Genomic DNA, 115,343 nt, shown 5'->3' with positions numbered 1-115,343 from the left:
TGGTCTCTGCATAAGGACGGCTGGCTGCCATGCGTTCCTGCGATTTACGCATTTTGGAGGCGGCGACCATTTCCATCGCTTTGGTGATCTTTTGCGTGTTCTGGACGCTTCCGATCTTACTACGTATCTCTTTTGCGCCGGCCATAAGCTTCTCCTCAAAGCCTTGCGGCCTGCCCCCTAAGGGACAAGCCGCCAGACATTACCAGGACTGGGTTTTCTTAAACGTTTCGAGGAGGCCTTTCAGCTTCTCTTCGATTTCGCCGTTATAGTTACCAGCCTGGTTGATTTCAGCCATCAGCTCAGCGTGATCGCGATCCGCAAAAGCCAGCAGCGCCGCTTCGAAGCTACCGATTTTCGCCAGTTCGACGTCATTCAGGAAGCCACGCTCGGCCGCAAACAGCACCAGACCCTGCTGCGCTACGGACATCGGCGCATACTGTTTCTGTTTCAGAAGCTCGGTCACTTTCTGACCGTGGCTCAGCTGTTTACGGGTTGCTTCGTCCAGATCGGAGGCGAACTGAGAGAACGCTGCCAGTTCACGATACTGTGCCAGAGCGGTACGGATACCACCGGACAGTTTCTTGATGATCTTGGTCTGAGCAGCACCACCCACACGGGATACCGAAATACCCGGGTTAACTGCCGGACGAATACCGGAGTTAAACAGGTTAGTTTCCAGGAAGATCTGACCATCTGTAATCGAGATTACGTTGGTCGGAACGAACGCGGAAACGTCGCCAGCCTGAGTTTCGATGATCGGCAGAGCAGTCAGTGAACCTGTTTTACCTACAACTGCACCGTTAGTGAAACGCTCAACATAATCAGCGCTCACGCGGGAAGCACGTTCCAGCAGACGGGAGTGGAGATAGAACACGTCACCAGGGAAAGCTTCACGACCCGGTGGACGACGCAGCAGCAGAGAAACCTGACGGTAAGCAACAGCCTGTTTAGACAGGTCATCGTATACGATCAGTGCATCTTCACCGCGGTCACGGAAGTATTCACCCATTGCGCAACCGGCATACGGAGCCAGGTACTGCAGCGCAGCAGATTCAGAAGCGGTAGCCACAACCACGATGGTGTTAGCCAGCGCATTGTGCTCTTCCAGTTTGCGAACCACGTTAGCGATAGTCGACGCTTTCTGACCGATAGCGACGTACACACACTTGATGCCGGAATCACGCTGGTTGATGATCGCATCGATCGCCATCGCGGTTTTACCGGTCTGACGGTCACCGATGATCAGCTCACGCTGGCCACGGCCGATTGGAATCATCGCATCGACTGACTTGTAGCCAGTCTGTACAGGCTGGTCAACGGACTGGCGATCGATAACGCCTGGTGCAATCACTTCGATTGGCGAGAAGCCATCGTTGTCGATTGCGCCTTTACCGTCGATAGGTGCACCCAGGGTGTTCACCACGCGGCCTAACAGGCCACGACCAACTGGTACTTCAAGAATACGGCCAGTACACTTAACTTTCATGCCTTCGGCAAGGTCAGCGTAAGGACCCATCACTACTGCACCTACGGAGTCGCGCTCCAGGTTCAGTGCGATTGCGTAACGGTTACCCGGCAGTGCGAGCATCTCACCCTGCATAACATCGGCCAGGCCGTTTACGCGGATGATGCCGTCACTGACGGAAACAATGGTACCTTCATTGTGAGCTTCGCTCACCACATCAAACTGAGCAATGCGCTGCTTGATCAGTTCGCTGATTTCGGTGGAATTCAGTTGCATATGCTCCAGTCCCCTTAAGACTGCAATACGTCGGTAAGGCGCTCAAGACGGCCGCGTACGCTGCCATCAATGACCAAATCACCCGCACGGATAATCAGGCCTGCCATTACAGACTTATCGATTTTGCAATTCAGCTTAACTTTGCGTGACAGACGTTTTTCCATAGCGGCGCTGATTTTAGTCAGCTGTTCGTCACTCAGTGTGGTGGAAGAGATTACCTCAACATCGGTAGTCGCATCATATGCGTCACGTAGCTGGATAAACTGCGCCAGAACACTGGCAAGCGCCGGTAAACGTTTGTTTTCGGCCATTACCTTAATCAGGTTTTGACCGGCTTCGTCCAGTTGGTCACCACAGATAGCGATGAACCGTGCAGACAACGCTTCCGGCGCTAGTGCGCCGGAAAGGAGTTCTGCTACCTGTTCATTACTGGCTACCTGAGTAGCGAACGCCAGCATTTGCTGCCAGCGGTCGATACTTTGATGCTCAACAGCAAAGTCAAAAGCTGCTTTAGCGTAGGGGCGAGCTACAGTAGTAAATTCAGACATCAGCCCCTCCCTTACAGTTCAGCGACCAGTTTATCAACGATGTCGCTGTTAGCAGCTTCATCCACGGAACGTTCAATGATTTTCTCGGCACCGGCAATAGCCAGCATCGCGACTTGCTTGCGCAACTCTTCACGTGCACGTTTGCGTTCAGCGTCAATTTCAGCCTGCGCCTGGGTGACGATCTTGTTACGTTCCTGCTCAGCCTCAGCTTTGACTTCGTCCAGGATCTGCGAACGACGCTTATTAGCCTGTTCGATGATTACCTGAGCTTCTTCTTTCGCTTTCTTCAGCTGGTCGGTCGCATTAGCCTGCGCGAGATCCAAATCTTTTTTGGCACGTTCAGCGGAAGCAAGGCCTTCGGCAACTTCTTTCTGGCGCTTTTCGATAGCGGCCATCAGCGGCGGCCATACGTACTTCATGCAGAACAGGACAAACAGGATGAACGCGATGGCCTGGCCGAGGATTGTTGCGTTAATGTTCACAGCACAATGCCTCTTGTTAAGTTAACTTTTTCTCCGGTCAGCAAGCCGACCGGAAGAATCTGTTCATCACCCGGCACGACACCTGGCGATGAACTATCGGTTATTACGCGACAGCAAACATCACGTACAGACCCAGACCAACAGCGATCATTGGGATTGCATCCACCAGACCCATTACAACAAAGAACTGCGTACGCAGCAGAGGGATCAGATCCGGTTGACGCGCGGCGCCTTCCAGGAATTTGCCTCCGAGGATGCCGATACCGATCGCAGCACCGATTGCCGCTAAGCCCATCATAATAGCGGCAGCCATGTACAGCAGATCCATATTCAGGTTTTCCATGACAGTCTCCAGTTTGTTTCAGTTAAAACGCAGTAGTGTTGAGAAAAAATCAATGTTCTTCAGATGCCATCGACAGATAGACAATCGTTAAGACCATGAAAATGAAAGCCTGCAACGAAATGATCAGGATGTGGAAAATGGCCCATGGCACATTCAGAATCCACTGTGACCACCACGGCAACAGACCGGCAATCAGGATAAAAATCAATTCACCCGCATACATGTTCCCGAACAGTCGCAGACCCAGAGAAACTGGTTTGGACAACAGGCTCACACCTTCAAGGATCAGGTTGATCGGAATGAAGACCGGATGATTGAAGGGTTGCAATGTCAGCTCTTTCGTAAAGCCACCAATGCCTTTCATCTTGATGCTGTAGAACAGAATCAAAACAAATACGCCAAGTGCCATTGAGAGCGTGATGTTCACGTCTGCAGAAGGCACAACACGCAACGCTGGCAGACCCAGGAGATGCTCACCGATAAACGGCAGCAAATCGATAGGCAGCAGGTCCATGAAGTTCATCAGGAAGACCCAGACGAAAATCGTCAGAGCCAGCGGTGCGATAACTTTGCTTTTACCGTGGTACATGTCGCGCACGTTGTCGTCGACAAAGCCGACTACCAACTCAATCGCGGCCTGCATCTTTCCCGGTACGCCACTGGTGGCTGATTTCGCAACTTTACGAAACACCACCAGGAATACCAGTCCCAGCAGCACGGAGAAAAACATGGAGTCGATATTTAGTACCCAGAACGTCGCCGGAGCGTCGTGCGGATTCACCAGCTCGAAGGTACGCAGGTCCAACTGAAGGTTATTCAGATGATGGCCTATGTATTCCTGCGGCGTAGAGATTTCTCCTGCAGCCATGATGCCTCTTACCCTTTGTTGTTAATTACAGCCGGTGCGACGATTTGCACAATCAGCACCGATAACCAGGCCAGTCCGAGCGGTGTAAACGCCGCCCCAAATACCGCCAGCGCCAAAATAAGCAAGAGAATCGTTGCCAGAACCTTCAGCACCTCTCCTACCAAAAACCCCCAGGCTATGCGCCCTTTTATCGGGTCTCCTGCCTGATGACGCCAGGCAAAAATCATAAACACAATCTGCGGCAGCCAGGCTGCCAGTCCACCCGCAAGGGCGGATAAGCCCCACGCCAGATCTTTAAGGGCAAACAGCGCGCCGATTACGACAAAGGTCACCAGCTGAAGTAACAGCACGGTTCGGGCAAATTTTACTCTGTAAAGGGACACTGACATGACGCTAAAACTCTCCTGCCCCATCAGGGGTATGTCGCGTGTCGTATAAAACTGCCTTTACCCTTTTGAGTCAAGCAGCAAAAAACGAGCAAATTATACGGTGCGCCCCTGCGATTTCAATGGATAAGTAGCGAAAAGGTGAACAATTATTTAAATTTCTTTCCGCGGGCCTGTTTTTTAAAACTCTGAAGAACGGCAAACCGAACGAAATTTCCTGCAAGAAGCGACAAACCTTGCTCATAAAGCGTGCTGGCGATCACATTTCAGCAACTTATTGCCTAACTAATGTTCAGGAGTATTCTTAACTTAATGAAAATAAAATTTATAAAAACATTATAATTCATTAACTTGAATCAATACTTTTTAAAAATAGCAATTATTGTCGATTGAAACCGCTTATTGACATTTGCAGCAACTAATTTCCCCGGTTCAGGCCATTACTTACGCCGATTTATAAAGAGGATATATTTTCCTGCGTCACTATCATGACCGCATTGTTGCCGCTTAAAGGTAATAACTATGATAACTGAATGTGAAATTAACGTTAAATGTTACCAGAGATGTCGGATAATTTCAGGCTGTGCATTTAACCTGATGGAAACAACCTGTCAGCATAAAAAAGTGTGAGCCTGAACGTTCAACTGCTGAAATTTCAAACAACCGCTTTCAGTAATTGACTCCAGGCGCGTGATTACCACTCCTGATTATCACCTGACTTAACTAAAATATTGAAACATAAAGCACTTACAGTTAATAAGGCTATTGCAGTTAAGCGGCAAAACCGGCGCATTAACCCCCGCCTGAAACAGGGCAATCGCCGGTTATTTAGTCAGGTTTACCACGATCAAATGACGCTCGCCTTCCAGTTGCGGAACGGCCAGTTTCACTACCTGCTCAACGCTGAATCCGGCGGGTAATGTCGCTAATTCATCCTCCGGGATTACTCCTTTAAGAGCATAAAAGCGCCCTCCCCTACCCGGTAAATGGTGGCACCAGTTCAGCATATCATTCAGCGAGGCAAAAGCCCGGCTGATCACCCCGTCGAAAGGCGGCTCTGCCGGGAAGTCTTCCACGCGGCTTTGCACTGGCTCAATGTTGGTCAGCTTAAGTTCATGCTGCACCTGTTTGAGGAAGCGTACGCGCTTTCCAAGGCTGTCCAGCAGGGTGAAATGCGCTTCAGGCCGGACAATAGCCAGGGGGACGCCAGGCAAGCCTGGACCGGTTCCCACGTCGATAAAACGGCTGCCCTGCAGATAAGGCTCCACGACGATGCTGTCGAGGATGTGACGAATCAACATCTGCTCAGGGTCACGAACTGAGGTCAGATTATAGGCCTTGTTCCACTTATGCAGCATTTCAACATAGCCGGTCAGCTGCTGTTTTTGCTGATCGGACAGGGATATGTTGGCGGCTTTAAGCAGAGAAGTGAGTTTAGTAATCACAATACTGTCCTGTGAGGCTGGTCTGCGGGCAAATCTATTCGTCCCGCAGGAGAAATACAACAGGGGCGGAATAAATCCCGCCCCTGATACTGGCGTGCCTCAGCGTCAGGCACTTTTACGCAGTAATCCCTGTTTTTTCAGGTAGATCAGCAAAATGGAGATTGCCGCAGGTGTGATCCCGGAGATCCGGGATGCCTGGCCGATCGATCCGGGTTTATGATCGTTCAGCTTGGCAATCACCTCGTTGGAGAGGCCACTGACCTGACGGTAATCCAGCTCTGCCGGCAGCAGGGTATTTTCATTACGCAGCTGGCGATCAATCTCTTCCTGCTGGCGGGCAATGTACCCTTCGTATTTCACCTGAATTTCAACCTGCTCAGCAGCCTGAGGGTCGCTCAGCGCTGGTGCAAAGGTGTTCAGGGTCATCAGCTGCTGATAAGTCATCTCAGGGCGACGCAGCAAATCTTCTCCGCTGGCTTCCTTGGTCAGCCCGGCGCTCAGGACGTTGTTCACTTCCTCAACGCACTCTGATTTCGGGTGAACCCAGATATCACGAAGGCGCTGGCGTTCTTTCTCAATGCTTTCCAGCTTCTCGTTGAATCGTGCCCAACGCGCATCATCTACCAGGCCAAGCTCGCGGCCCGCTTCCGTCAGACGAAGATCGGCATTGTCTTCTCTCAGCATCAGACGATATTCCGCACGTGAAGTGAACATGCGGTAGGGCTCTTTGGTCCCCAGGGTGCAGAGATCGTCAACCAGTACGCCAAGGTAAGCCTGATCGCGACGTGGAGCCCAGGTCTCTTTATCAGCGGAGAGGCGACCCGCATTCAGGCCAGCCAGCAGGCCCTGAGCCGCCGCTTCTTCGTAACCTGTGGTGCCGTTGATCTGTCCTGCAAAGAACAGACCCTGAATATGTTTGCTTTCCAGCGTTGGCTTCAGATCGCGGGGATCGAAGAAATCATACTCAATGGCATAACCAGGACGGACGATCTTCGCGTTTTCCAGTCCCTGCATTGAGCGGACGATCTGGATCTGCACGTCAAAAGGCAGGCTGGTCGAGATACCATTAGGATAGATTTCGTTGCTGGTCAGGCCTTCCGGCTCAAGGAAGATCTGGTGCGCGTTACGATCGGCAAAACGCATCACTTTATCTTCGATAGAAGGGCAATAACGCGGGCCAATCCCTTCAATTACGCCGGAGTACATCGGGCTGCGATCCAGGTTATTGCGGATCACATCATGCGTTTTTTCGTTGGTGTAGGTGATATAGCAAGGCACCTGCTGGGGATGCTGAGCCACATTTCCCATAAACGAGAACACCGGCATTGGCGTATCACCATGCTGAGGAGCCAGCACGCTGAAATCAATGGTTCTGGCATCGATACGCGGTGGCGTACCGGTTTTCAAACGGCTGACACGCAAAGGCAGTTCACGCAGACGGCGGGCCAGTGGGATCGAAGGAGGATCGCCAGCACGTCCGCCGCTGTAATTATCCAGACCAATATGAATTTTCCCGTCGAGGAAAGTCCCTACGGTTAGTACAACCGACTTAGCACGGAACTTCAGTCCCATCTGAGTCACAGCACCTACCACACGATCGTTCTCAACAATCAGATCGTCCACAGCCTGTTGGAAGATCATCAGGTTTGGCTGATTCTCTAACGCAGTACGAACGGCCTGTCGGTATAACACACGATCTGCCTGAGCACGGGTAGCCCGGACCGCAGGACCTTTGCTCGCGTTTAGTATCCTAAACTGTATGCCAGCCTGATCGATGGCATGTGCCATCAGCCCGCCAAGTGCGTCCACTTCCTTAACCAGATGTCCTTTGCCAATACCACCGATCGCCGGATTACAGGACATTTGTCCAAGCGTATCAATGTTATGGGTTAATAGCAGGGTTTGCTGACCCATTCGGGCAGCCGCCATAGCGGCTTCGGTACCCGCATGACCACCACCGATTACGATGACGTCAAAAGGATCTGGATAAAACATGGTACTGCACCTCGCGATTGTGCGATTAGGGGAGATTGCTATCAGGGCGTGGATTCTACTCAACTTTAGACGATGGGGAAAGCGCATGGCCTGACGTGTATTAAAAAGAAGATCTTTTTTATCTAGAGATCTCTTTATTAGATCTTCTATTAGGATCGACGATCTCTGTGGATAAGGCTTTTTTCCTGATAACGATCATCAGGTTATTAAGGATCGTTTGCTGTGAATGATCGGTGATCCTGCAGCGTATAAGCTGGGATCTAAATGGATGGTTATCCACAGGTACCCTGAGGTGGTACAGTTGTTCTTTGGATAAACACCGGTTATTACCGCGTTTTAAGCATACTTATCCACATTCATTTGCTACTTTTATCAGCAAAAAAGGGCATTATTTACAAAACTTCTGGCGATTTTCAGGATCCGGCAGCGCAAATCAGGGCGATCTTGCTGCCAGGAATCCTCATTTCAGGAGGTTTTTCCAGCTCGCTACCCAAACTTCAGCCGGATCCTCAGGGATCTCATGTTCCAGCACATCTATATCCAGTCGATCGCCGATCCTTTGAGCCCCACATGAAGTCAGCAACACGTCGAGCTTCTCTATAGCACCGCAGAAGAGATCGTATTCACGGTTGCCTATCCCTACGGCACCGTAACGAACCTGGCTTAAATCAGGTTTCTTCTCTTCTATTGCATCATAAAGAGGTTGCAGGTTATCAGGCAGATCGCCAGCCCCATGAGTAGAGGAGACCACCAGCCAGATCCCTTCAGGAGTCAGCTCTTCCAACTCCGGGCCATGCAGCATTTCCGTTGAAAAGCCGGCTTCTTCCAGCTTTTCAGCCAGAAGCTCTGCGACATACTCTGCGCTGCCTAAGGTGCTGCCAGTGATTAAGGTTACGTCAGCCATGATCAAGATCCCTGTGCCACAAAGGCCAGTATTGTACGCTGTGATCAGTCTGGGATCTACCTGTGGATAAGTAAGGGTATTACTTCAGCAGGGTCGGGATTCCGTGGAGACAGAGTCCGGTTGCGTGTGGACAGCTTTGTGCACAGTTCAGGGCTTGATCGTGCGCATGATCGGGTTTTGCAGTGAGATCAGCGTTTCGGTGGACTGAATTTCGTCGATGGTCTGGATCTTGTTGATCAACACCAGTTGCAACGCATCAATAGATCGGCACATTACCTTAATAAAGATGCTGTAGTGGCCGGTGGTGTACCAGGCTTCCACCACTTCATCCAGAGCGTCCAGTTTAGCTACGGCAGCCGGATAGTCGCGGGCGCTTTTCAGGATGATGCCAATAAAGCAGCAGACGTCATAACCCAGATGTTTAGGGTCAATCTCCACCCTGGTCCCTTTAATAATTCCTGACTGCTTCATCTTCTCCACGCGGACATGGATAGTGCCGGGGCTGACGTTGAACTGCTTGGCGAGTTCGGCATAGGCGGTTCGGGCGTTCTCCATCAGGGCATTGAGGATGCCGCGATCGAGATTATCGATTTGTTGATTTTCGGCCATAACGGCTCCAGGTTTAGGGGATCTTCAGCAGATAAGGGAATAATTTGCAGGAAAGCGAAGGGAATAACAATAAAGTTGATCGGCCCGTCAGTGATGACTAAAAGCAGAATCTGTGAATTTATCAGGCTTAATGGCGGGTACCTGAGCACCCGCCATTAAGATTAACGCTTACGCCATACAGTCAGTTGAGCGACCGTATGCTGATATTTACGCGCCGTTTCCCTGATAACAAAAGGCACATCCTGAGGAGCCGCAATCTCTTCAAAATCTGCAGCCAGTAAACGTTGTAATGCCTGATAGGTTGTCAGGGCTTCACCGTTCTCACGAATGCCTCCCAGCCAGTTCTCCTTAGGCGTAAAATCTTCCAGCCAGGTATAAGGCGAGGAGAGCATCAGTACGCCACCGGAACGGATCATGGCGGTAATATCCTGCAGGAACCGTTCTGGCTGGCGCAGACGGTCGATCAGGTTAGAGGCCAGCACCAGATCGTAGCGATCGGGCTGCGGTTTGAGGTTACAGGCGTCGCCCTGTACAAACTGGATGCGACGGGACTGCTCCTCCCCCAGATCGAAATCTTTCAGCCGGACCTGACGATATTCCACCAGATCGCCCTCTTCCTGAGTCACATAGCGGAAATCTTCGCCGCTGGTGAGCTGCAACGCCACATCGATAAAGCGTGCGGAATAGTCCATCCCCACCACCTCTTCAAAATGGCGCGCCAGTTCAAAGCTGGCACGGCCTGTAGCACAACCGAGATCCAGCGCGGTACCCCGTTTACTGGTTACCCCACAGGCAATATCCACCAGCGCTTTGGCGTAGTTTTGCGTGTTGAAATAGTCCGGGCCGTACTGGAAGTCCAGATACTGAGAAACCATGCTGTCGGTTTCATAGGGGTTGAGCATCATTTTTTCCTGATGCGTGGAAACCACATAACGGAAGCCTGCATGCTGGAAAAAATGCCGGCGGAAAGCATAACGCGCGGATTTCAGCGCCTCGTTCCCGGTGGAAATCCAGCTACCGCCTTTGATCAGGGCGTGTTTACCGTCAAAGGTTGGGGTGGAGAAGTCATCATATAAAGGATGCACTTTAAAACCTTCCAGCCCGTTGGTTGGTGTGGTGGTCCACTGCCAGACGTTGCCAATCAGATCGTAAAAGTTGCCCTGAGCAAAGCGATCCACCGGGCAGGAAGAGGCCCACCAGGCGAGGTTAAGATTGCCCGGTGCTTCTGGCCAGTCAGGCTGATCGCCGGTCACGCCCTCACGCAGCAGCAGCCACTCGGCTTCGCTGGGGAGCTGGACAGATTTGCCGGTTTCCCCGGCTTTCCACCGGCAGAAGGCGGCCGCTTCGAGCTGGTTCACCTCTGCTGGCCAGTCCCACGGCATGGGCACTTCTTCAGTCATCAGGCGCAGTTGCAGGTTATCCGGATCGGCGAGGGATCCTACCCAAAACGTTGGCATTACGGCTTTGGCGAAATTACGCCAGCCCAGCCCTTCTTCATCCCACCAGCGATCGTCCTGATAGCCTCCGGCAGCAACAAAGTCGAAAAACTCCGCGTTGCTGGTCAGCATCTGGCTGGCTTTGAAAGGCTTCACTCCGGTGACCAGGGTGCCGTACTCATTATCCCAGCCGTAGGTATCGTCGGTTTTCCCCTGGGTTACGCGGGCACCCTCAACGGGCAGCAGTTTATTCTGTGGCACGGAGGCGCGGTCATGACGGGCTGAAGGACAGGCAGGCCAGTGTGGCTGAGGTTTAACCCAGGCCACCGGCAGCTGACGGATCAATACGCTGGAGGTTTCCAGATGGATGCGCTCATGTTCAATACCCATCAGGATCACCCAGGCAGGGCTCTCCCAGCCGATCGGCAGGCTCAGCGGCATCTCTTTGATAAAGGTCTCCACCAGATGCCGAACTTTACCGCGATAGTCACGCAGTTCTGCCAGCGACGGCCACTGATAGTGGCTGGTGTCCAGGTCGTCCCAGCTCATCTCATCCACGCCGATCGCCATCATGGCTTCAATCCGATCGTCAACGCGGTCCGCAAGCAGGCCGCCAGCCATCATCTTATTGACGTAGAAAGTGGCAGTGTGACCGTAATAGAACACCAGAGGATGGCGCAGTGAAATGGCTTTGGTGTAAAACGCCTGCTCATCGGCAAGACAGTCAAACAGACTCTCATAGAGTGTCCAGGTCTGCCGGAAATAGTCGAGAAGTTGCTGGCGTTTCTCTTCGGTACTGCCGCCGCTTAACCGTAGTGTGCGGGTCGGTTCTGGTAATCCTGATGCAATATCCTGGTGTAATGCCACGTGATGCTCCCAATTTGCCTGTAGGCTAAAGCGTACACATGACTATAGCAAATAAGCATTTCCGGCATGTTTCTGAAGAGGATCAGCGCTGCCAGTGTCGTAACAGTCGGCTTTTCAGACCGGTATCAAACCGCCAGATATGGTCGAAGATGCGCATTATTCCGGGTTTTCCATGATCGGACAGCGCAACAGCGTGGAAGCGTTGCTGTTGTTTTATCTGGTGCTGTTTGATTCTTTTCACCAGCTCTTCCGGCAACCGTTGGGCAATAAAGTCGGAAATAATTACCGCATCGGCATCGTTCCACGCAGTAGCCGAGAGTTTTTGCAGCACGGAATCCAGGCAGGCGGCCAGATCGGTACCGCCCCGGAAACGCTGGCTGAGAAAACGGATAGCCTGCGCAATGCCATCGCCCGCGGTCAGCTCATAACCCACCACTTCATGGGCAAACAGCATGATGTAACAGCGGCGATTATCGGCCAGCGCCACTTTCAGCAGCGCGAGGCAGAAAGCTTTAGCGCAGCGTTCGTTAAACCCCCCCATAGAGCCGGAAGTATCTACACAGACAATAAATGGCCCTCGCGGTTGTTCGTCATGATGCTGGTGGCTCACGGGGCGCAGCGTGACTTTATCGTGCCAGGCATCGCCCTGCAGACGGTAGGTCAACAGCCTTTTCTCCACCAGCCGGCGATAGAATTCAATCTCCAGTTCGCTGATGCCCAGCGTGACCAGTTCAGGCGGCAGGAGGCGCAGGATATCGTCACTCTGGTGCAGGCCGCTGATCTCTTCCGGTACGCTTTCCGGTTCCCTGATCAACTGATGAAACTCCTCGAGGGGCGCATCTTCAGACGGGACAGCTTTAGCTTCACGGCTGCGGCCCAGCTGTTCGGCCAGTTTTAACAGAGCGGGCTGCCGGGCAAGAAAATCCCCGTATTCCACAATCAGCTGGTAATCGCTGCGCTGAAGCGGGCTTTTGGTCAGATCCCACAGCCGGCCAGCGGCGGCTTCGTTATTGTCAGAGAGCACTTCGGCCAGCTGGCCACTCATCGCCAGACGCTGCTGCAACTCGGCCAGCAGTTTCTCGCGCTCCTGATCCAATAGTTGCTGATTTAACGTCAGCGTTTGCAGCGTGAGGCTCAGCCGCCAGCGTTGTAAAAACAACGTCTGTTGGGCCTGACTGAGATCGCCAACATCGTTATTGGCGACCAGCTGCTGAGCTTTTTCTTCGAAAGGAGAGTGGTGCAGTGAAAGCCAAACCAACAGCTCCGGCAACTGCTGGCAGAAATGCGAATGGCTCAATCCCTGAAATTTCTGGAACAGGGCAAATTCAGCGGCCAGGTCATCCGGCACGGCAGTGGTTTTCAGCTGTTCAAGCACTTCTGTTTTCCAGCGGGGCAGGTCGCGTAGCAGTGCTTTTTTCATGCCGGGGAATTTTTCGAAAAACAGGGCGAGCTGCGGGCTGGCAAGCAGGGCTATCACCAGTTCTTCCAGCAGTTCGCCCTCGCTGATCGCCAGAAGCGCGCTCAGCGTGTCTAACGAAATCACCGACGAGCCTGCTTCAGCTGGTCGGCAACCTGATGCAGGCTTTCTTCGATGCGCGCCAGCCAGTCATCGCTGATAAACAGGCAGCGCTGATGCTGGCTGAACAGGGTACGCTGCACGCGCAGCTCTGTTTCCAGCTCGTCCAGCGCCTGTACAATCTCTTCCGGCAACCCACTGGCCTGCTGTTTACCCGGCAGCATCAGCCTTGAGGCCTGCAGGCTGACATCACGCAGCGTAAGGCAGTCATTTCCGTCCACATGCAGGTCCAGCGTTTGAGCAAATCCGATACCGTTAAGCTTGCCGCGGATATCCCCGCTTTTTTGCAGCCAGTGGTGCAGGGGCTCGCGGCCAATCACCACATGCGTTACCTGCATATCATGCAGCATCAGCGGCTTTTGCAGCATCAGCGTCAGCGACTCTTCGCCCAGCGAGGCAGGCAGTTCGTAATGCGGCTTCCGGCTGAACATGCCGCCGTGCTTCTCCAGGCGGATAGCCTGCTCAACGCTTTTTTCCTGTTGCAGAGCCATGCGACGGGAGGAAATTTGCTGCAGTTTGATCAGCATTGGCTGCTGTTGCCAGGCCTGTTGAGTGATCAGGTTATCGATCTCACGATCCAGCAACTTCATTGAGTTAACATCGTGCCACAGGCAATCTTTCAGCAGGATCAGATCCACCGGCGCAATGCTGTTGCGGCCGCTGTAAAATGCGCAGGCCTGCAGCAGGTGAATGGCTTTTTTCCAGCGACGATCGGAAATATAAGGCGCTTCTGGCTGGTTCTCCAGTTGCTGACGCAGCAGGAAGATCAGCTCAAACACTTCGTCGTTCAGGGTGACCTGGGTAATGCCTTTCTGCCACTCAAAATACTCTTCGTCGCTGATGCACAAAGATTTATCCACCGGATTGGTATCATCCTGCTGGTGAGTCAGCATGCTGCGAAAGTTCTGCTTTTCATGCACGTTATCCAGCCACAGACGGATCAACATGCGGTCATACAGCGCTTCCAGCCCGCTGTCTGCTTCTGGCAGTTCATTGGAAGCGGTGACCAGCAGACGCATGGGGATCTGTTCTTCGCAGTCGCCATTACGGAAACGGCGTTCATTGATGGCGGTCAGCAGGGTATTGAGGATCGCCGGGCCGGCTTTCCAGATTTCATCCAGGAACACAATTTCAGCATCAGGCAGGTAGCCTTTGGTCAGGCGCTGATAACGACCTTCATCTTTAAGCGCCTGGATGGAAAGCGGGCCAAACACCTCTTCAGGCGTGGAGAAACGGGTCATCAGATATTCAAAGGCGCGGGAGTGCTGAAAAGCATACTTTAACCGGCGGGCAATCAGGCTTTTAGCAATGCCTGGCGGGCCTAATAAAAAGACGCTCTCTCCGCTCAGCGCGGCCAGCAGGCAGAGGCGAATTGCGTGGTGCCGCTCATAAAGTCCCTTTTCCAACGCATTGCTTAAGCGGGCAATTCTTTCCGCCAGTAAATGGGGCTGAGGCATAATCAAACATTCATCCTTTTTACGGTCCGGCCAGCACCGCGACTGGCGAGCGCATACACTACTGGCTATGATGCTTGAAAGAGTTGATACGAGTCAGCTTTTTTCTTGTCAAAGAGTGACCCAGCACAGCCTGGTCACTTCTCTTAACGCAATTAAGAATAGGCATTCATGATGAATCGTGCATACTGTGCGCGTTTTGATGGCTTGATGAGCTGTGCGCAATTCCGCGTTACGGATCCCAACAAAAGACCTGTCTATGAGTTCTGAGAAAAAGCAGTCCCTCGGTGCCGTTACCTTAGCGGCAATCGGCGTTGTCTATGGCGATATTGGTACCAGCCCTCTTTATACCCTTCGTGAATGTCTGTCCGGCCAGTTCGGCTTTGGTGTCGAACGTGATGCGGTCTTTGGCTTTCTTTCGCTGATTTTCTGGCTGCTGGTGCTGGTGGTCTCCCTGAAGTACATCAGCTACGTCATGCGTGCTGATAATGCCGGGGAAGGGGGAATTCTGACGCTGATGTCGCTGGCAGGCCGTAATACCGGGGCCAGAACCACGGCGGTGCTGGTGATTATGGGGCTGATTGGCGGCAGCTTTTTCTATGGCGAGGTGGTGATTACCCCAGCCGTATCGGTGCTGTCAGCCATTGAAGGCCTGGAGATTGCGGCACCGGCGCTTGATACTTATATCGTGCCTATGGCGATCGCCGTGCTGACGCTGCTCTTTATGATCCAGAAACATGGCACTGGCATGGTGGGTAAACTGTTCGCGCCAGTGATGTTGCTGTGGTTCATTGTGCTGGCCGTGCTTGGCGCCCGCAGTATTATGAACAATCCCGATGTCCTCCACGCGCTGAATCCTTACTGGGCAATGCACTTCTTTATGGAATATAAAGAAGTCTCCTTCTTTGCGCTTGGCGCTGTGGTGCTGGCGATCACCGGGGTGGAAGCGCTGTATGCGGATATGGGTCACTTTGGCAAATTCCCGATTCGCCTGGCGTGGTTTGTTGTGGTTCTGCCTTCGTTGACGCTGAACTACTTCGGTCAGGGTGCGCTGCTGCTGAAACATCCTGAAGCGATTAAAAACCCGTTCTTCCTGCTGGCTCCGGACTGGGCGCTGATCCCGATGCTGATTCTGGCCACGCTGGCGACGGTTATCGCTTCCCAGGCGGTGATTTCCGGTGTCTTCTCGCTGACCCGTCAGGCTGTGCGTCTGGGCTATCTGCCACCGATGCGTATCGTGCACACTTCAGAAGAAGAATCCGGTCAGATTTATATCCCGGTGATCAACTGGCTGCTCTACTTTGCGGTGGTCATCGTGATTGTGGGCTTCGAACACTCCAGTAACCTGGCAGCGGCCTACGGCATTGCAGTGACCGGCACCATGGTGCTTACCTCCATCCTGTGTACCACGGTGGCGATCAAAAACTGGCACTGGAACCGTTATCTGGTGCTGGCGGTACTGTTAGCGATGCTGTGTATTGATGTCTCGTTATTCTCAGCCAACCTGGTGAAAATTTTCTCCGGTGGCTGGCTGCCGCTCTGCCTGGCGCTGGTGATGTTTGTCATTATGACCACCTGGAAAAGCGAGCGATTCCGCCTGCTGCGACGGATGCATGAACACGGGAATTCTCTGGAGGCGATGATCGCCTCGCTGGAAAAATCCCCTCCGGTGCGTGTACCGGGCACGGCGGTATATATGTCCCGTGCGCTGAACGGGATCCCTTTTGCCATGCTGCATAATCTAAAGCACAACAAAGTGCTGCATGAGCGCGTGGTGCTGCTGACGCTGCGCACGGAAGATGCGCCTTACGTGCACAATATCCGGCGTGTCACGCTCGAACAGCTTTCGCCTACCTTCTGGCGCGTGGTTGCCAGCTATGGCTGGCGTGAAACGCCGAATGTGGAAGAAATTTTCCACCGCTGTGGCCTGGAAGGGTTGAGCTGCCGGATGATGGAAACCTCCTTCTTTATGTCACATGAGTCGCTGATTATCGGTAAGCGGCCCTGGTATCTGCGCCTGCGAGGCAAACTGTTCCTGATGCTGCAGAAGAACGCCCTGCGCGCACCGGATCAGTTCAAAATCCCGCCTAACAGGGTGATTGAGCTGGGAACGCAGGTTGAGATTTAACCCTGGCTGAATCAGCAAAAAAGGGCCGAAAGGCCCTTTTTTGTCTCTGTTGCGGCTCTTTACTCTTGAGCACGAAATACCGGTTTGCTACCAGTCGATCCGCACGGCAAAGCCCCCTTCGCTGCGGTTGGCAAAGCTGGCCCGCATCCCATGCAGCCGGGCTACATTGCTGACTATTGAAAGGCCCAGGCCGCTACCCGATTTCTCCTGCCCCGGCGGCCGGTAAAACCGTTCGCCAATTCTTGCCAGTGACGCTTCCGTCACGCCCGGGCCCTTGTCCAGCACCTCAATACTGCGCATCTCCAGCTTCAACTGCACGTTTCCACCAGCCTGGCTGTAGCGGATGGCGTTATCCAGCAGATTACGCACCATCAACGCCAGCAGCAGCGGGTGGCCCATTTTGATGACCGGAACCCTTTGCGCCTCCAGTTCAATCTCCACTCCCGCGGCCTGTGCCTTACTGTAGTGATCCACCACCGCCTGCTGCAAAAGCTGTTCTAAATCAACAGGCTGCTTCTCCAGTTCATCTCCACTCTCCAGCCTTGAAAGCGTCAGCAACTGATCCACCAGCCGGGTAGCGCGATCGATTCCGGCATCCAGATTGCTCAGTGCATGATGGCGCATCGCCCGATCGTCGTGCGCGAGCTGGGCTACTTCCGTCTGGACCTTCAGCGCGGCCAGCGGGCTTCGCAGTTCATGTGCCGCATCAGAGGTAAAGCGACGTTCGCGGACCAGCATGTCAGCAATGCGGGTAAACAGAGCGTTCAGCTCTTCCACCAGCGGACGGACCTCCTGAGGAACCCGCTTCTCATCCAGAGGCATCTGCTCATCGGGGGAGCGGTGACGTAACTGACTGGCTATGCGCTTCAGGGGAGCCAGTTCGTGGGTTACCAGCCACAGCAGCAGGATCACCATCACCGGCAGGGCAAAAAGCCACGGCCAGAGGTTGGCCTGCACAATATCCCGGGTCATGTCGTCACGGTATTCCCACTCCTGACCGACCACTACCACGTACCTGTTGTCCGGCGTGCTGAGCCAGACCATACGCCACAGATCGTCATCACCTTTAAGTTTGCCGTCGGTGAAGCCGTTACGCTGGTAGTGAAACAGGAAATCTTTGCCGTTATCACCATCGTTCATCACCATCCTGCCGTCCTGGGTGAAGAGAGCAAAGGCCAGCGCATCATCTTCCTGATCGCCACGATGGTGCCTGACCAGTTTTTTAGTTTTGGGCAGGGTCAGCGGCTCATGGCCAGCCTGTTCCGGATTCATCGTCGCCAGCCGTTTGGCGAACAGCATCTGCTGGGTATCAAACAGCTGGTTAATTTTGTGCCGGGTCTGCCACCAGGAGCCGATACCCGCGCTTCCCCAGCAGATCAGGGTCAGCAGTAAAAAGCCCAGCATCAGCCGCAGCCGTAAACTCAGACGAATCAAACCGGTTCTCCCAGCGTGTAACCCACGCCATGAACGGTGCGGATAAACTGGCTGCCCAGCTTCTTACGTAAATGGTGGATATGGACTTCCACGGCATTGCTGGAGACATCCTCATCCCAGCCGTAGAGTTTTTCTTCCAGCTGAGCGCGGGTCAGCACCCGGCCAGTATTCATCAGGAACAGTTCAAGCAGGGCCAGCTCGCGGGATTTCAGCGGCAGAGGCTCGCCGTTCAGCGTTACGGTATGCGATGCACATTCCATCACTACCGCACCGTGGCTGAGTGTCGGTTGGAGCTGACCATGACGGCGGCGAATTAACGCCTGTAGCCGGGCGGCCACTTCACTCAGGGCGAAAGGTTTACAAAGGTAGTCGTCGGCGCCCTGTTGCAGACCCTTCACGCGTTGTTCCAGCGCATCCCGCGCGGTGAGGATCAGCACCGGCTCATCCTGGCCCTGCTGGCGCCACTGGCGCAGGATCTCCAGGCCGTCCATGCCCGGCAGGCTCAGATCCAGTACCACGGCATCATAAGGTGCTGCGCCGAGTGCAGTAAGTCCCTCTCTGCCCTCCATAAACCAGTCGACGCTGAACCCAAGTTTGATCAGTCCTGCTTTGATCCCGTCGCCTATCAGCCGGTCGTCCTCAATGACTAAAATACGCATGATGAATTCCTTGTGTGAGTCCCCGCTTTATACGAGACAGCAAGGGCTGTTGTACAGCGTATATCGCCGAAATTCGACGCTTTTCGCCAGTTTAAATAAATAAAATCCCTGGGCCCGGGTTCTTAAGATCCTGTTAAGAACCCTGTGGTTAACTGGCTCCCGAAGACAACAAATCCGCGCAGTATTGACTGCCATCCTCAAGGGAATAAAGGTGACTATGATGAAAAAGACCGCTGCACTACTCGCTATTACCGCTCTGGTTTCGATGCCGGTTCTTGCTGCTCAGAACGGGGGCTTCGTTGACCAGAATGGCTCGCCTGCCGTGGTACAGAATGGCGGATTTTCTGGCCCGAATGGTACGGTAGCTACGGTGAAACAGGCTCAGGATATGAAGGATGATGCCTGGGTGACCCTGCGTGGTCAGATTGAAAAGCGTGTGGGTGATGAAGACTACACTTTCCGTGATGCCACAGGCACGATGAACGTTGAGATCGATCACAAGCGCTGGGATGGGCAAACCATTACCCCTGCCGACAAAGTCGAGCTGCAGGGGAAACTGGATAAAGACTTCAACTCGCTTGAACTGGACGTGAAACAGGTCAGAAAAATCCAGGGCTAAACGTCCGCCGCAGGGGGAGAGTCCCCTGTCTGGTGCTGGCCAGCATGGCGACCAGATGCAGCACCGCAGGTGAGCGATCCAGCCTGCGCCAGGCCAGCGCGATATCGCTGTTCAGCACCGCATCATCAACAGGATGAAATGTGACGCCAGGATGGCGGATACAGCCGAGCGATTCCGGCACGATGGTAAAGCCCACTCCGCTGGCCACCCTGCCAATGGCTGAGGCAATCTGAGGCGCCTGCTGAGCGGTTTTAGGTTGAAAACCCGCCCGCAGGCAGGCGCTGACAATCAGTTCATACAGGCTGGGCGCCACTTCCTGTGGAAACAAAATCAGTGCTTCATCAGCCAGGTGTTCCAGCGACACCCTCGCTTCCCCCGCCAGGTGATGCCCCGGTGGGAGAGCCACCAGCATTTTCTCACTGGCTATCACCTTCAGATTAAAGGCTTTACTGCTTTCACAGGGCAGACGGACAAAGGCCGCATCCAGCAAACCCTCCTGCAAATCGTGCATCAGCGATGCCATATTCTGCTCACGCGTGGACAACGTCATCTCCGGATAGCGCGTCTGAAAATCCTTCAGCAGAGTGAAAACCCCGGCATGAAAGGCCACTGAACTGGCGAAACCCAGCGAAAGCCGCCCACTGACGCCACGGGCAATCCCCTTCGCTTTTTCCAGCGCATGACCGGTCAGCTCCAGGATCTGGCACGCATCCTGGTAAAACGCCTCCCCGGCTTCAGTCAGTTCAACGCTACGGGTCAACCTTTTCAATAAAGGTAAGCCAATTTCCCGCTCCAGCCGCAGGATTTGCTGGCTCAGGGGCGGCTGGGAAATTCCCAGCATCTCTGCGGCCCTGGTAAAGTTGTGGGTTTGGGCAACGGCAACGAAATAGCGCAGATGGCGAAGTTCCATATCAAAAACGTCTCAAAGTGATGGCTTTCCTATATTGGTACCCGCGCCTGAATCGAGTCAACATCCTGTTAATGATTCTTAACTATAAAGCCGCGAGGATGCCATGAAACATTCTGTAACTGACTGTTTATGTGAGCAACAGTTGGCGTCGACCGTCAGTGCATTGCAGCAGCATAAGCCAGAAAGCGTAATCTATCAGACCTCCCTGATGAGCGCGTTGCTCAGCGGAGTTTACGATGGCAGCATCACGGTGGCCGATCTGCTGAAAAAAGGGGATTTCGGACTGGGAACGTTTAACCAGCTTGATGGAGAACTGATCGCCTTCGACAGCGAAGTCTATCAACTGCGCTCTGACGGCAGCGCGCGGGAAGCCAGCCCGCACCAGAAAACGCCCTTTGCGGTGATGACGTTCTTCCGGCCGCAGCATCGCCATCATTTTAGTAAGCCTGCCAGCCGCCAGGCAATTCACGACATTATCGACAGTCAGGTCACTTCCGATAATCAGTTCTGTGCCTTGCGCATTGATGGCCGTTTTTCAGCCGCCGAGACCCGTACCGTTCCCTGCCAGCACCGCCCTTATCGCTCCATGCCGGAAGTGCTTGGCCAGCAGCCCACCTTCCATTTCAGCCAGCGCAACGGCGTGCTGATTGGCTTCCGTACGCCGCAGTATATGCAGGGCATTAACGTCGCGGGCTATCACGAACACTTTATTACCGACGATCGTCAGGGCGGCGGACATCTGCTTGATTATCAGCTTGAAGAGGGCGTACTGACCTTTGGAGAAATCAGCAAGCTGGTGATCGACCTGCCCGAAGACCGTGATTTTCTGCAGGCCAACCTGAATCCCGACAACCTCGATTCAGCCATTCGTTCTGTAGAGAGCTAATTCCCCTAAGGAGTGATGATGAAAAACCCAACCGATACTCAACTGTGGCAGCACGGTGCCGATTTGGTGGTAGCGCAGCTAGAAATGCAGGGCGTTAAGCAGGTCTTCGGCATTCCCGGTGCGAAAATCGACAAGGTTTTTGATTCGCTACTGGACTCCTCAATACAGACTATTCCCGTACGCCATGAAGCTAATGCAGCGTTTATGGCCGCGGCCGTAGGGCGACTGACCGGCAATGCAGGCGTGGCGCTGGTGACCTCCGGCCCCGGCTGTTCGAACCTGATCACCGGGATGGCTACCGCCACCAGTGAAGGCGATCCGGTTGTGGCTTTGGGCGGGGCGGTGAAACGTGCCGACAGCGCCAAACAGGTGCATCAGAGCATGGATACCGTTGCCATGTTTCGTCCGGTCACCAAATATGCTGTGGAAGTCACGGATGCTAACGCCCTGTCGGAGGTAGTTTCCAACGCTTTTCGTCAGGCTGAGCATGGCCGCGGGGGGAGCCTTCGTCAGTCTGCCTCAGGATATTGTGGATCAACCCGCCCGTGGCAATCTGCTCTCGTGCAAAGGGCAGATACTGCTGGGTGCCGCACCGGACGTGGCAATCGACGCCGTCGCGCGGCAGATAGCGCAGGCGAAAAACCCCGTGCTGCTGCTCGGTCTGATGGCCAGCCAGCCGGAAAACAGTGCGGCTTTACATCGCCTGCTGGAGCGGAGCCACATTCCGGTCACCAGTACCTATCAGGCTGCGGGCGCCGTTCGTCAGGAGCATTTTTCCCGCTTCGCTGGCCGGGTCGGGCTTTTCAACAATCAGGCGGGCGATCGTCTGCTGCGTCAGGCGGATTTGATCGTCACTATCGGTTACAGCCCGGTGGAGTATGAACCGGCAATGTGGAACAGCGGTACGGCTACGCTGGTGCACATCGACGTGCTGCCTGCGGAGGCGGATAACTGTTATCTGCCGGATGCGGAACTGGTGGGCGATATCGCCGCCACGCTGGACAAACTGGCTGAACGTATCGCCTCGCCGTTACAGCTCAGCAATCAGGCCGCCGCCATTCTGCAGGATCGTCAGCAACAGCGGGAATTGCTCTCGTTGCAGGGACAAAACCTCAATCAGTTTGCCCTGCATCCGCTGCGTATCGTACGGGCGATGCAGGACATCATTAACAGCGACGTCACCCTGACGGTGGATATGGGCAGTTTCCATATCTGGATCGCCCGTTACCTTTACAGCTTCCGCGCCCGTCAGATCATGATCTCCAACGGGCAACAGACCATGGGCGTTGCCCTGCCCTGGGCGATTGGTGCCTGGCTGGTGGATCCCAGCCGCAAGGTGGTGTCAGTTTCCGGCGACGGGGGATTCCTCCAGTCAAGTATGGAACTGGAAACGGCTGTGAGGCTGAAGGCAAATATTCTGCACATCATCTGGGTGGATGAGGAATACAACATGGTCGCCATGCAGGAACAGAAGAAATATCAGCGCGTTTCCGGGGTGAAATTCGGGCCAGTGGATTTCAAAGCCTATGCCGAAGCTTTTGGCGCGGCGGGATTTGCCGTGGAAAGCGCCGATGCGCTGGAGCCAACGCTGCGTAAGGCGATGGATGTGCAGGGGCCTGCCGTGGTGGCGGTGCCGGTGGATTATGCCGACAACCCTATGCTGATGGGCCAGCTGCACCTGAGTCAGATTCTTTAATAACGGTTCAAGGAGAAGGTATGAAAACCAAAGTAGCGTTAGTGACCGGAAGCGGTCAGGGGATTGGCCGGGCCATCGCCTTACGGCTCGCAAAAGATGGATTTGCCGTCGCCGTGGCGGATTTCAACAGCCAGACTGCGCAGCAGGTTGCCGGTGAGATTATCAGCGGAGGCGGCAAAGCGCTGGCGGTCACTGTGGATGTCTCGCAGCGCGATCAGGTGTTTGCTGCCGTAGAGCAGGCGCGTCAGGAGCTGGGCGGATTTGATGTCATCGTCAACAATGCCGGAGTGGCTCCCACTACGCCGATCGAGGAGATTACCCCGGAAACTGTCGACAAAGTTTACAACATCAATGTTAAAGGGGTGATCTGGGGCATTCAGGCTGCGGTGAAAGCGTTTAAAGCAGAAGGGCACGGTGGCAAGATCATCAACGCCTGCTCTCAGGCGGGGCATGTGGGCAATCCTGAGCTGGCGGTTTACAGCTCCAGTAAATTCGCCGTGCGCGGGTTGACGCAAACCGCCGCCCGTGACCTTGCTCCGGCTGGCATCACTGTTAACGGTTACTGCCCCGGCATTGTGAAAACACCGATGTGGGATGAGATCGATCGCCAGGTTTCCAGCGCCGCCGGCCAGCCTGTGGGCTACGGCACCGCTGAGTTTGCTAAACGCATCACGCTGGGCCGCCTCTCTGAACCGGAAGATGTTTCGGCCTGCGTTTCCTTCCTGGCGGGGCCAGACTCAGACTATATGACCGGCCAGTCGCTGCTGATTGATGGCGGTATGGTCTTCAATTAATTCCGCTTAATATGGCCGGTTACTGCCGGCCAGTCCCCCTCGCCCTGCCAATTAAATACCTTAAGTCAAACTTCGCCACGCGACAGCGAAACGTTTCGATGGCGATCACAATTTCATGCTTTGCCCGTTGTTTTCGCCTCTACCTCTCATACACTCCCGATCAGCGAAACGTTTCGCTCTGGAGTGAAAGATGAAAAAAGGCACCTTACTGAATTCTGAAATTTCGTCCCTGGTCTCCCGCCTGGGGCATACCGACAGCCTGGTAATAGGCGATGCTGGCTTACCGATCCCGATCGGAACACAGCGTATCGATCTGGCCCTGATGAAAGGTATTCCCAGCTTTATGCAGGTGGTGCAGGCCGTAACCGAAGAGATGCAGGTAGAAAGTGCAGTCATCGCGGAAGAGATCAAAACTCACAATCCTCAACTCCATAGCGAGCTGTTAGCCCTGCTCGACTTGCTGCAGCAACATCAGGGAAACACCCTTTCTATCCAGTACGTCAGTCATGAACAGTTCAAACAGCAAACTCAGCGCAGCCATGCGGTGATCCGCAGTGGGGAATGTTCCCCCTACGCGAACATCATCCTGTGCGCTGGCGTGACCTTCTGAGGCGATCATGCAACCTTTACTGCAACTGCAAGGCATTGATAAATCCTTCCCCGGCGTGAAGGCGCTCTCTGGGGCTGCACTCTCGGTTTATCCGGGGCGCGTGATGGCGCTGGTGGGTGAAAATGGCGCCGGAAAATCCACCATGATGAAGGTGATGACCGGAATCTATCCGCGTGATGCGGGCACCATCAGATGGCTGGGTAACGAGGTCTCATTCAATGGTCCCAAAGCGTCTCAGGAAGCCGGGATCGGCATCATCCATCAGGAACTGAACCTGATCCCCCAGCTCAGCATTGCGGAAAACATCTTTCTGGGACGGGAATTTGTGAACGCCTTTGGCCGAATTCAGTGGAACAAGATGCACGCGGAAGCCGATCTCCTACTAAAGCGGCTGAATCTGCGCTTCAGCAGCCACAAGCTGGTGGGCGATCTGTCGATTGGCGATCAGCAGATGGTTGAGATCGCCAAGGTACTGAGCTACCAGTCAAAAGTGATTGTGATGGATGAACCTACCGATGCGCTTACCGATACCGAAACGGCTTCGCTGTTCCGGGTGATCCGCGAGCTGAAGGCGCAGGGATGCGGCATTGTCTATATTTCGCACCGCATGAAAGAGATCTTCGAGATCTGCGATGACGTCACCATCTTCCGCGACGGTCAGTTTATTGCTGAACGCGAAGTGGAGACCCTGACAGAAGATTCGCTGATTGAAATGATGGTGGGCCGCAAGCTTGAAGAGCAGTATCCCCGTCTGGATAAAGCGCCGGGCGAGGTGCGGCTTAAAGTCGAAAACCTCACCGGACCTGGCGTCGATAACGTGAGCTTTACCCTGCGTAAAGGTGAAATTCTCGGTGTGGCGGGTCTGATGGGCGCAGGCCGGACTGAATTAATGAAGGTGCTGTATGGCGCGATGCCCCGCCACAGCGGAAGCGTGAGTCTTGACGGTAAAGAGGTCACCACGCGTTCGCCAGAACAGGGTCTGCAAAACGGCATCGTTTATATCTCTGAAGATCGTAAACGTGACGGGCTGGTGCTCGGTATGTCGGTGAAAGAGAACATGTCTCTGACGGCGCTGGACTATTTCAGCCACAGCGGAGGAAGGCTGAAGCACGCGGAAGAGCAGCTGGCGGTCAGCGATTTTATCAAACTCTTCAATGTGAAAACGCCTTCGATGGAGCAACCCATTGGGCTGCTCTCCGGCGGCAACCAGCAAAAGGTCGCTATCGCCCGTGGGCTGATGACCCGGCCAAAAGTGCTGATTCTGGATGAACCTACCCGTGGGGTGGACGTCGGCGCGAAAAAAGAGATCTACCAGTTGATCAACCAGTTCAAGGAAGAAGGGCTGAGCATCATCCTTGTCTCCTCAGAGATGCCGGAAGTGCTGGGCATGAGCGACCGCGTGCTGGTGATGCATGAAGGGCGACTGAGCGGAGATTTCCCCATTGAACAGGCCACGCAGGAAGTGTTAATGGCGGCGGCAGTCGGTAAGCAACATAGCGTGGAGCTACAACCATGAGTACCCAGACCCTTCGAGCCAACCGAGTATTCAGCAAAAGCTGGCTGCTGGAGCAAAAATCACTGATCGCGTTGATTGTGCTGATCGTGATTGTCTCCAGCCTTAGCCCGAATTTCTTCACCCTTAACAATATGTTCAACATTCTCCAGCAGACCTCGGTCAACGCCATCATGGCTGTGGGTATGACGCTGGTGATCCTGACGTCGGGTATCGACCTTTCCGTGGGTTCTCTGCTGGCGTTAACCGGAGCGGTTGGGGCTTCTCTGGTTGGTATGGAAGTGAATGCGCTGGTGGCCGTTGTGGCATCGCTGGCGCTGGGCACCCTTATTGGCGCCATCACCGGAACCATAGTGGCAAAAGGCAAGGTTCAGGCCTTTATTGCCACGCTGGTGATGATGCTGTTATTGCGTGGCGTCACCATGGTCTATACCAACGGCAGCCCGGTGAACACCGGCTTTAACGACAATGCCGACCTGCTTGGCTGGTTCGGGATTGGTCGCCCGCTGGGTATCCCAACGCCGGTGTGGATTATGGGGCTGGTGTTCCTGGCTGCCTGGTACATGCTGCATCACACCCGCCTGGGCCGCTACATCTATGCGCTGGGTGGCAATGAAGCGGCTACACGGTTATCCGGCATCAGCGTTAACCGCGTCAAAATTATCGTTTATGCGCTGTCCGGTATGCTGGCCGCGCTGGCCAGCACCATTGAAGTTGCCCGTCTCTCTTCTGCTCAGCCAACGGCAGGCACCGGCTATGAGCTGGATGCTATCGCAGCGGTTGTGCTGGGCGGTACCAGCCTGGCGGGCGGCAAAGGACGGATTATGGGAACCCTTATTGGTGCCCTGATCCTCGGTTTTTTAAATAACGGGCTGAACCTGCTCGGTGTTTCGTCTTACTACCAAATGATCGTCAAAGCTGTGGTGATACTGCTGGCGGTGCTGGTAGATAACAAAAGCAGTAAATAATACTCTCCTACAGGAATTTATGATGAAAATGAAACTGACTGCACTTGCTGTTCTGCTTGGCCTGACCGTAAGCGCTAACGCACTGGCGAAAGAGACTATCGCGCTGGTGGTTTCCACGCTGAATAATCCGTTCTTCGTTTCGCTGAAAGATGGCGCGCAGAAAGAAGCGGACAAACTGGGTTATAACCTGGTGGTGCTGGATTCGCAGAACAACCCGGCGAAAGAGCTGGCTAACGTGCAGGATCTGACCGTACGCGGCACCAAACTGCTGCTGATTAACCCAACGGATTCCGATGCCGTGGGCAACGCCGTGAAGATGGCAAACCAGGCCAGCATTCCGGTGATCACGCTTGACCGTGTTGCCTCACAGGGCAAAGTTGTCAGCCACGTTGCTTCTGATAACCGTTTCGGCGGCAAAATGGCCGGTGACTTCATCGCCAAAAAAGTCGGCGAGAAAGCCAAAATTATCGAACTGTCGGGTATTGCCGGCACTTCTGCCGCTCGTGAACGCGGCGAAGGTTTTAAAATGGCTGCCGATGCGCATAAGTTTGAGATCCTGGCCAGTCAGCCTGCAGATTTCGACCGCACCAAAGGTCTGAACGTCATGCAGAACCTGCTGACCGCACACCCTGATGTGCAGGCTGTGTTTGCACAGAATGATGAAATGGCTCTGGGCGCGATGCGTGCATTGCAAACCGCCGGTAAATCTGATGTTGTGGTAGTCGGCTTTGACGGCACCCCGGATGGCATGAAGGCTGTTGAAGGGGGCAAACTGGCCGCTACTGTGGCTCAGCAGCCTGAGCAAATCGGCATGATCGGCGTGCAAACGGCTGATAAAGTGCTGAAGAACCAGAAAGTTCAGGCTATCAACCCGGTTGACCTGAAGCTGGTCACTAAATAAATCAGCACTACCAGCGCTGCCTTTTCCAGGCAGCGCCTTTTCCGGACAACACCCTTATGAAAAATACCGGCAAGCTGGCTGTCCTTGGCAGCATCAATGCAGATCACATTCTGAATCTGGCGTCGTTTCCTCGTCCCGGAGAAACGGTGATCGGCAGGCAGTATCAGATAGCCTTTGGCGGGAAAGGGGCAAACCAGGCGGTAGCCGCTGGCCGCAGTGGTGCCGCTATCTCCTTTATTGCCTGTGTGGGCGAGGATGATATCGGTGAGCGCATTCGCCAGCAGCTGGCTGAGGATAAGATTGATATCGCCGCTATCGACGTAGTGCCGGGTGAGTCTACCGGTGTGGCGTTGATTTTCGTTAACGGTGAAGGTGAAAACAGCATTGCGATCCATGCTGGTGCCAATGCGGCGTTAACGCCAGCGCTGGTTGAAAAACATAAGCAGACGATTGCTGAGGCGGATGCGCTACTGATGCAGCTGGAATCCCCGCTTGATAGCGTGCTGGCGGCGGCAAAAATTGCCCGCGAGCATCAGACCAAAGTGATCCTTAATCCCGCACCGGCTATGCCTCTTTCGGCAGAACTGCTGGCGCTGGTGGATATGATTACCCCTAACGAAACCGAAGCGGAAGCGCTGACCGGTGTGCATATTGATTCCGATGAGGATGCTGCCCGTGCGGCGGGTATTCTCCATGATAAAGGCATAGGCAGCGTACTGATTACGTTGGGCAGCCGTGGTGTCTGGCTGAGTGAACAGGGCCAGGGCCAGCGCATTGCCGGATTTAAAGTGAAAGCGGTTGATACCATTGCAGCGGGCGACACCTTTAACGGCGCATTGATTACCGCATTGCTGGAAGAGAAACCCGTGGCAGAGGCCGTACGCTTTGCTCACGCCGCTGCGGCTATTGCGGTAACACGGTCAGGTGCTCAACCTTCCGTGCCGTGGCGTAGCGAAACCGACAGCTTCTTGCAGCAGCAGGGGTAACTCTTGGCCACCATGAAAGATGTTGCGCGACTGGCCGGTGTGTCGACATCCACGGTTTCACACGTCATTAATAACAACCGTTTTGTCAGTGAGGCGGTGCGTGAAAAAATCACCTCTGCCATTACCCAGCTTAACTACGCCCCTTCTGCGCTGGCCCGAAGTCTTAAACTCAACCAGACGCGTACTATAGGTATGCTGCTTACGGCCAGTAGCAACCCTTTCTATTCAGAAGTGGTGCGCGGGGTAGAGAGAAGCTGTTATGAACGCGGCTACAGTCTGGTGCTGTGCAACACCGAGGGCGATGAAAATCGCATGAACCGGAGTCTGGAAACGCTGCTGCAAAAGCGGGTTGATGGCTTGCTGATCATGTGTAACGAAAGCCACATCCCCTCTGCGGAAATCCTCAACCGCTATCCTTCTATTCCCTCCGTAATGATGGACTGGTCCCCTTTTGAGGGCGGCAGCGACATTATTCAGGACAATTCACTGCTGGGCGGAGAGATGGCAACCCGTTTTCTGATCTCACGGGGTTACCGGCGTATTGCCTGCATCGCCGGGCCACAGGACAAAACGCCCGCCCGCTTGCGTCTTGAAGGGTTTCATCAGGCTATGACGCAGGCAGAGCTACCGGTGTTGCCTGGTTATGTGGTCAACGGCGATCTGGAGTTTCAGGGAGGCTTCAACGCCATGAATCAGCTTCTGGCACTCAAGCCTTTTCCTGAGGCTGTTTTCACCAGTAATGATGCGATGGCGGTTGGGGTCTATCATGCGCTGTTTCAGGCAGGACTCTCTGTTCCAAAAGACATTGCCGTGATGGGCTATGACGATATCGAGCTGGCTCGCTACATGACGCCGCCGCTTACCACTATCCATCAACCTAAAGATGAGCTGGGAGAGCTGGCTATCGATACGCTTATCCATCGCCTTAAAGAGCCCGGTGGCAGCCAGCAACTGCTGGTTCTGACACCGGAATTGATAGAGCGGGGATCTGTAGGCGAACGTTAAGCGGCTTTCCGGCGTTTTTCCCGGTTTGCGATCAGGTGCTTACCGTCGCCGGCTTTTAACATCATAAAGACCAGTCCCGAAACCACCGTCACCACTCCCATGGTCAGGAACGTGGCGTGGAAGTGCTGCACGGTGGTGCCATCAAAGTTTTCATAAAACCGCAGTACTGCGGCACTGACTGCCACGCCAAAACTGATAGCCAGTTGCTGAGTGACCGCCAGCATACTGTTGCCGCTGCTGGCGTTGGCATCATTCAGGTCGGCCAGCGTGATGGTATTCATGGCGGTAAACTGGGTCGACATCGCCATACCCAGGATAAACAGAGGGATCAGCAGCGCGACCATCCCCATCCCGGGGGATTGTAATGAGAAGCTGGCGATCAACACGCCAATAATGACGCTGATCCACACCAGCGTTTTGCGATAACCAAACCATCGCAGCACCTGAGTCACCGTCGACTTGGCCATAATTGACCCCAGCGCTGTGGGTGCCATCATGCAGCCGGCCAGGATAGCGGTGTAGCCAAATCCCACCTGAAGCATCAGCGGCATCAGAAAAGGGATACAGCCAGTGCCCAGCCTGGAAGCAATATTGCCCGCAATGCCAACCGAGAAGGTGCGGGTTTTAAACATCGGCAGTGGGATAAGCGGAGTGTGATAACGGCGGGCGTGCACTATATAGAGAAGAAGTAACAGTATGCCCCCCAAAGTCACGGCCAGAGCGATGCTGCCAGCCACTATTTTCTCACCCAACAACTCTATCCCGCTCGAAAGCAGGACCAGACCAAGCCCGAACAGCAGAAAACCCAGCAGATCAAAGCGACGGCGCGGCGTGGTGAAGTCAGGCATATATTTGCGCGCGTAGACAATCCCCAGAATGCCCATGGGGATATTAATCAGGAATATCCAGTGCCAGGTAGCGTAAGTGACCAGTACACCGCCCAGCATCGGGCCAAGTACCGGTCCGATCAGGCCTGGCATGGTGACGAAGTTCAAAACGGGTAAGAGTTCGCTGCGTGGGTAGGCTCTCAGTAAAGCCAGGCGTGCTACGGGCATCATCATTGCGCCCCCCACTCCCTGCACCACTCTGAATACAATAAGTTGGGTAAGCGATCCGGAGAGGGCACAGGCCAGAGAACCCAAAGTAAAAAGTAATACCGCCACGATAAAGACTTTGCGAGTCCCAAACCTGTCTGCCAGCCAGCCGCTGACTGGAATAAGCAGAGCGACGGTTAAGGTGTAGCTGATTACGGCGGATTGCATCGCCAGCGGGGAACGGTCAAGACTTTGGGCGATAGCAGGAAGGGCGGTGTTCAGTATGGTGGCATCCAGCGCCTGCATAAAGAAGGCCATGGCGGCAATCCACGGAAGTCCGGCCATACTGCGCGCGGATTTTATCATTTAGCGTCCTTATCTGGGTCAGTACTGACAGAAGTACTCTGCAATCATTAAAGAATAGCATCAGGCAATCCGCTTTCGTGATGCTCAAAATGTCTTTTAAAGGGATATCTGGCGCTAAAATAACCGTAAGATGGCCGTTTTTTAGTCTTTTGGTGAAAAAGAAAGCAGTCAGATCTTTTTTGTGTAGAAACACTTGCGGGCTTCCAGGAATTCCCTATAATGCGCCTCCACTGACCCGGAACAACGACTTAACGGTCGCCGCATCAGAGGTTCAGGAAGCTGAACCGCCGGAGAAAAACTTCTGAAAAAGACGTTGACTCTGAAGGAGGATAGCGTAGTATACGCCACCTCGCAGTAAGTCGCCACGGCGCTTACCGCACCGCTCTTTAACAATTTATCAGACAATCTGTGTGGGCACTCGCAGGATTGATATCAGCGTCTTTGGACGCAAAAAATATCAAGCCTTAAGAGTGAACACATAATGAAATTCATTATGACGTTTTACACTTGAGCATCGCTGCACTTGTTGCAGCAAATCGAACTTTTAATTGAAGAGTTTGATCATGGCTCAGATTGAACGCTGGCGGCAGGCCTAACACATGCAAGTCGAACGGTAGCACAGAAGAGCTTGCTCTTCGGGTGACGAGTGGCGGACGGGTGAGTAATGTCTGGGAAACTGCCTGATGGAGGGGGATAACTACTGGAAACGGTAGCTAATACCGCATAACGTCTTCGGACCAAAGTGGGGGACCTTCGGGCCTCACGCCATCGGATGTGCCCAGATGGGATTAGCTAGTAGGTGGGGTAATGGCTCACCTAGGCGACGATCCCTAGCTGGTCTGAGAGGATGACCAGCCACACTGGAACTGAGACACGGTCCAGACTCCTACGGGAGGCAGCAGTGGGGAATATTGCACAATGGGCGCAAGCCTGATGCAGCCATGCCGCGTGTATGAAGAAGGCCTTCGGGTTGTAAAGTACTTTCAGCGGGGAGGAAGGCGATAAGGTTAATAACCTTGTTGATTGACGTTACCCGCAAAAGAAGCACCGGCTAACTCCGTGCCAGCAGCCGCGGTAATACGGAGGGTGCAAGCGTTAATCGGAATTACTGGGCGTAAAGCGCACGCAGGCGGTCTGTCAAGTCAGATGTGAAATCCCCGGGCTTAACCTGGGAACTGCATTTGAAACTGGCAGGCTAGAGTCTTGTAGAGGGGGGTAGAATTCCAGGTGTAGCGGTGAAATGCGTAGAGATCTGGAGGAATACCGGTGGCGAAGGCGGCCCCCTGGACAAAGACTGACGCTCAGGTGCGAAAGCGTGGGGAGCAAACAGGATTAGATACCCTGGTAGTCCACGCCGTAAACGATGTCGACTTGGAGGTTGTGCCCTTGAGGCGTGGCTTCCGGAGCTAACGCGTTAAGTCGACCGCCTGGGGAGTACGGCCGCAAGGTTAAAACTCAAATGAATTGACGGGGGCCCGCACAAGCGGTGGAGCATGTGGTTTAATTCGATGCAACGCGAAGAACCTTACCTGGCCTTGACATCCACGGAATTTGGCAGAGATGCCTTAGTGCCTTCGGGAACCGTGAGACAGGTGCTGCATGGCTGTCGTCAGCTCGTGTTGTGAAATGTTGGGTTAAGTCCCGCAACGAGCGCAACCCTTATCCTTTGTTGCCAGCGAGTAATGTCGGGAACTCAAAGGAGACTGCCGGTGACAAACCGGAGGAAGGTGGGGATGACGTCAAGTCATCATGGCCCTTACGGCCAGGGCTACACACGTGCTACAATGGCGCATACAAAGAGAAGCGACCTCGCGAGAGCAAGCGGACCTCATAAAGTGCGTCGTAGTCCGGATCGGAGTCTGCAACTCGACTCCGTGAAGTCGGAATCGCTAGTAATCGTAGATCAGAATGCTACGGTGAATACGTTCCCGGGCCTTGTACACACCGCCCGTCACACCATGGGAGTGGGTTGCAAAAGAAGTAGGTAGCTTAACCTTCGGGAGGGCGCTTACCACTTTGTGATTCATGACTGGGGTGAAGTCGTAACAAGGTAACCGTAGGGGAACCTGCGGTTGGATCACCTCCTTACCTGAAGATACTTTCCCGCGTAGTGTCCACACAGATTGTCTGATAGAAGTAATGAGCAAAGAACGAACCAGAGTCCCCATCGTCTAGAGGCCCAGGACACTGCCCTTTCACGGCTGTAACAGGGGTTCGAATCCCCTTGGGGACGCCATCTCCTGATAATGAGTGAAAGACATTATCAACCAGTATCTCAAAACTGATTATGCCGCGAGGCGAGTCACGTTTGAGATATTTGCTCTTTAACAATCCGGAACAAGCTGAAAATTGAAACGACGCGTCGTTTTCATTCTCCGTAATAAGAATGAAATTTACGACGCGGTCGAGTCTCTCAAATGCTCGCAACAGCTCGTGTCCTCCGGGACGCTTGTGGGTTGTGAGGTTAAGTGACTAAGCGTACACGGTGGATGCCTAGGCAGTCAGAGGCGATGAAGGGCGTGCTAATCTGCGATAAGCGTCGGTAAGGTGATATGAACCGTTATAACCGACGATACCCGAATGGGGAAACCCGGTGCACCTTGGTGCATCATTGCATGGTGAATACATAGCCATGCAAGGCGAACCTGGGGAACTGAAACATCTAAGTACCCAGAGGAAAAGAAATCAACCGAGATTCCCCCAGTAGCGGCGAGCGAACGGGGAACAGCCCAGAACCTGAATCAGTTTGTGCATCAGTGGAAGCGTCTGGAAAGTCGCAGGGTACAGGGTGATACTCCCGTACACGAAGATGCACTTGCTGTGAGTTCGATGAGTAGGGCGGGACACGTGACATCCTGTCTGAATATGGGGGGACCATCCTCCAAGGCTAAATACTCCTGACTGACCGATAGTGAACCAGTACCGTGAGGGAAAGGCGAAAAGAACCCCGGCGAGGGGAGTGAAACAGAACCTGAAACCGTGTACGTACAAGCAGTGGGAGCACCTTCGTGGTGTGACTGCGTACCTTTTGTATAATGGGTCAGCGACTTATATTCTGTAGCAAGGTTAACCGTATAGGGGAGCCGCAGGGAAACCGAGTCTTAACTGGGCGTTAAGTTGCAGGGTATAGACCCGAAACCCGGTGATCTAGCCATGGGCAGGTTGAAGGTTGGGTAACACTAACTGGAGGACCGAACCGACTAATGTTGAAAAATTAGCGGATGACTTGTGGCTGGGGGTGAAAGGCCAATCAAACCGGGAGATAGCTGGTTCTCCCCGAAAGCTATTTAGGTAGCGCCTCGTGAATTCATCTCCGGGGGTAGAGCACTGTTTCGGCTAGGGGGCCATCCCGGCTTACCAACCCGATGCAAACTGCGAATACCGGAGAATGTTATCACGGGAGACACACGGCGGGTGCTAACGTCCGTCGTGAAGAGGGAAACAACCCAGACCGCCAGCTAAGGTCCCAAAGTCATGGTTAAGTGGGAAACGATGTGGGAAGGCACAGACAGCCAGGATGTTGGCTTAGAAGCAGCCATCATTTAAAGAAAGCGTAATAGCTCACTGGTCGAGTCGGCCTGCGCGGAAGATGTAACGGGGCTAAACCATGCACCGAAGCTGCGGCAGCGACGCGTATGCGTTGTTGGGTAGGGGAGCGTTCTGTAAGCCGTCGAAGGTGGACTGTGAGGTCTGCTGGAGGTATCAGAAGTGCGAATGCTGACATAAGTAACGATAAAGCGGGTGAAAAGCCCGCTCGCCGGAAGACCAAGGGTTCCTGTCCAACGTTAATCGGGGCAGGGTGAGTCGACCCCTAAGGCGAGGCCGAAAGGCGTAGTCGATGGGAAACAGGTTAATATTCCTGTACTCGGTGTTACTGCGAAGGGGGGACGGAGAAGGCTATGTTGGCCGGGCGACGGTTGTCCCGGTTTAAGCGTGTAGGCTTGAGTTCCAGGCAAATCCGGAACTCTTTAAGGCTGAGGCGTGATGACGAGGCACCACGGTGCTGAAGCAACAAATGCCCTGCTTCCAGGAAAAGCCTCTAAGCATCAGGTAACACAGAATCGTACCCCAAACCGACACAGGTGGTCAGGTAGAGAATACCAAGGCGCTTGAGAGAACTCGGGTGAAGGAACTAGGCAAAATGGTGCCGTAACTTCGGGAGAAGGCACGCTGGCGCGTAGGTGATGGGACTTGCTCCCGGAGCTGAAGCCAGTCGAAGATACCAGCTGGCTGCAACTGTTTATTAAAAACACAGCACTGTGCAAACACGAAAGTGGACGTATACGGTGTGACGCCTGCCCGGTGCCGGAAGGTTAATTGATGGGGTTATCCGCAAGGAGAAGCTCTTGATCGAAGCCCCGGTAAACGGCGGCCGTAACTATAACGGTCCTAAGGTAGCGAAATTCCTTGTCGGGTAAGTTCCGACCTGCACGAATGGCGTAATGATGGCCAGGCTGTCTCCACCCGAGACTCAGTGAAATTGAACTCGCTGTGAAGATGCAGTGTACCCGCGGCAAGACGGAAAGACCCCGTGAACCTTTACTACAGCTTGACACTGAACATTGAGCCTTGATGTGTAGGATAGGTGGGAGGCTTTGAAGCGTGGACGCCAGTCTGCGTGGAGCCAACCTTGAAATACCACCCTTTAACGTTTGATGTTCTAACCTGGCGCCGTAATCCGGCGTGGGGACAGTGTCTGGTGGGTAGTTTGACTGGGGCGGTCTCCTCCTAAAGAGTAACGGAGGAGCACGAAGGTTAGCTAATCACGGTCGGACATCGTGAGGTTAGTGCAATGGCATAAGCTAGCTTGACTGCGAGAGTGACGGCTCGAGCAGGTGCGAAAGCAGGTCATAGTGATCCGGTGGTTCTGAATGGAAGGGCCATCGCTCAACGGATAAAAGGTACTCCGGGGATAACAGGCTGATACCGCCCAAGAGTTCATATCGACGGCGGTGTTTGGCACCTCGATGTCGGCTCATCACATCCTGGGGCTGAAGTAGGTCCCAAGGGTACGGCTGTTCGCCGTTTAAAGTGGTACGCGAGCTGGGTTTAGAACGTCGTGAGACAGTTCGGTCCCTATCTGCCGTGGGCGCTGGAAGATTGAGAGGGGTTGCTCCTAGTACGAGAGGACCGGAGTGAACGCACCACTGGTGTTCGGGTTGTCATGCCAATGGCATTGCCCGGTAGCTAAGTGCGGAAAAGATAAGCGCTGAAAGCATCTAAGCGCGAAACTTGCCTCGAGATGAATCTTCCCTGGGCCTTTAAGGCCCCTGAAGGGACGTTGAAGACTACGACGTTGATAGGCCGGGTGTGTAAGCGCAGCGATGCGTTGAGCTAACCGGTACTAATGACCCGTGAGGCTTAACCTTACAACACCAGAAGCGTTCTGGTGGGCGTCTGAGAGACGCAACGATTTTCAGCCTGTTCGATAACGGATTGATTTGCGTGGCCTGCGAGGGCGGCGTGAACAACAGAATTTGCCTGGCGGCTTTAGCGCGGTGGTCCCACCTGACCCCATGCCGAACTCAGAAGTGAAACGCCGTAGCGCCGATGGTAGTGTGGGGTCTCCCCATGCGAGAGTAGGGAACTGCCAGGCATCAAATCAAGCACTGACCCCGACCGCAAGGCCGGGGTTTTTTGCGTCTGCGCGCGATGAAAAACCGGCCAGTATTGCCCGAGATTCAGGTCCGGGCCCGGCGAAGACCGGCGTGACCGGTGAAAAAGTGCAAAGAAAAAGGCCCCGCGCTGACGCGCCGGGCCTTTTGTCGTTTTGAACCCGCTGAAACGTGATGAACTCAGCGGGCAGAACGCGCTGAATATTCATTCTTTAGCCACTGCACTATAAAATCAGCGATCTTATCTGCGGCATTGAGATCTAACAGTGGTATCTCCAGGCAAAGATCGCTGTCGCTGGCTACTGCAATTACCCTGCTGTCAGGCATAACCGCTTGCCCCGAGCCTTGCCGGTGCAACAGAATCCGGGGAATGGCATCATGCTTGAACCCCTCAACCAGAATAATATCCAGCAGAGTCTCATCCATACGACTCGCCAGAAACTGGAGATCTAAAGCCTCGTTTCCCGGTGTTTCAGTCATTAAAGCCCAGCGGTTGCGATTCGCCACCATTACCTGATCGGCACCGGCTTTGCGCAGCTCATAACTGTCTTTGCCGGGCGTGTCCACATCCACGTCATGATGGGTATGCTTAATAAGCCCGGGCCTGATCCCGCGGATTTTCAGCAGTGGAATTAACTGCTTCAGTAAAGTTGTCTTTCCGGTACCGCTCCAGGCGGTGATACCCAGTACTGGAATCATTCTGTCGGCCCCTGAAATGCCGCAAGATCGTCAGGCGTATTGATATTAGTAAAAGCCCGATCGTCATCGAAAATGACGGCATTACCAGACATTTCACTAAGAAAATACATTAACTTGCGATCGCCACGTTGCAGGTATTCTTCGAGCTGGCTGGCCACGCTTTTGTTCATCAGCGCAAGAGTAGGGTGATCGCGTTCGTGACTGCGGACCCAGGCAATACTGGCCTGACCTTTTCCAAGCCATAATTTTTGCACCAGATCCTGAGGAAGAAACGGGGTGTCGCATGAGGCGAAAACGGCCCATTCGGTCTTAATGTAATGCAAACCAGAGAGCATTCCTGCCAACGGGCCGGCAAATCCGGTCAGGGTGTCGGAAAAAACATCGCAACCACTTTGCTGATAACGATCCTGATGCCGGTTAGCGCTAATGAAAAGTGCTCCAACCTGGGGACGTAAACGGGCCAGAACATGCTGATATAAAGGCTCGCCGTTCAACAGGATCAGCCCTTTATCTTCACCCTTCATCCTGGTGCCTTTTCCTCCGGCAAGGATAATGCCGGTGACGTCCTCAACCCGATACCGCTCTGCCATAGGTCTTAATACCCCTCTTTTAATGTGGATTTAAAACTGGTAACCTGGCTCCTCTCTCTACCAGAAGGAACTTTGCCATGAAATGCCACCGTCTTAATGAACTGCTCTCGCTTTTACAGCCTGAATGGCAAAAAGAGCCGGACCTTAGTCTGATGCAATTTTTACAGAAACTGGCTGAGGAATCAGGTTTTACTGGCCCCCTGACCGAACTGACTGATGATATCCTGATCTATCACCTTAAAATGCGGGGCATGGATAAAACTGACCAGATCCCGGGCCTTAAGAAAGATTATGAAGAGGATTTTAAAACGGCCCTGCTGCGCGCTCGCGGTATTATTAAAGATTAATCCCCGGTGCCGTCCGACGCCTGCGCTGTTTAGTGATATTCTTAACGGCTACTTCAAGCCATGAGCGTGCCGGATGAAAGAACCCGCTTTTAACTTCCACAATTTACATCCAAATACCATCCTTGATGCGCTCTGGGAGACCGGGATCCGCGTGGAGTCAGGGCTGACGGCTCTGAACAGTTACGAAAACCGGGTTTATCAGTTCTCAGATGAGGACAGAAAACGCTACGTGGTGAAATTCTATCGTCCTCAGCGCTGGTCCCAGCTGCAGATTGAGGAAGAGCATCAGTTCACTGCACAGCTGTTTGCGGATGAAGTTCCGGTAGCGGCCCCTCTGCTGTTGCAGGGTAAAACGCTACACCAGCATGATGGCTACCTTTATACGGTTTTCCCGAGCCTTGGTGGGCGTCAGTACGAAACCGATAATTATGATCAACTGGAATGGGTGGGGCGTTTTATGGGCCGTATCCATCAGACCGGTCGTAAGAGTACGTTTACTGCCCGGCCCACTATCGGACTGGAAGAGTACCTCACCGAACCCCTTCAGGTGCTTGAAGCCTGCAATCTTGTACCAGGCAAGCTGAAAGAGGATTTATTAGTCAGCGTCCGGCACTTAGGCACAACTTTACAAAAATACTGGCATACTCAGTGGCGGCCGCTGCGCCTGCATGGCGACTGCCATCCGGGGAATATTCTCTGGCGTGATGGCCCGATGTTTGTTGATCTTGATGATGCCCGTAATGGTCCTGCCGTACAGGATTTATGGATGTTGATTAACGGTGACCGCCAGGAACAGCGTCTGCAGTGGGATATTCTGCTGGAAGCTTACAGTGAGTTTTGTGAGTTCGACACACACGAATTGTCACTGATTGAACCTTTACGCGCCATGAGGATGGTTTATTATCTGGCGTGGGTTGTTCGCCGTTGGCAAGACCCTGCATTTCCTGCAAGTTTTCCGTGGATGACGGATGAGGATTTCTGGCGCAGGCAGATTTCCATCTTTAACGAGCAGGCCAGACTGTTGCAGGAACCCCCGCTTCAGCTGATGCCCGCTTTCTAAGGCTGACCGCCTTTTCCGGTCCGCCCCTTTTGTAGTCAGGAGAGAGTTACACAATGAAAAAGCTTTGGTTCGCACTGGTTGGTTTGGTTCTGGCTTTCAGTGCTTCGGCAGCCCAGTTTTCGGAAGGTCAGCAATACGTGACAATACAGAAACCCGTGACCGGCGAGCCACAGGTTCTGGAGTTCTTCTCTTTCTACTGTCCTCACTGCTATCAGTTTGAACGCGTCTGGCACGTCAGCGACGCCGTGAAGCAGGGCCTGCCTGCCAATACTAAAGTGACTAAATATCACGTTGAGTTCCTGGGCGGCGAGATGGGTAAAACGGTAACCCAGGCCTGGGCTGTGGCTATGGCGCTGGGTGTGGAAGACAAAGTCACTGCACCGATCTTTGACGGTATTCAGAAAACGCAGACCATCACTGATCCGGCCAGCCTTAAAGAAACGTTCGTAAAAGCGGCGGGCATTAAGCCTGAAGACTACGATGCAGCCTGGAACAGCTTTGTGGTGAAATCTCTGGTAGCGCAGCAGGAAAAAGCGGCAGCCGATGTGGATCTGCAGGGCGTGCCTGCCATGTTTGTTAACGGCAAATATATGGTTAACAACGGCGGTCTGGATACCAGCTCACAGGATGTCTACGTTCAGCAATATGCTAATGTTGTGAAGTTCCTTCTGACTCAGAAGTAATGACAGCTAACGCGAAAACGCCGGCGATTGCCGGCGTTGTTGTATCCGTCCCGACCCCATTCATTTCCCTGAAATAAGCCAGCCGGGAAGATCCTGATTCTTAAGGAGAGATCCCGGATGATCGCCTCACGAATAATTACTATCCACACAGGATTAATTCCGGCGATCCTGAAGTAATTCCTGGATTTATAATTTAACTTATTGAAAACAAGTTTTTTTTGTTTTGCATAAGAAATTATATTCTGCTGCTAAAAAAGCATGAACATTTTTACGCACAAACTTATCCACAGCTTATTGATGCGGCACGTCGCGCAAAATCTCTCTCTTAATCAACTTAATCGGCCGAGTTAGTTCATCTTTACTGCTCAGGTGTGGCATCCTTACCCTATTGATAAAACCAACGAAGAACGTGACGACTTATGGCACAAATTGCAGAAAACCCGCTTATTCTCGTGGATGGCTCTTCCTACCTCTACCGCGCTTACCATGCCTTCCCTCCGCTAACCAACAGTGCAGGCGAACCTACGGGAGCGATGTATGGTGTGCTGAATATGTTGCGCAGCCTGCTGCTGCAATATAAGCCCAGCCATGTGGCCGTGGTTTTTGATGCCAAAGGCAAAACTTTCCGCGATGAGCTTTTCGAACAATATAAATCCCACCGTCCTCCGATGCCGGATGACCTGCGGGCGCAAATCGAGCCTCTGCACAATATGGTCAGAGCCATGGGCTTGCCGTTGTTGGCCGTGAGCGGCGTTGAAGCTGACGATGTTATTGGAACGCTGGCACTGGAAGCCGGAAAACAGGGGAAACCGGTATTAATCAGTACGGGTGATAAAGATATGGCGCAGTTGGTGACGCCGGATATTACCCTGATTAACACCATGAATAACGCTATTCTTGGCCCGGAAGAAGTGGTAGAAAAGTTTGGTGTTCCCCCTGAGTTAATCATCGATTTCCTCGCCCTGATGGGTGACTCCTCGGATAATATTCCTGGCGTTCCCGGCGTGGGTGAAAAAACTGCCCAGGCTCTGTTGCAAGGGCTGGGCAGTATTAAAGTTATCTATGAAAATCTGGATAAGGTCGCTGGCCTGACGTTCCGTGGGGCTAAAACCATGGCCGCCAAACTTGAGCAAAATAAAGAACTCGCTCTGCTCTCTTATCAACTGGCGACTATCAAGACTGACGTTGAACTGGAACTCTCCTGCGATCAATTGACTGTTAATGAACCCGCAGTAGAAGAGCTGTTGGGAATGTTCCGTCATTATGAGTTCAAACGCTGGATTACCGATCTCGAAGAGGGGAAATGGTTACAGGGCAAGAGGAGCAATCCTGTCGCTCAGAAAGCACTGGTTGAGAAAGTGGAAGAGCAGGCAGAGGTGACCAGCATACTCTCCGCTGACGGCTACGTTACTATTCTGGATGAAGAGACGTTTGAAAGCTGGCTGAAGAAACTGCAACAAAGCGACCTCTTCGCTTTCGATCTGGAAACAGATTCCCTGGATACGCTGAGTGCCAATATTGTTGGTCTCTCCTTTGCCGTGGCTCCTGGCGAAGCAGCCTATCTGCCCGTTGCTCACGACTATCTTGATGCGCCAGCCCAGCTGGACCGCCAAAGCGTTTTAGCGCGCCTTAAGCCACTGCTGGAAGATGCAAAGCTGCTTAAGGTCGGGCAAAACCTGAAATACGATCGTGGCGTACTCAGTAACTATGACATTGAGCTAGCCGGCATCCGTTTCGACACCATGCTTGAGTCCTATGCGCTGAACAGCGTATCAGGTCGGCATGACATGGATTCGCTGGCTTCACGCTGGCTGGGCCACAAAACCGTCTCGTTTGAAGAGATCGCCGGTAAGGGAAAAAAACAGTTAACCTTTAACCAGATTGCGCTGGAGCAGGCGGCCCATTACGCCGCTGAAGATGCTGACGTCACGCTTCAGCTGCATCTGAAAATGTGGCCGGAGCTGGAGAAAGAGCAGGGGCCAAAGCAGGTTTTCGACACTATCGAAATGCCGCTGGTCACTGTTATTTCACGTATTGAACGCAATGGTGTACTAATTGACCAGAATATTCTGGCCGCGCACTCCAAAGAGCTGACTGTTCGCCTGGCAGAACTGGAGCAAAAAGCCCATGAGTTGGCGGGCGAGCCGTTTAACCTCTCCTCTCCTAAACAGCTTCAGACAATTTTGTTTGAAAAGCAGGGGATTAAGCCGACTAAAAAACCCCTGGCGGTGCCCCTTCAACCAGCGAGGAAGTGCTGGCGGAACTGGCGCTGGATTATCCTTTGCCCAAGGTGATCCTTGAGAACCGCGGTCTTGCCAAGCTGAAGTCGACCTATACAGACAAATTGCCGTTGATGATCAATCCGGTTACGGGACGCGTGCATACTTCGTATCACCAGGCAGTAACGGCAACCGGGCGTCTCTCTTCAACCGATCCAAATTTGCAGAATATCCCGGTAAGAAATGATGAAGGGCGTCGCATTCGTCAGGCCTTTATTGCGTCGAAAGGCCACAAGATTGTGGCTGCTGACTATTCACAAATTGAACTGCGCATTATGGCTCACCTGTCGCAGGATCGGGGCCTGCTGACCGCCTTTGCTGAAGGCCAGGATATTCACCGCGCCACAGCGGCAGAGGTTTTTGGCGTCGCCGTGGAGAAAGTCACCGGTGAGCAACGCCGCAGTGCAAAAGCGATTAACTTCGGCCTGATTTACGGCATGAGCGCCTTTGGATTATCCCGCCAGCTGAATATTGGCGCGGGTGAAGCGAAGAAATATATGGATCTCTACTTCGAACGTTACCCTGGCGTTCTGCAGTATATGGAGAGTACCCGACAGCTTGCTGCTGAAAAAGGATATGTCTCCACGCTGGACGGGCGTCGCCTCTACCTGCCTGATATCAAGGCCAGTAACGCCATGCGCCGCAAGGCCGCTGAAAGGGCGGCAATCAACGCCCCGATGCAGGGAACCGCAGCAGATATCATCAAAAAAGCCATGATTGCAGTTGATGCCTGGCTGGCGACGCAGACCACGCCCGAAGTGAAAATGATCATGCAGGTTCACGATGAACTGGTGTTTGAAGTGAAAGCATCAGAAGTTGAAGCCGCATCAGCGAAGATTCGCGATCTGATGGAAAACAGCATGAAACTCGATGTGCCCTTGCAGGTTGATGTAGGCGTTGGCGACAACTGGGATCAGGCCCACTAATCTGGCGGGCTGTGACCGGATGAGACTGATTTCATGAAGGATTCAGTCTCATTTTCTACCTATAAGAAAATGCTTTGGTTTAGCAGGTCCGCTTAAGACTTACGCAGATTTCCGTTCAGGCTTTAACCTAAGCAGTTATCCTGAAAGCATTTTTTTTGTAATTAAGCTACAAGCAGCGCCGTTTTCTGTGAGCTGAGTAGGATAACTTGCCGTGTTTTATGGAAATTAACTACAAAAAACCCTTTTTAGGGTCCAGAAAATCATGTAGAGTTTAAGACGTAGGGTACAGAGGTAAGATGTTCTATCTTTCAAACCTTTTACTTCAAGTAATCGGATTTGGCTGAATATTTTAGCCGCCCCAGTCGTTAAGACTGGGGCGTTTTTTATTGGGCGCTATTCTGGCAGGAGGGGTTATTCTTCGGGGATCTCTTCCAGAGTTGCCGGAGGCAGTTCACTGAACCAGGTATCCAGCTGCTGTTGCAACTTATCCACGCCGATTTTCTTAAGCGAAGAGAACATCTCAACCCGGACGTTACCCACAAAGCCTTTCGCCGCTTCACGCACCACATTCAGCTGTGCTTTACGCGCGCCAGAAGCCAGCTTATCGGCTTTCGTTAACAGCACCAGTACCTCAATGCCGCTCTGGACCGCCCATTGGATCATCTGCTGATCCAGATCTTTCAGCGGATGGCGGATATCCATCAATACCACAAGGCCTTTAAGACATTCGCGCATTTGCAGATACTCTGCCAGCGCACGCTGCCACTTCAGCTTCATCTCTTCCGGCACTTCGGCATAACCGTAACCCGGTAAGTCGACCAGACGATAGCCTTCTGCTACCTGAAAAAGGTTGATCAGCTGCGTACGTCCAGGGGTTTTACTGGTACGGGCCAGGCTTTTTTGATTGGTCAGCGTATTCAGTGCGCTGGATTTACCGGCGTTGGAACGTCCGGCAAAAGCCACTTCAAGTCCGGTATCGGCTGGAAGGTGACGGATGTCAGGGGCACTGGTGACAAAATGGGTAACGTGATAATTCCAGCCAGACAAAATAAAAACTCCAGATATAAGGTCAATTGCGCTGAGTATACCCTGTATAGAATGAAAGCGCCCAGCCGACCTGTTTTCTGAAAGGGGCTGTGTAAGAGATCTGCCATTAAGTTTGCCAGATGTTTCCTCTTTTTTCCGGGCGGTAAAGTGACTGAGTAGTGTGTTTACAGGGACTTAGCCAATAATACTTACTGGAAGCATTAAATTTTTTTCAGGTCACCTTGTGAGTTTGACTATTTAGTCTAAAGTTGTTGGCAGAACCAGGAGGGTTCACTTCAGGATGAAGCGCTCAGGGACATCAGGATGATGACGAGCGGGGATGGAATGTGTTGTTGGAAACAACACGACAGGGAAAGGATGGCGTCCAGGAGAGGGCCCCACGGCAAAGGAAAACCGGGATGTTGTGTGCTAAAAAGGATGCTGACTAAGTCAGTCCTTCTGCGGAAGGTGTGAAAAAAGGCGACAGGGTGACCTGGCGCCTTTTTTCTTTGTCTGCTTTCTGCTAGATTCCGCCGCAATTCTATACTGAATATAAATAGTCTGAGAGCAGAAATCATGAAGCAACCTGCACGCGCGCCCCAGGATAAAAAACCGGCTGCAAAAACCAAACGTAAAACGCGTGATGAAACTAACGCGGAAGCCCGCGATCGTAAGCGCGACAAAAAACATCGCGGTAACGCTTCTGGCAGCCGGGCAAACCCTGTTACTACCAGCCAGAAGAGCGGCGGCGGTCAGGCCAACAAAGATCCCCGTATTGGCAGCAAAAAGCCAGTTGCTCTGGGTCCGGCCACCGCAGAAACTCAGCCGGTGAAAAAAACGGCAAAAGTGGCTAAACCTGTTGAAGAGAAAAAAGTCAGCTTGTCCCCAAGGGAAGAACTGACCGCGCTGGAAAACGATCAGCGTCTGGATACGCTGCTGAACCGCCTGGAAAAAGAAGAGACGCTGTCAGCAGAAGATCAGGCCTGGCTCGACCAGACCCTGGACCGCATCGATGTGCTGATGGAGGAGCTGGGTATTGCGCTGGATGATGATGTTGAGGATGAAGAAGCTGAAGAAGACATGTACCGTCTGCTGAAGGGCGGGAACTGATTTTTTCGTTTCTCTGAGAAAAATTGCGGTGGCGCATTATTGCGCTGCCCTTTTTAAAGGTTTCTCTGTTGATGAATTGGCCTGGATCAATTTTCGTGCTGATTCTGCTCTGCAGCCTGGGCGGGTTGTTGGTTAAACTACGTCGTCTTTCGCGGTTAAGAGCCCGAATACAGAAAGCGACCGTCAGCCACTCTTTACGGCATTCCCCTCTCACCCGACGGTCGGCATCCAGACGCCAACGCAGGAGTGAATACCGTGACGCAGATGATTGAATGGGATCAGCAGCTGATTCAGAAGTACAACATCTCGGGCCCCCGTTATACCTCCTATCCTACCGCGCTGGAATTCACTGAAGCATACGACGAAACGACGTTCCGCCTGGCGGCACAACGCTATCCTGACCGGCCTCTGTCGCTCTATATCCATATTCCTTTCTGTCATCGCCTTTGCTACTTCTGTGGCTGTAATAAAGTTGTGACTCGCCAGCAGCAGAAAGCCGATGCTTATCTGGATGCGTTGACGGCAGAAATTCATGCGCGTTCTGCACTGTTTCGCCACCGAACCGTGACGCAGATGCACTGGGGCGGCGGCACGCCAACGTATCTGAGTAAAACCCAGATTACCCGTCTGATGACGGTGTTACGTCAGATGTTTACCTTCAGTGGCGAAGCGGAGCTGTCGATTGAGGTTGATCCGCGTGAGATTGAACTGGATGTGCTGGACCATCTGCGTGCGGAAGGATTTAACCGCCTGAGCATGGGAGTGCAGGATTTCAACAAAGAGGTGCAGGAGAAGGTGAATCGCGTTCAGGATGAACAGGCGATCATCGACCTGATTGATCGGGCGCGCAAGGTGGGATTCTCTTCCACCAGCCTTGATCTGATTTACGGTCTGCCGATGCAAACGCCGGAAAGCTTCGCGTTTACCCTGAAGAAAGTCATCGACCTGAATCCCGACCGGCTGAGCGTGTTTAACTACGCACACATGCCCGCCCTGTTTGCCGCACAGCGTAAAATCAAAGAAGCCGATCTGCCCAATGCTCAGCAGAAAATGGATATCCTGCAACAATCGATCGCCACGCTGACTGCACAGGGATATCAGTTTATTGGCATGGATCATTTTGCCCGCCCTGGCGATGAGCTGGCGGTTGCGCAGCGCAAAGGCAAGCTACACCGTAATTTCCAGGGCTATACCACCCAGGGCGATAGCGACCTCCTCGGCATGGGGGTTTCTGCCATCAGTATGATCGGCGACAGCTATGCGCAAAACGAGAAAGAGCTGAAAACCTGGTATGCGGCGGTAGAACAGAAACAGACCGCACTCTGGCGTGGGGTGAAGCTCACCGCGGATGACTGTTTACGGCGTGATGTGATCAAAACGCTGATGTGCAATTTCGCGTTGAATTTTGCCGACTTTGCTCCTGCCGGTCACTCATTTGAGGACTATTTTGCTGAAGATATGGCTCTGCTGGCGCCCTTTATCAAAGACGGGCTGGTGGAATGCCACAGCAAGGGCATCCAGGTGACGTCTAAGGGACGTTTGCTGGTAAGGAATATCTGCATGTGCTTTGACGTATACCTGCGTCAGAAGGCGCGTACAAAGCAATTTTCACGAGTCATCTGAAGAGCGTTCAGCCAGTGCCATACCGGCAGAACTCTGTTCTTCCGTCAGTAACGCCTCTGCTGTCAGTTCATCAGTGATCAGGCCGTGCAGGATGCCGCCTTTCAGGACGGCGCGAATGGCCTCAATTTTTCCAGGTCCGCCTGCAATGGCCACTATGCGCTCCCGGTGATTAGGCCCCAGCGATACGGCTACGGTGCGGGAAGTCAGCGGGGTGGTCACCTGGTAGCCTTTTTTATCAATAAAGTGCCCCAGAATTTCGCCCACTGCCCCGGAGGCCGAAATGTCGCGGATCTCATCCTCCTGAATCATCCCCGCTTCGACTAACTGAGCCGCTGGCTCAACCGTGCCAATCCCCACCAGTTTCAGGGCCGCACTCTGCGCCAAAGCAAAGACTTCGCTCACGCCACTTTGGGCCAGCAGTACCTGCTTGTCTTCCTGGGTATTGGCAAAGAAGGGCACCGGCATAATATAAGCGCTTCCTCCGGTTTTATCGGCGATACGATGCATAACATCGTGGGGATTGAGGGCATAACTGCGGGTCAGGCAACCCAGCAGCGAGACAAAACGGACCTGATGAGCGTCCATCCGTGGCATCTGGTGGATCATCGCCGCGAGCGTTCGCCCATGACCAAGGCCAATGGTGGCCTGCGGGTTGGCCAGTAGCTGTGAGCGTAAATAATCTGCCCCCGCCATGCCCAGTGCCCTGACAGGAAGCCCCTGTTCCGCCAAATCCGGCGCCACCTGACAGAAACCGAGACTGAAGCGCTGGCGCAGCCGGTTTTCCAGCTCCAGGCACTCCACAATATCGCCGTCAATGCTGACTTTTACCGCGCCTTCAGCCACGACTCTGGCGATCATGCGGTGAGTTTTGACCGACGGCAGTCCCAGCCGTTTCGCCACTTCCGCCTGAGTCAGCCCGCCCACATAGTGAAGCCAGGCAGCACGTAGCGCGAGAGAATCATCCACGTCTCTGGGGGCTACTGTCTGTCTCATCGCTTACCTCTGTGCTGTGGGCGACCTTGCCCGAAAAAGTAGGATGTACCTTACCGCTTCAGCGCCCGATGTCCAGCATCACAGGTGCAGATTCTGCGCGCCGGTATCAATCCAGGGCTGCCAGAAAGCGACGCTTTCAGCGATATGCCGGACCACCAGACGATCGCTCGGCTCACGTTCCTTAAAACTTAATTCCAGGCAAATTTCGTTGTCTTTTGCGCCGCCGCGTTGCAGCGCGTCGAGCAGAGGTTGAGGCTGTATCCGTCCGTTAACGTTATAGTCTGCGGTGAAGGGACGGTGGCCGCCTTTGTCCTGCATGCTTTGCTTGATGTGAATAATGGGAGAGCAGCCCGGCACCGATTCAGCCCAGGCATAGGGATCGTAATCCCGCGGATTGTCTGAGGTGACATCGCCATGATCGATATCCGCCATCAACTGCATTGGAACAGCCATCTGTGCCGCTTCCAGCCGCCGTTGCAAAGTCAGGCAGCGCTCAATCGTCTCGCCAAATTCACGTCCAATGCTCATGGGTTCCCAGAACAGATACTCCAGCCCGGCGGCTTTCGCATGTTCTGCCACTTCTCTCCAACATTCTGTTGCCTGTTCTGTCAGCGCCTCACGCCGTCCGGCATCATCAAAGTCGAGATAGGTGAAGATCGCAAACTGCGAACCCACGGATTTCCCTCCCAGTTCGGCAATGATGTCGGCAAAGGTTTTAAACCAGTCGACATAATAGCGACGCACAGCCGGATCGGGATGACCAAAATGATTCAGCCGGCCATAGGGTCCGGTCATGCCCGACGTTACCCGCACGCCGGTGCGGTCCAGCGCTGCCTTCATACGCCTTGTCATGCTGCGGATTAGCGGGGCAGGCCAGCCAGGATTAATAAACTCATGGGTCAGCTGAAGATCGCGGATGCGGATTTGATGCGCCACGGTGTCGATCAAATCCTCAGGCTCTGCGAAACGGTTTACCAGCGGATTGGTATTCAGTGAGAGTGTCAGTGCCATTTTTGCCTCCTTCCCTCAGCTTGCGCCCGCCAGCCTGACCGGCTTGCCAACAAACTGGTCATTGAACCAGACCGTAAACTGCTGCTGCTGCTCCTGGGTAAGGTGCAGGCCATGCTTGGTACGACGCACCAGAATATCCTGCGCCTGCTGCGCCCACTCATGTGTCACCAGATAACGAGCCTCAGCCTCATAAAGTTGTCCGCCAAAGTGACGTCCCAGCCCTTCAAGAGAGATCGCTTTGCCCAGGATCACGTTACTGCGTGCACCATACAGCCGGGTGTAATGCTTGCGCAGCGCACGAGGCAGCCACGGATAGAGCATCTTCAACTGCTGTGAGAAGCTTTCAAAATCCGCATCGGGGATTTCCCCCGGCAACACCGCGCTACGGGTCCAGTCCTTGCCCATCTGCGGGAAATAGCTGCTGAGACGTTGCAGCGCATGCTCCGCCAGTTTGCGGAAAGTGGTGATTTTACCGCCGAAGACATGCAGCAAGGGCGCGCCACCCTGGCTGTCCAGATCGAACAGATAGTCGCGCGTCACGGCAGAAGGGTTACCCTTACCATCATCAAACAGGGGGCGTACGCCTGAGAAGCTGGTCAGCACATCTTCTGACGTCAGTTTCACCTTGAAGTAGCGATTGACGGCATCCATCAGATACTGAATTTCACTCTCATCTGCGGTGACGCCTTCTGCCTCACCATCGTAGGGAATATCGGTTGTGCCGATCAGCGCTTTATCGCCTTCGTAAGGGTTAATAAAGATCACCCTCTTGTCGTGGTTCTGCACCAGATAAGCCTGCTGCCCTTCCCAAAACTTCGGCACGATAATGTGAGAGCCCTTAACCAGCCGCACTTTACGGCTGCTTTGGGTATGGGTTACGTTCTGAATGATATCCAGTACCCAGGGACCTGCGGCGTTGATCAGGGCTTTCGCCCGCACGGTCCGGGTGGTGCCATTTGTGCCATCCTGTAACGTTATTTCCCAACTATCGGTATGGCGCACGGCGGCCAGGCAGCGGGTTCGCGTAAGAATGGTGGCGCCGCGTTCGGCAGCATCCAGCGCGTTCAGAGTGACGAGTCTGGCATCATCAACCCAGCAGTCGGAGTATTCAAAGCCACGGGTGTATTTATTCAGCAGCGGCGCGCCTTCCGGGTCACGTTTGAGATTCAGGGTTCGTGTGCCCGGCAGTTTCTGTCTGCCTCCCAGATGGTCATAGAGAAACAGGCCCAATCGTACCAGCCATGCCGGACGATCCTCCGGGCTGTGCGGCAGCACAAAGCGCATTGGCCAGATAATGTGGCACGCCGAGTTGAGCAGCACTTCTCGTTCAATCAGGGCTTCACGTACCAGACGAAATTCATAATATTCCAGATAACGCAGGCCACCGTGGATCAGCTTCCCGGAACGGGAAGAGGTGCCCTGGGCGAGATCGTCTTTTTCACACATCATTACGGTCAGGTTGCGGCCCGCTGCATCGCGTGCAATGCCCGCGCCGTTGATGCCGCCACCAATAACAAACAGATCCAGCAGAGGTGCTTCACTCATTTTTTCACTCCTCACAGACGAACGTGTCGCCCCGTGTAACCTCAGTTTTCAAAGCGTTTACGCACGTCATGCAGCCCGCTCCAGACAGGCGGCAGAAGCTCCCGTGCCTGGCGATAGCTGCCATAAAGCGCGGTAAACCTGGCCAGTTCCTTCCCCTCTGGCTGCTCACTGTTCCCCAGCAGCGGAGTGACCCAGGTTTTCACGCAGGACTCCATATCGGGATAAGCGCCGATAGCCACGGCGGCCATCATGGCGGCGCCTGCCGCACCGGCCTCTTCCCGGGCATTGATGCGCACCGGTGCGCCTACCGCTGCCGCAAAGATCTGCCGGAGTTGTGCCGAGCGACCTGCGCCGCCAGAAAGGCGAATTTCACGGGGGATTTCGCCCATCGCCTGATAGCAGTCGCGGGCAGCCAGGCCTATCCCTTCTATGACCGAACGCAGTAGATCGGCAAAGCCGTGTTGGGGTTTGAGGCCGATAAAACTGGCGCGGGCGTCAGCGTTGACGAAAGGGCCTCGCTCACCGGCTTCTGAGATATAGGGATGGAACAGCAGGGAGTCTGGTGGGGCGGATGCCAGCCAGCGGTCGATCTGTTTTACCAGCATGCCGTGGTCAACCTGGCCACCAAAATCATTAATCAGCGAGGCCGCCAGATTCAGCGCCCAGTCGAGATTCAGGGTGGCCGCCATATTGGTCTGAACCTGAGTCACTACATTGGGGACAGGCAGGGCGATCACATAACCGGTCTGTTGCTGGTTCAGCCAGACGCGGTCGGCTGTGACAGCGCGCATGTGTACACCGGTAGAGCCTACGATAGAGCAGCCGGTATTCTCTTCCCCGGTATGGACACCTGCGCCCAGGGCCGTCATCACCATATCGACATAGCCCAGACAGACGGGTGTTCCTTCAGGCAGGCCTGTCGCCTGAGCTGCTTCTGCATTTAGCGGATGTGTTACTTCGGTACCCTCCACAATTTCCGGCAATAAGTGACGGTGTGGAGTCAGCCCCAGCGCCTCAATGACCTGGTCGTCGTACTGACGGTTGCGGAAATTACCAAAGGTGAAGCTGGCTTCTGAAGGATCGGTTGCGCGGATGCCTGTAAGGTTCAGGTACAACCAGTCTTTACAGTGCAGAGCAGTTTCTGCCCGACTCAACAGCTCAGGGAAATAGCGATCCATATGGGCTATCTGAGCCCCCTGCTGACAGGTATTTAATCCGGTGCCGGTCGCTTCAAAACGCGCTCTGGCCGCCGGGCCCGCGTTGAGTCTCTGTACCGTAGGGGCGGCCCGCCCGTCCAGCCAGATCCAGGCATCGCCCACAGGCTGATTGTTTTTATCCACCAGCCAGGTTCCATCCCCCTGGCCTGTCACCGCAATCGCCACCACTCGCTGAGAGAGGTTAGCTACCTCAAGTGCCAGCAAGCGGATTGCTTTAACGCAATCCCGCCAGGTACGCGCCATATCCTGCTGCGCAGACCCTTCCGGCCCACTCTGGTAATGATTGCGGACAGCCCCGGTGCCAAGCTGCCTGCCTTCGGTATCGAAAGCCACCGCTTTGACAACGGAAGTGCCAGCGTCGATCCCGACAATAATCTCCCGGTTATCCATGCAGGTCTCCAGAGCGTGACGACGTTCAATAACGCCGGGGGGTAAGGTTGTTTGTTGTTGGTATGTTTTTTCTTTGTTAATTCACAAGGCGGTAAAGCCGTGAATTCTCTATCACACAGTTAACACTAATAGTGTATTTTTTTTCCAATTAAATAATAAATTTCGTGCCGGATGTCGATTCTGATCACAATTTGTTCTGTTTTTAGCCTGCGACTCAGTCAATGCAATTATCCCTGGCGTAAGAGGAAAGTAAGAGGGTAAAGATCGGATAGCATCAATATTAACATTAATTAAAATGTTGTTTATTATATATAAATTTCAGGCTGTGTCGGTTTTAAATCCCTGGTTAACCTCCCCGCACTGTGAAAGTTAACGCAGAAAATGCAGAGAAATAACGCGGGGAAAAGCAGGAAAGCATCAGAAGAGCGATCCAGATCGACAACTGGAAAAAAATGAACAAGCCGTGTTGACAACCTCTGTCTTATATAACATTTTCAACCAATGAATTATCACATTTATAACACATAAAAGTTACATATCAGCAGCGGACTTACCTGCTTAACGGGGTACAGCAGAAGCAGCTGTACTGCCAGTGACATCGGGCAGGCGCCGCAGGCATTAATACGAGGTCAGTAAAATGAATACTGCGTCAGCTTTACCCGGGCAGGCCAGGGTCCGAACCCGCAAGCGTGTAGCCACAGTGGTTATTGTCACGCTGGTGGTGCTGGCGGCCATCGCGCTGGATACCAAAGTGGTGAAGATCGGCTCAACTGAAAACGTGGCTGAGCAGGGCTTTTCCCCAGAAACCTATGGTCCCCACACGTTCCCGGAAATTAAAAAGTCGGTGGAATCGCGGGCGGTTGAGGCTGCCGTTCTTTATCAGGCACTTAAGACCGACCAGCAGGCCGCCACGGAGAAATACGGTGTTGGTTCTCCTGTACCGGTGTTTGCCGTCTCGGTAAACGCAGTGGCTGGCGCCAGTAAAAGTGGCATTTACGACCTGAAAGTTCAGGGGATGCCGGAGGAGGTACGGGTACGTATGCAGACCGGTCCGGCCATTAACGGCACCGACCTGCGCGATGCAACCGGCACCATTCAGTTTGGTGATTTCAAAAACCAGATCGAATACCAGAATGCCGGCTCGTCGATTAACCGTGCGATGAAAGCCAGTGTACTGGAACCCCTTAAAGGGCAGGATTTGAAAGGTAAAACCGTCAATGTGGTCGGGGCCTTCCGGCTGTTGACGCCAACCAGCTGGCTGATCACGCCGGTAAGTCTGGAGGTTAAATGAGTGCAACAGAGCATGACCCCTCGGCACACAAGGGCGAAGTCGTTCTTTCGGCGCGTAATATCAGTAAGATCTATGGATCCACACACGCGCTGAAAGGGGTGAATTTTGATGTCCGTCGCGGACAGGTAACCACATTATTTGGTGAAAACGGCGCGGGTAAATCGACGTTAATGAAGATCCTTTCCGGCGTGGTGACTCCCACCTCCGGCGACATCCTGCTGCATAACGAACCCAAAATTTTTCACTCCACCAACGATGCCCGCGCCTGCGGTATCGCCATTATTCATCAGGAGCTGAACCTGGCCCCCAATATGAACGTGCGCGATAACATCTTTATTGGCCGCGAAATCATGACTGCCACGGGTGTGAATTATGCCGAAGAGGCACGTCTTACCCGCGAACTGATGCTGGCACTGGAAGAAGAGATCGATCCGTTAACGCCGGTGGAGTCATTGCGGCTTGGTCAGCAGCAGGTGATTGAGATCGCCCGCGCGCTGTCGGTTAACGCACAAATTCTGATTATGGATGAGCCTACTTCTGCACTCAGCGCGGCTGAGGTCGAGGTGCTGTTTAAAATCATCCGCGATCTCACCGCGCGTGGCGTCGCCATTGTTTACATCTCTCATCACCTTGAAGAGGCACTGGAGATCACCGATCACGCCGTGGTGCTGCGTGACGGAGCGATGACTGCCGCTGCCGCCCGTAGCGAGATCGACCTGGCGTGGATCGTACGCAATATGGTGGGCGATCATTTCGATCTTGGCTCTCCGCCACAGGGGTATGAAGCGGGTGAGGTGGCGCTGGAGGTCCGTGACCTGACGGTAATGGGCACCGGCGGTATCCGGCTGGTGGATAACCTCTCGCTGTCGGTAAAGGCCGGAGAGATCGTCTGTATTTATGGCCTGATGGGTGCCGGACGTACGGAGCTGATGGAGTGTATTGCCGGACGCCTGACGGCCTCGCAGGGTGAAATTCTGCTGCGTGGCCATTCGATTGCCGGATTAAGCATCGGCGATCGTATTGAACAGGGGCTGGCGCTGGTGCCAGAAGATCGGCAGCGCGATGGGCTGGTGCAAACCATGACGGTGGGCGAAAACCTGACGCTGGCCAGCATTGGTGAATTTATCCGTGGGCTGATTATGTCGCCGCGACGTGAAAAAGAGCTGGTTAACAACGCGATTCAAAACGTTACGGTGAAAACTTCGGGCGGCGAGGCGGCCATCGGATCCCTCTCCGGCGGGAATCAGCAAAAGGTGGTCATCGGCAAAATGCTGGCCACCCATCCCAGCGTGATCCTGCTGGATGAACCGAGTCGTGGTATCGATATTGGCGCCAAAGCAGAGGTCTTCCGGCTGCTGGCAGAGAATGCGCGTGAAGGGCTGGCCGTCATCTACTCCACCTCGGAAGTGGGGGAGTGCCTGAGCGTTGCCCATCGCATTGTGGTGATGCACAAAGGCCACATCTCAGCGATTTTCGATTCCAGCGTCAGCAAAGAACGCATTATGGCCGCCTCTGGCGAATCCCTTGTGGCCTGATGTCCTGAAAGAGATGGAGCCTGTTATGACCAATAAAACGCAAGTATTGCCTTCGACCAGCACCACCCCCCTAAGCGCGCGTTCGGAGTGAACATTGCCAGACTACTGCTGGAAGGGCGGGCGTTCTTCGCGCTGATTGTGATTGTGGCGGTGTTCTCCTTTCTTTCGCCCAACTATTTCTCCACCAACAACTTCCTTACTATGGCTTCACATGTGGCGATCTTCGGCCTGCCTGCGATTGGTATGCTGTTGGTGATCCTGAATGGCGGTATCGATCTCTCGGTAGGGTCGACGCTCGGCCTGTCCGGGGTTTTTGCCGGTTATCTGATGCAGGGTGTCAATCTGGAAGCCTTTGGCGTCATTCTCTACTTTCCTCTCTGGGCGGTGGTGTTACTGACGCTGGCAATGGGGGCGCTGGTGGGCCTGATTAACGGTGTGCTGATCGCCTGGTTCCGCGTGCCGGCTTTCGTCGCTACGCTGGGATCGCTGTATGTGGCCCGGGGCATCGCGCTGCTGATGACTAACGGCCTGACCTACAACAAACTTTCCGGCAGCGTTGAACTGGGCAACACGGGCTTTGACTGGCTGGGCTTCAACCGCATCCTCGGCATTCCTGTTGGGGTGATGATTCTGGCGGTGATAGCCCTGGCGGCTGGATTCCTGCTGAGTCGCAGTGCTTTTGGCCGCTGGCTCTATGCTTCAGGCGGTAATGAACGTGCTGCGGATCTCTCCGGCGTGCCGGTTAAACGCGTCAAAATCACGGTTTACGTGCTTTCCGGTATCTGTGCGGCTATCGCCGGACTGGTACTCTCCTCGCAGCTGACTTCTGCCGGTCCGACCGCCGGCACGACTTACGAACTGACGGCTATTGCGGCTGTGGTTATTGGTGGCGCGGCATTGACCGGTGGACGCGGGAACGTTCGCGGCACACTGCTTGGTGCTTTTGTTATTGGTTTTCTCTCGGATGGTCTGGTGATTATCGGCGTCTCTGCCTACTGGCAGACGGTGTTCACCGGCGCAGTCATCGTGCTGGCAGTTCTGCTCAATACCCTGCAATACGGTAAGCGATCGAAATAAGACCCCAGCGCCGGATCCTCCGGCGCCTTTATCCTGACTCAGACCAACCCTACACCAAGATAAGTGGAGACAGACCATGTTCAACAGCAAACGCATTCTGATGGTGGCCGCCACCGCGCTGATCACCGCCCTCGCAACACCTGCCTGGGCAGCCAACGGACTGATGACTATCATCGTCAACGATCCCTCCAATCCTTACTGGTATACCGAAGGCATGGTGGCAAAAAAAGAGGCGGAAAAACTGGGCTACACCGCCACAGTGGGCGCGCATAAAGGTGATACCAATACCGAAAGTCAGCTGATCGACACCGCCATTACCAACAAATCTAAAGCGATCATTCTTGATCCGGCCAACGCTGACGGATCGGTTGGCTCGGTGAAAAAAGCCATTGCTGCCGGCATTCCGGTCATCGTTATCAACGCCGAACTGAACCAGAGTGGCCTGGCCAAAGCGCAGCTGGTTTCCAACAACGCTCAGGGCGCGGCGTTGGGGGCCATGCAATGGGTGAAAGTCGTTGGCGACAGCGGTAACTATGTGGAGCTGCTTGGCTCCCCCTCAGACAACAATGCGGCAACCCGCTCCAACGGCTATGAAACTGTGCTGTCACAGTACCCGGATCTGAAGCAGGTAGGTAAAGAAGTGGCTAACTGGGATCGTACTCAGGGCAACAATAAAACCCAGTCCCTGTTGCAGGCTCACCCGGATATCAAAGGCATCATCAGCGGTAACGACGAAATGGCGCTGGGTGCTGTGGCGGCCCTGAAAGAGGCGGGCAAACTGAAAAATGTGGTGGTGGGGGCATTCGATGGCTCGCCGGATGCCGTTGATGCCGTTAAATCTGGCGCGCTGGCCTACACGGTGATGCAGCCGGTTTCCGAATTCTCAACCAAAGCTGTCCAGCAGGCTGACCAGTTTATCAAAACCGGTAAAACCGGGGCGAAAACAGAAAAACAGCTTTTTGACTGCAAACTGATTACCAAAGAAAACGTCAGTAAATACACTTCCGCTTTCACCCTTTCTGAATAATGGCTTGCGCGGTGGCGGCTTATCCGTCACCGCTCCGCCCTGATTTGCTAAATCCCTGAATTGGGGGTCTAATAAAGCCGCTTTACCTTCCCTTATCTGACTTTGGATGCACGCTCCATGACGCAAAAAGCCGTCGACATTTTTATGGCAGAACAGATGCCCGGTGACAGCCGACAGGCTCGTCAGTTAGCCCGGCGCCAGCTGATTGTGGAAGCGGTAGTGGCTGAGGGATCCATTCGTATCGAAGATCTGACTGACCGCTTCGGCATCAGCCTGATGACAGCCCACCGCGATCTGGATGAACTGGTGGAGCGCGGCCTGCTACGAAAAGCCAGAGGCGTTGTCTCTGCCACTTCCACCAGTCAGGTGGAGTCCAGCGACGTCTACAGGGCAACCCGCCAGCAGGATGAGAAGCGGGCGATTGCGGAGATGGCTGCCGGACTGATCGATCCCGGCCAGGCCGTCTTTATGGATGACTCCACCACCGTATTACAAATGACCCGCTTTCTGCCTGCGCGTGCCCCGCTGACCGTTATCACCAATTCACTGCCGCTGATGACAGAGTTACGCAACGTGCGTGACGTGAATCTGCTCGGTCTGGGCGGACAATTTTATAACTGGTGCAACGCTTTTATGGGCCAGATGACCCGCCGGGAAATTGCCACGCTGCGCGCCGATCTGTTCTTTGTCAGTATGTCGGCTATCACCGAAGGCAGCGTATTCCACCAGTCTGCGGAAACCACTGAAACGAAACGCGCGATGTTTGACTCTTCTGCAAAACGCATTCTGCTCAGCGATTACACCAAGTTTGAGCGTCGTGCGCTGCATCATTTTGCCAGGCTGGATGAGTTTGATGTGGTGATTGTTAATCAGGGAACACCGCTGCAGCACATTGAAAAAATGCGCGACAGCGGGATTAACGTCATGATCGCGCCCGTGAAAGTGAGCGGATAAGGGGTAACGGCAAAGGATAAACGCGCGCGGAACGACAAATTTATCCTTTGCTACGGACTATTCCATTCCCAGTTCTTTCAGCTTGCGGGTCAGGGTATTTCTTCCCCAGCCCAGCAGCCGTGCCGCTTCCTGCTTGTGCCCCTGCGTGTGACGCAGAGCGGTAGTCAGTAACGTGCGTTCCATCTCCGGCTGCGCTTCTGACAGCAGGTTTTGATGACCGGAACGCAGCGCGCGATCGGCCCACTGTGCCAGCAGGGTTGCCCAACTGTCCGGCAGAGACTGCACCGGATTTTCTGGGGTGGAGGTCTCAAACAGCTCAGGAGGCAGATCCTGAATCAGGACTTCCTGTCCTGCAGCCATCACGGTCAGCCAGCGGCAGGTATTCTCCAGCTGACGAACGTTACCGGACCAGTGCAGGCGGGTCAGCGCTGTTTCTGTTTCCGGATGCAGGATCTTCGCTTCCACACCCAGTTCACGCGCTGCAACCTGCAGGAAGTAGCGCGCCAGACGAGGGATATCTTCACGACGTTCCCGCAGGGGAGGCAGATGCACGCGGATAACGTTCAGGCGGTGGAATAAATCCTCACGGAATTTTCCTTCCTGTACCCGCAGTTCCAGGTTCTGGTGGGTTGCCGCAATAATACGGACATCCACTTTTACCGGCGCATAGCCACCGACGCGATAAAACTGTCCGTCAGCCAGCACACGCAGTAAACGCGTCTGCACATCCAGAGGCATATCACCGATTTCATCCAGGAACAGCGTACCGCCGTCAGCCTGTTCAAAGCGTCCCTGTCGGATCTGATTTGCGCCGGTAAAAGCGCCTTTCTCATGACCAAACAGTTCTGACTCGATCAGGTCTTTGGGGATAGCCGCCATGTTCAGTGCAATAAACGGTGCTTTAGCCCGTGGGCTGTGACGGTGTAGAGCATGAGCGACAAGTTCTTTACCTGTCCCCGATTCCCCGTTGATCAGCACGCTGATCGAAGAGCGGGAAAGCCGACCGATGATGCGAAAAACATCCTGCATCGCCGGTGCTTCACCAATGATATCGGTGGTGGGGCCGCTCACCGGCTGATTGCGTGGCTGCTGTTGCTCCTGGTAGTGGCTGATTGCCCGCTCTACCAGCGCCACGGCTTCATCGATATCAAAGGGCTTAGGCAGGTAATCAAAGGCACCCTGCTGATAAGCACTGACGGCCGCATCCAGATCGGAATGGGCAGTCATTATGATGACCGGAAGCATCGGATGACGCTGTTTAATCTGTTTAAGCAGCGTAAGACCATCCATACCTGGCATGCGGATATCTGACAGTAAAACGTCTGGGGTTTTGCTGGCAAGGGCTTCCAGCACCTCATTAGCGCTGTCAAAAGTGGCGCAGCTTAAACCGGCCCCAGTGAGCGCGCGTTCAAGCACCCAGCGGATGGAGCTATCGTCATCGACGATCCAAACTATCCCTCGTTGCATAGAAACCTCACTGGCGAATAGGCAGATAAACCGAAAATTCTGTATGACCTGGCCAACTGTTAAACTCTATTTTTCCCGAATGCTGATCGATCAGGCTACGGGCAATCGACAGGCCTAAACCGGTGCCGCCTTCACGCCCGCTCACCATGGGATAGAACAGCGTATCCTGAAGTTGCGCCGGGATACCCGGGCCGTCATCTTCGATATCGATGCGTGCCACCAGGCGATAGCGTGTGCCGTGCAGCGTCAGTTGGAAAGCCGTACGGGTACGAAGCGTAATGGTGCCACCCTCTTCACCCAACGCCTGAAGCGCGTTGCGGACGACATTCAGCAGAACCTGTTCAATCTGGTCCGGATCGTGGGGCAGTTCCGGCAGGCTGGGATCGTAATCCCTGACCAGCGTCACGTTGTCGGGCAGCTCCATTGAGACCAGATTCACTACGCGCTCGGCAACCTGATGAATGCTTTGCGTGACGTGCATCCCCGGTTGCTGTGGGCCGAGCAGGCGATCAACCAGATTGCGCAGACGGTCCGCCTGCTCAATGATCACTTTGGTATATTCTGTTAATGAAGGATCGGGCAGGGCTTTCGCCAGCAGCTGTGCTGCACCACGCAATCCACCCAGCGGATTTTTAATTTCATGTGCCAGACCGCGGACTAAATCCCGGGCGGCGACCTGCTGAGCATGTTGAATCTGTTCCTGACTGAGGCGACGCTGATTATCCATCGGTGCCATCTCAAGCAGAATTAATCCGTCTGGCAGACGCTGTGCGGTTAACGACATAATGTGCGCACGGCTGTCGACCACTAAAGTTACTTCACTGTCGGTAAAACCCTGACCTGCGTCCAGACTCTCACGCATGACGTCGATATTCAGTGAAAAATAGCCTATCAGTTCCGGCAGCGGTGTACCGAACAGCTTGCGGGAACTTTGCGCTAACAGCTGTTGGGCGGCGGGATTGGCGTAATGCACGACCAGTCCGCTGTCGACCAGTAAAATACTGTTAATCAGGGAGTTGAGGATCTGCCCAGCATCGGGCAGCGTGCCAGTTGCCATGCATTCTCTCCTGCACCATTTCAGTGCATTATAGTCAGGGAAGCCGGGATTGGTCTTCCTGAACAATGAATTCGTGGAGAAAAAAGCCCATCCGGAGATGGGCTTAAAGTTTCCACGGCAACAAAAAACGTCAGACCAGTTAAACGCTGTAGTACAGCTCGAACTCAACCGGGTGTGGCGTCATACGAACGCGGTCCATCTCTTCTTTACGCAGTGCGATATAAGCTTCGATGGTGTCGTCAGTGAACACGCCGCCACGGGTCAGGAACTCGCGGTCTTCGTTCAGTGCAGCCAGAGCTTCGTCCAGTGAACCAGCCACTTTCGGGATCTCAGCTTCTTCTTCCGGCGGCAGGTCGTACAGGTTTTTGTCCATCGCATCGCCAGGGTGGATCTTGTTGATGATGCCGTCCAGGCCAGCCATCAGCAATGCAGCGAAGCACAGGTATGGGTTAGCCGCTGGATCAGGGAAGCGAGCTTCGATACGACGTGCTTTCGGGCTGGCAACCACTGGGATACGGATAGAAGCAGAACGGTTACGGGCAGAGTAAGCCAGCATAACAGGCGCTTCGTAGCCTGGGACCAGACGCTTGTAGGAGTTGGTGGTCGGGTTCGCCAGGGCGTTGATCGCTTTAGCGTGCTTGATAACACCACCGATGTAGAACAGGGCCATTTCAGACAGGCCGCCGTATTTGTCACCAGCGAACAGGTTGTTACCGTCTTTAGACAGTGACATATGGCAGTGCATACCGGAACCGTTATCACCGAACATAGGCTTCGGCATAAAGGTGGCCGTTTTGCCGTAAGCATGAGCCACGTTGTGAACAACGTATTTGTAGATCTGAATTTCGTCAGCTTTTTTGGTCATGGTGTTGAAGCGGGTTGCCACTTCGTTCTGACCCGCTGTAGCCACTTCGTGGTGATGAGCTTCAACAACCAGACCCATCTGCTCCATGGTCAGACACATAGCAGAACGGATGTCCTGTGAAGAGTCGACCGGAGGAACCGGGAAGTAACCGCCTTTCAGACCTGGACGGTGACCTTTGTTGCCGCCTTCGTAAGCTTTACCGCTGTTCCAGTAAGCTTCGACATCGTCGATAGCAACATGGGAACCGGAAGTGCTGCTGCCGAAACGGATATCGTCAAACAGGAAGAACTCTGGCTCAGGGCCAAACAGAACGGTGTCTGCAATGCCGGAAGAGCGCAGGAAATCTTCAGCACGCTTGGCAATGGAACGTGGGTCGCGGTCGTAACCCTGCATGGTGCCTGGCTCGAGGATATCGCAACGGATAATCAGCGTAGGATCTTCGAAGAATGGATCCAGCACGGCGGTAGTTGAGTCAGGCATCAGAACCATGTCTGATTCGTTAATTCCTTTCCAGCCACCGATTGAGGAGCCGTCAAACATTTTGCCTTCTTCGAAGAAGTCAGCGTTTACCTGATGAGCAGGAATGGTGACGTGCTGTTCTTTACCCTTGGTATCGGTAAAGCGCAGATCAACAAACTTGACTTCGTGCTCGTTCATCATCGACAGAACGTGTTCAGCGGACATACTTAACTCTCCTGGATTTTGTCATTGTCGTCGTGGTAAGAGAACTTCATTCAGGACTTTGCTTATCTGGCATAGTCAACCGATAATAAAGATCTCTGACAAGCTATCAACCGTTGTGGAAACTGGCATTCTTCGCTTGGGTGTAATAAAGCGAAATCTATGCCAACTTTATTAATACCCTGAAAAAGCGCTATGATGCGCCCTCTCGTGATACGGGACCTGCACCATGATGGAAGTCGCGCACCATTTTGGTGCTATCGAGTGCTGATGCAGCACTATTCTGGTGCATTTTTTCGATGGAGTGCAATTCTTGCACTGTTTATGGTTAGAAAAGCAATCCTGACAGTTATCTTTAATTGAAATTTGTGATCCTGTTCAGTCCTTCGATTAATCCGTGTACAATAGCGCGCTATTTCTAATGCCTGAGGCAAAGCTGTGATCGAAAATTTGCGTAACATCGCCATTATTGCCCACGTTGACCATGGTAAAACTACCCTGGTTGATAAGTTGCTGCAGCAATCCGGGACCTTTGACGCCCGCACTGAAGCTACTGAACGCGTAATGGACTCCAACGATTTGGAGAAAGAGCGTGGGATTACCATCCTCGCAAAAAACACCGCCATTAAATGGAACGACTACCGCATCAACATCGTGGATACCCCAGGACACGCCGACTTCGGCGGTGAGGTTGAGCGTGTGATGTCAATGGTTGACTCGGTGCTGCTGGTTGTGGATGCAACGGATGGCCCTATGCCGCAAACCCGCTTCGTGACCAAAAAAGCTTTTGCTAATGGTCTGAAGCCGATCGTGGTCATCAACAAAGTTGACCGTCCTGGCTCACGTCCAGACTGGGTTGTTGATCAGGTCTTTGACCTGTTCGTTAACCTGGACGCGACCGACGAGCAGCTCGATTTCCCGGTTATCTATGCTTCTGCTATCAACGGCATCGCTGGTCTTGACCACGCCGATATGGCTGAAGACATGACCCCGCTGTATGAAGCTATCGTGAAACACGTTTCTCCTCCGCAGGTTGAGATGGAAGCGCCGTTCCAGATGCAGATTTCCCAGCTGGACTACAACAACTATGTTGGTGTTATCGGCATCGGCCGCATCAAGCGCGGTAAAGTGAAGCCGAACCAGCAGGTTACTATCATCGATAGCGAAGGCAAAACCCGTAACGCGAAAGTTGGCAAAGTGCTGACTCACATGGGTCTTGAGCGTATCGAAGCGACAGAAGCGGAAGCTGGCGATATCATCGCTATCACCGGTCTGGGCGAGCTGAACATCTCTGATACCATCTGTGATCCACAGAATGTACAGGCGCTGCCAGCTCTGAGCGTTGATGAACCTACCGTAACCATGTTCTTTAACGTCAACACCTCCCCGTTCTGCGGTAAAGAAGGTAAGTATGTGACTTCACGTCAGATCCTTGACCGTCTGAACAAAGAGCTGGTGCACAACGTGGCGCTGCGTGTTGAAGAAACTACCGACGCTGATGCTTTCCGCGTCTCCGGTCGTGGTGAGCTTCACCTGTCTGTTCTGATTGAAAACATGCGTCGTGAAGGTTTCGAGCTGGCGGTATCCCGTCCGAAAGTTATCTTCCGTGACTTCGAAGGCCGCAAGCAGGAGCCATTCGAAAACGTTACGCTGGATATCGAAGAACAGCACCAGGGTTCTGTGATGCAGGCGATGGGTGAACGTAAAGCGGACATGAAAAACATGGATCCGGATGGCAAAGGTCGCGTACGTCTTGACTACGTTATCCCAAGCCGTGGCCTGATCGGTTTCCGTAACGAATTCATGACCATGACCTCCGGTACCGGTCTGCTGTACTCCACCTTCAGCCATTACGACGATATCCGTCAGGGCGAAGTGGGCCAGCGTCAGAACGGCGTGCTGATCTCTAACGGCCAGGGTAAAGCAGTAGCCTTTGCACTGTACAGCCTGCAGGACCGCGGTAAGCTGTTCCTGGGTCACGGTGCGGAAGTGTATGAAGGCCAGATCATCGGTATTCACTCACGTTCTAACGACCTGACCGTTAACTGCCTGACCGGTAAGAAACTGACCAACATGCGTGCTTCCGGTACAGACGAAGCCACCACTCTGGTTCCAGCTATCAAGATGACTCTTGAGCAGGCTATCGAGTTCATCGATGATGACGAACTGGTAGAAGTGACTCCGCTGTCCGTACGTATTCGTAAACGTCACCTGACTGAAAACGATCGTAAACGCGCAAGCCGTGGTCCTAAAGAGGGTTAATTTCCCTTAATTTAGTGCTGCACTCTTCAGGGCCGGAACGCTTCCGGCCCTGAATCTTCTCTCCGTTTTCAAACCCCTCTCCTGTTCAGCCTCCCGATTTACCGCTAGAGTGAATAGCTCACCGGCACAAAAGGAGATGACCATGCTGTATATCTTTGATTTAGGTAACGTCATTGTTGATATTGATTTCAACCGGGTTCTTGGCGTCTGGAGCGATCTCGGTCGTGTCCCGCTAGCTACGCTGCAAAGCCGTTTCCAGATGGGAGAGGCTTTTGAACAGCATGAACGGGGGGAAATCAGTGACGAAGAGTTCGCCGCACAGATGTGCGAGCAGTTGGACGTAGCCCTGAGCTTTGAGCAGTTTGCTGCGGGCTGGCAGGCGGTGTTTGTCGGCGTGCGTCCTGAAGTCATCGCCATCATGCACAAGCTGCGCGAGCAGGGGGACAGAGTCGTCATCCTCTCTAACACCAACAAATTACACTGTGCTTTCTGGCCTACCCAGTATCCTGAAGTTCAGGAAGCGGCAGACAGGCTGTATCTCTCCCAGGAGATGGGCTTGCGTAAGCCTGAACCCGAAATCTGGCAGCAACTACTGAATGCGGAAGAAGCCTCGGTGGCAGAGGCCATTTTCTTTGATGATAATCTTGCCAATATTGAAGCTGCCCGGGCTTTGGGCATTCACTGCGTGCACGTTACCGATGCCACTGTGGTCCCATTGTTCTTCAGCGATCGTATTTAAATGAGCCTGGTTAATCACTACCGGCACCGTATGCGTGCTTTCTGGGCCTGGATAAAGTTGTTATGGCAGCGCATTGAAGAAGATGGAATGACCACTCTGGCCGGGAACCTGGCCTATGTGTCGCTGCTGTCGTTGGTGCCGCTGGTCGCGGTGGTGTTTGCGCTTTTTGCCGCTTTCCCCTCGTTCGCTGATGTCAGTACGCAGTTAAAAACGTTTATCTTTAATAACTTCGTGCCCGCTTCAGGCACGGTGGTTCAGAGCTATCTTGAGCAGTTTGTGGCTAACGTCACCAAGATGACGGCAGTGGGCGCCTGTGGCCTGGTGGTCACGGCGCTGCTGTTGATGTACGCCATAGACACTTCGCTGAACACCATCTGGCGCAGTAAACGCAAGCGCCCCATAGTCTACTCCTTTGCTGTCTACTGGATGATTCTGACGCTGGGGCCGCTGCTGGCCGGCGCGAGTCTAGCCATCAGCTCCTATCTGCTGTCGCTGCGCTGGGCATCCGTGACGGGCGTTAGCTGGGTCATAGACTATGGGCTGCGGGTTTTTCCCCTGCTGCTTTCCTGGCTGGCTTTCTTTCTGCTGTACAGCATTGTTCCCACCCGACAGGTCGCGGGTAAAGACGCGCTGATTGGGGCGCTGGTGGCAGGATTGCTGTTTGAGCTGGGGAAAAAAGGTTTTGCGCTCTATGTTACGATGTTCCCTTCGTATCAGTTGATTTACGGCGTTCTGGCCGTGATCCCCATCCTGTTTTTGTGGGTATACTGGACCTGGTGTATCGTACTGCTGGGGGCAGAAATCAGTGCCACCCTGGGCGACTATCGTCTGCTGAAACAGGAAGAACAAAAAAGAAGAAGACGAGCGGACATGATTGCATTACTTCAACGAGCGCTGAGTGCCAGCGTGAAGGTGGCAGGTGAAACCACTGGCGAAATTGGACCAGGCTTACTGATCCTGCTCGGCGTGGAAAAAGGCGATGACCAGCAAAAAGCGCAGCGCCTGTGCGAACGGGTGCTGGGTTATCGTATTTTTGGCGACGAAAACGACAAAATGAATCTGAATGTGCAGCAGGCAGGAGGCAGCCTGTTGGTGGTGTCGCAGTTCACCCTGGCTGCGGATACCCAAAAAGGCATGCGGCCCAGCTTCTCTGGTGGCGCCGATCCTGACGAAGCCGAACGTCTCTATGACTATTTTGTTGGCTGCTGTCGGGAGAAGGAGATCGTTACGGAAACGGGACGGTTTGCCGCTAATATGCAGGTTTCACTGGTCAATGATGGCCCCGTGACGTTCTGGCTGCAGGTGTGAAGCCGCTGGCTGAACGGCAGCAAGGCCGCGCTGGCTCAGAGAGAGAGAACCATTTTATGTATCATCTTCGGGTGCCTGAAACAGCAGAAGAGCTGGATATCTACTATCAGTTCCGCTGGGAAATGTTGCGCAAGCCTCTTCATCAGCCTATGGGCTCTGAAAGAGATGCCTGGGATGCGCTGGCACATCATCAGATGGTGGTGGACGAGCGCGGCGATCCGGTTGCAACCGGCCGGCTGTATATCAATGCGGAAAATGAAGCGGCTATCCGCTTCCTGGCCGTTCATCCCTCAGTGCAGGGCAAAGGGTTGGGGACGCTGGTCGCCATGACGCTTGAGTCCGTGGCGCGACAGGAAGGGGCAAAGCGCGTGGTGTGTAGCGCCCGCGAAGATGCCGTCGAGTTCTTTGCCAAACTGGGATATGTCAATCAGGGTGAAATCACCGTTCCGCAAACCACCCCGGTTCGCCATTTTCTGATGATCAAATCGGTGATGTCACTGGATGACATTCTGCATCGCGCTGACTGGTGCGGACAACTGCAGCAGGCCTGGTACGATCATATCCCGCTCAGTGAGAAAATGGGGGTGCGGATTCTGCAATTTACCGGGCAGAAGTTCATCACCACCATGCCGGAGACCGGCAATCAGAATCCGCACCATACGCTGTTTGCGGGCAGCCTGTTCTCGCTGGCCACCCTGACCGGCTGGGGGTTGATCTGGCTGTTACTGCGTGAGCGTCATCTGGGGGGCACCATCATTCTGGCCGATGCGCATATCCGTTACAGCCATCCGATCACCGGGAAACCGGGCGCGGTAGCCGATCTGGGCTCGTTGAGTGGCGATCTGGACAGGCTGGCGCGTGGTCGAAAAGCCAGGGTGCAGCTGGAGGTCGAACTGTTTGGCAATGAAGTCTGTGGTGCGGTGTTTGAGGGTGTTTATATCGTACTGCCCGCCGATCCTGATGGAGCCCTGGAGCAGGGCGGTTCCGGCGGGTAAGGCTCAGGGCGCTGATTCAGCGCCCTTTCTTTTTCCGGCCCGGCTGGTTAAAGCGCTTACGGGCGGCTGCATTTTCGGCTGGCGTTGCTGCGCCTTTAGGCCCGCTGCTGGCAGGTTTTTTGGCCACGGCGGGTTTAGCTTTCGGCTTCGGCTTTGGTTTTTTAGTGGGCTCCTCTTCTGAAGAGGAATTCTCGATCAGCTTAAACAGCTCAATCAGCTCATCATCGGTAAAATCACGCCATTCGCCCTGAGGCAGGCCTTTCAGGCTGACGTTCATGATCCGCACACGTTCAAGCTTCGTCACTTCATAGCCAAAATGTTTACACATCCGGCGGATCTGACGGTTCAGCCCCTGCACCAGGGTAATGCGGAACACAAACGGCGCTTCTTTCTTCACTTTGCATTTTTTGGTCACGGTGCCGAGCATCGGCACTCCTGCCCCAAGCCCGTGAATAAACTCGTCGGTCACGAGTTTATTCACGGTCACCAGATATTCTTTTTCGTGGTCGTTACCGGCACGCAGAATTTTGTTCACCAGGTCGCCGTGGTTAGTGAGGAAAATCAGTCCCTGAGACTCTTTATCCAGACGTCCGATCGGAAAGACTCGCTTGCTGTGGTTAACAAAATTGACGATGTTATCCTTCTCACTGTCTTCCGTGGTACTGATGATGCCCACCGGTTTGTTGAGCGCGATAAGCACCAGATCTTCTTCATTACGCGGCTCAATCAGCTGACCGTTCACTTTCACCACATCACCAGGGAAGACCTGATCGCCTACTGCGGCACGCTTGCCGTTAATAAAAACGTTGCCCTGTTCGACATAACGATCGGCATCGCGACGGGAGCAGATACCGCTCTCGCTGATGTATTTGTTCAGACGAATGGATGAGTTGGTCAGCATGGTTCCTCCGTAAAAAAACGGACTATACCTTACCCGTGGGATGCTTAAAACAAGAGATATGGCGGACATTCCTGAAGTGCGGGAAAGTTAAGCCCGCGCTTCAGGAATATCACTGAATGAAATGGAAATCTCTACTGCGCCCCGGTGACCTGGCCTGCCCGCATCGTTTGCTGAAGTGTCTTGTCACCAGCGGTGGCGGAAAGAGTGGCGTTAACTGAGGGTTTTAACGGCGCATCGGCGGCCAGACTGCCCTGAGCTTTTAGCTGTAAATCGCCTTCGCCTTCCAGCGGCAGCATTGGCCAGCCCCATTCATGCAGCAGGTTGACCGGAACCTGACGGCCATTCAGAGTGATGGTAAGCGCCCGCTGGGGCTGCTGAGACAGCGTAGCCAGGCTCTCAATCATGCCGTTTTTAGTAAAGGCGCTTAATTCGGTGATGTTGATGTTGCTGGCATCGGCATTCAGGCTGATGGAAGGATGACGGACATCCACGCGGTTAAACGTCGCTTCGGCGGCGTTCAGGCTCAGATTGCCCGACCAGATCCCCCACTGATGATCCCGTGCCAGCTGCAAATTGCTGCCATTTCCTTCAAGAGAGGTCATCTGGAAAGGGAAGGCCGGGTCAATATCAATAATCAGATTCCGGTTGGCGGCGAATTTACTCACTTCAACACTGTCCAGCCAGCCCGGCAGGCGTGCCAGCCAAAGCCCACGCCAGTTCTGCGGCAGGGTATACTCCAGGCCAGCCACAGCCACCTGATCCAGCGTCAGTTTCTTATCATTGCGGGTCCATTTGCCTGCGGTACGGATCAGGCCATTGACCCAGCGGGAACTGAACTGCGACAGCGCCACGCCTTCAGGGGAAAAGGTCATATCCACAATCGGATCGTTGAGCTGCAGGCTGCCATTGACAAAGGTGCTGGCATTCATCGACAGCGAGCCGTCATCACTTTCCCAGTCACCGTTGCGCAGCGTGATATTTTTAAGCGCCATATCCAGGTCGGTCACTGCCCAGTCTGTGCCTTCCAGACGCGCATCTGTCATATCAATACGGTCGAAATGCACGGAGGGCAGGGCGAGTAACGGATCAAGAAAATCGCTGAGGGTCTTATCCGTTTGCAGGCGAATACTGTTGAGTCTCAAGCTGGCGACCTGCCAGTTGCCCTGGGCATCACGCTGCGCGCTGGCCGTCACTGAACCCAGCGCGGCATCCGCTCCAACGTTGCTCATCACCAGCTGTTTGTTGTTTACACGGCCCTGGATCAGCACGTCAGAGGCGGGGAAGCCGTTGATTTCCAGCGATCCTGCGCTCATCTGGAAACTGGCATCGCTGCCGGTGAAATTGTTCGCCAGAGGTTTCCACGGCACGATACCGCCATCCACACGCTTAGCCGAAACGGGAAGGCTGGAGTGAGGGCTGTTAACCGCCATCTGGCTCAGCTGCAGCCGGTCAGCCTCTAACGGCAGCGTTTTGCCATCCGTAATATTCAGTACGCCATTGTCCAGCCGGATGCTGGAGAAATGCAGTGGCTGAGTAAACTGGATCCAGCTAAGTTCAAGCTCTACGCGCTTCGCTGTCAGTATGGCCGGCTGGGTTTTATGCCCAAAAGAGACGTTGTTCAGGATCAGAAGGTCAGGATCGGAGAAGTTATGCTCCAGCTTGCTCATGGTCAGCTGGTAATCGGTGTGCTTGCTGAGGGTGCGACTGATCCACCCGGCGCCCCACTGGGTTTGCAGCACGACATAGACTGCCACTGTGGCCAGTAACAGCACCAGCAGCAGGGTCAGCAGAATTTTTCCGAATACTTTCATGGCATCTGTCCCTGTGAACATCAGGCAAAAGGTTGTTATGCCTGATTTATCATCGAAGCTCAACCGTCTGCGGGGTCAGAGGGCCCGCAGACCCTCCGTTAATCCCCACAGGATGGCACAGGAACGGATTATTTTTCCTGAGGAAAGAGCAGATTCAGAATGATGGCAGTAATGCCGCCAGCGGCAATGCCGGAGGAGAGCAACGTTTTCAACCAGTCAGGTGCGAACTGAAGGATCAGCGGCTGCTGAGAAACGCCTAACCCCACGGCCAGCGACAGCGCCATGATCATGATCGCCCGGCGGTTTAGCGGCTCGCGGGAGACAATGCGCACGCCGGAAGCGGCGATGGTGCCGAACATGACCAGCGTGGCACCGCCCAGCACGGGTTCCGGAATGTGCTGCACAAAGCCGCTCACTGCCGGGAAGAGGCCGAGAACAACCAGCATCAGAGCTACCACAAAGCCCACATAGCGACTGGCCACGCCGGTCAGCTGGATCACGCCGTTGTTCTGACCAAAACAGGAGTTAGGGAAGGTATTGAACAGTGCAGAGACGAAGGAATTAAGCCCGTTTGCCAGCACGCCGCCTTTCAGGCGTTTCATATATACCGGCCCGGTAACGGGCTGCTCGGAGACATCCGAGGTCGCGGTGATATCACCAATGGTTTCCAGCGAGGTCACCATAAAGACCAGCATCAGCGGGATCAGCAGATTCCAGTCAATGCTCAGTCCATAGTAAAACGGCCTTGGCAGAGTTATCAGATCCTGATTCACCGGCGATGTTGTCTCAGGCAGCATATCCAGGGCCCAGGCAAGCAGATAGCCCACGGCCATAGCAATCACCAGTGAAGCAACCCGCAGATAAGGGTTACGCTGACGGTTAAGCAGCACAATCACCAGCAGCACCGCGCCAGCAAGCAGCAGATTCTTTGGCGCGCCAAAAGTGTGATCGCTCATAGCTGCAAAGCCGCCCCCGATGGAGGTCAGGCCGACCTGAATCAAAGACAGGCCGATAATCATCACCACAATGCCGGAAACCAGCGGGGTAATGACGCGCCGGGCAAGATGCAGGAAGCGGGAGAGGATCATCTCGGTGCAGGAGGCCAGCATCAGCGTGCCAAACAGCGCCGCCATCATGGTGGGCACGTCGGCCCCGCCATTTTTCAGCGTCATTCCACCCATAATCAGCGGCGTGACGAAGTTGAAACTGGTGCCCTGAATCGACAGTAAGCCTGAACCTACCGGCCCCCAGGTTTTGATCTGCAACAGCGAAGCCACGCCCGAAGCAAACAGCGACATGCTGATAATGTGCTGCGTATCCTGCGCGGGCAGGCCTAACGCCTGAGAAATCAGCAGGGCTGGCGTAATCACCGCAACAAACATCGCCAGTAAATGCTGACAGGCGGCAAACAGGGTCTGCGGCAGAGGAGGACGATCTTCCAGACGGTAGATCAGCTCACTGTGTGCAGTGGGAATAGGGTTACGGCTGGCTTCTGCATCGGGAATTGGGGAGGACATTTTCCGGGCTCTCTGACAAACGAAGTGGCGATTTTAATCATATAGCGGCTAAAAGCAAACGATTGCCGGGGCCAGAAGCGCGTTGTTCAGACCACAGGCAGCGAAACGGCCCGCTGTTCGCTAAACTAATGGGGTTTACCCTGAAGCAAAAGTCATTGAGCGAGGAACAAATGCAGGTATTTATTATTGGTGCAACGGGTGGCGTTGGCAGCCATTTAAGAAAACGACTGGTCAAGGCGGGCCATCAGGTCACGGGTATCTGGCGGCGTGAAGGGCAGGAACAAGCACTTTTGGCGGATGGGGTTAAACCGGTCAATACAGACCTGATGAACACCAGCAGTGAAAAACTGGCAGAAGCGATGCAGGGGTGTGATGCGGTGGTGTTCTCTGCCGGTGCTGCCGGTGCAGGTATTGAGTTAACCGACGGTATTGACGGACGCGGCTGCAAGTTTGCGGCTGAGGCTGCGAGGCTGGCAGGCATAAAACGCTTTCTGCTGGTCTCCGCTTTCCCGGAAGCAGGACGGGCAAAAAAATTTCTCCAACCTTTGAACACTATATGCAGGTAAAGAAGCAGGCGGATGTAATGCTGGCAGCGACCTCGCTGGACTGGGTCATTCTTCGCCCCGGCACCCTGGTCAACGACGCTGGCAGCGGTAAAGTGCGCCTTGGGCTGGCTATTCCCTATGGTTCCGTACCGCGTGAGGACGTGGCTGCGGTGCTGCACAGCCTGATTGAAAAACCGGAAGTGAACCGGGTGATCCTGGAACTGACCACCGGTGAGCAACCCGTCGACGAGGCGGTCAGCGATATGGCCTCCTGAAGCGGGAGGTCACTGCCGTCAGGCGTTGGTGTAGCGCTGCGTTTCCGGTAGCCAGCGTTCAATCAGCGCCTGAGCCTGTTCCGGATAATGCTGGTGGATGTGTCGGGCGACGCGCTGTACTTCCGGGATCATTGCCCCGTCCCGCAGTAAATCGGCTACTTTAAACTCGGCATTGCCGGTCTGGCGGGTACCCAGCATTTCGCCGGGGCCACGGATTTCCAGATCGCACTGGGCAATCACGAACCCGTCATTGCTGTCGCGCAACACCTGCAGACGCTTCTGGGCAGTTTTACTCAGCGGGGCTTTATAAAGCAGCACGCAGTGAGAGGCCACGGATCCACGACCCACACGGCCCCGAAGCTGATGGAGCTGTGCCAGCCCCAGACGCTCCGGGTTTTCAATAATCATCAGGCTGGCATTAGGAACATCCACCCCGACTTCAATGACCGTGGTGGCAATCAGCAGATGAATCTCCCCCTGCTTGAAGGAGTGCATCACCGCCTGTTTTTCTGTGGGCTTCATACGCCCGTGTACCAGCCCAACCTGCAACTCCGGCAGCGCCAGCTTAAGCTCTTCCCAGGTCGCTTCAGCGGCCTGAGCTTCCAGCTGTTCCGACTCTTCAATCAGCGTACAGACCCAGTAAGCCTGACGGCCCTCATCACTACAGGCGCTTTTAACCCTGGCAATAATGTCTGCTCTTCGCGTGTCAGGGATCGCTACGGTGGTCACCGGCGTCCTGCCCGGCGGCAGTTCATCGATGGTTGAGGTATCGAGATCGGCATAGGCGGTCATTGCCAGCGTGCGTGGGATCGGGGTGGCAGTCATGATCAGCTGGTGGGGATGGAAACCCTGCTCTTCTCCTTTTTCCCACAGGGCAAGACGCTGATGCACACCAAACCGGTGCTGCTCATCGATAATCACCAGTGCCAGCCCGTTGAACTGCACCTGTTCCTGGAAAATCGCATGGGTGCCGACGATCATCGAAACCTGACCGCTGGCAATCGCTTCCTGCTGCGCCAGACGTGCCTTGCCTTTTTGCTTTCCGGCCAGCCAGCCAACCTCAATCCCCAGCGGCGCGAACCACTGGCGGAAGTTATTTGCATGCTGCTCTGCCAGCAACTCTGTCGGAGCCATCATGGCGACCTGTTTGCCGTAAGCAATCACGTTCAGCGCCGTCAGGGCAGCCACCAGCGTTTTGCCTGACCCGACATCTCCCTGCACCAGGCGCATCATCGGATAGTCATGGGCCAGGTCCAGCTCGATTTCGCGCACTACGCGTTCCTGTGCGCCTGTAGGGCTGAACGGCAGCGCCGCCAGCAACCTGTCGCTGAGTTCATGACGGGCAGGCATCGACAACGCATGATAACGCTGTGCCCCGGCTCTCACGGCCAGCATGCTGAGGTTATGGGCCAGCAGCTCCTCCATGATCAGGCGTCGCTGTGCCGGATGCTTTCCGCTGTCCAGATCGGCCAGTGCCATGTCGGGTGGCGGACGATGAAGCGTGCGTAAGGCCTGCTTCAGGCTGATCATGCCCTGACTCAACTCCGGGGGAAGCAGCTCGGCGATGGCGCAGGTATCCAGCAGGTCGAGTGCCTGATCGGTGAGATTACGCAGCGTGGCCTGGCGAATACCTTCCGTGGTGGAGTAGACCGGGGTCAGCGTCTCCTGCAGCTCCACCACGCTGTTATCACCCTGTACGCGGTATTCCGGATGTATGATCTCTGCACCACGCTGGCCGCGTTTAATCTCGCCATAAGCGGTAACGCGTTTACCCGGTGACAGGCTGTTTTTCATGCCGGCATTGAAGTTAAAAAAGCGCAGGGTAAGGATGCCGGTGCCGTCACTGATTTGACAGGTCAGCATCCGCCGGCGGCCAAAAGTGATATCGCTTTGCAGCACTTCACCTTCTACCGTGGCATAAATATTTGGGAGGAGATCGTTGATGGCATAAAGCTGGGTGCGGTCTTCATAGCGAAGCGGCAGGTGTAACAGCAAATCCTGTACGGTAACCAGCCCCAGTTTCGCCAGTTTGCCTGCCTGACTTGCGCCAACGCCTGACAGTGAATTCAGCGGGACGGCATCCAGCAGGCGACCGGTCATTTTCTGCGTACCGAGGCTTGCATGGTCGCCCACCACTCGGGATCGGCCACCACTTCGCCCACCTCGTTAATCACCGGATAGGGCAGACCCTTGTGCTTTGCGACTCTGGCAAGCACCGGATAGCCCCCTTCAAACAGCAGACGCTGCTGCTCGTGATACTCCAGCGTGCTGTGGGTGCGCTGATACATGCCGGCGTTTTGCCGTTGACGCTGCGCTTCATACAGGATGAGCGCTGAGGCGACAGAAACATTCAGCGACTGCACCATGCCGATCATCGGGATAATAATATCCTGATCGGCCAGGTCGAGAGCCTCCTGAGTGATCCCCGTTTTTTCCTGCCCCATTAAAATACAGGTCGGTCGGGTGTAATCAATCTCACGGAAATCTACGGCTTTATCAGAAAGGTGAGTGGCGAGGATCTGCATTCCCTGGCCTTTCAGCTGGGTAACGGCTTCAGCAATGGTGCGATGAGTTTTCACCTGCACCCAGCTGTTGCTGCCAGCCGCCGAAGAGACCATGGTGCGCATCCTGCTGCCAGGCCAGACCGCATGGACTTCGTGCACGCCGACCGCGTCCGCCGTGCGGATCACGGCGGAGACGTTATGGGGCTTGTGGACCTGCTCCATACAAACGGTCAGGTCATGCTGGCGGGCGGCCAGCATCTCCAGAATGCGGGCATAACGTTGAGCATTCATGCGCTAGTTTCGGTTACGATGAACTTTAATCACGTCCGGCATTACGCGGATTTTACGCATAATATTCGCCAGGTGAACGCGATCGCGTGCGGTCAGACGGATAAAGGCACTGTATACCCGGCCATCTTTCTCTTCGGTATTCAGGCTCTGAATATTGGATCCGGCCGTATTGATTGCCGCTGTCAGGTTCGCCAGCGCGCCCTGGTGGTTAAACATATCCACCTTGATCTCCGCCACAAACTCCTGCTCCGTCTCTTTATCCCACTCCACGGCCATGAATTTCTCAGGCTCTTTCTGGTAGCCACGAATATTACGGCAAGATTCATGGTGTACCACCAGGCCTTTGCCAGGGCTGACGTGCGCCACAATCGGATCGCCAGGGATTGGGCGGCAGCATTTGGCAAAGGTGATCAGCACGCCATCGGCGCCCTTGATCGGCAGCTTGCTGCGTGAAGGCGTGGAAACGGGCGGCGTTGATGGGGAAGTCTGCTCGCTTTGCTGCAGATTTTTCGCCACCACCACGCTCATGGCGTTACCCAGACCTATCTCGGCCAGCAGATCGTCCAGCGTGGCCAGCTTCATCCTTTCCAGCTCGTGCTGAACATTCTCAGGCGGGATTTCGGCCAGTTTACGGCTGCCACCCAACGCATGGTTGAGCAGACGGCGGCCCAGACTCACCGAATCATCGCGCTTGAGGTTTTTCAGCAGCTGACGGATTTTCGCACGGGCTTTAGAGCTCACCACAAAGTTCAGCCAGGCGGCATTAGGTCGTGCGCCAGGTGCAGTGATGATCTCTACGGTTTGCCCGCTGGTCAGCGGCTGTGAAAGGGGATAAGGCTGACGATCGACACGGGCACCCACACAGGCATGGCCGATATCGGTATGCACGGCATAGGCAAAGTCGACCGGCGTCGCGCCAGCAGGAAGTTCGACGATGCGGCCTTCCGGGGTGAAAACGTAAATCTCATCCGGGAACAGATCGGATTTCACGCTTTCGATAAATTCAAAGGAGCTACCGGCACTCTGTTGCAGCTCAAGCAGGCTTTGCAGCCAGCGCTGGGCGCGAATCTGTGCGGTTGTGCTACTTTCACCCTGCTCTTTATAAGCCCAGTGTGCTGCCACACCCATCTCCGCCATCTGATCCATATCTTCGGTACGGATCTGCACTTCAACCGGCACGCCGTGCGGGCCAATCATGGAGGTATGGAGTGACTGATAGCCGTTGGCCTTGGGTATAGCGATGTAGTCTTTAACCCGACCCGGACGAGGTTTGTAGAGGCTGTGCATCTGCCCCAGAACCCGGTAACAGGTATCGACATCACTGACGATGACCCGGAAAGCATAGATATCCATAATGGAATGGAACCGCTGCTCCTTCAGGTGCATTTTGCAGTAAATCGAATAGAGGTGTTTTTCCCGACCACTGACGCGACAGGAGACCCCCGCTTCCTGCAGACGACCGTCAATTTCAGAGAGGATTTTCTGGATCATCTCTTTACGGTTGCCGCGGGCCGCTTTAACCACTTCTTTGATGACGCGGTAGCGGTTGGGGTAGAGGGCTTCAAAGCCCAGCTCTTCCAGCTCGGTTTTCAGATGATGAATACCAAGACGGTGGGCCAGGGGGCTGTAAATTTCCAGCGTTTCCAGGGCAATACGCCGTTTTTTATCCGGTCGCAATGCACCCAGCGTGCGCATGTTATGCGTACGGTCAGCCAGTTTGATCAGAATGACGCGGATATCCTGCACCATCGCCATGATCATTTTGCGGAAGTTCTCCGCCTGGGCTTCTTTTTTATCGCGGAATTTCAGCTTATCGAGTTTGGAAACCCCCTCTACCAGTTCAGCAACAGTCTGTCCGAACAGCTGTTCCATATCCTGATAGGTGGCTGGGGTGTCTTCGATAACGTCGTGCAAAAGCGCGGCCATGAGCGTTTCATGGTCGAGCTTCATTTCAGCCAGGATGCAGGCAACGGCTACCGGGTGAGTGATATAGGGCTCACCACTGGAACGCGTCTGTCCCTCGTGAGCATCACGTGCGACAAGGTAAGCTTGCTTGAGGCGTTTAACCTGATCCTCAGGCAAGTATTTTTCAATCAGCTGATTGAGACTTTCGAACAGATACAAGGGCAACCTGCAGGCTGGTGATTAACGACGACCTTCAGCGATAGCGGTAACGGCCTGCAATTCAGCGGCTTCCTGCTCATGCTGTTCCTGACGATCACGCACGTCCAGAATCTGGTTGGTGATCAGACCTTCTTCGATTTCGCGCAGAGCGATCACGGTAGATTTGTCGTTTTCTTCAGGAACCAGCGGATCTTTACCGCCAACCTGCATCTGACGAGCGCGACGTGCTGCCACCAGAACCAGGTCAAAACGGTTACCAATTTTTTCTACTGCGTCCTGTACGGTTACGCGTGCCATAAATGTGATACTCCACGGGTGACGAAATGACTGGGCATCATACTGAGTTGTCCTCAGTCTGCCAATAGTTTGCTGATTAACGCATCATGACGGGATTTTTGACGGCCCATACGCAGACGCTCAGCGCGAATGATGGTTTTCATATCTGACAGCGCCAGGTCGAAATCATCATTCACAATTAGGTAATCATATTCTGCAAAGTGGCTCATCTCCGCTACGGCCTGGGCCATGCGTCGGGTGATCACCTCTTCGCTGTCCTGGCCGCGCCCACGCAGACGGCGATCCAGTTCATCTTTCGATGGCGGCAACACAAAAATGCTGCGTGCCTGCGGCATTTTCTGCCGAATCTGCTGCGCACCCTGCCAGTCGATATCCAGGAACACATCCACACCCGTCGACAACACCTGCTCAATCGCTTTACGCGAAGTACCGTAGAAGTTGCCAAACACTTCGGCATGCTCAAGGAAAGCGTCTTCCTGAATCATGCCGCGGAATTCGTCGTGCGAGACGAAGTAATAATGTTCACCGTGACTTTCGCCCGGGCGCACTCCCCTGGTGGTATGGGAAATGGAGACCTGAGTATCGTACAGCGGCTGCGTTTTCAGCAGTGCGTGAATCAAGCTGGATTTTCCCGCCCCACTGGGAGCAGAAACAATAAAAAGTGTGCCTTGAGCCATGATTATCTTGATATGCCAATAAAGCGGAGTCTACTTCCTGCACAGTATACACGGCTGATGCCCTTCATGCAGCGTTTCAGGCAGCAAGGCCGTGATTTTCTCGGAATATGGAAAGCAGGTCCCGGTAATGATGTTGCTTTTCATGCTAAGCCGATCTTCTTTACAGGCTGGATTCCAGCAACGATTTTTACCCCTCGCCAGCCAGGCCAGATTCCTTTTTACTCCCGAAAGCACAAATAAAGGAGAGTGCAGGGATGAAGATCACAGGCTTATTACTGGCATTGTGCTGTGGTGCCGCTCAGGCATCATGCCCCGTCTGGACACCGGCCAGAGCCGGGCAGGAAATGGCCACGCTGGAGAAACAGCTGGCTGAATGGGATGACGCCTATTACCGGCAAGGGCAAAGCCCGGTCCCGGACGGGCACTATGATGCCCTCGCCCAAAAGTACCAGCACTGGCAGCAATGCTTCAGCCCCGGTAGCGATCTGCGCCAGCCAGCACTCGCCAGTAATGGCAAAGTTTTTCATCCTGTTGCTCATGTAGGGGTGAAAAAACTCACTGATAAACAGTCCGTTGCCCGCTGGATGGCGGGAAGGCACGCGCTCTGGGTACAGCCCAAAGTGGACGGTGTTGCAGTGACCTTGCAGTACCAGAATGGCAGACTGGATAAGGTCATCAGCCGGGGCAACGGCCTGCAAGGTGAAGACTGGACAGAAAAAGCCCGTCTGATCCCTGCCCTCCCACAAACGATTTCCGGCCAGACTGGCGCCCTGATCTTACAGGGTGAACTCTATCTGAAGATGACCGGTCATCAGCAGGCCCTTCAGGGTGGGGTCAATGCCCGTGCGGTGGTGGCCGGAGCAATGCGACGTAATGGGGCAACAGACACGCTGGAAAAGTTAGGTATTTTTATCTGGGCATGGCCTGACGGGCCTGCCTCGCTGCAACAGCGGGTGGCCCGGCTGAAAGAGGCTGGTTTTCCATTAACCGCTGAGTGGAGTAAGCCGGTAGCCGATGCGGAGGAGGTTGCAGACTGGCGCGAGCGGTGGTTCTCGCAGCCGCTGCCGTTTGTCACTGATGGGGTCGTGATACACGGCAACCCCATAAAAGGAGAACACTGGTTACCGGGTGAGAATAACTGGTCGGTAGCCTGGAAATACACGCCTGTGACCGTCAGCACAGAAGTTCGCTCTGTGGATTTTCCCATCGGCCGCACCGGGAAAATCAGCGCCGTGCTGAATCTTGTACCCGTCAGGCTGGATGATAAACAGGTCAGCCGCGTAAACCTCGGGTCATTCCGTCGCTGGCAGGAGGCTGACATTGTGGCTGGCGATCAAATTGTGGTCAGCCTGGCCGGGCAAGGGATCCCGCGGCTGGACGGGGTTCTCTGGCGGGTAACTCAGCGTATGCTGCCCGCTGTTCCGGATGCTTCGCTGTTTCACATGCTCAGCTGTTTTTCCTGGTCATCCCCCTGTGCGGAACAGTTTCTGGCGCGGCTGGCCTGGTTAAGCAGTAAAACGGCACTGGATATGCCCGGCATCCACCGCAGCACCTGGCGGCAATTAATCCAGTCGGGGCAACTGACTCATCTGTTTTCATGGATGATGCTTACACCGGAACAACTTAGCCAGATCACCGGCTTAACAGCAAAGCGGGCCGCCCGCCTTTACCATCAGTTCAGCTTGAGTCAACAGCAGCCCTTTAAACGCTGGGTAAAAGCGCTGGGTGTTCCTGTGCCGGAGCAAGCCTTAAATGCCCTTGAAGATGACGACTGGCAAACGCTGCTCTCGCGGGAAGTCTCAGGTTGGCAGCGGTTACCTGGTATTGGAATGCAGCGCGCCAGCCTGATAGTGCGTTTTCTTCATCATCCTGATACAGCCTCGCTTATCCACTTTTTACAGCAAAAAGTTGCTGCGCCACTCAGTGCTCGGCATGCGGATAATTGAAGATCGGCAAACCAAGCTTAAAGCGCAGGGCGAGCAGGCGCGCAAGGAAACCGAACAGCAGGGTAATAGTGATCACCACTTCGTGAGATAACGGCGTTTTTAACAGCAGTATATAAATCCAGCCGGAGGCAAAAGCGATGCCTGCATACAGCTCTTTCTGGAAGACCAACGGGATGCGGTTGCAGAACATATCCCGCAGTACGCCGCCAAACACGCCGGTGATGACCGCGCAAATAGCTGCAATGATCGGGGCATGGCCCATATCCAGGGCGACTTTGGTGCCAATGATAGAGAACACCACCAGCCCCAGCGCATCCAGCACCAGAAAGACTTTACGCAGGTGTGGCATCAGATGCGCTACCTGAGTCGTGACCACGGCGGCAGCGGCCACGATGATGATGTACTCCGGATGCTGAACCCAACCGAGAGGATAGTGCCCTAACAGCATATCCCTCACTGAGCCGCCGCCAATAGCGGTGACGGAGGCGATAATAATGACACCAAACATATCCATTTTACGGCGTCCCGCAGCGAGTGCGCCGGTCATGGCCTCTGCCGTGATACCGATGATGTAGAGAACAGTAAGTAACATAGCCAGCTCCAGAGTAATCGGCGGCAAGCTTGAAGGATTTGAGTGAGTTTGACGATTGAATTTTTTAAAACGTGTTGGTTAAATTAGTTTAGCTAATCCGGAGTGGATAAGAGCATTTTGAACAGGGAGAGATAAAATGAGAGCAGGGGACGTTTTTAAACAGTTAGCCAGAGGAGTTCACCCTGAAACTGGCGAGTTACTGCCACCCACTTCGGTGGTCCATGCCAGCGAGATAATCCGGCTTCTCTATTCGCTGGCTGAAGAGTTTGAAGGTGATGAGTTCCCGCAGATCAAGAGAAAAGAGAAGATAAAGCTGACCCCGGAGCAACGGCGTGAAAAAAACCGGGCCGGTGGCAGACCTGCAAATGCTTATTTACCCTGGAGCGAGGAGGACAAGCTCAGGCTCAGGGAAGATTTTCAGAGCAGCATTGGCATTCGCACGCTGGGCCAGTTACATGAGCGTAGCCTTCGCTCCATTGTGTTGCAGCTGGAAAAAATGTCGCTGATTACGGCTGACGAGGCGGCAGAATATGACTAAATATGATGGCAGACTGGCTATCATCGCCAGAGAAAATGCTTATACCCTGACCAGGCCAGCCTTTCTGGAGAACACTATGAAAAAACCTTTCACCATAGTAATGCCTCTGTATCAGGGGATTACTCAGCTGGATTTTACCGGCCCTTATCAGTTCTTCTCACATTTAGCGGATGCAAAAGTGATAGTGGCCTCTTTGGGGGCTGAGCCGGTGGATGTGGGGAGCTTCAGCTTTGCCAGTTTGTCCCGGCTTGAAGATATCGCCGATTGTGATGTGCTCTGTATGCCCGGCGGTAACTGTACCAATGCAATTGAAAATGCTGATTTCCTGGCGGCAATACGTCGGCTGGGGTTGGGTGCAGGCTATCTGACTTCGGTCTGCACCGGGTCACTGATTCTGGCGGCAGCGGGCCTGCTCAACGGCAAACGGGCGGCCTGCCACTGGGCATGGCGTGATTCGTTAGCGCTGTTTGGCGCCATTCCTGATCCGGGGCGGGTGGTAAAAGATGGGCATGTGATAACCGGTGGAGGCGTGACGGCAGGCATCGATTTTGCGCTGGTGGTGATTGCAGAAATCGCCGGAGAAGAGGTAGCTCAGTCCATTCAACTGGGGCTGGAATATGCACCGGCACCGCCTTTCAATGCGGGTAGCCCTGATACAGCGCCGCCAGATGTCCGTGAAAAGGTGATGCAAAGAATGCAAAAGGTGATTCAGGAGAAAATGCCAATTTTGGAGACAGCGGCCCGGAAATATCACTGAGGTAGAAGAGATCATTCAGGGCCAGAGAGGTAACATCGAAGTTTTGAGGAGCCATTTCATGGCCGGAATTACCCTCCTCTGATTTGACACGGGCTAACTGACTCAGGCCGGAACATTGATCACGTCCCGGCCCTGGTCAGCGCAATGCTTGCCTGAGTATCAGCCGTTAACGGAACGGCATAGCTGCGCAGCAGTTCGCGTTAGTTCTTCTTCACGAACTCAGACTTCAGCTTCATTGGGCCAAACCCGTCGATTTTGCAGTCAATATTGTGGTCACCCTCTACCAGCCGAATGCTTTTCACTTTGGTTCCGATCTTCAGTGGCGTAGAGCTGCCTTTCACTTTTAAATCTTTTATTACGGTAACGCTGTCGCCATCGGCCAGTAGATTGCCGTTGGCATCTTTCACTATCAGTGCATCATCGGAAGCAGCATCAGCGCCCTTAGCCCAGACGTGACCACACTCCGGGCAGTTAAAGAGGGCACCATCTTGCCAGGTATATTCAGAGTGGCATTTAGGGCACGGAGGAAGGATTTGCATAACAGGCCTCAAAAGAATCCATAAAAAATTAGGGGGTATTTTAGCCTGGTGGCGAAACTAAACCTACTACAAAAAAACCGCAGCAACCTCAAAAGGATGTTGAGTTATAAAGAGTATGCTTTACGCCGCACCTGTTAGTACTAACTAAAAAGAACCTGCTGGTAATGATGAGCTTTACCCTGACGGTATTCCTGAAAGACGTTAAAAAGCGAATTCAGATTGCGGAATAACGGTTTACGCATTGCTGGTAAGTAAATTAACGCCGTTAGATAACATGCTGATGCACGATTTTGGATTTTTATGATTTTTAATAGCAAAAAGCCCGGCAAATGCACGGGCTTACTGAAGTTTATCTCTTTGTGACTATTATCGAATGCTTACTCGATATTCTGAATCTGCTCGCGCATCTGCTCGATCAGCACCTTCAGCTCGATGGCTGAAGTGGTCACATCCGCATTGATTGATTTAGAGGCCAGGGTGTTCGACTCACGGTTGAACTCCTGCATCATAAAGTCGAGACGGCGGCCAACGGCTTCTTTCTTCTTCAGGATGTTATAGGTCTCTTTGACGTGGGCTTCCAGACGATCCAGCTCTTCCGCCACATCCACGCGCTGCGCCAGCATAATCAGTTCCTGCTCCACGCGGTTGCTGTCCAGTTGTACCTGGGCATCTTCCAGCTTGGTAACCAGACGTTCACGCTGCCATTTCAGTACGTCCGGCATCTGTGCGCGAACCTTGCTGACTTCCGTACTGACGCCTTCCAGGCGCTGTTCGATCAGCGACTTCAGGGCGGTGCCTTCCGTCTCGCGGGAGGTGATAAAGTCATCCAGCGCCCCATCCAGCGCTTTTAACAGCTCTGCGGAGATGGAGTCCAGATCCTGCTCTTCAGCGGACATCACGCCAGGCCAGCGGAGGATATCGACCGGGTTGATCTCCCCTTCGTCACTCTGCATTTTGACCCAGTTAGCAGCCTGAACCAGCTGGATAGCCAGCTTTTCGTTCAGTACCAGCGAACTTTGCGCGCTCGGGTCGGCATCAAAACGCAGGTTGCACTCGATTTTACCGCGCGTCAGGCGATTACGAATACGTTCGCGGATGACTGGCTCCAGACCACGGAACTGCTCTGGCAGGCGGATATAGGTTTCTAAATAGCGCTGGTTAACGGAACGAAGCTCCCACGCTGCGCTGCCCCAGTCGCCTTTGGTTTCACGCCGGGCGTAGGCGGTCATACTGCGGATCATATTCTGTACCCGTTTTCAGAGAAAGATGGACGGATTATAGCGGTGCAGGGCAAGCCTTAACAGGCATTCGGTCAAACTCCGCAAATTCAGCACGACTTCTGGCATTTTGCTGGCGTCTGCTTAAGATGCTGATACCCCTGAAGCTTAAAAGGAACCGCATGAAAACCTTTCCGTTTATCGCTGTGGTGCTGGCTATGACCCTGAGCGGTTGTATGACGCCAGCGCAGCAGGCCACCGTCCGCGCACCGGTCTGTAAAACGGGTGACGCCATGCAACAAACCACGCTCTATTTTGGTCTGAGCAGACCTCAGGGCAAGGATATTACCCAGCCCGAATGGCAGTCGTTTATTGATAATGATGTGACGCCGCGTTTTAAAGCTGGACTGACAGTATTTGATGCCCGAGGACAATGGCTGGGAGAAGATGGCAAAGTTGCGCATGAGGGAAGTAAATCACTGATGCTGATCCATGCGGTAAATCGGCAGGACGAGCAGAACATTGAGGTGCTTCGCGCCCGTTATAAACAGCGCTTTCACCAGGAATCGGTGATGCGGGTAGATACGCCGGTTTGCGTGTCATTCTGAGAGAAAGCCCGGGATGAACCGGGCTTCCGGAGATTTACAGCACCAGTCCGGCAAAGGCGGCTGAGAGCAGGCTGACCAGCGTGGAGCCATAAACCAGCTTCAGGCCAAAGCGTGACACCACATTGCCCTGGCGTTCATCCAGGCCTTTGATGGCACCAGCGACGATGCCAATTGAGGCAAAGTTAGCGAATGAAACCAGGAATACCGACAGGATCCCCAATCCGCGTGGCGACAGCCCGGCAGCAATTTTTTTCAGTTCGATCATCGCTACAAACTCATTGGAGACCAGCTTCGTTGCCATAATACTGGCAGCGCGCAGGGCATCTGGTGCGGGAATACCAATCAGCCAGGCAAATGGCCAGAAAACATAGCCAAGGATCTCCTGAAAACTGATGCCGAACAGGCTGGAGAAGATAGCGTTAACGGCGGCAATCAGCGCAATAAAGCCAATCAGCATAGCCATAATGATCATCGCCACTTTGAATCCTGCGAGAATGTATTCGCCAAGCATCTCGAAGAAACTCTGATTTTCGTGCAGTTTCTCCAGTTTGATTTCCGGCTCATCGCCCGGCACTGTGGGGTTGATGATCGACAGGATGATAAAGGTGCTGAACATATTCAACAGCAGTGCCGCAACAACATAGCGCGGTTCAATCATCGACATATAGGCGCCTACAATCGACAGCGATACCGTCGACATCGCCGCCGCAGCCATGGAATAGAGACGTCGTGGAGAGATATCCGCCAGTATGCCTTTATAAGCGATGAAGTTTTCAGACTGGCCGAGGATTAACGTGCTGACCGCATTAAAGGACTCCAGCTTGCCCATGCCGTTAACTTTGGCAAGAAGAGTGCCGATCAGCCGGATAAGTACCGGCAGGATACGTAAGTGCTGCAATATACCGATCAGCGCGGAAATAAAGATGATCGGACAAAGCACGCCCAGGAAGATAAAGGCCAGTCCCTGACTTGCCATACCGCCAAACACGAAGTCTGATCCCTGCCCGGCAAACTTCAACAGCGTTTCAAAAAATCCTGAAAATGCCGTTACTACCGACAGCCCGCTGCTGGCATGCAGGAAAAACCACGCCAGAGCAGCTTCAATGACCACTAACTGAAGGATGACACGAGGGCGGATTTTTTTACGGTCGTTACTGAACAGTAACGCCAGGCAGAAGATGACCACAAGGGCCAGGAGAAAGTGAATTACGTCAGGCATATCAGCAATGTCCGGCAGACTGAATGAAAGAAGGCAGCATTTAGCCACAACTGGCGCTGCTTTTCACGCCGCCTCTCCTGCTGATTTTCGCTTAGCATGGCCGAAAAGGGTATAACCATCGTCACCTGTCAGGCGGCCATAGGCATTTGCCGGTGAAATCCGTATAATGCGCAGCCAATAATGTTTTGCTAGCCGGAGAGAAACCATGCGTCCAGCAGGCCGTAGCGCACAACAAGTGCGTCCCGTCACACTGACCCGTCACTACACCAAACATGCTGAAGGTTCAGTTCTGGTTGAATTCGGTGATACCAAAGTACTTTGTACCGCCACCATCGAAGAAGGCGTGCCGCGTTTTCTGAAAGGTCAGGGCCAGGGCTGGGTAACGGCTGAATATGGCATGCTGCCTCGCGCTACGCACAGCCGCAACGCCCGTGAAGCCGCTAAAGGTAAGCAGGGTGGCCGCACGCTCGAGATCCAGCGTCTGATTGCCCGCTCGCTGCGAGCTGCACTGGATTTAAAAGCGCTGGGTGAGTTCACTATTACCCTCGACTGCGACGTTTTACAGGCTGATGGCGGCACCCGCACAGCCTCTATCACCGGTGCCTGCGTTGCGCTGGCCGATGCATTAAACCATCTGGTGGCTATCGGTAAACTTAAAGCTAACCCGATGAAAGGCATGGTTGCGGCAATCTCCGTAGGTATCGTTAACGGTGAAGCACTGTGCGATCTGGAGTATGTTGAAGACTCTGCTGCTGAAACTGACATGAATGTGGTGATGACCGAAGATGGCCGCATGATTGAAGTGCAGGGCACTGCAGAAGGCGAGCCGTTCAGCCATGATGAACTGCTTCAGCTCCTGGCGCTTGCACGAGGGGGCATTGATTCCCTGATCGTGGCGCAGAAGGCGGCATTGCAGGACTGATTTTTCCAGGCGACCAGAGAGTCGCCTTTTTTATGACTAGCAGAGGACCAAGACATGAAAGCCTGGCAGCGCCAATTTATCGAATTCGCCATCAACAAGCAGGTGCTGAAGTTTGGTGAGTTCACGCTGAAATCAGGGCGTACCAGCCCTTATTTCTTCAATGCCGGTCTGTTTAATACTGGCCGTGACCTGGCATTACTCGGGCGTTTTTACGCTCAGGCACTGGTTGATTCCGGTATTGATTTCGATCTGGTTTTTGGTCCCGCCTATAAAGGCATTCCTATCGCGACCACTACCGTTGTGGCGCTGGCCGATTATCACGACCGTGACGTGCCCTATTGCTTCAACCGTAAAGAAGCAAAGGATCACGGCGAAGGTGGAACGCTGGTAGGCAGCCCGCTGCAGGGGCGCATTATGCTGGTGGATGATGTGATCACAGCGGGTACGGCAATTCGTGAGTCGATGGAAATCATCGCCGCGAACAATGCTACCCTGGCTGGCGTGCTGATTTCGCTCGATCGTCAGGAGCGTGGACGCGGTCAGGAATCCGCTATTCAGGAAGTGGAACGGGATTACAGCTGTAAGGTCATTTCGATTATTACGCTGAATGAGCTGATTGCTTATCTGGAAGAGAAGCCTGAAATGGCGGACCATCTGGTCTCCGTCCGGGCTTACCGTAAAGAGTACGGCATTTAGCTATTTTGCGGGTCAGTCTCTTCTGACCCGCATGCTTTCTAGACCAGCTGAGAAGCCACTAAGGGCCAGCGGGTATCAAACTCTACCGTAGGGCGGTAGCGGAATCCTGAACGAACAAAGCGTGAAAGCAGGCCTTCGCACAGTGCCAGCATCTGACTCGCCAGCAGCGTCTCATCCGTGGTAAAGCCTTCGCCGTCACGCATTTTCTGCTCACGCAGAACCTGACGCAATTGCACTTCGATACGCTCAAACAGCTGATTGATCCGGCCCTGCAGGCGATCCTGTTCAAACATCAACGCGTGACCGGTCAGAATGCGCGATAAACCCGGATTACGCTCACCAAAGCCCAGAATTAACTGGATGATCAGACGCAGACGCGGCAGCGTCTCTTTTTCGTCTTTCAAAATCAGATTGATGCGCGTAATCAGGCTGTCTTCAATAAATTCGATCAGGCTGTCGAACATCCTGGTTTTGCTGGGAAAATGCCGGTAAAGCGCCGCTTCGGATACCCCAACGTTTGCTGCCAGCTTTGCAGTAGTGATCCGCTGGCTGCCATCACTGGATTCCAGCATCTGTGCCAGAGCCTGCAATATTTCTTCGCGACGATTCCTTTTCGCACTCTTTTTTCTGCCATGTCCAGAAAGACCCCTGAAATATTACCTTGAAGGGCAGTTGCCCACGCAACATCCGCGAGCAGAGTGCTCGCGAAGGAAATAAGGATAAGTTAATCGCTACGGATCTGTCGGTTGACAGTTACTGACGACCAGAGTGACCAAAGCCACCTTCTCCGCGATCGCTGGTGTCGAAATCTTCAACCAGATTGAACTCAGCCTGCACGACCGGGACGAAAACCATCTGTGCGATACGCTCGCCGGGTTCAATGCTGAACGCGTCCTGGCTGCGGTTCCAGACGGAAACCATCAGTTGACCCTGGTAGTCAGAGTCAATCAGCCCCACCAGGTTGCCCAGAACCACACCGTGCTTATGACCAAGGCCTGAACGCGGAAGGATGACGGCGGCCAGCTGAGGGTCACCGATGTGAATAGCCAGGCCGGTGGGCACCAGCGTGGTAGCACCAGGGGCCAGCAGAATGGCTTCGTTCAGGCAGGCACGCAGGTCCAGACCTGCCGATCCTGAGGTGGCGTAGGTGGGTAATGGGAAATCTTTACCCACGCGCGCATCTAAGATCTTAACGTCGATTTTTTCATCATAACGGCTGACTATCTCGTCTAGTAACTGTTGGCCAAGGAGCGACTTATCGCTGAGCGGTAAGGCTTTATCTCCTTCCTGCCAAAAAAGATGCAGGGCATTGTTATCACTGTTGAAACCTTGCCCGGCTATCGAAACATCGTTAGCGCAGATTAAATCCAGGTTTTTACGTACCCGTTTTTGTTGCGCGTATTCTTCCACATTCTGGGTTTCTGCCGCAAATCCCACCACATAAGGGCGGCCCTGAGACATGTTTCCTACCCCTGCGACAATATCGGGGTTTTTTACCATTTTGAGGGTGACTTCATCACCCTGTTTTTTGATTTTTTCTACCGCCACATCGGCGGCACGGTAATCTGCAACGGCGGCAGCGCCAATGAAAATATGCTGTCTTGCTGCCGTTGCCATGACCGCATCCTGCATTTCTGCGGCGGTCGTGACATCAATACGCTTTACCCAAGGCGGGGTAGATAACGTCACCGGGCCGCTGATCAGCGTCACGCTGGCCCCCCGTTTTGCCGCCGCAGCGGCAATAGCGAAGCCCATCTTACCTGAGCTGTGATTACTAATGAACCGCACGGGATCAAGAGCTTCGCGGGTTGGACCGGCGGTGATCATAATGTTGAGATGTTTCAAATCGTTGACGGGTGAAGACCAGTTCACCGCTTCCGCAACAATCGCCAGCGGGTCCAGCATTCTGCCCGGACCCACATCTCCACAAGCCTGGCTGCCGCTGTCCGGCCCCCAAATCATCACCCCCCGTTCAGCCAGTACCTGAAGATTGTGCTGGGTGGCGAGTGACCGGTACATCTGCTGATTCATCGCCGGCACAACAGCAACAGGAGCGGGAGTCGCGAGACAAATGGTGGTGACCAGATCGTTTGCCATACCGGCTGTCACTCTGGCAATGAGATCGGCTGTGGCGGGAGCGAGGATCACTAAATCTGCCCATTTACCCAGTTCGATATGGCCCATTGCCGCTTCAGCTGCGGGGTCGAGCAGGTCATCTGAAACCGGGTAACCCGATACGGCTTGCAGGCTGAGCGGCGTGATAAAAGCTTTCGCCGCTTCCGTCATTACCACGCGCACTTCCGCCCCGCGATCGCGCAGGCGCCTGACCAGTTCTGGCGCTTTATAGGCAGCAATACCGCCGCTGACGCCCAATACAATGTGTTTTCCGGTTAATCCCATCATGCTGCTATCCGCCCTGTAGAGTCAGACTGGCGCAGTGCTCTGCCGCCACAATGCAGGCATTTTACCATACTCATCTGATGGTTCCTGTTAGCACTACGTTGCGTTTGCGAGACGCCTCGCAGCGTGAGAGCACTGATGTGGAAAAATACTGTATATAATGCCATGCTTTTTTCAACGGAGGAAGAAGGGATGCTGATGAACACAAACTGGATTGAGACGCCCCCCAGAGAAAAACTGCTGGATAAGGGCGTGGCAACATTAACGGATACCGAACTGCTGGCTATTTTTTTACGCACGGGTGCGGGCGGGGTGCATGTGATGGCCCTGGCACAGCAACTCATCGGCAGGTTTGGCTCACTCTATAACCTGATGACCGCTGACAGATCGGCATTTAATGAAATCCGGGGTATTGGCACGGCAAAATATGCTCAGTTAAATGCCATAACAGAACTGGCGCGACGGTTTTTCAACTGCACTCATGCGAAGGAGAGGCAGATGGCGGGTGGGACCGCAGAAATGCTTGATTACTTTTACAGCCAGCTGGCGCACCGGGAAAGGGAGATCTTTATGGTGGTTTTTTTGATAATCAGAACCGGTTCATTCACTCCAGTGAGATGTTCGCCGGGACGATAAACAGTGTAGAGGTTCATCCAAGAGAAATTGTGAAAGAAGCACTGGTTCACAATGCCTCCTCCCTTGTGCTGGCACACAATCATCCCTCCGGCTTATCCAGACCCAGCAAAGCCGATCATGCCGTGACGCGGCAAATTGTTGCTGCCTGTCGGCTGATGAATATTCAGGTGCTGGACCATATCGTGATTGGGCGGGGAGAGTCTGTTTCATTTGCAGAAAGAGGGTGGATTTAGGCAGACTTACTTCACTGTCTGGCGATTAATTGACCCGCTCAGAGGGCAATTAATTGTTCAAATGAAGCAATTTTGCACGATCCACAGGGATCTTTATCTGTTCGGGACTTGAGCACCGGCGGCGCAGGGCGTATACTACGCCACCTTTGAGAATCTCGGGTTTGGCATATGGGCCTGCTCAGCGGGTTCACATAGAACTCGCCTGGATGGGCTAAGAGCCTGACGAGGCGGCCAAAACCTTATTTTTAAAGCTCGAGCTGATTTGATTTTTGGAGAATAGACATGTCACGAGTCTGCCAAGTAACTGGCAAGCGTCCGGTAACGGGTAACAACCGTTCCCACGCAATGAACGCGACGAAACGCCGTTTCCTGCCGAACCTGCACTCTCACCGTTTTTGGGTTGAGGGCGAAAAGCGCTTCGTTACACTGCGTGTATCTGCCAAAGGCATGCGCGTAATTGATAAGAAGGGTATTGAGACGGTTTTGGCCGATCTGCGTACCCGCGGTGAGAAGTACTAAGTTAAGGAACTGAAACATGGCTAAAGGTATTCGTGAGAAGATCAAGCTGGTTTCTTCTGCTGGTACAGGTCACTTCTATACCACCACGAAGAACAAACGTACTAAGCCGGAAAAATTGGAACTGAAGAAATTCGATCCAGTTGTCCGCCAGCACGTGATCTATAAAGAAGCTAAAATCAAGTAATTGATTTCAGTGGATGAAAAACCCGGCTCCGGCCGGGTTTTTTGTTTTATAAAAAAGGAAAACGGTTCTTAACGGGAGGCGAGTAAATGCCGGAGTTACCTGAAGTTGAAACCAGTCGCCGCGGGATTGAACCGCATCTGGTCGGTGCCACCATTCTTCATGCTATTGTCCGCAATGACCGCCTGCGCTGGCCGGTTTCCCACGAGATCCACAGCCTCAGCGATCAGCCCGTTCTCAGCGTCCAGCGTCGGGCCAAATATCTGCTGATTGAGCTGCCCCACGGCTGGATCATCATCCACCTTGGCATGTCCGGGAGCCTGCGGGTTCTGCCAGAAGAGCTGCCTCCTGCGAAACACGACCATGTTGATCTGGTGATGAGCAACGGCAAAATTCTGCGCTATACCGATCCGCGTCGCTTTGGTGCATGGCTGTGGAGCACGGATTTGACTGCCAGTAATGTGCTGGCTCATCTCGGTCCTGAACCCTTGAGTGAAACCTTTTCTGCCGATTATCTGTTTGAAAAGTCAAGAAGCAAGCGTACGCCGGTAAAGCCCTGGCTTATGGATAATAAACTGGTGGTCGGCGTGGGTAACATTTACGCCAGTGAATCGCTGTTTGCAGCGGGGATCCTGCCCGATCGTCCGGCGATGGCTTTAACTTATGATGAAGCCGATTTGCTGGTGAAAACCATCAAAGCTGTTCTGTTGCGTTCGATTGAGCAGGGCGGAACTACGCTGCGAGACTTTTTGCAGACAGATGGAAAACCGGGGTATTTTGCTCAGGAGTTGCAGGTCTACGGGCGTGCAGGAGAGCCCTGCCGGGTCTGTTCCACCCCGATTAAAAGCGCAAAGCATGCCCAGCGAAGCACTTTCTATTGCCCGCATTGTCAGAAATAAGCCTGCCGGTAGAACACTACAGCTTTGCCAGCAGGGCTGTATGCACCGGTTTTGGCAGAAAGGCGCTGACATCACCCTGATGACGCGCCACTTCTTTTACCAGGGAAGAGGAGATAAAGGAGTACTGTTCTGAAGGCATCAGAAAGACGCTTTCCAGTTCCGCGAACAGGTGGCGATTCATATGGGCCAGTTGCAGTTCATATTCAAAATCAGAAACCGCTCTCAAGCCCCTTACCAGCACATTAGCCTGCTGATCGCGGGCAAAATTCGCCATCAAATCACTGAATCCCACCACGGTCACATTCGGCAAATGGGCAACCACCTGCTCTGCCAGGCTGACGCGTTCCTCAAGCGAAAACATCGGCTTCTTGCCCGGACTTGCGGCGATGGCGAGAACGATATGGTCAAACATCAGCGCGGCGCGGGTTACGATGTCGAGATGGCCGTTAGTCATCGGATCAAACGTGCCGGGATAGATCGCCTTGGTGCTCATAGACCGCCCTTGCCAGTTGCGTGATGAGAATGGTTCAGCGCCCAAAGCGCCGTGTATTTATTAAAGGTGTACTGCGCATTGACCACCGCCAGCAGCCAGCCTTGTTTGCCATCCAAAAAACCTGCACGAAGCACCAGCGTTTTGAAAAAAGCCCCGAGGGTGTGCGCGAAAATGGAGAAGAGGCTGCAACGCTTTCCCTGATGGTGGCGCTGTCTGGCCCAGGCTTCGGCATAGGCGAACTGTTTCCACTGGAAGGCGGAGAAATCGCGGCAGGTGAGATGCAGCAGATCCCCTTTCAGGGGCGTCACTTTCGCACCTTTGGTGTCGAGCGACTCATGGACCTGATGGTCATTGTACTGATAGCTGGCGGGGTAAAGCCGGGTCACTCTGTCCGGGTACCAGCCGCTATGACGCATAAAGCGGCCCAGGAACAGGTTGCGACGGCCAAGGCTGTAAATCTCTTCTGAGGCAGGACGCTCCAGCACTGCCTGAACCGATGCACGTAACGCTGGAGTGACACGCTCATCGGTATCGATCATCAGAATCATCGGATGACTGGCATAGCTTTGAGCCAGCTGCCGCTGTTTGCCATAACCGTGCCACTCTGAGGAGTGAAACACTCTGGCACCATGTCTGGCGGCAATCTGTGGCGTCCCATCGCTACTGCCGGAGTCCAGCAGCACAATTTCATCCGCCCAGCTAACTGACTCCAGACATTCTGGTAACAGGTCGGCCGCATTTTTGGCAATCAGCACCACGGATAAAGGCTGAGAAGACATTTAGTGATTCCGCTGTGGCAGATGAGGTTCGAGTAACTGTAGCAGACGCTGCAATGCACCCTGGTTCTGATGCAGTACTTCGACCGCATGGCGGCCATAATAAAGACGATAATCTTCGTCAGTCAGCAGCGTCCCAATCTCTTTATCCAGTGAGCTGGCATCCGTTACGGTGATCAGCCCATCAGCCTTCTCAAGTTTGGCGCAGATATCTTTGAAGTTGAGCGTATGAGGCCCCATCAGCACCGGAATGGCATGGGCAGCCGCTTCCAGCGGATTATGGCCACCCCGGTCAACCAGGCTGCCGCCGACAAAGGCCAGATCGGCAATGCCGTACAGCAGCATCAGTTCACCCATGGTATCGCCAATCACCACTTGTGTGCTGCCGGAAGGGATTTCACCACTGCTGCGCAGGGTAAAACTTAATCCTGCTTTCTGCGTCATTTCACGGGCAGTCACAAAACGTTCCGGATGGCGGGGCACCAGAATTAACAGCAGATTAGGGAAACGGGTCAGTAATTTCCGGTGGGCTTCAAGAATGATACTTTCTTCACCCTCATGCGTACTGGTTGCAATCCACACCGGACGTCGTGGGGCCCACTGGCGTCGCAGGGTGATGGCGCGTGCAGCCAGCTCTGGGGTGACAGAGATATCGAATTTCAGACTGCCGGTCACCGTCAGCTGGGAACGCTTCAGGCCGAGGCTGATAAAGCGTTCGCCATCTTCCTGATTCTGTGCGGCGATCAGCGTGATGCGCTGCAGCAGACGCTGCATGAATTTGCCCAGTTTTTTATAACCTTTTGCCGAACGTTCAGACAGACGGGCGTTGGCAATCACCAGCGGAATTTTGCGTTCGTGCAGCAGCGCTATCATATTTGGCCACAGCTCGGTTTCCATGATGATCACCAGGCGCGGCTTTACATTGTCCAGAAAACGGTTCATTGAGCCGGGGAGATCGTAAGGCAGATATACGTGGTGTACATCTTTACCGAAAGCCGATGCCGCGCGTTCAGAGCCGGTTGGCGTCATAGTGGTGACGGTAATGGGCATTGAAGGATAACGATGGCGTAAAGCACGCACCAGCGGCACCGCTGCCAGAGTTTCACCGACAGAAACAGAGTGCAGCAGAATACCGTCTGGCTTCACTTTGCCTGCACAATAGCCGTAGCGTTCCGCCCAGCGTTTGCGGTAGGCGGGAGCCTTCCGGCCACGGAGCCAGAGACGGAGCCAAATCAGAGGCTGAATGAGGTAAAGCAGAACGGTATAAAGTGTTGTCATCACAGTGTTTTATAAGTGCGGAGTGACTCGCGCCAGAGAATGCCGGAAAAGGAAAATAATACGGCATGTTAGCAGATAAGTCGTCCGCGCTCACACTTCTTAATCAGGGCTGCTGCAACACTTGTTGATACAGAGCATGAAGCTGACTGGCCAGATGCTGTGGTGAGCAGGGTAAAATGCGCTCACGAGCCAGATCGCCCATTCTGCTGTCCTGTGATCGCAAGGAGATGGCGTTAACCGCAGCGGACAAGGCCGGCACGTCCAGGGCATCACAAACATAGCCTTGCTGGCCATCAACAATGAACTCCGCACCGCCGCAGGTAGTGCTGGTGATGACCGGCAGGCCACAGGCCATGGCTTCCAGGATGACGTTAGGAAAAGGATCGTAGAGCGTCGGCAACAGTAATGCATCGGCAGCATGATAGAAGGGGATGACGTTGTTCTGTACACCCACAAAATGCACACGCTTTTCGCAGCCGAGTACGCGTGCCTGACTGACATATAATGATTGCTGTTTGTCCTGGCCCACTACCACTAAATGTGCATCTGTTGCGGCGAGGGCGGCAATGCTGGCTTTCAGCCCTTTGCGCTCAAAGCCGGAGCCCACATAGATCAGGACTTTCGCGCTGGCGGGCAGGTTTAGCTGTTCCCGTGAGTGCTGACGTTGCTCAGGCGTAGCTGGCAGGAAGCGTTGCGAATCAATAGCATTATAAATAACCGCAAACTTCTCTTCCGGCACCTGGAAGCAGCGCATGATGTCGTTTTTTACCATCAGCGAGTTGCAGATGATTTTTTTCAGCGATGCCGACCGGAACATCGCTTCTTCCGCTGCCATTACGTAACGATGATAGGCACTGAATCGGGTGAGAAAGCGCTGAGCAGGCGACACCACGCGCGCCCGCTGCTCCAGCCAGACGCGGTGTACGCCATCACCGGCACGAAATATATCGCAGCCGGCGATGCGCTCATGACTCTGAACGATATCGAATTTTTCGCGTTGCCAACAGAGACGGGCAGCTTCAGCGAAGCCACGCTCACGGGAAATACGCCCCCATCTTTTAGGGTTGCAGATATGCAGGTGCCAGTCTGGTTTAGGTTCACCCTGCCAGCTACGGGTGATGATATTCAGCTCCAGACTTTCGTCATCCAGGGCTTCAAGCGCGCGTGAAATAAAGCGTTCAGCACCGCCGTCAGGGCGATATTTCTGACGCACGATGGCCAGTCTGACTTTACTCATCCAGATAATTCCTTGCAGCTTTCACCACGTCTTCCAGTGGGATCGCCGAGAGATAACGCGTTACTGTTTTGGTATCGATGCTGTCAGGTGAAGGCAGGGGCGCATAATCTCCAGCCCAAATCACCTTGTTATTTTCGCCCCACGGGCGCCATTGCGTCAGTTTGGTTGGGCCAAACAGCGCAATACAGGGGGTGTCCAGCGCTGCCGCCATATGCATTGGCGCAGAGTCCACACCGATAAACAGCCGGGCATGGTCTATCAGCGCGGCCAACTGCGGGAGACTCAGCATGCCTGCCAGAGAGATAACCCGGCGGTTTTGACACAAAGAGAGGATGTTATCGATCATCGCCTGCTCTTTTTTATCCGGTGCTGCGGTCAGTACAATGTCGACATCGTCAGCGCTCAGGCTGTCAATCAGCCCGGCTACTTTTTCATCTTCCCAACATTTATAGACCCAGCGTGAGGTGGGTTGAATAACGATGTAAGGTCTGGTGGCTTGTTGATGTTGCGCCAACAGCGCCAGCGTTGTCGCTCTGTCAGCATCGCTGTAATGCATTGCAGCAGGATGCTCCTGCGCCGGAATATTCAGGGGCGTCAGGGCTAGCAGGTTTTGCTCCACGGTATGCAAGCTACTGTGACGTTCAGTAGACACCCGGTGAGTATGTGCGATACGCCAGAGCGCATTACGGCGTTTGCCATAATCAAACCCAATCCTGACTCTGGCTCCTGATAACCCGGTGACAATGGCGCTTCGCCACTGATCCGCCAGATTTATCACCAGGTCATAATGGCACTTTCGCACGGCGCTAATCAGCTTCATTTCCTGCCTGAGATGGTGCCAGCTTCCCTCTTTCTTCCAGTTTCTGTCGATGAAATGGATATGCCGGATCTCCGGATGAGCCTGCAGCATGGGGCGGGTCTCTTTATATAAAAGGACATCAATGCTGGCTTGAGGATACTGCTGACGAAGAGCATGGATAACCGGCGTGGTCAGGAGCATATCGCCATGATGGCGGAGTTTGATTAGCAGGATGTTTGTTGGGGCAAACACCGGGGTCGATTGAAGAGTAGCCATACTCATGGTGTCTCAAAGTAAAGTGGACCGATTGTAAGGGAAACCCTGCAAAGGGAAAAGTCAGTAAACTTCACCCTCATGATTTGCGCCAGCGGTAGAGTCGGCCAAGCCAAAGCAATAACTGGTACCACTGACGAAAGCCCCGGGTATTACGTATCATTCGGCCCGGTGTTTTACTGGCAAACAGGTCAGCAATCATCGCCTGCTTAGCGTTGGCATCGGGCTCACGACGCAGGGAGTGGCAAACCGTCAGAGCTTCTTTCGTCACCTGCCTGTAGACGGAAGAGGGGATGCTCAGGCTATTTTTATAGCGCAGGTTAATCTCATCCAGCATCTGGGCAATCCTGATGTAATGGCGCTGATACTCAACATTACGCATGCCGGTGCGTTTCTGGTTACTGATGGACTGGTCGTGAACATAATACCGGTACATTATCTCGTCGGTATAACGCACCCGACGAGCATTCAGCATCAGTTCCGTTGTCCAGGGAATGTCCTGATGATGAAGGCCTGGCTCAAATTGCAGGTTCAGTTCGTTGATTAATGAACGGCGGTAGACCCCCAGCCAGACCACATGCAAATAGCGATTCGTCGCCAGCGCTTTTCCAAGCCATTCGACACCGCTCAGCACAGGCGTGGATTGTAAACGATCAGTGGGTATCAGCGGCTTTGCTTTACCACTTCCCCAGAATACCCGCTCGGCATTGCACTGAGCTACATCCAGATCCTCTGCCCTGGCCATGGCGATCAGCTTGCTGTACATCTCAGGAACCAGTGTGTCGTCGGCATCAGGAAAGGTGACATAGTCTCCTGAGGCCACTGCCATTCCGGCATTACGCGCGCGGGAGACACCGCCATTTTGCTGATCAATGACCTGCACATGTGCATGTTGCGCAGCATAACTGTGGGCCAGGCCTACCGATTCATCGGTGGATCCGTCATTAACAATGATAATTTCAATGGATTGCAGTGTCTGTGCCAGCAGAGAAGCCATACAGGCTTCAAAACTTTTGCCGGCGTTGTACATCGGGATAATTACGCTCAGTTCAGGCGCTGAAGTTTCAGAATGCGGCGTCATACTCAGGGTAAGGTCTTCTTTTCCAGGATCATTTGCGGCTTGCGCTCGCAGATGAAGTCATAAATGTCATCCAGTTTGCGTTGATCGAGCGCAAACAACTTTTCAGCAGGATGATTGAATTTGTACAGTGCGTGAAAAACAAAAGAAGTTGGCGCAATGTGGTCAGGGCCAATCATCAATACGTCCCCCAGTGGGCGCTGCTCTTCCACGCAGCAGGGACCATATATCAAAATCACCGGCACATTTTGTGCGTCGGCTATGTAGACATTCCCGGAGTCTGAAGCCACATAGAAGTCCATTGTACTGATAGCATACGGCAACTCTTCAAGAGATATTTTGCCGATCATACTCACCAGGTTTTCGCGCTCACCAACAACTTTATTGAGCTCAATTAAACGGGGAAGTTCATTTGGCGAACCAAAAACATAAAACTCGCAGGGGAGATCGCTCAGACGGTCAAATAAACTCTTCCAGATGGCAGGAGGGATAGTTTTAGCCTGGTTTCCTGCGGAAATACTAATACCAACTTTGATTTTATCACTTCTGAACAACTCTTCGGGCATATCGGAGGGCTTCAGTAATGGCAGCGTGGCATGTTTGGGGTAACTCTCTTTAGTTAGCGAACGATCGGCCAACTTCAGGTAATTTTCCAGCGTAAGTGTCGATTTTTCGTGCTCAACTATCCCACTTGCTGTCAGATAAAAAATGCCCTGATACCATCTGCGGCGGTACGTTGACAGGAATTGCTTGTTACTTGCGTTAGAACAGGCGGCATAGAACAAATTCCCGTTGTCAGGATGCAATAAATAGACATTTTCATAGCCATTCATCAGGCGAAGAGCCAATTTTAATTTGGTCAGCGTAGAGAGTTTATGCTCTTCAATGTAAAAGATGTCATCAAGCGTGGCGTCATTGCGAGCCAGAGGCGCAACGGTTCTGCTGAGCAGAGCATCGCTATGCTTCAGATGATGAAGAAGCGGGGTGATATTGATAAAATCCCCAATTTTGGCGGTCTGGATGACCAGATTGCGTCCATTTTTTCTGTAGCCCAGTCTCTTCCATAGCTTAACGGGCAATATCAGCAGAAACAGTAAAACATAGTTCACGCTCTAATCTCCCTGAGCGGGTTAATCGATCCGCCATGATAATCCAGAGCGGTCACGTTCCCTGTAGCCAGCAGTGATGATGATAAAAATACAAACACAGAGCTATGATATCCGTTCCGGTTGATGAGCGTTATCATGGTCTTAAACCTTTCATAATGAGTATGTAAAATGGCCGGCACCCCTGGCAATGAAAATCTATTTTATCCCTGTTAAGGGGGGTATGCAGCGAGCCTTTGTTAATTAATTTTAATTAAATCAAGGTATTGTTGGCATATCGCTTCAATACTGTAAGCATCCACATCGGGTTGTGACATCTCCGGCGGATTTAAATACACATCCCGGATTGTGGCCGCCAGGGACTCCACATTCATCTCTGCCAGTCCCCGGGACAATTCGCCGGTCAGAATACTGACTGGGCCGCCGGGGCAGTTGGTGCTGACTACAGGCGTATGGCAAATCAATGCCTCTACCAGCACGTTTCCAAATCCTTCGCTGTCTGAACTGACAATCAGCAATTTTGCATGGCGAATGTAGGGATAAGGGTTGTTGGTAAAACCTTTAAAAATGACGCGTTCGCTGATACCCAGCTCAATCGCCAGCCCTTTAATGGCTGAAGCCGCCTCATCGCTGCCCTTCCCAATCAACACCAGAGGGGCTGTCAGCCCGCTTTTTGCGTAAGCTCTGAGTAGCCTGTCATGACGCTTGGTGTGATGGAAGCGTCCAACGTGGATCAAATAATCCCGCCCTTCCATACTGCAAGGCTTCAGAGACAGTGCTTCAATATGATCAAGCTCAAAGGGATTGAAAATCACCCTTTCACGTTTGGGTTGCACGCCGAAAGAGTGCTTGAGGTCATCAACCACATATTGTGAAACGCCGATTATATTGTGTTGCTGGTAGATGTTGCGCGTTTTAAATTTTTTGAGCCAAAGAGATAAGCCTTTCCGGTGAGCCAGATAGGAGGCGGAAAAAACCCCGTGCAGGCAAAACCAGGTTTTTTCAGGATCAAAATGAGCACATCGGCGGACAATTCTGTCCGTTTTATGCAGATGGGAAACAATTAAATCGTAGGGGCCGGCATTTTGCTCAGCAGCCAGAATTTTTTTATCAAGTTGTACGGCGCGGCGGCTTAATTCAGTCAGCTTTCGCCATGGCCTTCTGCAACTATCCTGTACTACATGATAATCCAGGCCGGCAGGAAGGGTGTAGTCGCAAACGGGACGCAGCGAAAACAACGAAACCCGATGTCCACGCTCAATCAACCCTTTAGCAAGGGTAAGCACAACTTTTTCGGCTCCCCCACCGGGTAAGCCATCAATGATCATCAGAATGCGTCTGGACAATTTTTTACCCTTAGACAGAAAAATACTACGATGAGGGCGTGGTTATCCTTCAGTCGCATAAATGTCACCTATCTTTTTATCGCTAATTCAGGCGGATCCTTCTGCCCTGGCGGTATTTGTTATGCTTTAACGAGCCTCAGGCCATCCGGGCTGTTCATTTTCCATTAGCTGTAGTTATCTTAGGAAATTAAGGCTTAGAGTGCCACAGCCTGAACGACCCCGATTAAATCTCTTTGCGTCTCACATACCCGCTGCGTAACATATCGCGAAGCCTATTATGGAGCCCGGAACCGGCATGAACAAACCTGCATTCTTGATCACTATCGACACTGAAGGTGATAACCTTTGGCGCAACCGTACCGACCATGTTACAACCAAAAATGCGGAATATCTCGCGCGTTTCCAGCAACTTTGTGAAAAATTCAGCTTTAAACCGACCTGGCTAACCAATTATGAAATGGCCGTTGATCCTCTTTATGTCGAATTCGCCAGCGATGTGATTGCCCGTGGGCAGGGAGAAGTGGGGATGCATTTACATGCCTGGAACAGCCCTCCGGATTTTCAACTGACGGATGACGACTGGCAATTTCAGCCCTATCTGATCGACTATCCTTTAGAGGAAATGCGCAACAAAGTCGCTTATATGACCAGACTTCTGGAGCAGACTTTCAACACTAAGATGCTCAGTCATCGGGCAGGGCGTTGGGCTTTTAATGAGCATTACGCAAAGTTGCTTATTGAGTTCGGCTATCAGGTAGATTGCTCAGTCACCCCACGGGTTAACTGGCAGTTCTCTCCCGGCGCGCCTCAGGGAAAAGGTGGGACTGATTACACCCATTTCCCACAGCAGGCTTACTTCCTGGATCTTAGCGATATCTCGCAGGCAGGTGACTCATCTCTGCTTGAGGTGCCAATGAGCATACAGTACAAGCATTCGGCGCTGATGAACGGTATCAAGCAGGGATACGATCGGCTGCGCGGTAAACAGCGTAGCCCTTCGGTTCACTGGCTGCGCCCTGCTGGCGGAAATGTGCAACAGATGATCGGCGTGGCGGAAAAAACGCTGGCTGGTGGCTCGGATTATGTTGAGTTTATGCTCCACTCTTCTGAATTTATGCCTGATGGCAGTCCGACATTTAAAAATGAAGCGGATATTGACCGGCTTTACGACGATCTGGAACAGCTGTTTGTGTGGTTACAGAGTCGGACGATCGGCATGACGCTGGCTGAGTATGCTGCAACGAAAACCCGGTGAAAGCGACAGGGGATGTGAGGCCAGGCCTTGCGCCCTTGCTCCTACCGAATCGGCCCCATCCCGGCAGTTGCCTTTACAGCCCCCGCTTGCGCACTTTGAGCATTTTCCTTTTGTAACTCAGCCTGATTTTTCCATTTAACAGAAAAGGGATCAATCTCACCCGGGCAATACGTTCTCTGACGGCAGTACCCTGCGCCGTGTCCCTTAATGAATCGTAGTAGCGATTGGCTATATCCAGCCAGTGACAGGTGATCAGTGCCTCAAATCCGGCGGGGAGCACCGTATCCATATGTTCTGTGGCGGCAATAAGACAGGTGATTTTTCGCTGATCAATCGCCGATGAAAGGCTGTGGGGATGCTTGCGGTAGAGGTAAAACCCGCTATCTGAATAGAGCGTTTTCTGGCTTTGCATCAGCAGTAGAGGAAACAGCCAGGTATCTTCATAACAGATGAAGTCCGGAAAGGCGTGCTGTTGCAGAAGCTGACGGGAGAAAAACTGGCCGATGAAATGGGCCTGGTAATCCCGGTGGATCAGAAATCGTTCTACGGACTGGTGTCGGGTCAGCAGCACTGGTTCTGAATTCTGCCAGTCAGGTTTAATTTTTTCTTCACGCACTTCAATGATTTTACTGAGCAGGATATCCGGCGCCTGCTCTTTCAGTGTTTTCAGCCTGTCCCTGAGTGCGTCGGGCAGGAGTTGATCATCACTGTCCACCATCAAAATATACTCACCCCTGGCGAGGCTGACGGCCTGATTACGCACTTTACCGACATTCCGGTGAGCTGAATGTGTAAAGCTTAACTGCGGCAGACGCCGGGCATATTCATCGATGATTGACTGAGTGCCGTCTGTAGAAGCGTCATTAACAATAATGATTTCGGCCTGATCGAGCGCATCACCCAGTGAAGCTACCAGGCTGTCCAGCGTGGCAGCCAGAAAACATTCGCAATTATGGGCGGCAATCAAAACGCTGAGCTGGCACTGGCCTGTCATTCGCTGAGGGCCATCGGAGAGGTAACCAGCGGCAGCAGCTGTTCAGCCACGCTCTGTGGCGAAATATCGGCCATATTGTTGCCCTGTTCAGGGCGCAGTACGCTCTGATTTTTGCCATAGCCACCAATCAACCCTGGATCCGTAGGGCCGTAAAGCGTGAGGTTAGGGCGATCCAGTGCGGCAGTCAGGTGGCTCAGCCCGGTATCAACAGAAACCACGGCCCGGGCACCAGCCAGAGTACGGGCCACCTGCTCAAGCGTTAACTTAGGCAGAACCTCCACAAAATCGAAACCTTCAGCCAGCCTGATGGCGCGCTGGTGTTCATGCTCGGCACCCCAGGGTAACTTAATCTTCAACCCGCTATCCTGCAGCAAACTAATCAGTTCCCGCCAGTGGCTTTCAGGCCAGTGTTTGGCATCACGCGTCGTGGCATGAAGAAAGACCAGATACTCTCCTGCGTCGGCAGGGGGCTCGTTCAGGAAATGTCGGGCAATGGCGTAGTCGCCTTCATTCTCTGGTAACGGATAGTCGAGACTTTTGGCAAACAGCTCGCGCGTACGCTGTACGGCATGCTGATTTTTGCTGATTTCATGGCGTTTGTCATACCACCAGCTGGCAAAAGGCTCTCTGGCACTGCGGCTGTCCTGGCCATGCTTGACGCCTTTAGCGATACGGGTCACCAACGCGGCGCTCTTAATCAGCCCCTGCGCATCTATGATGAGATCGTATTGTCGGGACTGAACTTCACGCTTGAAGCGAAAGCGCTCTTCACGCACTTCACTGCCAAACCAGTGTTTACGCCAGCGGCGGATCGCCACCGGAATAACGCGGTCCACGGCAGGATGCCAGGCAGGGATTTGGGCAAAGCCCTCTTCCACCACCCAGTCAAAGCGGATACCCGGGATAGCCTGCATTGCATCAGTCAGTGCAGGGAGCGTATGTAATACGTCGCCCATTGAGGAGGTTTTAACAATCAGGACCTGCATTCTTCCTCCTGGCTTTCACCCAACAATGTCTTCAGCTCGGCAATAACCCGGGCTGGTTTTATATCAATCAGGCTCTGATGGTAACCCTCTTCGGCTTCCCCTTTACGCACCTTGTGATAACCGGTAATCAGGCGAATAACCCGCGCTTTATCAGAGAGTGGCGGCGTAAAGTCTGGGCTGCTTGGGCCATACAGCGCAACCAGCGGGCGATCCAGCGCGGCGGCAATATGCATCAGGCCAGAATCGTTGCTGATCACCGCACAACAGTGAGCGAGCAGGATCACGGCCTGCTCAAGCTGGGTTTCGCCAGCCAGATTGTGGCAATGCTCACGGGAATGCGGCTGCAGGGAGTCAAGGATCTGCTCCCCGGTCTCTTTATCTTTAGCTGATCCAAACAGGGCAATCTGGTAACCCTCGTCAATCAGTTGCTGTGCGAGAGCAGCGTAATGGTAGTGAGGCCAGCGTTTAGCCGGGCCAAATTCTGCGCCAGGGCAGAAACCTACCACCGGCCTGTCTGCCGTTAAGCCAAACTGAGCTGCGGCAACCCGCTTTTCCTCTTCCTGGACCTGCAATTTTGGCCACAACAGCGGATGAGGCAACTCTGATGCGCGGGTAAAGCGCTGTTTGTCATAAGCCAGCGCGACATAACGTTCAACCATCAGCGGCCAGGCTGCTTTATCCAGTACGCGGAGATCATTCAGCAGCCCATAGCGCATCTCTCCGCGCCACCCGGTACGGGTTTTGATATCGGCAAAGAAAGGTACCAGTGCAGATTTGAAGGAGTTAGGCAGCACATAAGCCCGATCGTAGCCTTTGCTACGCAGTGCCTTACCCAGGCGACGACGTTCGCCCAGCCCGAGTGCGCCGTGCCCTAAAGGCATTGCCAGCGCTTCGTTAACTTCAGGCATACGTGACAACAGGGGACGGCACCACGCGGGTGCCATCACGTCAATCACGGCATCAGGTTCAGCGGCCTTAAGCGTGCGATAGAGACTTTGCGACATCATCATATCGCCAACCCATGAAGGGCCGATTACCAGAATTTTCATTACCGGGCCTCGTTACGCCTTACGGTTCAGCCATGCCATATATTCAGCCACGCCTTCAGCCACGGTTTTGAACGGCTTGTCATAGCCCGCAGCGCGCAGTTTGGTCTGATCGGCCAGGGTGTAAGCCTGATAACGGCCTTTCAGTTTTTCCGGGAAAGGAATGTACTCAATCTCGCCTTTCTGGTGGAAGTTCAGCGCTGCATCAGCCACTTCCTGGAAAGATTCGGCACGTCCGGTTCCGCAGTTAAAGATGCCAGAAACGTTGTTTTCCCAGAACCACAGGTTAACTGCAGCGACATCTTCCACGTAGATGAAGTCACGCTTGAAGCTGTCACTGCCTTCGAACAGCTTTGGATTTTCACCATTATTCAACTGGGTATTCAGGTGAAACGCCACGCTGGCCATGCTGCCTTTATGGCCTTCACGCGGCCCGTAAACGTTGAAATAGCGGAAACCACAAACCTGCGAACCCGCTTCAGGCAAAATCTGACGAACATAATGGTCGAACAGCATTTTGGAATAGCCGTATACGTTTAGCGGCTCTTCGTACTGACGCTCTTCGATAAAGTTGTCGTTACGTCCACCGTAGGTAGCGGCAGAAGAGGCATACAGGAAGGGAATTTCATGTTCCAGGCAGTAATGCAGCAGCTCTTTAGAGTACTGATAGTTGTTATCCATCATGTACTTGCCATCCCACTCGGTAGTGGATGAGCAGGCACCTTCATGGAAAATTGCTTCAACATCGCCGAAATCTTCATCGGCCAGGATGCTGATCAGGAAGTCTTCTTTATCCATGTAATCGGCCACGTTCAAATCCACCAGGTTGGCGAATTTGGTGCCGTCTTTCAGGTTGTCGACCACCAGGATATCGGTATGGCCTTTGTCATTCAGCGCTTTGATAATGTTGCTACCGATAAAACCTGCGCCGCCGGTGACGATAATCATGAGCTTTAACCTTTAAAGAGGAGGGTGAAACAGGAGGTTTCACACGCTAATGCTTATTATCATAACATCTCATTAAGCAGCAGACAGCCAGATGACTCCGTAACGGAATGTAATTGTGGGTAAATGGCGTTAATTATGCTGCGAAAATCACACTACAGGATCTGTATCCTCGTCCCTTCTTCCCACCTTAAGTAAGATGTTCCGCAACCCAGCCTGTTTCGGAGAATAAAAATGTCATCGCCTTTTTATCAACAGCTTACGCAACAATTACGGGAAATTGAGGACGAGGGGCTGTTTAAAACAGAGCGCTTAATCACCTCAGCCCAGCAGGCCGAAATTCAGCTGGAAGGGGGCGGGAAAGCCATTAACTTCTGTGCTAATAACTACCTCGGTCTGGCCAATCATCCTGCGCTTATAGCCGCAGCTAAAGAGGGGATGGAGAGTCACGGATTTGGCATGGCTTCCGTACGGTTTATTTGTGGCACGCAGGACAGCCATAAAACGCTGGAAAAAAAGCTGGCCGACTTTCTGGGGATGGAGGACGCCATCCTCTATTCCTCCTGTTTTGATGCCAACGGCGGCCTGTTCGAAACGCTGTTTTCGGCTGAAGATGCCATCATCTCTGATGCGCTGAACCATGCCTCAATTATTGACGGCGTCAGGCTTTGCAAAGCTAAACGCTATCGGTATGCCAACAACGACATGACTGAACTTGAGGCACGGTTAGAAGAAGCGAAAGCCGCAGGGGCCAGGCATATCATGATTGCCACCGATGGCGTTTTTTCTATGGACGGGGTGATTGCCAATCTCAGGGGGATCTGCGACCTGGCGGATCGCTATGGCGCGCTGGTGATGGTGGATGATTCTCATGCCGTGGGATTTGTCGGGGCAGGTGGCCGTGGAACCCATGAATATTGCGAGGTGATGGGCCGTGTCGACATCATTACCGGCACGCTGGGCAAGGCGTTAGGCGGCGCATCTGGCGGTTACACCGCAGCCAAAAAGGAGGTGATTGAGTGGCTTCGTCAGCGTTCCCGTCCCTATCTGTTTTCCAATTCCCTGGCCCCGGCTATTGTCGCGGCTTCGTTGCGGGTACTGGATATGCTGACCGAGGGCGATGGCCTGCGTCAGCGTCTGTGGGATAACGCGGCATTTTTCCGTAAGGAGATGACCAACGCTGGCTTTACCCTGGCAGGAGCCGATCACGCCATTATTCCGGTGATGCTGGGAGAAGCGCGGGTGGCTCAGGAATTCTCCCGTCTTCTTCAACAGGAAGGCATCTATGTGACCGGTTTCTTCTATCCGGTTGTGCCCAAAGGCCAGGCAAGGATCCGCACGCAAATTTCTGCCGGACACAGCCATGAGCAGCTGGTGCATGCGGTAGAAGCCTTCAGCCGGATTGGCAGGAAACTGGGCGTCATTGCCTGAAAGGAGTCGTCATGAAAGCGTTAGCAAAACTGCGGGCAGAAGAAGGGATCTGGATGGTGCAGGATGCCCCCGTTCCGGAGCCAGGGCACAACGATTTGTTGATTAAGATCCGTAAGACGGCGATTTGCGGTACTGATGTGCATATCTATAACTGGGATGAATGGTCGCAGAAAACGATCCCGGTCCCGATGATCACCGGGCATGAATATGTGGGTGAAGTGGTCGGCATCGGGCAGGAGGTTAAAGGATTTTCGTTGGGCGACAGGGTTTCCGGTGAAGGGCATATCACCTGCGGACATTGCAGGAACTGCCGTGCAGGCCGGACGCATCTCTGCCGGAATACCGTGGGAGTAGGGGTAAACCGCCAGGGGTGTTTTGCGGAATACCTGGTCATACCGGCATTTAATGCCTTCCGCATCCCGGATAACATTTCTGATGATTTGGCGGCAATCTTCGATCCTTTCGGCAACGCAGTCCATACGGCACTCTCTTTTGACCTGGTCGGAGAAGATGTCCTGATTTCGGGCGCTGGCCCGATTGGCATCATGGCCGCAGCCATTTGTCGCCATGTTGGTGCAAGGCATGTTGTTATCACCGATGTGAACGAATACCGCCTGGCCCTGGCACGTAAAATGGGGGTGACCCGGGCGGTAAACGTTGCTACAGAGAAGCTGGATACGGTGATGCACGAACTGGGTATGACGGAAGGCTTTGATGTCGGTCTGGAGATGTCCGGTGCGCCAGCGGCTTTTCGCAGCCTGCTGAGCGTAATGAACAATGGTGGCCGGATTGCGCTGTTAGGTATCCCGCCTGCTGAGATGTCGATTGACTGGAATCAGGTAATCTTCAAGGGGCTGTTTATTAAGGGTATCTATGGGCGGGAAATGTTTGAAACCTGGTATAAGATGGCCGCGCTGATCCAGTCAGGACTGGATATCACGCCGGTGATTACCCATCATTTCAGCATTGACGATTTTCAGGCAGGCTTTGACCAGATGCGTTCAGGTCAGTCCGGTAAGGTAATTCTGAACTGGTCGTAAAACGTCGGGGTCGGTGTGACGCCGGCCCCGATCCCGCCACGTTATTTCTGCTTTTCAGCATCCGTCAGATAACGCACTTTACGGGTGTAGTCCTGGCCTTTGAACGTCAGCGGTGTATCCGCGGAGTCGAGGTACTTTTGCCACTCCGACAGTGGAAAGCCGCCGTGAGCGCCCACCACTTCTTTCGGAACTACCGCCGTGCTGCCACCAATCTTTTTGGAAACCGGCCAGTTCATCCAGTCTCCCAGATTGACCGTATGCAAATCGAGCATATCCAGCAGGGCTGCCAAAGGTAACTGATCGGTCGGCGGCTGAGAGTCATCCATCAGCTCCCAGGTGTCCTGGAACAGCGTCAGCCAGAGTGGACATATACGTTTCCAGGTCTGCCGGGTGGCGGCCAGAAACGCACCGTTGACATGATCCACAATGAACGGACGGACGGTGGTACGGTAATAGGCCGGGCGATTCTTTTCAGGGGCTTTCGCCAGTTTGGCAATCATTTTGCCCTGGCGGAAGCTGGAGTAGATATGGCCATGATGCATTCTGATTTCAGGCATTTGCAGCAGGTTCAGATCGGAATCGATCATCAAAATTCCGTCTGTCTTTGCCTGCAAAGGTGCCTGCATCTTGATTAACCGGCTGCGATAAATTTGCTTATAGCGATAGTTTTCTTCCCGCATCGGTACTTCGAGCGTCACTACCCGGGTTTTAGCAGGAAGCTGACCAAACTGCTCCGCACTCTGGTCGGAGACTATCACAATCTCTTCTGCATCCTGTGCAAAGCGGGAAGCAAACAGTGCACTCAATTTTGCTTCTTCCACAAAATCAGCCCCGGTACAGGGGATAACGATTGAGGTGACCGGAATCGATCCCTGCACCGCTTTTTGCTGGTAAGAGAGATTGTGTCGGGAACGAATATAACGAAACTGAGGTTTTAAGAATTCAAACATGCGAAGAGTTTCCATGAGACGCATTTTTTAGAATAGTTTCCACGCCAGCGACATAATGCTCAATAGCATAGTGCGCTTTAACGTTGGCGTTAGCCTGTTGCAGCAGTCTGTTGCGTTTATCCGCATCAAGATACAATGTCTTCATTCTTTCAGACAACGCCTCTGTGTCGCCATAATCGAACAAAAGCCCTGTGATATCCTGCGCAATAAGTTCAGCCGTCCCGGTCACTCTGGAACCAATTACTGCTGTATTCAGCAGCATGGCTTCCAGTACCACACGGGGTAACCCCTCGCTTTTTGAAGCCAGAATAAACACATCAAAGGCGGCGAGATACTCCAGCGCATTGTGACGAAAACCGGTGAAAATAACGCGATCGGCGATTCCGGCCTGCTTAGCCTGGCGTTGTAAGGCCTCGTGCTCCGGACCTTCACCCAGGATCACCATTTTCCATCTGGCCTGCGGAAATGCCGCGGCAAATTTTTCCAGTGCCTGCAAAATATGGTGGTTCGATTTGCGTGGGATCAGCGAGCCAATACTGCCGAAGACAAAGGTGTCATCAGCCGTATCCAGTAACTGCCTGCGCATCAATTCGCGGGAAGGCAGCGGCTGCCAGATGTCGATAGCGTTGAACACGGTAAAACATTTTTCCGCCGCCACACCATTTGCCAGCAGCACATCCCGAACGCCATTCGATACGGCGATAACCGCATCACCGCGCTGGTTGACCATATTCACCAGATCGCGGTTCAGAACAGGCTCAATCCGGCAATGCTGGACCACCGTCACTGGCAATCCCTCTGCGGCCAGGTAGCCTTCTGCATTAGAACCGGGCTGATTATTCATATACAGCAAATCGCAGTTATGGCTTAGAAGCGTCTGGCGGATTTGCCTGGCATTCGGCTTTATACGCCAGAGCGTATCAACCCAGCGGGTGGCTTTCAGCCGCAAAGGCCGGTGAAAGAACACCAGCGATCTCAGCAGCTCTTTCAATATTTTTGCCCAGCGAGGCTGCCTGCGCTGATGTATAAACATCACCGGGATGCCCAGTGAAGCCAGCACATCCGCAATCGAATCACCCTGACCGCGGCGGTAATTATGGTAAAAGCAGCAAAGGATATCGAACTGTTGACGATCAATACGCTTCAGAAGTTCAAGCAGGCTGTTAGTGCCGCCACCCCATTCGTTCCCTGTGTCCAGCAACAGAATTTTTTTCTGATTTGCCATGCGGCTAGCGACCCAATTAACCTGCGCCCTGAACGCTCAGGGCGAAGCGGTGATATTAAGGTTTAGCCCCGATAGTGAGCTTTAACCCGGAAAAGTTTGTTTCGATAAAATGCATGCCAGCGCTTTCGCTGATGCTTTCTGTCACCACATCCAGCGCACGGATTGCCGGAACCGGCTTCAGCTCAACCGGGCAGGTCTGCACGCCACGGAATGGATTGCGGGGTTTGGCTGGCTCGCTCCCCGCGGGCAGCGGTTTGTGGTTGGGCTCATTGAGTAACTGGCTTGGACGCACCAGCGTAATATCAGCAGGCAAGGTCGGCAACATCTGCTGTAATACCCGGACCGTCGTGGGATGAGGGTGTCCAATGGCTATGGCAGAGCCATCACGCTGGGCCAGACGTACCGCACGGGTAAATTGTTTCCGGATATCGGCTTCGTTCTGCGTGTCGTCCAGAAAGACCCGACGTTTGATCACTTTCACGCTGGTCCCGGCTGCGGCACGGGTGGACTGGCTGTTACCGATAGTCATGCTGTCCAGGAAGTAGAAGTCGTAGTGATTCAGTACCTGCATCACTTTCTGCATTCCCGGCAGGCTGGACGTCATGGCGCTGCCCATGTGGTTATTCAGGCCAACGGCGTAAGGGACATCAGCAACCGCTTTACGAATGATCCGTTCGATTTCCGCGCTGGACATATCAGGGCGCAGGGTGTCTTTTTCCAGCGGCTGTTTGCTCAGCGGCGCCATAGGAAGATGGATCAGCACTTCATGGCCACGCTGATGCGCTTTGGTAGCCATATCGCGGGCATGTGGGGCGTCAGGAAGGACGGCAACAGAAATAGTCGGGGGCATTTGCAGCACCTGATTTTCCTGAGCCGGACGGTAGCCAAAATCATCAATGACGATGGAGAGTTTGCCGGCGTGCGCCGAGCAGGCCATCAGCAGACCTGTCAGCACGCCGCCGAGTTTGCGGAGTTGTGACAAAAGTTATTTTCCTAACCACGGAAGTGGATTGACGGCCTGTCCCTGGCGTCGGATTTCGAAATAGAGTGAAGGCGTGCCCCGGCCACCACTGGTTCCGACCAGTGCAATGGGCTGTCCTGCCCTGACCTGGGTTCCCACGCTCACTAACGCGCTTTGGTTATAGCCGTACAGGCTCATATCGCCTTTACCGTGCTCGACCACTACTACCAGTCCATAGCCCTGGAGCCAGTCAGCCATCAGAACCCGGCCATCCGCGATGGCTTTCACTTCGGTGCCTTCCGGCGCGTTAATCACCAGGCCTTTCCAGCGAAGCTCTCCCTGAAGTTGCTCACCGAAGCGGTGTTCGATACTGCCCCGCACCGGCCACAGAGCCTGGCCAGAAGGCCGGCCAAGGCCACCAGTACGGGCCATAAGAGAGCGTTCGCCTTCGGTAGTTTTGTAGGTAGTGCCTTTGCTTTTCGCCTGGGCCTGCCGCTTACGAACCTGTTCAGCTTCGCGCGCTTCTTTCTCAGCTCTGGCGCGGGCTTCCCGCTCAGCCTTCGCAATTTTGTCACGCAGGCGACTTTCGTTTTCCCGCATGTCGACCAGCTGTGCCTGATCTTTCTCCAGCGAGGATTCCAGGGTGGTCAGCGTTTTTTTGCGCGCCACACGCGCACCTTCCAGCTTTTGCTGTTGCCCCTGTTGCTGATCCAACAAGGATTTCTGCTGTGCCTGTTTATCCACCAGGGCCGCTTTTTGCGAGGAGAGGTCGCTGCGGGTCTTTTTCAGGTCATCAATGGATTTCTGGCGGGCATCATTCAGGTAACCAAAGTAGGCAAGAATGCGTTCGCTGCGCTGGCTCTCTTCTCCGCTGAGGATCAGTTGCACACCACTATGCTGTCCCTGACGAAAAGCAGCATCAAGCTGTTCAGCCAGCAGTTTTTCCTGGCTGGCCTGTTGAGTCTGCAGTTTGCTGATGGACGCAGTGAGGGCAGAAATCTCTTTGTTCAGTGCAGTAAGGGTAATTTGAGTTTCGCGCAGTTGCCGGCTCGCCTGAGCAATGATTTTTTCCTGGCTGGTGAGCTGCGCAAGAAGTTGACCACGCTGCTGTTTTTGCAGCTTAACGCTCTTCTCCTTGGCGGCGATATCCTGCTGCAGGCTGGAGAGCTGAGATTTGTTATCGTCGGCGGCGGAGCTGGCGAAAGGCGACAGCAAAAGGCCTGCGCAGAGCACGCTGGCAGACAGGGTGAACGCACGGGATCGCAACAGAACGCCTGTGGCCGATCCGTTATCCTGAGTTCGTTGATGTGAAACTGTCGCTTTTTCCCTCATAGGGCGAGGATTATTCCACGATGAACAGCAGCTTACCAGCGATCCCTCCCCGGTTTTGCATTTCCGGTAGTGACAGAGGTGCCCGTAACAGGACGGTGAGGCCTGAATCTTCACCCAGGAAAGAAGGAGGGCTTGCACAACAAATAACCGCTCAGGATTAACGCTAACTCACCCTGACACGGGGATTTACACTTAAGGCAATTATTTTTTGGAATCTGCCGCAGAAAACGCAACTCTGACCGCTTCACGACTGTACATGACAGCACTGGCAGGTATACTCAGAAGCCTTGTTTTCGCTTATTAACCCTTTCGGGAGTTGTTACCCCTCATGCAAGATATTATGCAGTTCGCAGGCAACCATACCATTCTTAGTCTGGCGTGGGTTGTCCTGCTGGTTTTGGTGATCGTGACCACCGTTAAGGGCATGTTCTCCAAGGTAAAAACAATTAGCCGTGGTGAAGCAACCCGTTTAATTAATAAAGAAGAAGCCGTGGTAGTCGATGTACGTGGACGTGATGACTATCGTAAGGGCCATATTTCCAATGCAATTAATGTTCTGGCTGCAGATATCAAAAAAGGCAGCTTTGGTGAGTTAGAAAAGTATAAAGCACAACCTGTGATCGTAGTCTGTGCCAATGGCACCTCAGCAGCCGATCCAGCGGCGCAACTCAACGCTGCCGGTTATGAAAAAGTGTATGTGCTGAAAGACGGCGTATCTGGCTGGACGGGCGAAAACCTGCCGCTGGTGCGTGGTAAATAATACTGAATTTTGATGCACAGCAATTTGCCGGCTGTGAAGACCTGGTCGCGCCCGAGGGCAGACAACGCCCCGACCCGCTACTAAAATAAGACGGGCAAGTGGCGCAATAACGGATTATTAACCCATAGGATTACGTAACATGTCAGAACAAAACAACACCGAGATGGCTTTCCAGATCCAACGTATTTACACCAAAGATGTCTCCTTCGAAGCGCCAAATGCGCCTCAGGTTTTCCAGAAAGAGTGGGAACCGGAAGTGAAGTTGGATCTGGATACCGCCTCCAACCAGCTGGCAGACGAGGTGTATGAAGTCGTTCTGCGCGTAACCGTGACGGCTACCGTTGGTGAAGAGACCGCCTTCCTGTGTGAAGTTCAGCAAGCCGGTATCTTCTCTGTCTCTGGTATCGATGGAAACCAGATGGCGCATTGCCTGGGTGCATACTGCCCTAACATTCTGTTCCCGTATGCCCGCGAATGCATCACCAGCCTGGTTTCTCGCGGTACCTTCCCGCAGCTCAACCTGGCACCAGTGAACTTTGACGCGCTGTTCATGAACTATCTCCAGCAGTCAAACGAAGGCGCCGCACCTCAACAGGATGCATAATGCCGCACGCTAACGCTTCAATGAGCGTCCTCGGTGCCGGATCTTACGGCACCGCTTTAGCCATCACGCTGGCCCGTAACGGACACAACGTGGTGCTGTGGGGGCATAACCCACACCATCAGGCACAGCTCCAGGCTGACCGCTGCAATGCGGCTTTCCTGCCCGATGTTCCTTTCCCTGATTCGTTGAGTCTTGAAACCGATCTTGCTACTGCTATTGGTGCGAGTCGCGATCTGCTGGTGGTGGTTCCCAGCCATGTATTCGGCGATGTTTTACAGCAAATCAAACCTCATCTGCGCGAAGATTCCCGCATTGTCTGGGCCACGAAAGGTCTGGAGAAAGAAACGGGACGTCTGCTGCAGGACGTGGCACGTGAAATCCTTGGCCCTGATATCCCTCTGGCGGTGATTTCCGGCCCCACGTTTGCTAAAGAGTTAGCTGCCGGTATGCCAACAGCCATCGCGCTTGCGGCTACGGATGCGCAATTCGCTGACGATCTTCAGACGCTACTGCACTGTGGTAAAAGCTTCCGCGTTTATAACAACCCGGACTTTATCGGGGTGCAATTGGGCGGTGCGGTGAAGAATGTCATCGCCATTGGCGCGGGCATTTCTGATGGTATTGGTTTTGGCGCGAACGCCCGTACGGCGCTAATCACGCGCGGCCTGGCGGAAATGACTCGTTTGGGTTCTGCTCTTGGTGCCGATCCGACCACGTTTATGGGGATGGCCGGTCTGGGTGACCTGGTGCTGACCTGTACCGACAATCAGTCGCGTAATCGTCGCTTTGGCATGATGCTGGGGCAGGGGATTGACGTGGAAGCGGCCCAAAATACCATTGGTCAGGTAGTGGAAGGTTTCCGAAATACCAAAGAAGTTAAGGCTCTGGCTGCGCGCTGCGGCGTTGAGATGCCGATAACCGAGCAAATTTATCAGGTACTGTATTGCGAAAAAAACGCGCGAGAGGCAGCATTGAGCTTGCTTGGGCGTACAAGGAAAGACGAAAACAGCACCAGCTGAGAAAAGGATGCGTAAAGTTATAGCGTGCTG

95 protein-coding genes, 1 tRNA gene, 3 rRNA genes and 8 pseudogenes (1 of these 107 cut by a window edge) are annotated in these 115,343 nt (G+C 53.6%); 48 read left to right on the top strand and 59 right to left on the bottom strand.

Going from position 1 to position 115,343, the window contains the following annotated elements; all coding sequences use genetic code 11:
* The 14 genes from atpG to ravA form a co-directional block, all read right to left on the bottom strand.
* Positions 1 to 145 carry the 5' end (the start) of a F0F1 ATP synthase subunit gamma gene (gene atpG / locus VRC33_RS22145; protein WP_338559523.1) on the bottom strand. Its footprint begins 725 nt before the window's first position, so 145 of the gene's 870 nt are visible here — the first part of the coding sequence; it begins with the start codon at positions 143 to 145; the stop codon falls past the left edge of the window.
* Positions 146 to 199: 54 nt separating this feature from the next.
* Positions 200 to 1,741 (bottom strand): F0F1 ATP synthase subunit alpha, encoded by a 1,542-nt coding sequence (gene atpA / locus VRC33_RS22140; protein ID WP_338559521.1) that lies wholly within the window; start codon positions 1,739 to 1,741, stop codon positions 200 to 202.
* Between the two features lie 14 nt (positions 1,742 to 1,755).
* A complete protein-coding gene (gene atpH / locus VRC33_RS22135) occupies positions 1,756 to 2,289 on the bottom strand; it encodes a F0F1 ATP synthase subunit delta (RefSeq protein ID WP_338559519.1) in 534 nt (177 codons plus the stop codon).
* An 11-nt stretch (positions 2,290 to 2,300) separates the two neighbouring features.
* A complete protein-coding gene (gene atpF / locus VRC33_RS22130; protein WP_013204591.1) occupies positions 2,301 to 2,771 on the bottom strand; it encodes a F0F1 ATP synthase subunit B in 471 nt (156 codons plus the stop codon).
* A 103-nt stretch (positions 2,772 to 2,874) separates the two neighbouring features.
* A complete protein-coding gene (gene atpE, locus VRC33_RS22125) occupies positions 2,875 to 3,114 on the bottom strand; it encodes a F0F1 ATP synthase subunit C (RefSeq protein ID WP_338559515.1) in 240 nt (79 codons plus the stop codon).
* 49 nt (positions 3,115 to 3,163) lie between these two features.
* Positions 3,164 to 3,982 (bottom strand): F0F1 ATP synthase subunit A, encoded by an 819-nt coding sequence (atpB, locus tag VRC33_RS22120; RefSeq protein ID WP_338559513.1) that lies wholly within the window; start codon positions 3,980 to 3,982, stop codon positions 3,164 to 3,166.
* An 8-nt stretch (positions 3,983 to 3,990) separates the two neighbouring features.
* Positions 3,991 to 4,371 carry a F0F1 ATP synthase subunit I gene (atpI, locus tag VRC33_RS22115; RefSeq protein ID WP_338559511.1) on the bottom strand — a complete coding sequence of 127 codons (381 nt, stop codon included), beginning with the start codon at positions 4,369 to 4,371 and terminating at the stop codon, positions 3,991 to 3,993.
* Between the two features lie 821 nt (positions 4,372 to 5,192).
* Positions 5,193 to 5,813 (bottom strand): 16S rRNA (guanine(527)-N(7))-methyltransferase RsmG, encoded by a 621-nt coding sequence (gene rsmG / locus VRC33_RS22110; protein WP_338559509.1) that lies wholly within the window; start codon positions 5,811 to 5,813, stop codon positions 5,193 to 5,195.
* A 105-nt stretch (positions 5,814 to 5,918) separates the two neighbouring features.
* Entirely contained in the window at positions 5,919 to 7,808 is a 1,890-nt protein-coding gene (gene mnmG, locus VRC33_RS22105; protein WP_338559507.1) for a tRNA uridine-5-carboxymethylaminomethyl(34) synthesis enzyme MnmG, read from the bottom strand.
* Positions 7,809 to 8,268: 460 nt separating this feature from the next.
* Positions 8,269 to 8,712, bottom strand: coding sequence for an FMN-binding protein MioC (gene mioC / locus VRC33_RS22100; protein ID WP_338559504.1), 444 nt, complete (start codon positions 8,710 to 8,712; stop codon positions 8,269 to 8,271).
* 147 nt (positions 8,713 to 8,859) lie between these two features.
* Positions 8,860 to 9,321: a transcriptional regulator AsnC gene (gene asnC, locus VRC33_RS22095; protein WP_338559502.1), complete on the bottom strand. Its 462-nt coding sequence runs from the start codon at positions 9,319 to 9,321 to the stop codon at positions 8,860 to 8,862.
* Positions 9,322 to 9,482: 161 nt separating this feature from the next.
* Positions 9,483 to 11,624, bottom strand: a complete 2,142-nt coding sequence (gene ovoA / locus VRC33_RS22090; protein WP_338559500.1) for a 5-histidylcysteine sulfoxide synthase — start codon at positions 11,622 to 11,624, stop codon at positions 9,483 to 9,485.
* An 82-nt stretch (positions 11,625 to 11,706) separates the two neighbouring features.
* Positions 11,707 to 13,167, bottom strand: a complete 1,461-nt coding sequence (viaA, locus tag VRC33_RS22085; RefSeq protein WP_338559498.1) for an ATPase RavA stimulator ViaA — start codon at positions 13,165 to 13,167, stop codon at positions 11,707 to 11,709.
* A complete protein-coding gene (ravA, locus tag VRC33_RS22080; protein WP_338559496.1) occupies positions 13,164 to 14,657 on the bottom strand; it encodes an ATPase RavA in 1,494 nt (497 codons plus the stop codon). The genes viaA and ravA overlap by 4 nt, the downstream gene beginning before the upstream one ends.
* Before the next feature lie 256 nt (positions 14,658 to 14,913).
* Here ravA and kup point away from each other — a divergent pair, with 256 nt between their 5' ends.
* Positions 14,914 to 16,782 carry a low affinity potassium transporter Kup gene (kup, locus tag VRC33_RS22075; RefSeq protein WP_338559494.1) on the top strand — a complete coding sequence of 623 codons (1,869 nt, stop codon included), beginning with the start codon at positions 14,914 to 14,916 and terminating at the stop codon, positions 16,780 to 16,782.
* Positions 16,783 to 16,869: 87 nt separating this feature from the next.
* Here kup and qseC read toward each other — a convergent pair whose 3' ends face one another.
* Positions 16,870 to 18,216, bottom strand: coding sequence for a quorum sensing histidine kinase QseC (gene qseC, locus VRC33_RS22070; RefSeq protein WP_338559492.1), 1,347 nt, complete (start codon positions 18,214 to 18,216; stop codon positions 16,870 to 16,872).
* Positions 18,213 to 18,875: a quorum sensing response regulator transcription factor QseB gene (gene qseB, locus VRC33_RS22065; RefSeq protein WP_338559490.1), complete on the bottom strand. Its 663-nt coding sequence runs from the start codon at positions 18,873 to 18,875 to the stop codon at positions 18,213 to 18,215. The genes qseC and qseB overlap by 4 nt, the downstream gene beginning before the upstream one ends.
* Positions 18,876 to 19,095: 220 nt before the next feature.
* Here qseB and VRC33_RS22060 point away from each other — a divergent pair, with 220 nt between their 5' ends.
* Entirely contained in the window at positions 19,096 to 19,494 is a 399-nt protein-coding gene (locus VRC33_RS22060) for a YgiW/YdeI family stress tolerance OB fold protein (RefSeq protein ID WP_338564392.1), read from the top strand.
* Here the strand turns inward: VRC33_RS22060 and VRC33_RS22055 are convergent.
* Positions 19,475 to 20,404 carry a LysR family transcriptional regulator gene (locus VRC33_RS22055; protein WP_338559488.1) on the bottom strand — a complete coding sequence of 310 codons (930 nt, stop codon included), beginning with the start codon at positions 20,402 to 20,404 and terminating at the stop codon, positions 19,475 to 19,477. The genes VRC33_RS22060 and VRC33_RS22055 overlap by 20 nt on opposite strands.
* 103 nt (positions 20,405 to 20,507) lie before the next feature.
* Between VRC33_RS22055 and budA the strand changes: the two genes are divergently transcribed.
* The 9 genes and pseudogenes from budA to rbsR all read left to right on the top strand — a co-directional run bounded on the left by budA (position 20,508) and on the right by rbsR (position 29,763).
* Positions 20,508 to 21,290, top strand: a complete 783-nt coding sequence (gene budA, locus VRC33_RS22050; protein ID WP_338559485.1) for an acetolactate decarboxylase — start codon at positions 20,508 to 20,510, stop codon at positions 21,288 to 21,290.
* A gap of 18 nt (positions 21,291 to 21,308) precedes the next feature.
* Positions 21,309 to 22,986: pseudogene (gene alsS / locus VRC33_RS22045) on the top strand (acetolactate synthase AlsS).
* 20 nt (positions 22,987 to 23,006) lie between these two features.
* On the top strand, positions 23,007 to 23,780 hold the full coding sequence (locus VRC33_RS22040; RefSeq protein ID WP_338559482.1) for a (S)-acetoin forming diacetyl reductase: 774 nt from the start codon (positions 23,007 to 23,009) through the stop codon (positions 23,778 to 23,780).
* A 190-nt stretch (positions 23,781 to 23,970) separates the two neighbouring features.
* The gene (gene rbsD / locus VRC33_RS22035) at positions 23,971 to 24,390 is read left to right on the top strand and encodes a D-ribose pyranase (protein WP_338559481.1); all 420 of its coding nucleotides are present in this window, start codon (positions 23,971 to 23,973) and stop codon (positions 24,388 to 24,390) included.
* A gap of 7 nt (positions 24,391 to 24,397) precedes the next feature.
* A complete protein-coding gene (gene rbsA / locus VRC33_RS22030; RefSeq protein ID WP_338559480.1) occupies positions 24,398 to 25,906 on the top strand; it encodes a ribose ABC transporter ATP-binding protein RbsA in 1,509 nt (502 codons plus the stop codon).
* The gene (rbsC, locus tag VRC33_RS22025; RefSeq protein ID WP_338559478.1) at positions 25,903 to 26,871 is read left to right on the top strand and encodes a ribose ABC transporter permease; all 969 of its coding nucleotides are present in this window, start codon (positions 25,903 to 25,905) and stop codon (positions 26,869 to 26,871) included. Before rbsA ends, rbsC begins: the two co-directional genes overlap by 4 nt.
* 22 nt (positions 26,872 to 26,893) lie before the next feature.
* Positions 26,894 to 27,772 (top strand): ribose ABC transporter substrate-binding protein RbsB, encoded by an 879-nt coding sequence (gene rbsB, locus VRC33_RS22020; protein ID WP_338564391.1) that lies wholly within the window; start codon positions 26,894 to 26,896, stop codon positions 27,770 to 27,772.
* Positions 27,773 to 27,828: 56 nt separating this feature from the next.
* Complete coding sequence (gene rbsK / locus VRC33_RS22015) at positions 27,829 to 28,758, top strand: ribokinase (RefSeq protein ID WP_338559476.1); 930 nt, start codon at positions 27,829 to 27,831, stop codon at positions 28,756 to 28,758.
* A gap of 12 nt (positions 28,759 to 28,770) precedes the next feature.
* Positions 28,771 to 29,763: a ribose operon transcriptional repressor RbsR gene (rbsR, locus tag VRC33_RS22010; RefSeq protein WP_338564390.1), complete on the top strand. Its 993-nt coding sequence runs from the start codon at positions 28,771 to 28,773 to the stop codon at positions 29,761 to 29,763.
* Here rbsR and mdtD read toward each other — a convergent pair.
* The gene (mdtD, locus tag VRC33_RS22005) at positions 29,760 to 31,163 is read right to left on the bottom strand and encodes a multidrug transporter subunit MdtD (RefSeq protein WP_338559475.1); all 1,404 of its coding nucleotides are present in this window, start codon (positions 31,161 to 31,163) and stop codon (positions 29,760 to 29,762) included. The genes rbsR and mdtD overlap by 4 nt on opposite strands.
* A gap of 545 nt (positions 31,164 to 31,708) precedes the next feature.
* Here mdtD and VRC33_RS22000 point away from each other — a divergent pair.
* From VRC33_RS22000 to rrf, 4 genes are all read left to right on the top strand, one after another.
* Positions 31,709 to 33,251, top strand: a 16S ribosomal RNA gene (locus VRC33_RS22000).
* A 72-nt stretch (positions 33,252 to 33,323) separates the two neighbouring features.
* Positions 33,324 to 33,399, top strand: a tRNA-Glu gene (locus tag VRC33_RS21995).
* A 226-nt stretch (positions 33,400 to 33,625) separates the two neighbouring features.
* A 23S ribosomal RNA gene (locus VRC33_RS21990) occupies positions 33,626 to 36,532 on the top strand.
* Positions 36,533 to 36,643: 111 nt separating this feature from the next.
* Positions 36,644 to 36,759 (top strand): 5S ribosomal RNA (gene rrf, locus VRC33_RS21985).
* Together the 16S, 23S and 5S rRNA genes with 1 tRNA gene alongside form the textbook arrangement of a ribosomal RNA operon.
* Before the next feature lie 199 nt (positions 36,760 to 36,958).
* On the opposite strand, the gene mobB is transcribed toward rrf, so the two are convergent.
* Entirely contained in the window at positions 36,959 to 37,477 is a 519-nt protein-coding gene (gene mobB, locus VRC33_RS21980) for a molybdopterin-guanine dinucleotide biosynthesis protein MobB (protein ID WP_338559474.1), read from the bottom strand.
* Complete coding sequence (gene mobA / locus VRC33_RS21975; protein WP_338559473.1) at positions 37,474 to 38,067, bottom strand: molybdenum cofactor guanylyltransferase MobA; 594 nt, start codon at positions 38,065 to 38,067, stop codon at positions 37,474 to 37,476. The genes mobB and mobA overlap by 4 nt, the downstream gene beginning before the upstream one ends.
* A gap of 77 nt (positions 38,068 to 38,144) precedes the next feature.
* Here mobA and VRC33_RS21970 point away from each other — a divergent pair, with 77 nt between their 5' ends.
* The 4 genes and pseudogenes from VRC33_RS21970 to polA all read left to right on the top strand — a co-directional run bounded on the left by VRC33_RS21970 (position 38,145) and on the right by polA (position 43,362).
* Positions 38,145 to 38,414 carry a YihD family protein gene (locus tag VRC33_RS21970; protein ID WP_338559472.1) on the top strand — a complete coding sequence of 90 codons (270 nt, stop codon included), beginning with the start codon at positions 38,145 to 38,147 and terminating at the stop codon, positions 38,412 to 38,414.
* A gap of 73 nt (positions 38,415 to 38,487) precedes the next feature.
* On the top strand, positions 38,488 to 39,474 hold the full coding sequence (locus VRC33_RS21965) for a serine/threonine protein kinase (protein WP_338559470.1): 987 nt from the start codon (positions 38,488 to 38,490) through the stop codon (positions 39,472 to 39,474).
* 53 nt (positions 39,475 to 39,527) lie between these two features.
* Positions 39,528 to 40,157: a thiol:disulfide interchange protein DsbA gene (gene dsbA, locus VRC33_RS21960; protein WP_338559469.1), complete on the top strand. Its 630-nt coding sequence runs from the start codon at positions 39,528 to 39,530 to the stop codon at positions 40,155 to 40,157.
* Between the two features lie 419 nt (positions 40,158 to 40,576).
* Positions 40,577 to 43,362, top strand: a pseudogene (gene polA / locus VRC33_RS21955) (DNA polymerase I).
* 411 nt (positions 43,363 to 43,773) lie between these two features.
* Here polA and yihA read toward each other — a convergent pair.
* Positions 43,774 to 44,409 (bottom strand): ribosome biogenesis GTP-binding protein YihA/YsxC, encoded by a 636-nt coding sequence (gene yihA, locus VRC33_RS21950; RefSeq protein WP_338559465.1) that lies wholly within the window; start codon positions 44,407 to 44,409, stop codon positions 43,774 to 43,776.
* A 555-nt stretch (positions 44,410 to 44,964) separates the two neighbouring features.
* On the opposite strand from yihA, the gene yihI reads away from it, so the two are divergent.
* Both yihI and hemN read left to right on the top strand, forming a co-directional pair.
* Positions 44,965 to 45,498, top strand: coding sequence for a Der GTPase-activating protein YihI (gene yihI / locus VRC33_RS21945; protein ID WP_338559463.1), 534 nt, complete (start codon positions 44,965 to 44,967; stop codon positions 45,496 to 45,498).
* A 264-nt stretch (positions 45,499 to 45,762) separates the two neighbouring features.
* Positions 45,763 to 47,121, top strand: a complete 1,359-nt coding sequence (gene hemN / locus VRC33_RS21940) for an oxygen-independent coproporphyrinogen III oxidase (RefSeq protein WP_338564389.1) — start codon at positions 45,763 to 45,765, stop codon at positions 47,119 to 47,121.
* On the opposite strand, the gene VRC33_RS21935 is transcribed toward hemN, so the two are convergent.
* The 4 genes from VRC33_RS21935 to VRC33_RS21920 form a co-directional block, all read right to left on the bottom strand.
* Complete coding sequence (locus VRC33_RS21935; RefSeq protein WP_338559461.1) at positions 47,107 to 48,114, bottom strand: sugar-binding transcriptional regulator; 1,008 nt, start codon at positions 48,112 to 48,114, stop codon at positions 47,107 to 47,109. The two genes, hemN and VRC33_RS21935, sit on opposite strands and share 15 nt — an antisense overlap.
* 78 nt (positions 48,115 to 48,192) lie before the next feature.
* Positions 48,193 to 49,125: a TIM barrel protein gene (locus VRC33_RS21930; RefSeq protein ID WP_338559459.1), complete on the bottom strand. Its 933-nt coding sequence runs from the start codon at positions 49,123 to 49,125 to the stop codon at positions 48,193 to 48,195.
* A gap of 15 nt (positions 49,126 to 49,140) precedes the next feature.
* Positions 49,141 to 50,670 carry a glycerol-3-phosphate dehydrogenase gene (locus tag VRC33_RS21925; RefSeq protein ID WP_338559456.1) on the bottom strand — a complete coding sequence of 510 codons (1,530 nt, stop codon included), beginning with the start codon at positions 50,668 to 50,670 and terminating at the stop codon, positions 49,141 to 49,143.
* 41 nt (positions 50,671 to 50,711) lie between these two features.
* Entirely contained in the window at positions 50,712 to 52,277 is a 1,566-nt protein-coding gene (locus VRC33_RS21920) for an FGGY-family carbohydrate kinase (protein ID WP_338559453.1), read from the bottom strand.
* Between the two features lie 637 nt (positions 52,278 to 52,914).
* Between VRC33_RS21920 and VRC33_RS21915 the strand changes: the two genes are divergently transcribed.
* The 5 genes and pseudogenes from VRC33_RS21915 to VRC33_RS21895 all read left to right on the top strand — a co-directional run bounded on the left by VRC33_RS21915 (position 52,915) and on the right by VRC33_RS21895 (position 58,161).
* The gene (locus VRC33_RS21915) at positions 52,915 to 53,568 is read left to right on the top strand and encodes a DUF2291 domain-containing protein (RefSeq protein ID WP_338559451.1); all 654 of its coding nucleotides are present in this window, start codon (positions 52,915 to 52,917) and stop codon (positions 53,566 to 53,568) included.
* Positions 53,565 to 55,103 (top strand): sugar ABC transporter ATP-binding protein, encoded by a 1,539-nt coding sequence (locus VRC33_RS21910; protein WP_338559448.1) that lies wholly within the window; start codon positions 53,565 to 53,567, stop codon positions 55,101 to 55,103. The genes VRC33_RS21915 and VRC33_RS21910 overlap by 4 nt, the downstream gene beginning before the upstream one ends.
* A gap of 25 nt (positions 55,104 to 55,128) precedes the next feature.
* A pseudogene (locus VRC33_RS21905) lies at positions 55,129 to 56,180 on the top strand (ABC transporter permease).
* A 76-nt stretch (positions 56,181 to 56,256) separates the two neighbouring features.
* Entirely contained in the window at positions 56,257 to 57,207 is a 951-nt protein-coding gene (locus tag VRC33_RS21900) for a D-ribose ABC transporter substrate-binding protein (protein WP_338559446.1), read from the top strand.
* Positions 57,208 to 57,324: 117 nt separating this feature from the next.
* Entirely contained in the window at positions 57,325 to 58,161 is an 837-nt protein-coding gene (locus VRC33_RS21895) for a DeoR/GlpR family DNA-binding transcription regulator (protein WP_338559444.1), read from the top strand.
* A gap of 57 nt (positions 58,162 to 58,218) precedes the next feature.
* Here VRC33_RS21895 and glnG read toward each other — a convergent pair whose 3' ends face one another.
* From glnG to glnA, 3 genes are all read right to left on the bottom strand, one after another.
* Entirely contained in the window at positions 58,219 to 59,628 is a 1,410-nt protein-coding gene (gene glnG, locus VRC33_RS21890) for a nitrogen regulation protein NR(I) (RefSeq protein ID WP_338559442.1), read from the bottom strand.
* 7 nt (positions 59,629 to 59,635) lie between these two features.
* On the bottom strand, positions 59,636 to 60,685 hold the full coding sequence (gene glnL, locus VRC33_RS21885) for a nitrogen regulation protein NR(II) (RefSeq protein WP_338559440.1): 1,050 nt from the start codon (positions 60,683 to 60,685) through the stop codon (positions 59,636 to 59,638).
* Positions 60,686 to 60,824: 139 nt separating this feature from the next.
* Positions 60,825 to 62,234, bottom strand: coding sequence for a glutamate--ammonia ligase (glnA, locus tag VRC33_RS21880; protein WP_338559439.1), 1,410 nt, complete (start codon positions 62,232 to 62,234; stop codon positions 60,825 to 60,827).
* Positions 62,235 to 62,669: 435 nt separating this feature from the next.
* Here glnA and typA point away from each other — a divergent pair, with 435 nt between their 5' ends.
* From typA to fabY, 5 genes and pseudogenes are all read left to right on the top strand, one after another.
* Positions 62,670 to 64,493, top strand: a complete 1,824-nt coding sequence (gene typA, locus VRC33_RS21875; RefSeq protein ID WP_338559438.1) for a ribosome-dependent GTPase TypA — start codon at positions 62,670 to 62,672, stop codon at positions 64,491 to 64,493.
* 142 nt (positions 64,494 to 64,635) lie between these two features.
* Entirely contained in the window at positions 64,636 to 65,232 is a 597-nt protein-coding gene (yihX, locus tag VRC33_RS21870) for a glucose-1-phosphatase (protein WP_338559436.1), read from the top strand.
* A pseudogene (locus VRC33_RS21865) lies at positions 65,233 to 66,087 on the top strand (virulence factor BrkB family protein); the annotation flags it as partial. It abuts the gene before it with no gap.
* A 15-nt stretch (positions 66,088 to 66,102) separates the two neighbouring features.
* Positions 66,103 to 66,540, top strand: a complete 438-nt coding sequence (gene dtd / locus VRC33_RS21860) for a D-aminoacyl-tRNA deacylase (protein ID WP_338564388.1) — start codon at positions 66,103 to 66,105, stop codon at positions 66,538 to 66,540.
* A 56-nt stretch (positions 66,541 to 66,596) separates the two neighbouring features.
* Positions 66,597 to 67,535 carry a fatty acid biosynthesis protein FabY gene (fabY, locus tag VRC33_RS21855; RefSeq protein WP_338559434.1) on the top strand — a complete coding sequence of 313 codons (939 nt, stop codon included), beginning with the start codon at positions 66,597 to 66,599 and terminating at the stop codon, positions 67,533 to 67,535.
* 16 nt (positions 67,536 to 67,551) lie between these two features.
* On the opposite strand, the gene rluF is transcribed toward fabY, so the two are convergent.
* The 3 genes from rluF to VRC33_RS21840 form a co-directional block, all read right to left on the bottom strand.
* Complete coding sequence (rluF, locus tag VRC33_RS21850; RefSeq protein WP_338576853.1) at positions 67,552 to 68,436, bottom strand: 23S rRNA pseudouridine(2604) synthase RluF; 885 nt, start codon at positions 68,434 to 68,436, stop codon at positions 67,552 to 67,554.
* 131 nt (positions 68,437 to 68,567) lie between these two features.
* Positions 68,568 to 70,247: an AsmA family protein gene (locus VRC33_RS21845; protein WP_338559429.1), complete on the bottom strand. Its 1,680-nt coding sequence runs from the start codon at positions 70,245 to 70,247 to the stop codon at positions 68,568 to 68,570.
* A gap of 128 nt (positions 70,248 to 70,375) precedes the next feature.
* Positions 70,376 to 71,764 (bottom strand): uracil-xanthine permease family protein, encoded by a 1,389-nt coding sequence (locus tag VRC33_RS21840; protein ID WP_338559427.1) that lies wholly within the window; start codon positions 71,762 to 71,764, stop codon positions 70,376 to 70,378.
* 170 nt (positions 71,765 to 71,934) lie between these two features.
* Between VRC33_RS21840 and VRC33_RS21835 the strand changes: the two are divergent.
* Positions 71,935 to 72,584 (top strand): annotated as a pseudogene (locus VRC33_RS21835) (SDR family oxidoreductase).
* 18 nt (positions 72,585 to 72,602) lie between these two features.
* On the opposite strand, the gene recG reads toward VRC33_RS21835, so the two are convergent.
* Genes recG through gmk form a run of 5 tightly spaced genes read right to left on the bottom strand, consistent with a single transcriptional unit; the run spans position 72,603 to position 78,477 of the window.
* Entirely contained in the window at positions 72,603 to 74,684 is a 2,082-nt protein-coding gene (gene recG, locus VRC33_RS21830) for an ATP-dependent DNA helicase RecG (protein ID WP_338564387.1), read from the bottom strand.
* The gene (gene trmH / locus VRC33_RS21825) at positions 74,681 to 75,379 is read right to left on the bottom strand and encodes a tRNA (guanosine(18)-2'-O)-methyltransferase TrmH (RefSeq protein ID WP_338559425.1); all 699 of its coding nucleotides are present in this window, start codon (positions 75,377 to 75,379) and stop codon (positions 74,681 to 74,683) included. Before trmH ends, recG begins: the two co-directional genes overlap by 4 nt.
* Positions 75,380 to 75,382: 3 nt before the next feature.
* Complete coding sequence (gene spoT / locus VRC33_RS21820) at positions 75,383 to 77,503, bottom strand: bifunctional GTP diphosphokinase/guanosine-3',5'-bis pyrophosphate 3'-pyrophosphohydrolase (protein ID WP_338559423.1); 2,121 nt, start codon at positions 77,501 to 77,503, stop codon at positions 75,383 to 75,385.
* 21 nt (positions 77,504 to 77,524) lie between these two features.
* Entirely contained in the window at positions 77,525 to 77,800 is a 276-nt protein-coding gene (rpoZ, locus tag VRC33_RS21815) for a DNA-directed RNA polymerase subunit omega (RefSeq protein WP_004154766.1), read from the bottom strand.
* A 53-nt stretch (positions 77,801 to 77,853) separates the two neighbouring features.
* Positions 77,854 to 78,477, bottom strand: a complete 624-nt coding sequence (gene gmk / locus VRC33_RS21810) for a guanylate kinase (protein WP_338559419.1) — start codon at positions 78,475 to 78,477, stop codon at positions 77,854 to 77,856.
* 254 nt (positions 78,478 to 78,731) lie between these two features.
* Here gmk and ligB point away from each other — a divergent pair, with 254 nt between their 5' ends.
* Positions 78,732 to 80,423, top strand: a complete 1,692-nt coding sequence (gene ligB / locus VRC33_RS21805; RefSeq protein ID WP_338559416.1) for an NAD-dependent DNA ligase LigB — start codon at positions 78,732 to 78,734, stop codon at positions 80,421 to 80,423.
* On the opposite strand, the gene VRC33_RS21800 is transcribed toward ligB, so the two are convergent.
* Positions 80,398 to 81,015 carry a trimeric intracellular cation channel family protein gene (locus VRC33_RS21800; protein WP_338559414.1) on the bottom strand — a complete coding sequence of 206 codons (618 nt, stop codon included), beginning with the start codon at positions 81,013 to 81,015 and terminating at the stop codon, positions 80,398 to 80,400. The two genes, ligB and VRC33_RS21800, sit on opposite strands and share 26 nt — an antisense overlap.
* 136 nt (positions 81,016 to 81,151) lie before the next feature.
* Between VRC33_RS21800 and VRC33_RS21795 the strand changes: the two genes are divergently transcribed.
* Positions 81,152 to 81,553 carry a hypothetical protein gene (locus tag VRC33_RS21795; RefSeq protein WP_338564618.1) on the top strand — a complete coding sequence of 134 codons (402 nt, stop codon included), beginning with the start codon at positions 81,152 to 81,154 and terminating at the stop codon, positions 81,551 to 81,553.
* A gap of 76 nt (positions 81,554 to 81,629) precedes the next feature.
* Positions 81,630 to 82,310 (top strand): DJ-1/PfpI family protein, encoded by a 681-nt coding sequence (locus VRC33_RS21790; RefSeq protein WP_338564386.1) that lies wholly within the window; start codon positions 81,630 to 81,632, stop codon positions 82,308 to 82,310.
* A 200-nt stretch (positions 82,311 to 82,510) separates the two neighbouring features.
* Here VRC33_RS21790 and VRC33_RS21785 read toward each other — a convergent pair whose 3' ends face one another.
* On the bottom strand, positions 82,511 to 82,849 hold the full coding sequence (locus VRC33_RS21785; protein WP_338559411.1) for a zinc ribbon domain-containing protein YjdM: 339 nt from the start codon (positions 82,847 to 82,849) through the stop codon (positions 82,511 to 82,513).
* Positions 82,850 to 83,226: 377 nt separating this feature from the next.
* Positions 83,227 to 84,090: a YicC/YloC family endoribonuclease gene (locus tag VRC33_RS21780; RefSeq protein ID WP_338559409.1), complete on the bottom strand. Its 864-nt coding sequence runs from the start codon at positions 84,088 to 84,090 to the stop codon at positions 83,227 to 83,229.
* A gap of 158 nt (positions 84,091 to 84,248) precedes the next feature.
* Here VRC33_RS21780 and VRC33_RS21775 point away from each other — a divergent pair, with 158 nt between their 5' ends.
* Entirely contained in the window at positions 84,249 to 84,674 is a 426-nt protein-coding gene (locus VRC33_RS21775; RefSeq protein WP_338559406.1) for a DUF3574 domain-containing protein, read from the top strand.
* 34 nt (positions 84,675 to 84,708) lie between these two features.
* Here the strand turns inward: VRC33_RS21775 and VRC33_RS21770 are convergent, their stop codons facing one another.
* Positions 84,709 to 85,893: a nucleoside transporter C-terminal domain-containing protein gene (locus VRC33_RS21770; RefSeq protein ID WP_338559404.1), complete on the bottom strand. Its 1,185-nt coding sequence runs from the start codon at positions 85,891 to 85,893 to the stop codon at positions 84,709 to 84,711.
* Between the two features lie 205 nt (positions 85,894 to 86,098).
* On the opposite strand from VRC33_RS21770, the gene rph reads away from it, so the two are divergent.
* Together rph and pyrE are read left to right on the top strand one after the other, a co-directional pair.
* Positions 86,099 to 86,815 carry a ribonuclease PH gene (rph, locus tag VRC33_RS21765; RefSeq protein WP_338559402.1) on the top strand — a complete coding sequence of 239 codons (717 nt, stop codon included), beginning with the start codon at positions 86,099 to 86,101 and terminating at the stop codon, positions 86,813 to 86,815.
* A gap of 54 nt (positions 86,816 to 86,869) precedes the next feature.
* On the top strand, positions 86,870 to 87,511 hold the full coding sequence (gene pyrE, locus VRC33_RS21760; RefSeq protein WP_338559400.1) for an orotate phosphoribosyltransferase: 642 nt from the start codon (positions 86,870 to 86,872) through the stop codon (positions 87,509 to 87,511).
* 38 nt (positions 87,512 to 87,549) lie between these two features.
* Here pyrE and slmA read toward each other — a convergent pair.
* The 3 genes and pseudogenes from slmA to coaBC all read right to left on the bottom strand — a co-directional run.
* A pseudogene (gene slmA / locus VRC33_RS21755) lies at positions 87,550 to 88,137 on the bottom strand (nucleoid occlusion factor SlmA); the annotation flags it as partial.
* A gap of 127 nt (positions 88,138 to 88,264) precedes the next feature.
* Entirely contained in the window at positions 88,265 to 88,684 is a 420-nt protein-coding gene (gene dut, locus VRC33_RS21750; protein ID WP_338564384.1) for a dUTP diphosphatase, read from the bottom strand.
* 27 nt (positions 88,685 to 88,711) lie between these two features.
* A pseudogene (coaBC, locus tag VRC33_RS21745) lies at positions 88,712 to 89,911 on the bottom strand (bifunctional phosphopantothenoylcysteine decarboxylase/phosphopantothenate--cysteine ligase CoaBC); the annotation flags it as partial.
* 198 nt (positions 89,912 to 90,109) lie between these two features.
* Here coaBC and radC point away from each other — a divergent pair.
* The 4 genes and pseudogenes from radC (at position 90,110) to mutM (ending at position 92,379) form a co-directional block, all read left to right on the top strand.
* Positions 90,110 to 90,780: pseudogene (gene radC, locus VRC33_RS21740) on the top strand (DNA repair protein RadC).
* Between the two features lie 282 nt (positions 90,781 to 91,062).
* A complete protein-coding gene (rpmB, locus tag VRC33_RS21735; protein WP_105594435.1) occupies positions 91,063 to 91,299 on the top strand; it encodes a 50S ribosomal protein L28 in 237 nt (78 codons plus the stop codon).
* 16 nt (positions 91,300 to 91,315) lie between these two features.
* Positions 91,316 to 91,483 carry a 50S ribosomal protein L33 gene (gene rpmG / locus VRC33_RS21730; RefSeq protein WP_001051798.1) on the top strand — a complete coding sequence of 56 codons (168 nt, stop codon included), beginning with the start codon at positions 91,316 to 91,318 and terminating at the stop codon, positions 91,481 to 91,483.
* An 86-nt stretch (positions 91,484 to 91,569) separates the two neighbouring features.
* Positions 91,570 to 92,379, top strand: coding sequence for a bifunctional DNA-formamidopyrimidine glycosylase/DNA-(apurinic or apyrimidinic site) lyase (mutM, locus tag VRC33_RS21725; protein WP_338559394.1), 810 nt, complete (start codon positions 91,570 to 91,572; stop codon positions 92,377 to 92,379).
* 16 nt (positions 92,380 to 92,395) lie between these two features.
* Here mutM and coaD read toward each other — a convergent pair whose 3' ends face one another.
* The 8 genes from coaD to VRC33_RS21685 all read right to left on the bottom strand — a co-directional run bounded on the left by coaD (position 92,396) and on the right by VRC33_RS21685 (position 100,747).
* A complete protein-coding gene (gene coaD, locus VRC33_RS21720; protein WP_338559392.1) occupies positions 92,396 to 92,872 on the bottom strand; it encodes a pantetheine-phosphate adenylyltransferase in 477 nt (158 codons plus the stop codon).
* The gene (locus VRC33_RS21715; RefSeq protein ID WP_338559390.1) at positions 92,869 to 93,651 is read right to left on the bottom strand and encodes a glycosyltransferase family 2 protein; all 783 of its coding nucleotides are present in this window, start codon (positions 93,649 to 93,651) and stop codon (positions 92,869 to 92,871) included. Before VRC33_RS21715 ends, coaD begins: the two co-directional genes overlap by 4 nt.
* Positions 93,652 to 94,926 (bottom strand): lipid IV(A) 3-deoxy-D-manno-octulosonic acid transferase, encoded by a 1,275-nt coding sequence (gene waaA, locus VRC33_RS21710; protein WP_338559387.1) that lies wholly within the window; start codon positions 94,924 to 94,926, stop codon positions 93,652 to 93,654.
* A gap of 103 nt (positions 94,927 to 95,029) precedes the next feature.
* Positions 95,030 to 96,163, bottom strand: coding sequence for a glycosyltransferase family 4 protein (locus VRC33_RS21705; RefSeq protein ID WP_338559385.1), 1,134 nt, complete (start codon positions 96,161 to 96,163; stop codon positions 95,030 to 95,032).
* Positions 96,156 to 97,244 (bottom strand): putative lipopolysaccharide heptosyltransferase III, encoded by a 1,089-nt coding sequence (gene rfaQ / locus VRC33_RS21700; RefSeq protein WP_338559382.1) that lies wholly within the window; start codon positions 97,242 to 97,244, stop codon positions 96,156 to 96,158. The genes VRC33_RS21705 and rfaQ overlap by 8 nt, the downstream gene beginning before the upstream one ends.
* 70 nt (positions 97,245 to 97,314) lie before the next feature.
* On the bottom strand, positions 97,315 to 98,316 hold the full coding sequence (locus VRC33_RS21695; protein WP_338559379.1) for a glycosyltransferase: 1,002 nt from the start codon (positions 98,314 to 98,316) through the stop codon (positions 97,315 to 97,317).
* A gap of 2 nt (positions 98,317 to 98,318) precedes the next feature.
* Positions 98,319 to 99,422, bottom strand: coding sequence for a glycosyltransferase family 9 protein (locus VRC33_RS21690; RefSeq protein WP_338559376.1), 1,104 nt, complete (start codon positions 99,420 to 99,422; stop codon positions 98,319 to 98,321).
* 236 nt (positions 99,423 to 99,658) lie between these two features.
* Positions 99,659 to 100,747, bottom strand: a complete 1,089-nt coding sequence (locus tag VRC33_RS21685; protein WP_338564383.1) for a glycosyltransferase — start codon at positions 100,745 to 100,747, stop codon at positions 99,659 to 99,661.
* 313 nt (positions 100,748 to 101,060) lie between these two features.
* Between VRC33_RS21685 and VRC33_RS21680 the strand changes: the two genes are divergently transcribed.
* On the top strand, positions 101,061 to 102,020 hold the full coding sequence (locus VRC33_RS21680; protein WP_338559374.1) for a polysaccharide deacetylase family protein: 960 nt from the start codon (positions 101,061 to 101,063) through the stop codon (positions 102,018 to 102,020).
* A 73-nt stretch (positions 102,021 to 102,093) separates the two neighbouring features.
* Here the strand turns inward: VRC33_RS21680 and VRC33_RS21675 are convergent, their stop codons facing one another.
* The 4 genes from VRC33_RS21675 to rfaD are packed head-to-tail and all read right to left on the bottom strand — an operon-like array spanning position 102,094 to position 105,994.
* The gene (locus VRC33_RS21675; protein WP_338559372.1) at positions 102,094 to 103,014 is read right to left on the bottom strand and encodes a glycosyltransferase family 2 protein; all 921 of its coding nucleotides are present in this window, start codon (positions 103,012 to 103,014) and stop codon (positions 102,094 to 102,096) included.
* A complete protein-coding gene (rfaC, locus tag VRC33_RS21670; protein ID WP_338559370.1) occupies positions 103,011 to 104,000 on the bottom strand; it encodes a lipopolysaccharide heptosyltransferase RfaC in 990 nt (329 codons plus the stop codon). Before rfaC ends, VRC33_RS21675 begins: the two co-directional genes overlap by 4 nt.
* The gene (rfaF, locus tag VRC33_RS21665) at positions 103,988 to 105,049 is read right to left on the bottom strand and encodes an ADP-heptose--LPS heptosyltransferase RfaF (RefSeq protein ID WP_338559368.1); all 1,062 of its coding nucleotides are present in this window, start codon (positions 105,047 to 105,049) and stop codon (positions 103,988 to 103,990) included. Before rfaF ends, rfaC begins: the two co-directional genes overlap by 13 nt.
* Before the next feature lie 12 nt (positions 105,050 to 105,061).
* Positions 105,062 to 105,994 (bottom strand): ADP-glyceromanno-heptose 6-epimerase, encoded by a 933-nt coding sequence (gene rfaD / locus VRC33_RS21660; RefSeq protein ID WP_338559365.1) that lies wholly within the window; start codon positions 105,992 to 105,994, stop codon positions 105,062 to 105,064.
* A gap of 231 nt (positions 105,995 to 106,225) precedes the next feature.
* Here rfaD and VRC33_RS21655 point away from each other — a divergent pair, with 231 nt between their 5' ends.
* Both VRC33_RS21655 and tdh read left to right on the top strand, forming a co-directional pair.
* Positions 106,226 to 107,422: a glycine C-acetyltransferase gene (locus VRC33_RS21655; RefSeq protein ID WP_338559362.1), complete on the top strand. Its 1,197-nt coding sequence runs from the start codon at positions 106,226 to 106,228 to the stop codon at positions 107,420 to 107,422.
* Positions 107,423 to 107,433: 11 nt separating this feature from the next.
* The gene (gene tdh / locus VRC33_RS21650; protein WP_338559359.1) at positions 107,434 to 108,462 is read left to right on the top strand and encodes an L-threonine 3-dehydrogenase; all 1,029 of its coding nucleotides are present in this window, start codon (positions 107,434 to 107,436) and stop codon (positions 108,460 to 108,462) included.
* Between the two features lie 41 nt (positions 108,463 to 108,503).
* Here the strand turns inward: tdh and VRC33_RS21645 are convergent, their stop codons facing one another.
* From VRC33_RS21645 to envC, 4 genes are read right to left on the bottom strand one after another with little or no spacing between them, the layout of a single operon-like run.
* Positions 108,504 to 109,412: a hypothetical protein gene (locus VRC33_RS21645; protein ID WP_338559357.1), complete on the bottom strand. Its 909-nt coding sequence runs from the start codon at positions 109,410 to 109,412 to the stop codon at positions 108,504 to 108,506.
* Positions 109,405 to 110,637, bottom strand: a complete 1,233-nt coding sequence (locus VRC33_RS21640; RefSeq protein WP_338559354.1) for a glycosyltransferase — start codon at positions 110,635 to 110,637, stop codon at positions 109,405 to 109,407. Before VRC33_RS21640 ends, VRC33_RS21645 begins: the two co-directional genes overlap by 8 nt.
* Before the next feature lie 55 nt (positions 110,638 to 110,692).
* A complete protein-coding gene (locus tag VRC33_RS21635; protein WP_338559352.1) occupies positions 110,693 to 111,619 on the bottom strand; it encodes a divergent polysaccharide deacetylase family protein in 927 nt (308 codons plus the stop codon).
* A gap of 3 nt (positions 111,620 to 111,622) precedes the next feature.
* On the bottom strand, positions 111,623 to 112,930 hold the full coding sequence (gene envC, locus VRC33_RS21630) for a murein hydrolase activator EnvC (protein WP_338559350.1): 1,308 nt from the start codon (positions 112,928 to 112,930) through the stop codon (positions 111,623 to 111,625).
* Between the two features lie 328 nt (positions 112,931 to 113,258).
* Here envC and VRC33_RS21625 point away from each other — a divergent pair, with 328 nt between their 5' ends.
* From VRC33_RS21625 to gpsA, 3 genes are all read left to right on the top strand, one after another.
* Positions 113,259 to 113,690, top strand: coding sequence for a rhodanese-like domain-containing protein (locus tag VRC33_RS21625; RefSeq protein WP_338559348.1), 432 nt, complete (start codon positions 113,259 to 113,261; stop codon positions 113,688 to 113,690).
* Positions 113,691 to 113,829: 139 nt separating this feature from the next.
* Positions 113,830 to 114,294: a protein-export chaperone SecB gene (secB, locus tag VRC33_RS21620; protein ID WP_338559344.1), complete on the top strand. Its 465-nt coding sequence runs from the start codon at positions 113,830 to 113,832 to the stop codon at positions 114,292 to 114,294.
* A complete protein-coding gene (gpsA, locus tag VRC33_RS21615; RefSeq protein WP_338559341.1) occupies positions 114,294 to 115,313 on the top strand; it encodes an NAD(P)H-dependent glycerol-3-phosphate dehydrogenase in 1,020 nt (339 codons plus the stop codon). The genes secB and gpsA overlap by 1 nt, the downstream gene beginning before the upstream one ends.
* Positions 115,314 to 115,343: the final 30 nt, after the last annotated feature.

The organism is Erwinia sp. E_sp_B01_1 (genome assembly GCF_036865545.1).
Taxonomy (GTDB): domain Bacteria; phylum Pseudomonadota; class Gammaproteobacteria; order Enterobacterales; family Enterobacteriaceae; genus Erwinia.
This window is presented reverse-complemented; position numbering and strand designations above follow the sequence as displayed.

Coding starts and splice junctions, on each gene's coding strand:
- VRC33_RS21645 (WP_338559357.1), bottom strand. CDS start 109,412: ATGTTTGAATTCTTAAAACCTCAGTTTCGTTATATTCGTTCCCGACAC.
- VRC33_RS21715 (WP_338559390.1), bottom strand. CDS start 93,651: ATGTCTTCTCAGCCTTTATCCGTGGTGCTGATTGCCAAAAATGCGGCC.
- VRC33_RS21930 (WP_338559459.1), bottom strand. CDS start 49,125: ATGGCACTGACACTCTCACTGAATACCAATCCGCTGGTAAACCGTTTC.
- VRC33_RS21935 (WP_338559461.1), bottom strand. CDS start 48,114: ATGAGACAGACAGTAGCCCCCAGAGACGTGGATGATTCTCTCGCGCTA.
- pyrE (WP_338559400.1), top strand. CDS start 86,870: ATGAAAGCCTGGCAGCGCCAATTTATCGAATTCGCCATCAACAAGCAG.
- atpH (WP_338559519.1), bottom strand. CDS start 2,289: ATGTCTGAATTTACTACTGTAGCTCGCCCCTACGCTAAAGCAGCTTTT.
- rbsC (WP_338559478.1), top strand. CDS start 25,903: ATGAGTACCCAGACCCTTCGAGCCAACCGAGTATTCAGCAAAAGCTGG.
- rfaF (WP_338559368.1), bottom strand. CDS start 105,049: ATGAAAATTCTGGTAATCGGCCCTTCATGGGTTGGCGATATGATGATG.
- VRC33_RS21685 (WP_338564383.1), bottom strand. CDS start 100,747: ATGATCATTGATGGCTTACCCGGTGGGGGAGCCGAAAAAGTTGTGCTT.
- rbsR (WP_338564390.1), top strand. CDS start 28,771: ATGAAAGATGTTGCGCGACTGGCCGGTGTGTCGACATCCACGGTTTCA.
- VRC33_RS21925 (WP_338559456.1), bottom strand. CDS start 50,670: ATGAGTGAAGCACCTCTGCTGGATCTGTTTGTTATTGGTGGCGGCATC.
- glnL (WP_338559440.1), bottom strand. CDS start 60,685: ATGGCAACTGGCACGCTGCCCGATGCTGGGCAGATCCTCAACTCCCTG.
- VRC33_RS21705 (WP_338559385.1), bottom strand. CDS start 96,163: ATGAGTAAAGTCAGACTGGCCATCGTGCGTCAGAAATATCGCCCTGAC.
- mnmG (WP_338559507.1), bottom strand. CDS start 7,808: ATGTTTTATCCAGATCCTTTTGACGTCATCGTAATCGGTGGTGGTCAT.
- recG (WP_338564387.1), bottom strand. CDS start 74,684: ATGACCGGTCGCCTGCTGGATGCCGTCCCGCTGAATTCACTGTCAGGC.
- rfaD (WP_338559365.1), bottom strand. CDS start 105,994: ATGATTATCGTCACCGGCGGCGCAGGTTTTATCGGTAGCAACATTATC.
- hemN (WP_338564389.1), top strand. CDS start 45,763: ATGATTGAATGGGATCAGCAGCTGATTCAGAAGTACAACATCTCGGGC.
- asnC (WP_338559502.1), bottom strand. CDS start 9,321: ATGGCCGAAAATCAACAAATCGATAATCTCGATCGCGGCATCCTCAAT.
- ravA (WP_338559496.1), bottom strand. CDS start 14,657: ATGCCTCAGCCCCATTTACTGGCGGAAAGAATTGCCCGCTTAAGCAAT.
- ligB (WP_338559416.1), top strand. CDS start 78,732: ATGAAGATCACAGGCTTATTACTGGCATTGTGCTGTGGTGCCGCTCAG.
- rbsB (WP_338564391.1), top strand. CDS start 26,894: ATGAAAATGAAACTGACTGCACTTGCTGTTCTGCTTGGCCTGACCGTA.
- VRC33_RS21770 (WP_338559404.1), bottom strand. CDS start 85,893: ATGCCTGACGTAATTCACTTTCTCCTGGCCCTTGTGGTCATCTTCTGC.
- rph (WP_338559402.1), top strand. CDS start 86,099: ATGCGTCCAGCAGGCCGTAGCGCACAACAAGTGCGTCCCGTCACACTG.
- rpoZ (WP_004154766.1), bottom strand. CDS start 77,800: ATGGCACGCGTAACCGTACAGGACGCAGTAGAAAAAATTGGTAACCGT.
- rpmB (WP_105594435.1), top strand. CDS start 91,063: ATGTCACGAGTCTGCCAAGTAACTGGCAAGCGTCCGGTAACGGGTAAC.
- VRC33_RS21845 (WP_338559429.1), bottom strand. CDS start 70,247: ATGAAAGTATTCGGAAAAATTCTGCTGACCCTGCTGCTGGTGCTGTTA.
- envC (WP_338559350.1), bottom strand. CDS start 112,930: ATGAGGGAAAAAGCGACAGTTTCACATCAACGAACTCAGGATAACGGA.
- rbsA (WP_338559480.1), top strand. CDS start 24,398: ATGCAACCTTTACTGCAACTGCAAGGCATTGATAAATCCTTCCCCGGC.
- VRC33_RS21795 (WP_338564618.1), top strand. CDS start 81,152: ATGAGAGCAGGGGACGTTTTTAAACAGTTAGCCAGAGGAGTTCACCCT.
- VRC33_RS21965 (WP_338559470.1), top strand. CDS start 38,488: ATGAAAGAACCCGCTTTTAACTTCCACAATTTACATCCAAATACCATC.
- VRC33_RS21680 (WP_338559374.1), top strand. CDS start 101,061: ATGAACAAACCTGCATTCTTGATCACTATCGACACTGAAGGTGATAAC.
- atpA (WP_338559521.1), bottom strand. CDS start 1,741: ATGCAACTGAATTCCACCGAAATCAGCGAACTGATCAAGCAGCGCATT.
- yihI (WP_338559463.1), top strand. CDS start 44,965: ATGAAGCAACCTGCACGCGCGCCCCAGGATAAAAAACCGGCTGCAAAA.
- kup (WP_338559494.1), top strand. CDS start 14,914: ATGAGTTCTGAGAAAAAGCAGTCCCTCGGTGCCGTTACCTTAGCGGCA.
- VRC33_RS21900 (WP_338559446.1), top strand. CDS start 56,257: ATGTTCAACAGCAAACGCATTCTGATGGTGGCCGCCACCGCGCTGATC.
- VRC33_RS21780 (WP_338559409.1), bottom strand. CDS start 84,090: ATGATCCGCAGTATGACCGCCTACGCCCGGCGTGAAACCAAAGGCGAC.
- mutM (WP_338559394.1), top strand. CDS start 91,570: ATGCCGGAGTTACCTGAAGTTGAAACCAGTCGCCGCGGGATTGAACCG.
- VRC33_RS21625 (WP_338559348.1), top strand. CDS start 113,259: ATGCAAGATATTATGCAGTTCGCAGGCAACCATACCATTCTTAGTCTG.
- budA (WP_338559485.1), top strand. CDS start 20,508: ATGAAACATTCTGTAACTGACTGTTTATGTGAGCAACAGTTGGCGTCG.
- VRC33_RS21895 (WP_338559444.1), top strand. CDS start 57,325: ATGACGCAAAAAGCCGTCGACATTTTTATGGCAGAACAGATGCCCGGT.
- trmH (WP_338559425.1), bottom strand. CDS start 75,379: ATGAATGCTCAACGTTATGCCCGCATTCTGGAGATGCTGGCCGCCCGC.
- VRC33_RS21675 (WP_338559372.1), bottom strand. CDS start 103,014: ATGACAGGCCAGTGCCAGCTCAGCGTTTTGATTGCCGCCCATAATTGC.
- glnG (WP_338559442.1), bottom strand. CDS start 59,628: ATGCAACGAGGGATAGTTTGGATCGTCGATGACGATAGCTCCATCCGC.
- VRC33_RS21910 (WP_338559448.1), top strand. CDS start 53,565: ATGAGTGCAACAGAGCATGACCCCTCGGCACACAAGGGCGAAGTCGTT.
- rbsK (WP_338559476.1), top strand. CDS start 27,829: ATGAAAAATACCGGCAAGCTGGCTGTCCTTGGCAGCATCAATGCAGAT.
- gmk (WP_338559419.1), bottom strand. CDS start 78,477: ATGGCTCAAGGCACACTTTTTATTGTTTCTGCTCCCAGTGGGGCGGGA.
- coaD (WP_338559392.1), bottom strand. CDS start 92,872: ATGAGCACCAAGGCGATCTATCCCGGCACGTTTGATCCGATGACTAAC.
- VRC33_RS21785 (WP_338559411.1), bottom strand. CDS start 82,849: ATGCAAATCCTTCCTCCGTGCCCTAAATGCCACTCTGAATATACCTGG.
- VRC33_RS22055 (WP_338559488.1), bottom strand. CDS start 20,404: ATGGAACTTCGCCATCTGCGCTATTTCGTTGCCGTTGCCCAAACCCAC.
- mioC (WP_338559504.1), bottom strand. CDS start 8,712: ATGGCTGACGTAACCTTAATCACTGGCAGCACCTTAGGCAGCGCAGAG.
- rpmG (WP_001051798.1), top strand. CDS start 91,316: ATGGCTAAAGGTATTCGTGAGAAGATCAAGCTGGTTTCTTCTGCTGGT.
- VRC33_RS22040 (WP_338559482.1), top strand. CDS start 23,007: ATGAAAACCAAAGTAGCGTTAGTGACCGGAAGCGGTCAGGGGATTGGC.
- VRC33_RS21790 (WP_338564386.1), top strand. CDS start 81,630: ATGAAAAAACCTTTCACCATAGTAATGCCTCTGTATCAGGGGATTACT.
- rfaC (WP_338559370.1), bottom strand. CDS start 104,000: ATGCAGGTCCTGATTGTTAAAACCTCCTCAATGGGCGACGTATTACAT.
- atpI (WP_338559511.1), bottom strand. CDS start 4,371: ATGTCAGTGTCCCTTTACAGAGTAAAATTTGCCCGAACCGTGCTGTTA.
- VRC33_RS21840 (WP_338559427.1), bottom strand. CDS start 71,764: ATGTCCTCCCCAATTCCCGATGCAGAAGCCAGCCGTAACCCTATTCCC.
- glnA (WP_338559439.1), bottom strand. CDS start 62,234: ATGTCCGCTGAACACGTTCTGTCGATGATGAACGAGCACGAAGTCAAG.
- gpsA (WP_338559341.1), top strand. CDS start 114,294: ATGCCGCACGCTAACGCTTCAATGAGCGTCCTCGGTGCCGGATCTTAC.
- tdh (WP_338559359.1), top strand. CDS start 107,434: ATGAAAGCGTTAGCAAAACTGCGGGCAGAAGAAGGGATCTGGATGGTG.
- secB (WP_338559344.1), top strand. CDS start 113,830: ATGTCAGAACAAAACAACACCGAGATGGCTTTCCAGATCCAACGTATT.
- waaA (WP_338559387.1), bottom strand. CDS start 94,926: ATGACAACACTTTATACCGTTCTGCTTTACCTCATTCAGCCTCTGATT.
- yihX (WP_338559436.1), top strand. CDS start 64,636: ATGCTGTATATCTTTGATTTAGGTAACGTCATTGTTGATATTGATTTC.
- mobA (WP_338559473.1), bottom strand. CDS start 38,067: ATGGCAGAGCGGTATCGGGTTGAGGACGTCACCGGCATTATCCTTGCC.
- fabY (WP_338559434.1), top strand. CDS start 66,597: ATGTATCATCTTCGGGTGCCTGAAACAGCAGAAGAGCTGGATATCTAC.
- VRC33_RS22060 (WP_338564392.1), top strand. CDS start 19,096: ATGAAAAAGACCGCTGCACTACTCGCTATTACCGCTCTGGTTTCGATG.
- dsbA (WP_338559469.1), top strand. CDS start 39,528: ATGAAAAAGCTTTGGTTCGCACTGGTTGGTTTGGTTCTGGCTTTCAGT.
- rfaQ (WP_338559382.1), bottom strand. CDS start 97,244: ATGAGTATGGCTACTCTTCAATCGACCCCGGTGTTTGCCCCAACAAAC.
- VRC33_RS21655 (WP_338559362.1), top strand. CDS start 106,226: ATGTCATCGCCTTTTTATCAACAGCTTACGCAACAATTACGGGAAATT.
- atpE (WP_338559515.1), bottom strand. CDS start 3,114: ATGGAAAACCTGAATATGGATCTGCTGTACATGGCTGCCGCTATTATG.
- VRC33_RS21800 (WP_338559414.1), bottom strand. CDS start 81,015: ATGTTACTTACTGTTCTCTACATCATCGGTATCACGGCAGAGGCCATG.
- VRC33_RS21920 (WP_338559453.1), bottom strand. CDS start 52,277: ATGGATAACCGGGAGATTATTGTCGGGATCGACGCTGGCACTTCCGTT.
- VRC33_RS21915 (WP_338559451.1), top strand. CDS start 52,915: ATGAATACTGCGTCAGCTTTACCCGGGCAGGCCAGGGTCCGAACCCGC.
- mobB (WP_338559474.1), bottom strand. CDS start 37,477: ATGATTCCAGTACTGGGTATCACCGCCTGGAGCGGTACCGGAAAGACA.
- rluF (WP_338576853.1), bottom strand. CDS start 68,436: ATGCTGACCAACTCATCCATTCGTCTGAACAAATACATCAGCGAGAGC.
- atpB (WP_338559513.1), bottom strand. CDS start 3,982: ATGGCTGCAGGAGAAATCTCTACGCCGCAGGAATACATAGGCCATCAT.
- mdtD (WP_338559475.1), bottom strand. CDS start 31,163: ATGATAAAATCCGCGCGCAGTATGGCCGGACTTCCGTGGATTGCCGCC.
- qseB (WP_338559490.1), bottom strand. CDS start 18,875: ATGCGTATTTTAGTCATTGAGGACGACCGGCTGATAGGCGACGGGATC.
- VRC33_RS21970 (WP_338559472.1), top strand. CDS start 38,145: ATGAAATGCCACCGTCTTAATGAACTGCTCTCGCTTTTACAGCCTGAA.
- dtd (WP_338564388.1), top strand. CDS start 66,103: ATGATTGCATTACTTCAACGAGCGCTGAGTGCCAGCGTGAAGGTGGCA.
- VRC33_RS21695 (WP_338559379.1), bottom strand. CDS start 98,316: ATGACGCCGCATTCTGAAACTTCAGCGCCTGAACTGAGCGTAATTATC.
- rbsD (WP_338559481.1), top strand. CDS start 23,971: ATGAAAAAAGGCACCTTACTGAATTCTGAAATTTCGTCCCTGGTCTCC.
- VRC33_RS21775 (WP_338559406.1), top strand. CDS start 84,249: ATGAAAACCTTTCCGTTTATCGCTGTGGTGCTGGCTATGACCCTGAGC.
- VRC33_RS21640 (WP_338559354.1), bottom strand. CDS start 110,637: ATGGCAAATCAGAAAAAAATTCTGTTGCTGGACACAGGGAACGAATGG.